The sequence below is a fragment of the Paraburkholderia sp. HD33-4 genome (assembly GCF_021390635.1).
Taxonomy (GTDB): Bacteria; Pseudomonadota; Gammaproteobacteria; order Burkholderiales; family Burkholderiaceae; genus Paraburkholderia.
Genome location: NZ_JAJEJS010000001.1, coordinates 630,020 through 745,362 on the forward strand (window position 1 = coordinate 630,020; position 115,343 = coordinate 745,362).

The 115,343-nt window shown below is 62.9% G+C and carries 95 protein-coding genes and 1 pseudogene (1 of these 96 cut by a window edge); 52 read left to right on the forward strand and 44 right to left on the reverse strand.

Features of this window, described 5'->3' with window-relative positions:
• Both L0U84_RS02855 and L0U84_RS02860 read right to left on the reverse strand, forming a co-directional pair.
• On the reverse strand, positions 1-1,739 hold the 5' portion of the coding sequence (locus L0U84_RS02855; RefSeq protein ID WP_233847549.1) for a hypothetical protein. 13 nt of this gene lie to the left of the window's left edge; 1,739 of the gene's 1,752 nt are visible here — the first part of the coding sequence; it begins with the start codon at positions 1,737-1,739; its stop codon lies off the left edge, out of view.
• Positions 1,740-1,819: 80 nt separating this feature from the next.
• Positions 1,820-2,461, reverse strand: coding sequence for a hypothetical protein (locus L0U84_RS02860; protein ID WP_233847551.1), 642 nt, complete (start codon positions 2,459-2,461; stop codon positions 1,820-1,822).
• 259 nt (positions 2,462-2,720) lie between these two features.
• On the opposite strand from L0U84_RS02860, the gene L0U84_RS02865 reads away from it, so the two are divergent.
• From L0U84_RS02865 to groL, 3 genes are all read left to right on the forward strand, one after another.
• A complete protein-coding gene (locus L0U84_RS02865; protein WP_233847553.1) occupies positions 2,721-3,110 on the forward strand; it encodes a hypothetical protein in 390 nt (129 codons plus the stop codon).
• 416 nt (positions 3,111-3,526) lie between these two features.
• Entirely contained in the window at positions 3,527-3,817 is a 291-nt protein-coding gene (groES, locus tag L0U84_RS02870; RefSeq protein WP_008923887.1) for a co-chaperone GroES, read from the forward strand.
• 53 nt (positions 3,818-3,870) lie between these two features.
• Positions 3,871-5,511: a chaperonin GroEL gene (gene groL / locus L0U84_RS02875; protein WP_233828418.1), complete on the forward strand. Its 1,641-nt coding sequence runs from the start codon at positions 3,871-3,873 to the stop codon at positions 5,509-5,511.
• A gap of 199 nt (positions 5,512-5,710) precedes the next feature.
• On the opposite strand, the gene cysC is transcribed toward groL, so the two are convergent.
• The 3 genes from cysC to L0U84_RS02890 form a co-directional block, all read right to left on the reverse strand.
• Entirely contained in the window at positions 5,711-6,349 is a 639-nt protein-coding gene (gene cysC / locus L0U84_RS02880; protein ID WP_233847555.1) for an adenylyl-sulfate kinase, read from the reverse strand.
• A gap of 26 nt (positions 6,350-6,375) precedes the next feature.
• Positions 6,376-7,587: a chondroitin 4-O-sulfotransferase gene (locus tag L0U84_RS02885; protein WP_233847556.1), complete on the reverse strand. Its 1,212-nt coding sequence runs from the start codon at positions 7,585-7,587 to the stop codon at positions 6,376-6,378.
• Between the two features lie 310 nt (positions 7,588-7,897).
• Complete coding sequence (locus L0U84_RS02890) at positions 7,898-8,761, reverse strand: hydroxymethylpyrimidine/phosphomethylpyrimidine kinase (RefSeq protein ID WP_233847558.1); 864 nt, start codon at positions 8,759-8,761, stop codon at positions 7,898-7,900.
• A gap of 383 nt (positions 8,762-9,144) precedes the next feature.
• Between L0U84_RS02890 and L0U84_RS02895 the strand changes: the two genes are divergently transcribed.
• The 8 genes from L0U84_RS02895 to L0U84_RS02930 all read left to right on the forward strand — a co-directional run bounded on the left by L0U84_RS02895 (position 9,145) and on the right by L0U84_RS02930 (position 16,291).
• Positions 9,145-9,315 (forward strand): rubredoxin, encoded by a 171-nt coding sequence (locus tag L0U84_RS02895; protein ID WP_006047743.1) that lies wholly within the window; start codon positions 9,145-9,147, stop codon positions 9,313-9,315.
• Positions 9,316-9,668: 353 nt separating this feature from the next.
• The gene (locus L0U84_RS02900) at positions 9,669-11,075 is read left to right on the forward strand and encodes a hypothetical protein (RefSeq protein ID WP_233847560.1); all 1,407 of its coding nucleotides are present in this window, start codon (positions 9,669-9,671) and stop codon (positions 11,073-11,075) included.
• Between the two features lie 308 nt (positions 11,076-11,383).
• Complete coding sequence (locus L0U84_RS02905; protein ID WP_233847561.1) at positions 11,384-11,962, forward strand: YqgE/AlgH family protein; 579 nt, start codon at positions 11,384-11,386, stop codon at positions 11,960-11,962.
• Between the two features lie 10 nt (positions 11,963-11,972).
• Positions 11,973-12,413, forward strand: coding sequence for a Holliday junction resolvase RuvX (gene ruvX, locus L0U84_RS02910; protein ID WP_233847564.1), 441 nt, complete (start codon positions 11,973-11,975; stop codon positions 12,411-12,413).
• Complete coding sequence (gene pyrR, locus L0U84_RS02915) at positions 12,400-12,939, forward strand: bifunctional pyr operon transcriptional regulator/uracil phosphoribosyltransferase PyrR (protein ID WP_233847565.1); 540 nt, start codon at positions 12,400-12,402, stop codon at positions 12,937-12,939. The genes ruvX and pyrR overlap by 14 nt, the downstream gene beginning before the upstream one ends.
• A gap of 68 nt (positions 12,940-13,007) precedes the next feature.
• Entirely contained in the window at positions 13,008-14,033 is a 1,026-nt protein-coding gene (locus tag L0U84_RS02920; RefSeq protein WP_233847567.1) for an aspartate carbamoyltransferase catalytic subunit, read from the forward strand.
• 81 nt (positions 14,034-14,114) lie between these two features.
• The gene (locus tag L0U84_RS02925; RefSeq protein ID WP_233847569.1) at positions 14,115-15,395 is read left to right on the forward strand and encodes a dihydroorotase; all 1,281 of its coding nucleotides are present in this window, start codon (positions 14,115-14,117) and stop codon (positions 15,393-15,395) included.
• Between the two features lie 38 nt (positions 15,396-15,433).
• Positions 15,434-16,291, forward strand: coding sequence for a lysophospholipid acyltransferase family protein (locus L0U84_RS02930; protein ID WP_233847571.1), 858 nt, complete (start codon positions 15,434-15,436; stop codon positions 16,289-16,291).
• A 36-nt stretch (positions 16,292-16,327) separates the two neighbouring features.
• On the opposite strand, the gene L0U84_RS02935 is transcribed toward L0U84_RS02930, so the two are convergent.
• Complete coding sequence (locus L0U84_RS02935; protein ID WP_233847572.1) at positions 16,328-17,197, reverse strand: symmetrical bis(5'-nucleosyl)-tetraphosphatase; 870 nt, start codon at positions 17,195-17,197, stop codon at positions 16,328-16,330.
• 196 nt (positions 17,198-17,393) lie between these two features.
• Between L0U84_RS02935 and L0U84_RS02940 the strand changes: the two genes are divergently transcribed.
• The 13 genes from L0U84_RS02940 to L0U84_RS03000 all read left to right on the forward strand — a co-directional run bounded on the left by L0U84_RS02940 (position 17,394) and on the right by L0U84_RS03000 (position 32,108).
• A complete protein-coding gene (locus tag L0U84_RS02940; RefSeq protein WP_233847574.1) occupies positions 17,394-18,305 on the forward strand; it encodes a GDP-mannose 4,6-dehydratase in 912 nt (303 codons plus the stop codon).
• 410 nt (positions 18,306-18,715) lie between these two features.
• The gene (gene rfbB / locus L0U84_RS02945; protein WP_233847575.1) at positions 18,716-19,777 is read left to right on the forward strand and encodes a dTDP-glucose 4,6-dehydratase; all 1,062 of its coding nucleotides are present in this window, start codon (positions 18,716-18,718) and stop codon (positions 19,775-19,777) included.
• 10 nt (positions 19,778-19,787) lie between these two features.
• Entirely contained in the window at positions 19,788-20,681 is an 894-nt protein-coding gene (rfbA, locus tag L0U84_RS02950) for a glucose-1-phosphate thymidylyltransferase RfbA (RefSeq protein WP_129956868.1), read from the forward strand.
• Entirely contained in the window at positions 20,666-21,217 is a 552-nt protein-coding gene (gene rfbC, locus L0U84_RS02955; RefSeq protein WP_233847576.1) for a dTDP-4-dehydrorhamnose 3,5-epimerase, read from the forward strand. The genes rfbA and rfbC overlap by 16 nt, the downstream gene beginning before the upstream one ends.
• A 9-nt stretch (positions 21,218-21,226) precedes the next feature.
• The gene (rfbD, locus tag L0U84_RS02960) at positions 21,227-22,153 is read left to right on the forward strand and encodes a dTDP-4-dehydrorhamnose reductase (RefSeq protein ID WP_233847577.1); all 927 of its coding nucleotides are present in this window, start codon (positions 21,227-21,229) and stop codon (positions 22,151-22,153) included.
• A 277-nt stretch (positions 22,154-22,430) separates the two neighbouring features.
• Positions 22,431-23,846 carry a mannose-1-phosphate guanylyltransferase/mannose-6-phosphate isomerase gene (locus tag L0U84_RS02965; RefSeq protein WP_233847578.1) on the forward strand — a complete coding sequence of 472 codons (1,416 nt, stop codon included), beginning with the start codon at positions 22,431-22,433 and terminating at the stop codon, positions 23,844-23,846.
• Position 23,847: 1 nt separating this feature from the next.
• Positions 23,848-24,666, forward strand: coding sequence for an ABC transporter permease (locus L0U84_RS02970; protein ID WP_233847579.1), 819 nt, complete (start codon positions 23,848-23,850; stop codon positions 24,664-24,666).
• 4 nt (positions 24,667-24,670) lie between these two features.
• Positions 24,671-25,447 carry an ABC transporter ATP-binding protein gene (locus tag L0U84_RS02975; protein WP_233847580.1) on the forward strand — a complete coding sequence of 259 codons (777 nt, stop codon included), beginning with the start codon at positions 24,671-24,673 and terminating at the stop codon, positions 25,445-25,447.
• 207 nt (positions 25,448-25,654) lie between these two features.
• A complete protein-coding gene (locus L0U84_RS02980) occupies positions 25,655-27,037 on the forward strand; it encodes a phenylacetate--CoA ligase family protein (RefSeq protein WP_233847582.1) in 1,383 nt (460 codons plus the stop codon).
• A complete protein-coding gene (locus L0U84_RS02985; protein WP_233847584.1) occupies positions 27,034-28,611 on the forward strand; it encodes a polysaccharide deacetylase in 1,578 nt (525 codons plus the stop codon). The genes L0U84_RS02980 and L0U84_RS02985 overlap by 4 nt, the downstream gene beginning before the upstream one ends.
• Positions 28,608-29,729 carry a non-hydrolyzing UDP-N-acetylglucosamine 2-epimerase gene (wecB, locus tag L0U84_RS02990; protein WP_233847585.1) on the forward strand — a complete coding sequence of 374 codons (1,122 nt, stop codon included), beginning with the start codon at positions 28,608-28,610 and terminating at the stop codon, positions 29,727-29,729. The genes L0U84_RS02985 and wecB overlap by 4 nt, the downstream gene beginning before the upstream one ends.
• Positions 29,722-30,975, forward strand: coding sequence for a glycosyltransferase (locus L0U84_RS02995; protein WP_233847586.1), 1,254 nt, complete (start codon positions 29,722-29,724; stop codon positions 30,973-30,975). The genes wecB and L0U84_RS02995 overlap by 8 nt, the downstream gene beginning before the upstream one ends.
• Positions 30,972-32,108, forward strand: a complete 1,137-nt coding sequence (locus L0U84_RS03000) for a glycosyltransferase (RefSeq protein WP_233847587.1) — start codon at positions 30,972-30,974, stop codon at positions 32,106-32,108. Before L0U84_RS02995 ends, L0U84_RS03000 begins: the two co-directional genes overlap by 4 nt.
• A gap of 51 nt (positions 32,109-32,159) precedes the next feature.
• Here L0U84_RS03000 and L0U84_RS03005 read toward each other — a convergent pair whose 3' ends face one another.
• The 6 genes from L0U84_RS03005 to L0U84_RS03030 form a co-directional block, all read right to left on the reverse strand.
• Complete coding sequence (locus tag L0U84_RS03005) at positions 32,160-32,573, reverse strand: GtrA family protein (protein ID WP_326491152.1); 414 nt, start codon at positions 32,571-32,573, stop codon at positions 32,160-32,162.
• Positions 32,566-33,516, reverse strand: coding sequence for a glycosyltransferase family 2 protein (locus tag L0U84_RS03010; RefSeq protein ID WP_233847588.1), 951 nt, complete (start codon positions 33,514-33,516; stop codon positions 32,566-32,568). The genes L0U84_RS03005 and L0U84_RS03010 overlap by 8 nt, the downstream gene beginning before the upstream one ends.
• A 185-nt stretch (positions 33,517-33,701) precedes the next feature.
• Positions 33,702-35,939, reverse strand: coding sequence for a YfhO family protein (locus L0U84_RS03015; protein WP_233847591.1), 2,238 nt, complete (start codon positions 35,937-35,939; stop codon positions 33,702-33,704).
• A 101-nt stretch (positions 35,940-36,040) separates the two neighbouring features.
• Entirely contained in the window at positions 36,041-37,192 is a 1,152-nt protein-coding gene (locus tag L0U84_RS03020; protein WP_233847593.1) for a methyltransferase domain-containing protein, read from the reverse strand.
• A gap of 76 nt (positions 37,193-37,268) precedes the next feature.
• Positions 37,269-38,342, reverse strand: coding sequence for a zinc-dependent alcohol dehydrogenase (locus L0U84_RS03025; protein WP_233847595.1), 1,074 nt, complete (start codon positions 38,340-38,342; stop codon positions 37,269-37,271).
• A 42-nt stretch (positions 38,343-38,384) separates the two neighbouring features.
• On the reverse strand, positions 38,385-39,341 hold the full coding sequence (locus L0U84_RS03030) for a class I SAM-dependent methyltransferase (protein ID WP_129956851.1): 957 nt from the start codon (positions 39,339-39,341) through the stop codon (positions 38,385-38,387).
• Between the two features lie 440 nt (positions 39,342-39,781).
• Here L0U84_RS03030 and L0U84_RS03035 point away from each other — a divergent pair, with 440 nt between their 5' ends.
• From L0U84_RS03035 to L0U84_RS03050, 4 genes are read left to right on the forward strand one after another with little or no spacing between them, the layout of a single operon-like run.
• On the forward strand, positions 39,782-40,843 hold the full coding sequence (locus L0U84_RS03035) for a glycosyl transferase family 1 (RefSeq protein WP_442793967.1): 1,062 nt from the start codon (positions 39,782-39,784) through the stop codon (positions 40,841-40,843).
• A gap of 49 nt (positions 40,844-40,892) precedes the next feature.
• On the forward strand, positions 40,893-41,903 hold the full coding sequence (locus tag L0U84_RS03040; protein WP_233847597.1) for a glycosyltransferase: 1,011 nt from the start codon (positions 40,893-40,895) through the stop codon (positions 41,901-41,903).
• Between the two features lie 5 nt (positions 41,904-41,908).
• Positions 41,909-42,499: a histidine phosphatase family protein gene (locus tag L0U84_RS03045; RefSeq protein ID WP_233847600.1), complete on the forward strand. Its 591-nt coding sequence runs from the start codon at positions 41,909-41,911 to the stop codon at positions 42,497-42,499.
• Positions 42,496-43,404, forward strand: coding sequence for a hypothetical protein (locus L0U84_RS03050; RefSeq protein ID WP_233847602.1), 909 nt, complete (start codon positions 42,496-42,498; stop codon positions 43,402-43,404). Before L0U84_RS03045 ends, L0U84_RS03050 begins: the two co-directional genes overlap by 4 nt.
• A 59-nt stretch (positions 43,405-43,463) precedes the next feature.
• Here L0U84_RS03050 and L0U84_RS03055 read toward each other — a convergent pair whose 3' ends face one another.
• From L0U84_RS03055 to L0U84_RS03070, 4 genes are read right to left on the reverse strand one after another with little or no spacing between them, the layout of a single operon-like run.
• Positions 43,464-44,579, reverse strand: coding sequence for a glycosyltransferase (locus L0U84_RS03055; protein ID WP_233847608.1), 1,116 nt, complete (start codon positions 44,577-44,579; stop codon positions 43,464-43,466).
• On the reverse strand, positions 44,576-47,830 hold the full coding sequence (locus L0U84_RS03060; RefSeq protein ID WP_233847611.1) for a glycosyltransferase family 4 protein: 3,255 nt from the start codon (positions 47,828-47,830) through the stop codon (positions 44,576-44,578). Before L0U84_RS03060 ends, L0U84_RS03055 begins: the two co-directional genes overlap by 4 nt.
• Positions 47,823-50,018: a glycosyltransferase family 2 protein gene (locus tag L0U84_RS03065; protein WP_233847618.1), complete on the reverse strand. Its 2,196-nt coding sequence runs from the start codon at positions 50,016-50,018 to the stop codon at positions 47,823-47,825. The genes L0U84_RS03060 and L0U84_RS03065 overlap by 8 nt, the downstream gene beginning before the upstream one ends.
• A complete protein-coding gene (locus L0U84_RS03070; protein ID WP_233847621.1) occupies positions 50,015-50,986 on the reverse strand; it encodes a glycosyltransferase in 972 nt (323 codons plus the stop codon). The genes L0U84_RS03065 and L0U84_RS03070 overlap by 4 nt, the downstream gene beginning before the upstream one ends.
• Positions 50,987-51,503: 517 nt before the next feature.
• Between L0U84_RS03070 and L0U84_RS43775 the strand changes: the two genes are divergently transcribed.
• Genes L0U84_RS43775 through L0U84_RS03085 form a run of 4 tightly spaced genes read left to right on the forward strand, consistent with a single transcriptional unit; the run spans position 51,504 to position 55,555 of the window.
• On the forward strand, positions 51,504-51,635 hold the full coding sequence (locus tag L0U84_RS43775; RefSeq protein ID WP_267939424.1) for a hypothetical protein: 132 nt from the start codon (positions 51,504-51,506) through the stop codon (positions 51,633-51,635).
• A complete protein-coding gene (locus L0U84_RS03075) occupies positions 51,632-52,591 on the forward strand; it encodes a UDP-glucose 4-epimerase family protein (protein WP_233847627.1) in 960 nt (319 codons plus the stop codon). The genes L0U84_RS43775 and L0U84_RS03075 overlap by 4 nt, the downstream gene beginning before the upstream one ends.
• 49 nt (positions 52,592-52,640) lie before the next feature.
• Positions 52,641-53,663 carry an MraY family glycosyltransferase gene (locus L0U84_RS03080; protein WP_233847630.1) on the forward strand — a complete coding sequence of 341 codons (1,023 nt, stop codon included), beginning with the start codon at positions 52,641-52,643 and terminating at the stop codon, positions 53,661-53,663.
• A gap of 11 nt (positions 53,664-53,674) precedes the next feature.
• On the forward strand, positions 53,675-55,555 hold the full coding sequence (locus L0U84_RS03085; protein WP_233847641.1) for a polysaccharide biosynthesis protein: 1,881 nt from the start codon (positions 53,675-53,677) through the stop codon (positions 55,553-55,555).
• A 68-nt stretch (positions 55,556-55,623) separates the two neighbouring features.
• Here L0U84_RS03085 and L0U84_RS03090 read toward each other — a convergent pair whose 3' ends face one another.
• On the reverse strand, positions 55,624-56,316 hold the full coding sequence (locus tag L0U84_RS03090; RefSeq protein WP_233847647.1) for a phosphatase PAP2 family protein: 693 nt from the start codon (positions 56,314-56,316) through the stop codon (positions 55,624-55,626).
• Between the two features lie 276 nt (positions 56,317-56,592).
• Positions 56,593-57,693: an MraY family glycosyltransferase gene (locus tag L0U84_RS03095; RefSeq protein WP_233847648.1), complete on the reverse strand. Its 1,101-nt coding sequence runs from the start codon at positions 57,691-57,693 to the stop codon at positions 56,593-56,595.
• 406 nt (positions 57,694-58,099) lie between these two features.
• On the opposite strand from L0U84_RS03095, the gene L0U84_RS03100 reads away from it, so the two are divergent.
• From L0U84_RS03100 to gmhB, 6 genes are all read left to right on the forward strand, one after another.
• Positions 58,100-59,659 carry a methyl-accepting chemotaxis protein gene (locus L0U84_RS03100; RefSeq protein WP_233847650.1) on the forward strand — a complete coding sequence of 520 codons (1,560 nt, stop codon included), beginning with the start codon at positions 58,100-58,102 and terminating at the stop codon, positions 59,657-59,659.
• Positions 59,660-60,575: 916 nt separating this feature from the next.
• Positions 60,576-61,712: a DegT/DnrJ/EryC1/StrS family aminotransferase gene (locus tag L0U84_RS03105; protein ID WP_233847651.1), complete on the forward strand. Its 1,137-nt coding sequence runs from the start codon at positions 60,576-60,578 to the stop codon at positions 61,710-61,712.
• A 236-nt stretch (positions 61,713-61,948) separates the two neighbouring features.
• A complete protein-coding gene (locus tag L0U84_RS03110) occupies positions 61,949-62,983 on the forward strand; it encodes a GHMP family kinase ATP-binding protein (RefSeq protein ID WP_233847652.1) in 1,035 nt (344 codons plus the stop codon).
• A complete protein-coding gene (locus L0U84_RS03115; RefSeq protein WP_442794023.1) occupies positions 62,968-63,567 on the forward strand; it encodes a D-sedoheptulose 7-phosphate isomerase in 600 nt (199 codons plus the stop codon). Before L0U84_RS03110 ends, L0U84_RS03115 begins: the two co-directional genes overlap by 16 nt.
• Entirely contained in the window at positions 63,564-64,301 is a 738-nt protein-coding gene (locus L0U84_RS03120; RefSeq protein WP_233847653.1) for a nucleotidyltransferase family protein, read from the forward strand. Before L0U84_RS03115 ends, L0U84_RS03120 begins: the two co-directional genes overlap by 4 nt.
• Positions 64,291-64,908: a D-glycero-beta-D-manno-heptose 1,7-bisphosphate 7-phosphatase gene (gmhB, locus tag L0U84_RS03125; protein WP_233847654.1), complete on the forward strand. Its 618-nt coding sequence runs from the start codon at positions 64,291-64,293 to the stop codon at positions 64,906-64,908. The genes L0U84_RS03120 and gmhB overlap by 11 nt, the downstream gene beginning before the upstream one ends.
• Here gmhB and L0U84_RS03130 read toward each other — a convergent pair.
• Entirely contained in the window at positions 64,886-66,190 is a 1,305-nt protein-coding gene (locus tag L0U84_RS03130; protein WP_233847656.1) for a hypothetical protein, read from the reverse strand. The genes gmhB and L0U84_RS03130 overlap by 23 nt on opposite strands.
• Positions 66,191-66,382: 192 nt before the next feature.
• Between L0U84_RS03130 and L0U84_RS03135 the strand changes: the two genes are divergently transcribed.
• The 8 genes from L0U84_RS03135 to L0U84_RS03170 all read left to right on the forward strand — a co-directional run bounded on the left by L0U84_RS03135 (position 66,383) and on the right by L0U84_RS03170 (position 78,265).
• Complete coding sequence (locus tag L0U84_RS03135) at positions 66,383-68,587, forward strand: polysaccharide biosynthesis tyrosine autokinase (RefSeq protein ID WP_233847660.1); 2,205 nt, start codon at positions 66,383-66,385, stop codon at positions 68,585-68,587.
• 116 nt (positions 68,588-68,703) lie between these two features.
• Positions 68,704-69,903 (forward strand): glycosyltransferase family 4 protein, encoded by a 1,200-nt coding sequence (locus tag L0U84_RS03140; RefSeq protein WP_233847662.1) that lies wholly within the window; start codon positions 68,704-68,706, stop codon positions 69,901-69,903.
• A gap of 14 nt (positions 69,904-69,917) precedes the next feature.
• Positions 69,918-71,354, forward strand: coding sequence for a DUF6418 domain-containing protein (locus L0U84_RS03145; RefSeq protein ID WP_233847667.1), 1,437 nt, complete (start codon positions 69,918-69,920; stop codon positions 71,352-71,354).
• The gene (locus tag L0U84_RS03150) at positions 71,351-72,586 is read left to right on the forward strand and encodes a lipopolysaccharide biosynthesis protein (RefSeq protein ID WP_233847669.1); all 1,236 of its coding nucleotides are present in this window, start codon (positions 71,351-71,353) and stop codon (positions 72,584-72,586) included. Before L0U84_RS03145 ends, L0U84_RS03150 begins: the two co-directional genes overlap by 4 nt.
• Entirely contained in the window at positions 72,583-73,824 is a 1,242-nt protein-coding gene (locus L0U84_RS03155) for a glycosyltransferase (RefSeq protein WP_233847670.1), read from the forward strand. Before L0U84_RS03150 ends, L0U84_RS03155 begins: the two co-directional genes overlap by 4 nt.
• Positions 73,825-74,083: 259 nt before the next feature.
• The gene (locus tag L0U84_RS03160) at positions 74,084-75,376 is read left to right on the forward strand and encodes a glycosyltransferase (RefSeq protein ID WP_233847672.1); all 1,293 of its coding nucleotides are present in this window, start codon (positions 74,084-74,086) and stop codon (positions 75,374-75,376) included.
• A 216-nt stretch (positions 75,377-75,592) separates the two neighbouring features.
• On the forward strand, positions 75,593-76,621 hold the full coding sequence (locus L0U84_RS03165) for an acyltransferase family protein (protein WP_233847674.1): 1,029 nt from the start codon (positions 75,593-75,595) through the stop codon (positions 76,619-76,621).
• A gap of 714 nt (positions 76,622-77,335) precedes the next feature.
• Entirely contained in the window at positions 77,336-78,265 is a 930-nt protein-coding gene (locus L0U84_RS03170) for a phytanoyl-CoA dioxygenase family protein (RefSeq protein WP_233847675.1), read from the forward strand.
• 301 nt (positions 78,266-78,566) lie between these two features.
• Here L0U84_RS03170 and L0U84_RS03175 read toward each other — a convergent pair whose 3' ends face one another.
• The 5 genes from L0U84_RS03175 to L0U84_RS03195 form a co-directional block, all read right to left on the reverse strand.
• Entirely contained in the window at positions 78,567-79,772 is a 1,206-nt protein-coding gene (locus L0U84_RS03175) for a glycosyltransferase (protein ID WP_233847677.1), read from the reverse strand.
• Between the two features lie 287 nt (positions 79,773-80,059).
• On the reverse strand, positions 80,060-81,526 hold the full coding sequence (locus L0U84_RS03180) for a hypothetical protein (protein ID WP_233847678.1): 1,467 nt from the start codon (positions 81,524-81,526) through the stop codon (positions 80,060-80,062).
• A 475-nt stretch (positions 81,527-82,001) separates the two neighbouring features.
• The gene (locus tag L0U84_RS03185) at positions 82,002-82,715 is read right to left on the reverse strand and encodes a 4'-phosphopantetheinyl transferase family protein (protein WP_233847681.1); all 714 of its coding nucleotides are present in this window, start codon (positions 82,713-82,715) and stop codon (positions 82,002-82,004) included.
• Positions 82,716-82,804: 89 nt separating this feature from the next.
• Positions 82,805-85,948, reverse strand: a complete 3,144-nt coding sequence (locus tag L0U84_RS03190; protein WP_267939438.1) for an acetoacetate--CoA ligase — start codon at positions 85,946-85,948, stop codon at positions 82,805-82,807.
• Between the two features lie 828 nt (positions 85,949-86,776).
• The gene (locus tag L0U84_RS03195) at positions 86,777-87,955 is read right to left on the reverse strand and encodes a hypothetical protein (RefSeq protein WP_233847683.1); all 1,179 of its coding nucleotides are present in this window, start codon (positions 87,953-87,955) and stop codon (positions 86,777-86,779) included.
• Between the two features lie 43 nt (positions 87,956-87,998).
• Here L0U84_RS03195 and L0U84_RS03200 point away from each other — a divergent pair, with 43 nt between their 5' ends.
• Entirely contained in the window at positions 87,999-88,406 is a 408-nt protein-coding gene (locus tag L0U84_RS03200; protein ID WP_233847685.1) for a hypothetical protein, read from the forward strand.
• A 2,202-nt stretch (positions 88,407-90,608) separates the two neighbouring features.
• Here the strand turns inward: L0U84_RS03200 and galE are convergent.
• From galE to L0U84_RS03220, 4 genes are all read right to left on the reverse strand, one after another.
• Positions 90,609-91,631, reverse strand: coding sequence for a UDP-glucose 4-epimerase GalE (galE, locus tag L0U84_RS03205; RefSeq protein ID WP_129962930.1), 1,023 nt, complete (start codon positions 91,629-91,631; stop codon positions 90,609-90,611).
• 12 nt (positions 91,632-91,643) lie between these two features.
• The gene (locus L0U84_RS03210; RefSeq protein WP_233847686.1) at positions 91,644-92,792 is read right to left on the reverse strand and encodes a glycosyltransferase family 4 protein; all 1,149 of its coding nucleotides are present in this window, start codon (positions 92,790-92,792) and stop codon (positions 91,644-91,646) included.
• A 125-nt stretch (positions 92,793-92,917) separates the two neighbouring features.
• A complete protein-coding gene (locus L0U84_RS03215) occupies positions 92,918-93,748 on the reverse strand; it encodes a glycosyltransferase (protein ID WP_233847688.1) in 831 nt (276 codons plus the stop codon).
• On the reverse strand, positions 93,745-95,007 hold the full coding sequence (locus L0U84_RS03220) for an oligosaccharide flippase family protein (RefSeq protein ID WP_233847690.1): 1,263 nt from the start codon (positions 95,005-95,007) through the stop codon (positions 93,745-93,747). The genes L0U84_RS03215 and L0U84_RS03220 overlap by 4 nt, the downstream gene beginning before the upstream one ends.
• Before the next feature lie 329 nt (positions 95,008-95,336).
• On the opposite strand from L0U84_RS03220, the gene L0U84_RS03225 reads away from it, so the two are divergent.
• From L0U84_RS03225 to waaA, 4 genes are all read left to right on the forward strand, one after another.
• Positions 95,337-96,731: a phosphomannomutase/phosphoglucomutase gene (locus L0U84_RS03225; protein ID WP_233847693.1), complete on the forward strand. Its 1,395-nt coding sequence runs from the start codon at positions 95,337-95,339 to the stop codon at positions 96,729-96,731.
• 235 nt (positions 96,732-96,966) lie between these two features.
• Positions 96,967-97,908 (forward strand): lipopolysaccharide heptosyltransferase I, encoded by a 942-nt coding sequence (waaC, locus tag L0U84_RS03230; protein WP_233851919.1) that lies wholly within the window; start codon positions 96,967-96,969, stop codon positions 97,906-97,908.
• A gap of 81 nt (positions 97,909-97,989) precedes the next feature.
• Positions 97,990-98,874: a Kdo hydroxylase family protein gene (locus tag L0U84_RS03235; protein ID WP_233847695.1), complete on the forward strand. Its 885-nt coding sequence runs from the start codon at positions 97,990-97,992 to the stop codon at positions 98,872-98,874.
• 97 nt (positions 98,875-98,971) lie between these two features.
• Complete coding sequence (gene waaA / locus L0U84_RS03240) at positions 98,972-100,285, forward strand: lipid IV(A) 3-deoxy-D-manno-octulosonic acid transferase (RefSeq protein ID WP_233847696.1); 1,314 nt, start codon at positions 98,972-98,974, stop codon at positions 100,283-100,285.
• A gap of 118 nt (positions 100,286-100,403) precedes the next feature.
• On the opposite strand, the gene L0U84_RS03245 is transcribed toward waaA, so the two are convergent.
• The 16 genes from L0U84_RS03245 to urtA all read right to left on the reverse strand — a co-directional run bounded on the left by L0U84_RS03245 (position 100,404) and on the right by urtA (position 114,611).
• The gene (locus L0U84_RS03245; RefSeq protein WP_233847698.1) at positions 100,404-100,856 is read right to left on the reverse strand and encodes a DUF3828 domain-containing protein; all 453 of its coding nucleotides are present in this window, start codon (positions 100,854-100,856) and stop codon (positions 100,404-100,406) included.
• Between the two features lie 324 nt (positions 100,857-101,180).
• Positions 101,181-101,843, reverse strand: a complete 663-nt coding sequence (ureG, locus tag L0U84_RS03250; protein WP_233847700.1) for an urease accessory protein UreG — start codon at positions 101,841-101,843, stop codon at positions 101,181-101,183.
• A 30-nt stretch (positions 101,844-101,873) separates the two neighbouring features.
• Positions 101,874-102,554 (reverse strand): urease accessory protein UreF, encoded by a 681-nt coding sequence (locus tag L0U84_RS03255; protein WP_233851920.1) that lies wholly within the window; start codon positions 102,552-102,554, stop codon positions 101,874-101,876.
• A complete protein-coding gene (ureE, locus tag L0U84_RS03260) occupies positions 102,541-103,170 on the reverse strand; it encodes an urease accessory protein UreE (RefSeq protein ID WP_233847701.1) in 630 nt (209 codons plus the stop codon). Before ureE ends, L0U84_RS03255 begins: the two co-directional genes overlap by 14 nt.
• A gap of 2 nt (positions 103,171-103,172) precedes the next feature.
• On the reverse strand, positions 103,173-104,879 hold the full coding sequence (gene ureC, locus L0U84_RS03265; protein ID WP_233847703.1) for an urease subunit alpha: 1,707 nt from the start codon (positions 104,877-104,879) through the stop codon (positions 103,173-103,175).
• An 87-nt stretch (positions 104,880-104,966) separates the two neighbouring features.
• Entirely contained in the window at positions 104,967-105,272 is a 306-nt protein-coding gene (locus tag L0U84_RS03270; RefSeq protein ID WP_233847706.1) for an urease subunit beta, read from the reverse strand.
• A 25-nt stretch (positions 105,273-105,297) separates the two neighbouring features.
• Entirely contained in the window at positions 105,298-105,600 is a 303-nt protein-coding gene (gene ureA / locus L0U84_RS03275) for an urease subunit gamma (protein WP_008923043.1), read from the reverse strand.
• A 169-nt stretch (positions 105,601-105,769) separates the two neighbouring features.
• Entirely contained in the window at positions 105,770-106,582 is an 813-nt protein-coding gene (locus L0U84_RS03280) for a transporter substrate-binding domain-containing protein (protein ID WP_233847707.1), read from the reverse strand.
• 221 nt (positions 106,583-106,803) lie between these two features.
• Positions 106,804-107,673, reverse strand: coding sequence for an urease accessory protein UreD (locus tag L0U84_RS03285; RefSeq protein ID WP_233847710.1), 870 nt, complete (start codon positions 107,671-107,673; stop codon positions 106,804-106,806).
• Positions 107,674-107,762: 89 nt separating this feature from the next.
• Positions 107,763-107,960 (reverse strand): hypothetical protein, encoded by a 198-nt coding sequence (locus L0U84_RS03290; protein WP_233847711.1) that lies wholly within the window; start codon positions 107,958-107,960, stop codon positions 107,763-107,765.
• Between the two features lie 74 nt (positions 107,961-108,034).
• The gene (locus L0U84_RS03295) at positions 108,035-108,394 is read right to left on the reverse strand and encodes a hypothetical protein (RefSeq protein ID WP_233847712.1); all 360 of its coding nucleotides are present in this window, start codon (positions 108,392-108,394) and stop codon (positions 108,035-108,037) included.
• Between the two features lie 128 nt (positions 108,395-108,522).
• Entirely contained in the window at positions 108,523-109,215 is a 693-nt protein-coding gene (gene urtE, locus L0U84_RS03300; protein WP_233847714.1) for an urea ABC transporter ATP-binding subunit UrtE, read from the reverse strand.
• Positions 109,216-109,285: 70 nt separating this feature from the next.
• Complete coding sequence (gene urtD / locus L0U84_RS03305; RefSeq protein ID WP_233847716.1) at positions 109,286-110,149, reverse strand: urea ABC transporter ATP-binding protein UrtD; 864 nt, start codon at positions 110,147-110,149, stop codon at positions 109,286-109,288.
• Between the two features lie 10 nt (positions 110,150-110,159).
• Positions 110,160-111,365 carry an urea ABC transporter permease subunit UrtC gene (urtC, locus tag L0U84_RS03310; RefSeq protein WP_233847720.1) on the reverse strand — a complete coding sequence of 402 codons (1,206 nt, stop codon included), beginning with the start codon at positions 111,363-111,365 and terminating at the stop codon, positions 110,160-110,162.
• Position 111,366: 1 nt separating this feature from the next.
• Positions 111,367-113,001: an urea ABC transporter permease subunit UrtB gene (gene urtB, locus L0U84_RS03315; protein WP_233847721.1), complete on the reverse strand. Its 1,635-nt coding sequence runs from the start codon at positions 112,999-113,001 to the stop codon at positions 111,367-111,369.
• A gap of 311 nt (positions 113,002-113,312) precedes the next feature.
• Entirely contained in the window at positions 113,313-114,611 is a 1,299-nt protein-coding gene (urtA, locus tag L0U84_RS03320) for an urea ABC transporter substrate-binding protein (RefSeq protein WP_129962950.1), read from the reverse strand.
• A gap of 399 nt (positions 114,612-115,010) precedes the next feature.
• Between urtA and L0U84_RS03325 the strand changes: the two are divergent.
• Positions 115,011-115,192 (forward strand): annotated as a pseudogene (locus L0U84_RS03325) (aspartate aminotransferase family protein); the annotation flags it as partial.
• Positions 115,193-115,343 lie beyond the last annotated feature (151 nt).

Genomic DNA, 115,343 nt, shown 5'->3' on the forward strand with positions numbered 1-115,343 from the left:
TAGCGCACCCGGGGCAATGGCTCGGTAACGTCGTCAGCTGACGACACGATCTGCAGTCCAGATTCGCGCTCGGCCCGTGTCGCCAGACGCCGTGCATCCTTGCTGCTCGAATCGATTTGCAGCGCGATACCAGCGTTGCGCGACGTGCAATCCCAGTGCTCGATAGAACGGCAGCCGCGCGCGAGGCTGAGTAGCGCATCGCGCTGCTGTTCGAGCGTATGCACCGTGGAGCGCAGGCGCTGCGCGTCGCGGTTGTCGGGCTGAGCGGCCAGGGCTGCGGCAATCCGCGATTTGGCGGCCGACAGATTGTTCGCCTTCAGACTGACATGTGCCGCTTTCAGATATCTGGCCGCATCGGCGCGTCGTTGATCTTCAGCGCTAATCGGCTGCGGCGCTGCGGCGCGCGACGTATCCGGCGTTGCCGACGCGATGGAGCGCTGCTCGGATGGCGACGCGGCCGGTGGTGTGGGCGCTGTAGGCCGAACCGACGCGAGGCGTGGCGCGACGATCGCGGGTCGTTGTTGCGCGGGGGCGCTCGGCCGAGCATCGGCGCGCGGATTGCTTTGTGCGCTAGTCGGGTGATTGTCGGCGGCGCGCGCGGTATCCGGCGTTGTCGACGCGATGTGGCGCTGCTCGGGTGGCGATGCGGCCGGCGGTGTGGGCGCTGCAGGCCGAACCGATGCGACGCGTTGCTCGACGGTGGCGGGTGGTTGCTGCGCGGAGGCGCTCGGCGGAGCATCGGCGCGCAGTTTATTTTGCGCGCTTGGCGGGCGATCGGCAGTCACGCGCGCGGCATCCGGCGTTGTCGACGCGACGCGGGGTTGCTCGAGAGGCGATGCGGCCGATGGTGTAACTGGCGAGGGCCGGACCGATGCGACGTGTTGCTCGACGGCACTCGGCGACGCGGCCGTGCGAAGTTTGTCTTCGGCGCCAACTGGCGGAGCGACAGTCACGCGCGCGGCATCCGGTGTTGTCGACGCGATGCGGTGTTGCTCCGGCGGCAACGCGGCTGGCGCTGTAACGGGCGAGGACCGGACCGGAGCGGGCTGCTGCGCGAGCTCAGCGGGCGGTTGCTGCGAACTGCCTCTCGGCCGGGTATCGACGCGCAGCTTATCGTTCGTGTCAGTCGGCGGAGTGGCGGTGACTCGCGCGGCATCCGGCGTTGTCGACACGGCCTGGCGCCGCTCGGGTGTCGATGCGGCCGGTGGGGTAACTGGAGTAGCCGGCGAGGACGCGACCGACGCAAGGCGTTGCGCCACGTCTGCTGTCTGGTGTTGCTGGTGTTGCTGCTGTTGCTGGGCGACGCCGCTCGGCAGCAATTGTTTGCCTGCCGCCCTGGAGTCCCCGGCGGCAGCAGCGGAGGTCTTGCCGTTTGGTGCAGACACGAGGCCGGTCGACGCGAGCGGCACACCCACGCGCAACTCGTCGCCGTGAATGCAGGCCAGATACACAGCGGAACTCACCGCCAACACCGATACGGCCAGCACGATGCGGCCGCGTGAGCGCCGTTTGGCTTTCGCGACCAACTCGGCTTCGTCGATCGAATCGTAGCGATAGACCAGCGTGCCCGGCGAAGGCTGCCAGATTCTGCGCGCCGGTAGTTTGACCGCATCAGCGCCAAACGCTTCGAGCGCGACCGAATGGCACGAAAGACAAGGCGAGAAGCGGCCAACCAGAGGCGCACCGCAGTTATCGCAGCGTCGGGGATCTTGCTGATTGGCAGTGATATCCGTAGACATAGCCGGTCCCTCACGGGCGTCTTATGACGACGCCTCGGTCAAAGAAACACGAAACGGCAACGAGACTCGCAAGCAGTGAATTACTGCGCGACGACGTACCCTCGCGCCTGCATGCACGCGGCGTAGGCGGCCCAATAGCGCGTCATCGGCGGCTCGGGCGCGGGCAGCGGCGGCAGCTTGACGTCGGATGCCGCGTTCGCCTGCAACGCTGCGTCCGATGCAGCCGACGCGCCGACTGCCTCGCTCGCGCCTGCGGCCGCAGTGGTCTTTGCTGTTGACGCACCTGCCGCTGCGGTGGCCGAGGCACGCGCACCAGCGGCGGCCGCGGCGGCGATGGCCGCGTCCGCCGCATTTGCCGACGAAGCGCCGCTGGGCGCGCCCGCGATCGGCATGCTCGCACCGTTCGGCATGCTTGCACCGTCCGGCATGCTTGCGGCGGCGTACGGCAGTGGTGTGGCGGAGAAGGAACTGGGCGGCAGAGGCGGCTTCGACGGCGCGCCCGTCGACGAGCCTTTCGCTACCGGCTTTGGACGCGGAGGGACCTGCGGCTCGCGACGGATGTCGACGTTGCTGACGCGGCTCGCTTCCGCGTAGCACATCGCGTTGTCGACGCCGCGCTCATAGGGGCTCTGACTACGGATCGGATAGGTGAGTGGCTGCCACGCGAACGCGGCACTGCTCGTCACCAACAGCGTTAGTACGGTATATGTTTTAGATGGCATCGCAGTCACTCCCGCAGCGATGTTTCGCCGATTGTTAGTGTTGTCCTTGAGCACTTTCGTGGTCTGCCTTTTGCCGGCGCGCTGCCGGTCAGGCTATCGAAGGCTGGTCCAACGAGCGTAACACTCGCTAGTCGCGATGCGACGCATCGGATAGCGCGCGAAAACGCCATCGTGCAGTGCAATCAGGACACAATTGGCGAACCCGCGTTGAAGATCGGGACAATCCCTGGCCGCCACGAAGGATCGTCAGGAGTCGAAGATGAAGAACCTATCGTATCGCTATCGGCCGCTTTGCGCAGCGCTCTGTCTGTCGATGCTGTCGCTCGCCGCGCCGCCGGCGAGCGGCGCGAGCGACGCCAACATGAGCGCGGAGACGGCGGGCGAGCGCGCGAACTTCGCGCAGGCGTTCTGCGACGTGTCGCCCGAGCGCATCGGCGCCTATAAGGAGCGGCTCCGGAAGGTGCTGACCGGTGCGACCGATTTCGATCAGCACTGGAACGCGGGCTGGCATCGCGCGGACAACAGCAATAGCCAGATGAACGCGCTGCGCGAGCGCGATCCGAAGGAATTCGCGGCGCGCATCAAGGTCAACTGCGAACGGCTCAAGTGGGTGGCGGGCAATGCGCTGCACCCGCCTGCGCCGAAGTGAGTTGAACGGCACGAGCCAGTCGGTGTCGGAGACTTCTCGACCTTGCGACCTTATGCTCAATCGGCCGAGGGTATTCCCTGGGAACGGGTGATCCGGCGGTATACATTGCGGCGCGCGGCTGAGGTTTGGCTGCCATATCGCCCCAGCGCAGCGTGGCTGCAAGCCTTAAATCGCGCTGCAAGTGATTGTTTTTGCTCGCATTCGCCTGTGGCGCTCACCGCTGCGCCGCAGCGCCCGGTCCGCGCCGGTCGTGGCAAAACCCCGCCCGCGGCGGCGCTGCTCCTCACTTCTTGAATTTGTCACCACCCGTCCATATAATTAGCACTCGCTGCACGAGAGTGCTAACAACATCTCCGGTTGGCTCGGCCAGCCGGGTTTTCTCAGCGTTCTTCAGTCTCAATCAGAGAGGAGTATGTATGAACCTTCGTCCTTTGCATGATCGCGTGATCGTCAAGCGTCTGGATCAAGAAACCAAGACCGCGTCGGGCATCGTGATCCCCGAAGCCGCAGCGGAAAAGCCGGATCAAGGTGAAATCCTCGCAGTCGGCCCGGGCAAGCGCGACGACAAGGGCGCAGCCATTGCGCTCGACGTGAAGGTCGGTGACCGCGTCCTGTTCGGCAAGTACGCAGGCCAGACCGTAAAGGTCGACGGCAACGAACTGCTGGTGATGCGCGAAGAAGACATCATGGCCGTGGTGCAGAAGTAAGCGCAAGGTCGCTACTTCCCCGGTTATATCCAAAGTATTCAAGGAGTTAGAAGATGGCAGCTAAAGACGTCGTATTCGGTGATTCCGCCCGTGCCAAGATGGTCGAAGGCGTGAACATTCTCGCCAACGCTGTGAAGGTCACGCTGGGTCCGAAGGGCCGCAACGTGGTCCTCGAGCGCAGCTTCGGCGGCCCGACGGTCACCAAGGACGGTGTGTCGGTCGCGAAAGAGATCGAACTGAAAGACAAGCTCCAGAACATGGGCGCGCAAATGGTCAAGGAAGTCGCTTCCAAGACCAGCGACAACGCAGGCGACGGCACGACGACCGCTACGGTTCTCGCGCAATCGATCGTCCGCGAAGGCATGAAGTACGTCGCATCGGGCATGAACCCGATGGACCTGAAGCGCGGCATCGACAAGGCTGTTGCAGCCGCAATCGAAGAACTGCGCAAGATCAGCAAGCCGTGCACGACCAACAAGGAAATCGCTCAGGTTGGCGCGATCTCGGCGAACAGCGATTCGTCGATCGGCGATCGTATCGCTGAAGCGATGGACAAGGTCGGCAAGGAAGGCGTGATCACCGTCGAAGACGGCAAGTCGCTGCAAGACGAGCTGGACGTCGTCGAAGGTATGCAATTCGACCGCGGCTACCTGTCGCCGTACTTCATCAACAACCCGGACAAGCAAGTCGCCGTTCTGGACAACCCGTTCGTGCTGCTGCACGACAAGAAGGTGTCGAACATCCGTGATCTGCTGCCGGTGCTCGAGCAAGTCGCGAAGGCTGGCCGTCCGCTGCTGATCATCGCTGAAGACGTCGAAGGCGAAGCGCTCGCAACGCTGGTCGTCAACAACATCCGCGGCATCCTGAAGACTGTCGCCGTCAAGGCTCCGGGCTTCGGCGATCGTCGTAAGGCGATGCTGGAAGACATCGCGATCCTGACCGGCGGTCAGGTCGTCGCTGAAGAAACCGGCCTCACGCTCGAGAAGGCAACGCTGGCTGAGCTGGGCCAGGCGAAGCGCATCGAAGTGGGCAAGGAAAACACCACGATCATCGACGGCGCTGGCGAAGCAGCGAACATCGAAGCTCGCGTCAAGCAAGTGCGCAAGCAGATCGAAGAAGCGACCTCGGACTACGACCGTGAAAAGCTGCAAGAGCGCGTTGCCAAGCTGGCAGGCGGCGTTGCAGTGATCAAGGTCGGTGCTGCGACCGAAGTCGAAATGAAGGAAAAGAAGGCACGTGTCGAAGACGCACTGCATGCAACGCGCGCAGCTGTGGAAGAAGGCATCGTCGCTGGTGGCGGCGTCGCGCTGATCCGTGCACGTACGGCGATCGCTGGCCTGAAGGGCGCTAACGCCGATCAGGACGCAGGTATCAAGATCGTCCTGCGCGCAATGGAAGAGCCGCTGCGTCAGATCGTCACCAACGGTGGCGAAGAAGCGAGCGTCGTGGTGGCAGCGGTTGCTGCTGGCAACGGCAACTACGGCTACAACGCAGCGACCGGCGAGTACGTCGACCTGGTCGACGCAGGTGTCGTGGACCCGACGAAGGTGACGCGCACGGCGCTGCAAAACGCAGCTTCGGTCGCTGGCCTGCTGCTGACGACCGACGCAGCTGTCTGCGAACTGCCGAAGGAAGATGCTCCGATGCCTGGCGGCATGCCCGGCGGCATGGGCGGCATGGGCATGGACATGTAATTCCGCTCGGGCCTCGTGGTCCGGCCGCGTGGTTGAACCACCGCGGCTGGGTCACCGACGAGGCCCGGCTGGAAGTCCCTGCCGGGAGTGCGCCGCGAGGCGTATTCCCAAACGAAAAAACCCGCATAAGCGGGTTTTTTCGTTTGGAGCCGGCGTGACGTGAAGATCGGCGGGTACGTGCGGAAATGCTTCGTGCGGATCAGGCGCCTGCCGTGTGAACCAAACGATGAGTCGATGTTCCGAGACACTTTTCGCGCAGGTATTGGAAGATCTGCGCCACGCTTTCCGCCGGGCTCAGCGTGCCCGTGTCGACGTGAAGATGCGGATCGATTGGCACTTCATAGGGTGCCGATACGCCCGTGAACGAGCTGATCTCGCCAGACCTCGCTTTCGCGTAAAGACCTTTGGGATCGCGGCTCGCGCAAGTGGCGAGCGGGGCGGACACGAAGGTCTCGACGAACTTGTCGGGGCCAATGATTTCGCGCGCCATCGCCCGGTCTTCGCGTATCGGCGAAATCAGTGCGGTAATCACGATCAGGCCGGCGTCGTTCATCAACTGGGCGACATGCGCGACGCGGCGGATGTTTTCGCGCCGGTCGTCGCGATCGAAGCCCAGGTCGCTCGCCAGACCGTGGCGAACGTTGTCGCCGTCGAGCACATAGCAGGCATGACCGAGCGCGATCAACTGCTCCTCGAGCGCGAACGCGAGCGTCGATTTGCCGGCGCCGGACAGGCCGGTCAGCCAGATCGTGGCCGGCGTCTGATCGAACAGGCGTATGCGGTCCTGCACCCCGATGTTGCCGTGGAAGCGTTGCACGAAGCTCGGCGGCTCTTTCATGGATAAGTTCTCCTGACTCTTCCGGCTTACTCGCAGTGCCAGCCTTGCCGCCACGTCCCTGCGTTGTGCAGGCTTTCGGTGGAATCGGCGATGGTAACGCGAAAGCCTTCCCGATTCCCGTCTGGCAGCGCAATCGAAAATCCGCTGTGCGAGCTCGGATAACCGGCACTCGCTACATCGGGCCGCGGGTCGCCGCTGTGGCCGGTCGCGACGATCTGCGCACCGACCCGCACCTCGAGCGGTACCTGCCGCTCCGGCCGGCTCAGATTGACGGCCCAGCCGTACACAACGCCTTCCAGCACGGTATCGACGAAGCCGTCGAACAAGTCGACCGGCGGACGCTGGCGGCTTTGCGCGAACTCCAGATAGGTGTCGATCGGCGTCAGATCGAAGCGGCGGATCACCTCATGCACGCGCGACAGGAACGAGCCGTCGAAGCCGAAAACCGGCGAGCTGTAGACGTGCGGATTCTCGAGCTGATTGACTTCGGACTGAATCACGCGGACCAGTTCCAGCGCATTCGAAAAGACGTCGCCGGTTTCTTGCGCATAGGCTTCGACGATCCGGCTCGCGTCGCGGAACAGCTCGTAATCAAAGCTGTTGTCCTCGATGAACTTTTGTCTGGCCGTGTCGCTTATGTGCCCGTTGCCTTGCGGCGTGCCATTGGTGCGATTCGTTTCGAAATAAAACGGTAATTTCATCCCGGTCGAACCGCAGAGCCGTAGTAGGAATTCGCTGATGTCCTCGCAAACGCCGACTGTACCGATCTGCTCGCGCAAATGGATTCGCGCGACGGCGAGACTCGCTTCGTTGACCGCCGGCTCGCCGCTCAGCATCTGCACGAACAGGTTCCTGCCACCGATCGATTCGCGGACCCACTCGTCGAGCGACAGTACGCCTTGCTGCGCCAGCGCCTCCGGCGTCGATACGCTGACGCCGCGGGTGACCTCGCCGTTCTTGCCGTTCGCCGCATACCAGTAGTGCGAGATCTGGCGCGCGAGCGGATCTCTCAAGATCGTGCAGTAGTTGACCGGATGTTTGATCACCCGATGAATGCCGTACGGTTGATGGCCCCCACCGACCTGGGTCTCGAGCAGCTTTGCGCGACAGTTTCCCCATCCATCCTGATCCCAGACAAAACTGATGAATTGATCATTCCCTTTATTCAAATCAAAACACGAAATGACTGTCGAACCGCCGCATTTCGGTGGATGGATGAAAAAGGTGGGCAACGACATGTGGGGACATATGATTTGTTAAGAATCCGTTAAGTCTAGACAATGCGTGTCATCGACGTTGTAACGTTTGATTACGCCACAAAACGTCCGGTTACATTGGCTCGCGAGCAAAATTCATGCTCACATGCGAAATACATCGTCTCCAAAGCTCACGATATGCACGGCCGCGGCAGCATCGATAGCGAAATTGGAATTGCGTTATTCATTTAGGCAAAAATCGAATGAAAATTCGCAGAAATCGCGCAAAGGACATTGAATGAAAAAACCCGCCTGGAAGCGGGTTTTTAGTCAATTCCGATGAATGGCGCGGTCAGTGCCGCGCTTCTCCGGGCTCCGCGCCCTTGCCTTGCGCGGGCGGCGTTTCGTCGTCGTCGCTGCTGCGCGCCCAGAAGAAGCGATCGGGCATGTACGCCCCCATGCCTGGCCGAAATGCATTGCGCACCGCCTGATACAGATACTCCTGGCTTTCGCGCACCGCTTCCGCCGGCTCCTGGCCGTTGGCGAGCAGCGCCGCGATCGCCGAGCCGAGCGTATCGGTCAGGCCCGTCAACCGATGCGGCACGCGGTCCCACATGTCCTGACGCACCTGGCCGTCCTCGCTGAAGAGGGTGTTGACGAGCCGATGCGTGCCGGTTTCGGTCGACAGAATGTACTCGCAGCCCTGCGACAGCAGGTGCGAGATCGCCGCGTCGAGGCTCGGTGCCTCCGCGTCGCCGTCGGGCTGCGCGAGCGCGAGCAGGGTGGCCGAGTCGGCGACCAGCAGCGTGGTTTGCGGCGCGAGCAGATCGGCGATCGCTTCGCGCAGTTCGTCGGCGGCGAGCACGTGTTCGTCGTCGAGCGTGAAGTCTGGGGCGAGGATCAGCGGGATGTCGTCGTAGTCGGCGACGACTTCCGCGATCGCGCTCACCACTTCGGCGCGCGTGCACGCGCCGACCTTGAATGCGGCGATCGGCATGTCCTCGAGCAGCATGCGCGCCTGCGTCGCGACGACTTCGGGGTCGAGCCCGGTGACTTCGTCGCAGCTCGCCGAGTCGCGCACGGTATAGCCCGTGAGCACGGAAACGCCGTGGCAGCCCATGCTGGCAAGTGTCATCAGGTCCGCCTGCAGGCCGGAGCCGCCGGTGGGATCGGAGAGGCCGAAGGTGAGGACGATCGGAGGCGTGTCGCTGGGCATGAAAATGGATAAGGAAAGCAGGATTTCGGCGCACAGTGCGCAATTGGCTCAATTATGCGGCCTAAACCGTGCAGAGGGCGTTTTTTCGCGCGACAGGGCCCGTTCGAGGCTGCCTCGCTGCCCGCTGTTGCGGTGGGTCGGCGCGGATCGTTTTGAAGTTGCCGCGCTAGCGCCGCGAGCTTGCCCGAGGGCTCGCTCCACCGTTTGCCGGGTCGCCGCTATCGCGTGGCATGGCGTCGCAAGCGGGGCGTGCGCGGCATGCGGGCGCACCGCCGAAGGCCGGTCCACGCTACGATTGCGCGTTTTCGATTGCTAGGCATGGGGGCGGCAACACGGTACCATCATGGCTCCCGCTTCCACGGACTCAACGACGCGACAAAAGAATGGAATATCAAAGCTGGATGTGCCTGATTTGCGGCTGGATTTACGACGAAGAGGCCGGCTTGCCCGACGAAGGCATTGCGCCGGGCACGCGCTGGGAAGACGTGCCCATCAACTGGACGTGTCCGGAGTGCGGAGCGCGCAAGGAAGACTTCGAAATGGTCCAGATCTGAAGTTCGGCAAGCCGCCGGCGTCAGCCGGTCGATGGTTCCGGCGCCGCGGTCTGACGGGTTCGTGCGGAACGCCTGAAGCTTCGGCCCCAAAACCGGGTCCCGAGGTTCGGTCCCGAACCTGAACCCTGAGCTTCGCTCCCGAAAGTCTGCGGTGTCGTGCACCGCGCAATTGCTGCAATCGCTTGATGCGTCCGGCGCGCCGGCGCCTGTCTGAGCGCGCCGGCGCGGAACATCGCCGGACGCGTCGTGTCGCAACGGTAGTCTGTCATTGTCCTGTCGCCGGTTCGCGCGTTGGCCGCTCACTCAGCACGCGGCGCGAAGCGACGGCCCCGTCAGCTTCGTGTCGCCTGCCCATGACTCTTCGATCCGCAGCACCCGTTTCCATCGATGCACTGCCGAATCCGCGCGGCGGCGCGGTCCGCCCTGCGGAACTCGCGCTCGCCGAGGCGTCCCTCGCGTTCGAGCAGCGCAACGAGAGCGGTGCCGCGCTGCTGCGCGCGTCGCATGCATTGCGCACGGCGGGCTGGCTCAGCGCGCAGCGTTTCGCCGACGCGCTCGTGCGGCTCTCGCCGCTCGCGAGCGGCGAGCCAGCCGAAGCGGAAAGCGCGCGGCCGGTGTTCGGCGCGGCGCTGCGCGACTTCCGCGCGGCGCTCGAGCGTCACAATCTGCGCGAGCTAAGCTGCTCGCCGACGCTGTTCAACCACTATCGCGAGCTGTGCGCGCAACTCGTCGAACCCACGCCGGGCTCCGCCGTCGCGTTCGAAGACCTCGCGTTGTGCGCGCGGCCGGTGCCGCCGGCTTCGCTGCACGCGCAATCGGCCGATCAGCTTGCACATCAGCGGGCGCGCTACGAGCGCGCATTGCTGCCGGTGCTGCGCTCGCAGGCCGACACGGGCAGCGCGGTGGCGCTTGCGGTCACGAACGCCGCGCTCGACGAGCTCGACGCCGTCTTCGCCGAACTCGCCGGCCCCGATCCCTACGACTTCTGGCGGCTCGCACGCGCCTGCGCGAAGGCGCTGCGCGCGCGCGGCCACGCGATCCGCGATGTCGACGCGCGGCGCTTCTACGCGCGCTGCAACCTGGCGCTCGCGGATCACGCACGCGGCATCGAGCGCGCGCCGCGTTCGCTGGTGCGCGCGACGCTCGCGCTGTTGTGGCGCGACTACGCGCTGTTCGGCGCGGCCGCGCAAGACGCCGACCAGGTCGAAGTGCTGCACGATTACGGCTTGACCGTCGACTGGCACGTGGCCGGCACGCAGTCGTCGGAGGCGCTGTGGGAGGCCGGTGCGCGCGAGGCGCAGTCGCTGCCGCACACGCGCGATCTTGGCGTGCTGAGCGTCAACGCGAACGCGTACGAAGACTTTCTGCAGACCGCCGACGCGTCGATCGAGGCGCTCGCCGCGCATGCCCGCGCGGCCGATCAGCCGGAGAAAGCCGATCCTGGCGAAGCGCTGCAGGCGGGTGACGCCGCCTACCGGCTCGGCTCGGCCGCCTGCGCGCTCGGCCTCGGCGACGTGGCGCTGCTCGCCGACGCGCTCGGTCTCGCATGGCGGCGTCGCGCGCATGCGGGCGTCGCGACGCCGGCGGTGCGCGCGCACGTGATCGTCGGCGCGCCGCCGGCCGACACGCTCGAGCAGGCCGCCGAGGCCTTGCGCGCCACGCTGCACAAGGTCGCCGCGGGCGTTGGGCCGGCCGGCCGCAGCTTCAACCAGGCGGCGCTCGCCGCCCTCACCCGCGCGATCGAGCAGGGCGGCGCTTGAAGCGCAAGCCGGCTCGAACCAAACGCGCGACGTGGCGCGCGAATTGCGTTCGCAACGCCTCGACTGACACGCGCCGGACCCGCTGAATCCCATTGTGACAAGTCACAATCTCACCACCGCGCGAGGCGCGCCGAACCTGCCGTTCTACGCGGTGTTTCGGCGCCTGATCGCGGCATGGCACGAGTCGCGCGCGTGATAGAGTGCAACTTGATCCGGCGTCGATGGCGCGGCACGTAGCGTGCAACCCAACGTGCGGCAATGCTCAAAGCAGCCCGCCATCCCGCATCGTCTTTGCTAAAATCCGAACTATGTCCAAGAGTACCGATCGCATCAATCTGACCAACCAGTTCCTGATCGCCATGCCGAACATGGCCGATCCGACGTTTTCAGGAACGGTGGTCTACCTTTGCGATCACAGTGAGCGCGGCGCGCTCGGCCTCGTGATCAACCGGCCGACCGATATCGACCTGCAGGCGCTCTTCAATCGCATCGATCTGAAGCTCGAGATCGAACCGCTTCTCCATGTTCCCGTGTATTTCGGCGGCCCGGTGCAAACCGAGCGCGGCTTCGTGCTGCACGATCCGAAAGGCGGCAACGCATACACGTCGTCGATGTCGGTGCCGGGCGGGCTCGAAATGACCACGTCGAAAGACGTGCTCGAGGCCGTCGCGAGCGGCACCGGTCCGGAGCGCTTTCTGCTGACGCTCGGTCACGCTGGCTGGGGCGCGGGTCAGCTCGAGGACGAAATCTCCAAGAACGGCTGGCTGACCGTCGAGGCCGATCCGAAGATCGTCTTCGACGTGCCGGCCGAAGATCGTCTCGAAGCGGCGCTCGCGCTGCTCGGCGTGTCGCTGTCGATGCTGTCGGGCGAGGCTGGGCACGCATGAGGGGCCGCGCATGAATCTGCCGGCCGGACGTGAGGCGACGCTGCTTGCGTTCGACTACGGCGAGAAACGCATCGGCGTGGCGGTCGGCAATTCGCTGACGCGTCGCGCGCGGCCGCTCGTCGTCGTGCAGAACCGCAGCAAGGAATACCGCTTCGACGCGCTCGGCAAGCTGATCGCCGAATGGAAACCCGATGCGCTGGTGGTCGGCCTGCCGATGCACCCCGACGGCACGCCGCACGAGCGCACGCAGCTCGCGAAGCGCTTCGGCAACCAGCTGAACGGCCGCTTCAATCTGCCGGTCACGTGGGTCGACGAGCGCTACTCGTCGGTCGAGGCCGAGGCGGAAATCCGCGCCGGCAACGCCCGCGCCGACATGCTCGATGCCGAAGCCGCGAGCATCATCCTCCAGCAATATCTTGACGGACTTTCCGACGATCATGAGTTCCATTGACGCCGAAGCGCTGTATCGCGCGTTGCTCGACCAGATTCGCGCGGCGTATGGCGATCAGCTCGCCGCGGCGCAGGACGGCGCCGAAGCGGCGGTGCTGGCCGGTATCCATAGCGGTGGTGCCTGGCTCGCCGAGCGGCTCGCACACGACCTGAATTTGCCGAGCTTCGGCGTCGTGAACGTCGCGCTGCATCGCGACGACTACGCGAAAAAAGGGCTGCACGCGCAGGCGAGCCCGACCTCGCTGCCGTTCGCGGTCGACGGCCGTCGCATCGTGCTGGTCGACGACGTGCTGTACACCGGCCGCACGATTCGCGCGGCGGTGAACGAGCTGTATGACTATGGCCGGCCGGCCTCGGTCGAACTCGCGGTGCTCGCCGATCGCGGCGGACGCGAGTTGCCGGTGGCGGCGCGCTTCGTCGGCGGCGTGGTCGACGTGCCTACCGACGCCACGCTCGTGCTGGCCCACGAAGACGACGGCGCGGGCGGCCAGCGGTTCTCTTTTCACACTGAAGCACGCGTCGATTGAAGCGCGCGCGAGCGGCGTGTCGACGCGACCTCGATCACGTTGAAGCCCGTATTTGAAGCAGGTACATCATGAACACCGCCACCCAGGCTCCGCAAGATTCCTCCGCTAGCGCATCCGGGCGCTTTCGTTACGGCTTCCTGAAGGGCAATCCGCAGCTCACGAAAAACGGCGAGCTCAAACATCTGCTGTCGATCGAGGGGCTGCCGAAGGCCATCGTCAATCACATTCTCGAGACCGCCGACCAGTTCGTCAGCGTGACCGATCGCGAAGTGAAGAAGGTGCCGCTGCTGCGCGGCAAATCGGTGTTCAATCTGTTCTTCGAGAACTCGACGCGCACGCGCACCACGTTCGAGATCGCGGCCACGCGGCTGTCGGCCGACGTGCTGAACCTGAACATCAACGCGTCGTCGACGAGCAAGGGTGAATCGCTGCTCGACACGATCAACAATCTGTCGGCGATGCACGCGGATCTGTTCGTCGTGCGTCACGCGTCGAGCGGTGCGCCGTTCCTGATCGCGCAGCACTGCGCGCCGCACGTGCACGTGATCAACGCCGGCGACGGCCGTCACGCGCACCCGACGCAGGGCCTGCTCGACATGTACACGATCCGCCACTACAAGAAGGACTTCACGAAGCTGCGCGTGGCGATCGTTGGCGACATCCTGCATTCGCGCGTCGCGCGCTCGGACATCCATGCGCTGACCACGCTCGGCGTGCCCGAAGTGCGGGCGATCGGTCCGCGCACGCTCCTGCCAGGCGGCCTCGAACAGATGGGCGTGCGCGTGTTTCACAACCTCGACGAAGGCCTGAAGGACGTCGACGTGATCATCATGCTGCGCCTGCAGAACGAACGCATGAGCGGCGCATTGCTGCCGTCGTCGCAGGAGTACTTCAAGAGCTGGGGGCTGACGCCCGAGCGTCTCGCGCTCGCCGCCCCCGATGCGATCGTGATGCACCCCGGCCCGATGAACCGCGGCGTCGAGATCGACTCGCAGGTCGCGGACGGCCCGCAATCGGTGATCCTGAATCAGGTCACGTTCGGTATCGCGGTGCGCATGGCGGTGATGGGGATCGTCGCGGGTAACAACGACTGACGACTGGCAACCAACCACCAGGCAGCGACTGATCAGGAAGCCGAAGCACAGGCTGAACCACAGGTTTAACAAAGGCAGCGCATGAAGATTCATATTCAAGGCGGCACGCTGATCGATCCGGCAGCGGGCACCGAACAGCAGCAGGACATTTTTATCGAGGCTGGCAAGATCGCCGCCCTCGGCCAGGCGCCGGCCGGCTTCCAGGCGGAGCGCACGATCGACGCGCGCGGTCTGTCGATCGCGCCGGGTCTCGTCGACCTGTGCGCGCGCTTGCGCGAGCCGGGCTATGAGCACAAGGCGACGCTCAAATCGGAAATGGCCGCGGCGGTCGCGGGCGGCGTGACGAGCCTCGTATGTCTGCCGGACACCGATCCGACGCTTGACGAGCCGGGCCTCGTCGAGATGCTGAGGTTCCGCGCGCGCAACCTGAATCAGGCGCACGTGTATCCGCTCGGTGCGCTGACGGTCGGTCTCAAAGGGCAGGTCATCACCGAGATGGTCGGGCTGACCGAAGCTGGCTGCGTCGGCTTTTCGCAGGCCGACACGCCGATCGTCGACACCCAGGTGACGATGCGCGCGCTGCAGTACGCGAAGACCTATGGCTTTACCACGTGGCTGCGTCCCGTCGATGCCTACCTCGGCAAGGGCGGGGTCGCCGCGAGCGGCGCGCTGGCGTCGCGCCTCGGTTTGTCGGGCGTGCCGGTGGCCGCTGAAACGATCGCGCTGCATACGATCTTCGAACTGGTGCGCGTGACCGGCGCGCGCGTGCATGTCTCGCACGTGTCGTCGGCGGCGGGTGTGGCGCTCGTGCGCGCGGCGAAGGCCGAGGGCCTGCCGGTGTCGTGCGATGTCACCGTGAACCACGTGCATCTGATCGACCTCGACATCGGTTATTTCGACGCGCAGTTCCGGCTCGATCCGCCGCTGCGTCAGCAGCGCGATCGCGAAGCGATCCGCGCGGGTCTCGTCGACGGCACCATCGACGCGATCTGCTCCGCGCACACGCCGGTCGACGACGACGAAAAGCTGCTGCCGTTCGCCGAAGCGACGCCCGGCGCGACCGGCCTCGAACTGTTCCTGTCGCTGACGGTGAAGTGGGCCGACGAAGCGGGCGTGCCGCTCGCGACCGCGCTCAAGCGCATCACGGCAGCGCCGGCGCAGGTGCTCGGCCTCGAAGCGGCCGGCCAGATCGCGGTCGGCGCCGTGGCCGACCTCTGCGTGTTCGACCGTCACGCTCACTGGCGCGTCGAGCCGCGTGCGCTGAAGAGCCAGGGGCACAACACGCCGTTCCTCGGCTACGAGCTGCCGGCACAGGTGCGCGCGACCGTCGTGTCCGGTCAGCTCGCCTACGAACAGCGCTGAGCGCTATCGTTTCGGTCTAGTCAAGGAAAGCTCCGCCCATGAAGCTCGCGTTACGCAAGGTCCGTCTGATCACGCATCTGCTGCACGGCATGTGGACCGTCGCGACGCGCTTTCCGAACGCGAGCGCCGAGCGGCGTCACGCGCTCAATCGCGCGTGGTCGCTGAAGATGCTGCGTCTGTGCGGCATGCGCCTCGTCGTGCACAACGATGCGGCGCGGCTCGATCGCGGCGCGCTCGTCGTCGCCAATCACATCTCGTGGATCGACATCTACGTGATCAACGCGTGGCGGCCGACGCCGTTCGTGTCGAAGGCGGAGATCCGGCAATGGCCGGTGGTCGGCTGGCTCGCGCAGCAGCTCGACACGGTGTTCATCCAGCGCGAGAAGCGCAGCGACGCGAAGCGCATCATGCACGAACTCGCCGCCCGGCTCGGCGCGGGCGAGCTGATGTGCGTGTTCCCCGAAGGCACGACGTCCAACGGGCTCGAGTTGCTGCCGTTTCACGCGAACATGTTCCAGGCTGCGGTGTCGGCCGGTGCGCCGGTGCAGCCGCTGTGCATCATGTACGAGGACGCGCACGGCCGACAGTCGACGGCACCCGCGTATATCGACGATCTGTCGTTGTCCGACTCGCTCGATATGCTGTTGCGTGGCGGTCCGCTGACCGCGCACGTATACGTCGGCGCACCGCTCGCGCCGGACGCCGACCGGCGGGTGCTCGCGGCGCAGGCCCAGCAAGTGGTCGCGGGCGCGCTGCGCGAGATGCAGGCCGGTAACGCGGTGGCGGGGACGGTCGCGCAAGAGGGCGACGTGGTGGCTGCCGCGTTGTCGGGTGACGCTGCTGCGGCGGGGCAAACGCTGATCGAATCCGTCGACCAGCCGCGCCGCTCGGCTTGAGCGGTGGCGCCGCCGGGCAGCGCCAGCGTCTTCTGTTTAGTTGCCGTCGCGCGGCACGCGGCAGGAATCGCAATCGACCTGCGTCAACGTCCGCTCCGCGGGATTGACCGCGAGCCGTACCGCCGATAGCTTCTCCCCCCACACGCAGCCCGAATCGAGGCCGATCAGGTTGTCGCGCAGCATCAGGCCCAGCGCGGCCCAATGACCGAACACGACGGTCACGTCCGCGCTCTGGCGCGACGGCACGTCGAACCACGGGATACAGCCGCTCGGCGCGGATTCGAGCGTGCCGCTGCTGCTGAAATCCATCACCCCATCGGACGTGCAAAAGCGCATGCGCGTCAACGCGCTGCACGTGACGCGCAGACGCTCGATACCCTTCAGGCCCGGCTTCCAGCGGTTCGGCTCGTTGCCGTACAGGCCGGCAAGCGTTTCTTTCCAGTTCGGCGCCCGCAGCGCGCGTTGCAACTCGTCGGCGAGTTCGAGCGTCAGCGTCGCATCCCATTGCGGCAGCACGCCCGCATGCACCATCAGCATGCCGTTGTCGAAATGCGCGAGCGGCCGGTGGCGTATCCACTCGAGCAGATCGGCGGCATCGGGCGCGGCGAGGATCTGTTCGATCGTGTCGCCTTTCTTCGACTTGCGGATCCCCGCCGACACCGACAGCAGATGCAGATCGTGATTGCCGAGCACCGGGACCGCGCGCTCGCCGAGCGCGATCACGTCGCGCAAGGTGTCGAGCGAGTCGGGGCCGCGGTTGATCAGATCACCGGCGAACCACAGCGGGGTGCCTTCCGGGGGCGCGGCTTTGGCCAGCAGTTGCTGAAACGGTGCGCGGCAGCCTTGCAGATCGCCGAAGGCAAGAGGAACCAAAGGGGACACATCGGGAATGGCGGAGGGCGTCATCGGGCGAAGCGGAAAAGTTCGAAATTTGCCGTAAGCGACGGGCGTGTTGCGTTTTGGCGGTGCAACATCCTAGGGTGACATAATATCCATCCGTTCGAAGTACCGATACCACGGCCGCTGGTCTAGCGCAGCCGTAAGCCTGTAAATCCGGCGATGTTGCACTACAACAGGACGATCTCCCGTGGAAGAAGCGAGCATGCCCTTTTTTCAGGCGGCGCCACTCGCCCGCACTCTGGTGACGGGTGCGAACGGTTTCACTGGCCGTTATCTGGTCGAAAAATTGCGTGCTCGTGGCCATACTGTGATCGAGACGACAGACGTCTACAACGAGCCGGAAACGCCGACAAGGCTGCACCTCGACATTACGTCGCACGAGGCGTGCCGGCGTGTGATCGATCGGGTGCGACCCGATTACATCGTGCATCTGGCCGCGATCAGCTTCGTCGGCCATGACGAGCCTCTGGACTTTTACCGCGTGAACGTGATGGGCACGCGAAATCTGCTGGAAGCCTGCGTGCAAGTGGGCCATACACCGCGCAAGCTGCTGATTGCGAGCAGCGCCAATGTCTACGGCAACGTGGCCAGCGACGCGATCGACGAAACTTTCCCGCTGCGGCCAGTCAATCACTACGCGGCGAGCAAGGCGGCGATGGAAAAAATGGTGCAGGCCTGGTTCGACCGGCTGCCGATCCTGATCGTGCGGCCGTTCAACTATACGGGCCGTGGGCAGAGCTCGAATTTCCTCGTGCCGAAAATCGTCGAGCATTTCGCGGGCCGTGAGCCGTCTATCCAGCTGGGCAATATCGATGTGGCGCGCGATTTTTCCGATGTGCGATACGTGGCGAGCGTGTACGAAGCGTTGCTCGATTGCGACGCTGCGGCGGAGACAGTCAACGTCTGCTCGGGCACGCCTTATACCGTGCGCGACATCGTGTCGACGGCGAGCGACCTGACGGGCCATGAGTTGGAAATCCACGCTAATGCCGAATTCGTCCGGCAAACGGACGTGAAGATGCTGGCCGGATCGCCGGCCAAGTTGCATTCGCTGGTGCCGACCGTCGAGTCCATCCCCTTCGTCGACACTTTGCGCTGGATGCTCGTGTCCTGACGGACTGGATCCAGTCCATCGATCTATCGCCTGCGTCGGCCGTGGCCTCGCATCAGGCTGCTCAGATCAGGGTTGCCCAGCAAGATTTCTCGTTTCGCCACCCCTCTTTCGGAAGTGCCAGCCGGCTTGCCCTGCGCTCGCCGGCCGTGGGCGCGCGTGCGCCATCGTGGCGGCGGTCGTAAAACTATTCGCGTCGGTATCAAACTTGTCTAGCTGTTTCAAGTTGTTAGGGTTCTGGTTTTTGCCCATGGCCGCTTTATAATTGGGGTTTCATAAAATTGGCGTCTGAGCGTCCGTCCGTTGCGTGGGTCTGCGCGACGGGCGCTGGAATAAATGGACGCCACCACGCGGGGTGAGCAGGTCGGAAAAAAATTACGGCGACCTGACACCATCATCGACAAGGGAATTACATGATCCTGGTAACGGGCGGCGCCGGCTTTATCGGCGCCAATTTCGTGCTCGACTGGCTAAATGCGTCGGACGAAGCGGTGCTCAACGTAGACAAGCTGACATACGCCGGCAACCTGGGCACGCTGAAGTCGCTACAAGGCAATCCCAAACACATTTTCGCGCGCGTCGACATCTGCGATCGCGCCGCGCTCGACGCACTGCTGGCCGAGCACAAGCCGCGCGCCGTGCTGCATTTCGCGGCCGAGAGCCATGTGGATCGCTCGATTCACGGTCCGGCCGATTTCGTGCAAACCAACGTGGTCGGCACTTTCACGCTGCTCGAAGCGACGCGCACCTACTGGAACACGCTCGGCGAGGCGGAACGCGCCGCGTTCCGCTTCCTGCACGTGTCGACCGACGAAGTGTTCGGCTCGCTGTCCGCAACCGATCCGCAATTCTCCGAAACCACGCCGTACGCGCCGAATAGCCCCTATTCGGCGACCAAGGCCGGCTCGGATCACCTCGTGCGCGCCTACCATCATACGTATGGCCTGCCGGTGCTGACCACCAACTGCTCGAACAATTACGGCCCGTACCAGTTTCCCGAAAAGCTGATTCCGCTGATGATCGCCAACGCGCTCGGCGGCAAGCCGCTGCCGGTGTACGGCGACGGGCAGAACGTGCGCGACTGGCTGTACGTCGGCGACCACTGCAGCGCGATCCGTGAAGTGCTCGCGCGCGGCACGCCGGGCGAAACGTACAACGTCGGCGGCTGGAACGAGAAGAAGAATCTCGAAGTCGTGCACACGCTGTGCGACCTGCTCGACCAGCAGCGTCCGAAGGCGGCCGGCTCGTATCGCGACCAGATCACCTACGTGAAGGATCGTCCGGGTCACGACCGCCGTTACGCAATCGATGCCCGCAAGCTCGAGCGCGAACTCGGCTGGAAGCCGGCGGAAACGTTCGAGACGGGTCTCGCCAAAACGGTCCAGTGGTATCTGAACAATCAGGCATGGTCTGACGAAGTCGCTTCGGGCGAGTACCGGAAGTGGGTCGAGACCAACTACGCGCAGCGCGCGTAAAGGCACGGCAATGGCGCGCAAAGGCATTATTCTCGCGGGCGGCTCCGGCACCCGCCTGTATCCGATCACGCATGTCGTCTCCAAGCAGCTGCTGCCGGTGTACGACAAGCCGATGATCTATTACCCGCTGTCCACGCTGATGGTGGCGGGCATTCGCGATGTGCTGATCATCTCCACGCCGCAGGACACCCCGCGCTTCGAGGCGATGCTCGGCGACGGCAGCCAGTGGGGCATGAACATCCAGTACGCGGTGCAGCCGTCGCCGGATGGGCTCGCGCAGGCGTTCATCATCGGCCGCGAGTTCGTGAACAACGATCCGTCGGCGTTGATTCTCGGCGACAACATCTTCTACGGTCACGATCTGGCGAAGCAACTCGAACGCGCCGACGATCAAACCGACGGCGCCACCGTGTTCGCGTATCACGTGCAGGATCCGGAGCGCTACGGCGTGGTCGAATTCGACAAGCAGTTCCGAGCGTTGTCGATCGAGGAAAAGCCCGCGAAACCCCGCTCGAACTACGCGGTCACGGGTCTGTACTTCTACGACAAGCAGGTCTGCGACATCGCCGCGGATATCAAGCCGTCGGCGCGCGGCGAGCTGGAAATCACCGACGTGAACTCGCGCTACCTCGCGAACGCGGCGCTCAATGTCGAGATCATGGGCCGCGGTTATGCGTGGCTCGACACCGGCACGCACGACTCGCTGATCGAAGCCGCGACCTTCATCGCGACGCTGCAGAAGCGCCAGGGTCTGGTGGTCGCGTGTCCGGAAGAGATCGCGTACCGGCGTCAGTGGATCGACGGCGAGCAACTGCTCGCGCTCGCCAAACCGCTCGCGAAGAATGCCTATGGGCAATACCTGCAAAACATTCTCACGGATCATGTCGCATGGCCATCCAGGTAACCGCAACCGCGCTGCCCGAAGTCAAGATCATCGAGCCTAAGGTGTTCGGCGATGCGCGGGGCTTCTTCTTCGAAAGCTTCAATGCGCTCGAATTCGCCGAGAAGGTCGAGCCGGGCGTCGAGTTCGTGCAGGACAATCACTCGCGTTCGGCGCGGGGCGTGTTGCGCGGTCTGCACTATCAGATCCAGCATGCGCAGGGCAAGCTCGTGCGGGTGGTCGAGGGCGAGGTGTTCGACGTCGCCGTCGACATCCGCAAGAGTTCGCCGAACTTCGGCAAGTGGGTCGGCGTGACGCTGTCGGTCGAGAACCATCGGCAGCTGTGGGTGCCGCCCGGTTTCGCACACGGCTTCGTCGTGCTGTCGGAGTCCGCGCAGTTCCTCTACAAGACCACGGATTACTGGTTCCCCGAGCACGAGCGCAGCATCGTGTGGAACGATCCGGCGATCGGCATCGAATGGCCGATCGACATCGAGCCGTTGCTCGCGGCCAAGGATGCGGCGGGCAAGCGTCTCGCCGACGCCGAAGTCTACGCATAAGGGGATCGTATGAGCGCACACGACGCGAAACGGACGATTCTCGTCACCGGCGTAAATGGCCAGGTCGGCTATGAGCTCGCGCGCACGCTGCAAGGGCTCGGCAACGTGGTCGCGGTCGATCGCTCGCGGCTCGATCTGTCGAACCTCGAGCAGATTCGCTCGGTGGTGCGCGACGTGCGTCCCGCGCTGATCGTCAATCCGGCCGCCTATACGGCGGTGGACAAGGCCGAAGAAGAGCGCGATCTGGCGATGCGCATCAACGGCGAAGCACCAGGCGTGCTCGCCGAGGAAGCGAAAAAGCTCGGCGCCGCGCTGATCCATTACTCGACCGACTACGTGTTCAACGGCACGAAACAAGGCGCGTACGTCGAAGACGATCCGACTGATCCGCAGAACGTTTACGGCCGCAGCAAGCTCGCGGGCGAGCAGGCGATCGCGGCGAGCGGCGCGAATCACCTCGTGTTGCGCACGAGCTGGGTGTACGGCACGCGCGGCAAGAACTTTCTGCTGACGATGCTGCGGCTCGGCGCCGATCGCTCCGAGCTGAAGGTCGTCGCCGACCAGTTCGGCGCGCCCACCTGGTGCAACACGATCGCGACGCTGACCGCGCATCTGTGCGCGCAGTCCTTCGCCGCCGAAGACAGCGCGAAGTGGTGGAGCGAGCGTTCGGGCATCTATCACCTGTGCGCGGGCGACTCGACGTCGTGGCACGGTTTCGCGTCGGCGATCTTCGAACTCGCGGATTTGCCGAACAAGCCGAACACGCTACCGATTCCCGCTGCGGATTACCCGACGCCCGCGAAGCGTCCAGCCAATTCCAGAATGTCGAACGACAAGCTGGCGCGCGTGTTCGGGCTTGCCGCGCCGCATTGGCGCGATGCGCTGAAGCTGTGTCTGACGGACGGTTTTCCGAAGTCGCCGGCGGCGCGCGCCTGAGTCGCGGTTTCGACGTGACGGCTCGCGAGCGCCGATGCGGCGAGGCAAACATGTCGCATCGGACGCCCTGCTGCGCACGCCGCTCGGCAGGACTTCGTCGTGGTCTGGTCTCGACCGGTACGATTGTTCCCTGACAATCGTGAAAGGGGGTGGCGGTAGAATGTCGCTCGTTCCAGGCGCAGTTTTAGCGTTCTATGCGCAGTAGATTGCAAACGTGTGCGTCAACCGTGTGCGAGCCAGTATGGCCGCGTCATAAATACGGTATTGAGAGGGATCTGTGAGTTTGTTACCGATCATTCTGTGCGGCGGAGCGGGATCACGGCTCTGGCCGGTCTCGCGCGAATCGCACCCAAAGCCGTTCATCCGTCTCGCGGACGGCGAAAGCCTGCTGCAGAAAGCCTTCCTGCGCGCGGTCGCGTTGCCCGGCGTAAAGGAAGTGCTCACGGTAACCAACCGTGAGCTGTTCTTCAAGACCGAAGACGATTTCCGCGAGGTGAACGGCAAGAACATCGCGACCTCGTTCATTCTCGAACCGTTCGGCCGCAACACGGCCGCCGCGGTCGCCACGGCGGCCTTGCACACGGCGAAGGCGCACGGCGACGACACCGTGATGCTGGTGCTCGCCGCCGATCATCTGATCGCGGATCAAACCGCGTTCGCCGCAGCGGTCGCGCGTGCGCAGACGCTTGCTCAGGCGGGCAAGGTGGTCACCTTCGGCATGCATCCGGACACACCCGAAACCGGCTACGGCTATATCGAAGCCGATGGCGAGCGGGTCGTGCGCTTCGTCGAGAAGCCGTCGCTGGAGAAGGCCCGCGAGTATCTGGCGTCGGGCAAGTTCGTGTGGAACTCGGGCATGTTCTGCTTCACCGCGGGCACGATCCTGAAGGAAATGCGCGAGCATTGTCCGGACATTCTCGATGCCGCGGCCGAATGCATGGACAAATCGCCGTCCGCGGAAGGCAAGAGCGGCGCGCAGGTGCGGCTCGAGCCGAACTGCTTCGGCGCGGTGCCGGAGCTGTCGTTCGATTATGCGGTGATGGAGAAGTGCGAGCATGCGGCGGTCGTGTGCTGCGATCTCGGCTGGACCGACGTCGGCTCGTGGACCGCGCTGTCCGACCTGTCGCCGGCCGATGCCAGCGGCAACCGCGTCGAAGGCGAGGCGCTGCTCGTCGACGTGAAGAACTCGTATCTGCGCAGCGGCGGGCGCCTGATCGGCGCGGTGGGCATTGACAACCTGATCGTGATCGACACGCCCGACGCGTTGCTCGTCGCGCACAAGGATCGCGCGCAGGACGTGAAGCAGATTTTCGCGGAGCTGAAGTCGCGCGGCCACGAGACGTACAAGGTGCATCGCACCGTGCATCGGCCGTGGGGTACCTACTCGGTGCTCGAAGAGGGGCCGCGCTTCAAGATCAAGCGCATCGAGGTGAAGCCGGGCGCGAGTCTGAGCCTGCAGATGCATCATCACCGCAACGAGCATTGGGTCGTGGTGAGCGGCATGGCGAAGGTCGTCAACGGCGAGAAGGAATTCTTCGTGTCGACCAACGAGTCGACCTATATCCCGGCGGGTCACAAACATCGCCTCGAAAATCCGGGCGTCGTCGAGCTCGTGATGATCGAAGTGCAAAGCGGCGAATATCTGGGCGAAGACGATATCGTTCGCTTCGAAGACATTTACGGACGTACTTGAGATGGATATCAGTTTTACCAACGACTCGGAAGACCTGACCCGTCACAACGAGCGCGACGACCTGCTGGTCGGCATGAAGGCGGTACGGGTCTGGGGCACGCTCGGCTGGCACGACATCCGGCAGCGTTATCGCCGCTCGGTGCTCGGGCCGTTCTGGTTCACGCTGAGCACGATCATCATGGTGGTCGTGCTCGGCGCGTTGTACTCGACGCTGCTGCACCAGGAAATCTCCGACTATCTGCCGTATCTGGCGGTGGGTCTGGTGGTGTGGGCGTATCTGGCGTCGGTCGCCAACGAGGGCTGCATGGCCTTCATCGGCTCGGCGTATCTGATCAAGCAGATCAGGCTGCCACTGACCGTCCACGTATGCCGCATCGCGTGGCGCAACTTCGTGATCCTGCTGCACAGCCTGCCGGTCGTCGTCGTGCTGCTGATCGTGTTCGGTCACTGGCCGGGCTGGGAAATCGTGCTGGTGCCGTTCGCGCTCGTGATCCTGCTGATGCACGGCGTGTGGCTCGGCGTCACGCTCGGCGTGCTGTGCGCGCGCTTTCGCGACATTCCGCCGATCGTCACGAACCTGATCCAGGTCGTGTTCTTCTTCACGCCGGTCATGTGGTCGCCAGAAATCCTGAAGGACCGCGCGTGGGTCGCCGAATACAACCCGCTCTATCACCTGATCGAAACCGTGCGCGCGCCGCTCACCGGTCGCCCGACCCACTGGGAGTCGTGGGCGTGGTCGATTGGCCTGCTGATCGTCGGCTTTGCGTTCTCGCAGATGCTGATGAAGCGTTTCCGTAATCGCGTTCCTTACTGGCTTTGATATTGTGAGTTCTTCATCGATTGTCGCTCGTAACATCTCCGTCGAATTTCCGATTTACGAGAACTCGCATCGCTCGCTCAAGAAGGCGGTGCTCAATCTGACGACGGGCGGCCGGATCGGCCAGGACGCGGGTCGCCATGCGATCGTCCGCGCGATCGACGACCTCAGCTTCACGTTCGGCGAAGGCGAGCGCATCGGCCTGATCGGCCACAACGGCTCGGGCAAGACGACGCTGTTGCGCACGCTGTCGGGCGTCTATGCGCCGGTGCGCGGCGAGCTGAAGGTGCAGGGCAAGATCGCCTCGCTGCTCGACGTGTCGATGGGCCTCGACCCCGACGCGACCGGCTTCGAAAACATCTATCTGCGCGGCATTCTCGACGGGCTGAAGCCCGCGCGCATCCGCAGCAAGATCGACGAGATCGCCGACTTCAGCGAACTCGGCGACTACCTGAATCTGCCGGTGCGCACCTATTCGAGCGGGATGATGCTACGCCTCGCGTTCGCGATCTCGACGAGCGTCGAAGCCGACATCCTGATCATGGACGAATGGCTGAGCGTCGGCGACGCCGAGTTCAGCGTGAAGGCTGCCGTGCGTCTGGAAGGCCTCGTCGGCAAGGCGGCGCTGCTGGTGGTGGCGTCGCACGATCCGTCGCTGGTCGCGCGCGTGTGCAACCGCAAGATCTCGATGGAGCACGGCAAGATGGTCGCCGACGAACCCGTGCTGCCGCCGGAAAAAACCGACGAGCCGCTCATTAGCCACGCCGCGCAGTTGCCGCACTGAGCACGCGGGCGCGCAACCGCCGCGGCGGTTGGTGCGCCTGTGGCACACGCGTCGAGAAGCGACGCGCGGCCCGAGAGCGCGACGGCGGCAGGCAATTCCATCGGTTCATCGGCTAAACCGCGCCGCGCCCCGTCGCAAGCCAGTCCAGTCCCGCAGTTCAGCAACACCCTCGTGGCAGACCCCGAGGCGTAACAAGGTTCGAATTTGATGCGAGCTAATCACCCATTTCTGCGCTACTCCGAATCCCTGCTCGTGCGTCAGCCGTTTCGCACGCTGAAGGGTTTCGCTGGCGGCTATATCGCGTATCCGATCGCGGAGAACGCCGAAAAACGCAATGTGCGCCCGAAAATCCGCGAGCTGCGCGAGCACTATTCGCTGCCGATGCCGCATCGCCGCCGCATCGCGCTCCAACGGCTCGTCGCCATGCTCGAATTCGCCGGCGCGAAGGTGCCTTACTATCGCGACCTGTTCCAGGCAAAGCAGTTCGATCCCGCCAGCGTCAAGGACGACCCGCGCTACCTGGAAGAACTGCCGTATCTGACCAAGGACATCATCCGCGAGCAGGGGCCGCGTCTGTTGGCGGGGCCGCTCGTGGCGGGCCAGCACCACGCGTGCAAGACCGGCGGCTCGACGGGCCTGTCCACGACGATCTACTACGACCAGGAAGGCGCCGACTATTCGTCGGCGGTCACCAACTATTGCCGCGAGCGGATCGGCAAGCTGCGCCACCGTTCGGAGCTGCACTTCGCGTGCCGTTTCCCTGATCAGGTGGTGCCCGAGTGGCCGTCGCGCGAAGACTTCAAATGCTTCGCGATGAACCGCAGCAACATCTTCTTCGACCGCATCGACGATCAGGGCCTCGAGGAAATGTGGCGCACGTTGAAGCGCCGCCGCCCGTATCTCGCGCACTCGCATCCGTCGACGATGTACGCGCTCGCCTGCTACGTACAACGCAAGTACGGCGGCGGCAAAGCGTTCCAGGTGTTCGAATCGAGCGGCGAGCTGCTCGAGCCGCATGCGCGCGAGATGATCGCGAAGGCGTTGCGCTGCCGCGTGATCGACCGCTACGGCCTCGCCGAGCTCGGCGTGATGGCCTACGAGCTCGACGGTCATGAGGGCGGGTTCCAGATTCTCGAATCGGAAGGCTGGCCCGAAAGCCGCGTCGCGCCCGACAACCCCGACGGCGCGCACGAACTCGTGTTCACCGGTTTCCGCAACCGGCTGATGCCGTTGATCCGCTACACGACCGGCGACCTCGCGCGCGTGCAGGAGACGGAGAAGGGCTTCTTCCTGACCGACGTGGTCGGCCGGATTCACGACGTCGTGCCGATCAACGGCGTCGCGCATCCGACGCACCACATCCAGGACATGCTCGATCACCGCGTCGGCGGCATCCAGGAATTCCAGATCGATCTGCGCACGACGCCGCCCACGTTGCGCATCGTGCTCGAACCGCACGCGAACGCGGAGGAGACGACTGCGAAGCTGCGCCACTTCTGGCAGGACGCGTTCACGATCGCCTACGTCGGTCACGACGATTTCGTGCGCGTGGGCAGCCGCGCCAAATTCCGCCACGTGGTGAGCGCATGATCGGGGTCGCGTTTCCCGATGCGCGCGCCGACGCTGGCCAATACGTGCTGGCGGCACTGCGGCGCTCGGTCAGCGCGACCCAGGCCGAGGCCATCACGCGCAACCTGCTGCACGAGATCGCGCCCGACGTCGTGGTCGCGGTGGACGCGCCCGACGCTTGGAGCGCCGATCTGATCGCTTACGTGAATGAGCGGCCGCGCAAGCTGATCGTGTTCGGCCATATGCCGATCGCGCTCGCGGACTATCTGCGTTATCGGCCCGCGGCGTTGCCGCCCGAGTTGGCGCAAGCGAGCCGCAGTGCATCGGCGCCTTCGGGCGAGTCGCGCGAAAGCGCGGCGGCGGTGCGCTACGGCGCGCTCGCGCGGACACTCGGCGGCGCGGCATGGCATCGTCCGTTCGAGCGCTTCGATTTCACCGACGAATGGAACAACCTCGGCTACGGCGCGATTCGCGCCGACGGCTCGATCTGGGCGCTCGCGCAAGCGCCTGAAGTACCGGCCGAAGCGGAGCTGGCCGCGGTCGTCGTCAACGGCGAGCGGCAGTTCGCGTACGCGGCGCTGTGGGATGCCGGCGCCTCGGGCGTGTTGTGGTTCAACCGGCCGGTCGGCCCGTGCGATTCATTCGAATGGCGCCTCGTCGAGAAGTTTCTGTCGGATTACCGGTCCGATGCGCTGCCGTGTCAGCCGGTGCTGAGCGAGCTGCCGTGGGGCTACGACGCGGCGATCACGTCGCGGCTCGATTGCGACGAAGACGTCGAATCGGCGCGCCCGCTTTGGGACGCGTATCGGCGTCTGGGCGTGCCGTTTACGCTCGCGGTGCACACGCAGAATCTGCAACGCGGCGGCCAGCACGACATCCTGCGCGAACTGCTCGCCGACCGGCAGCAGGGCGCGGTGCTGTCGCATACGGCGACGCACTCGCCGAACTGGGGCGGCAGCTACGACACCGCGATCGCGGAAGGGACGCAATCGGCCGAACTGCTCGAACGCGCGACCGGTGTGCCGGTGCGCTACGCGGTGTCGCCGTTTCACCAGTCGCCGCAGTACGCGATGCGCGGTCTTATCGACGCGGGCTACGCGGGCTGCATCGGCGGCATCATCCGCAACGATCCCGAGTTTCTGAGCGCACGCGGCGGCGCGTTGGCGGGACTGCCTGCTGGCTTCGTCGGACATAGCCAGCAGTGCATGCTGCACGGCGACTGCATGCTGAAAGAGGGCGATCCGCTCGCGGTCTTCAAGCAGGCCTTCGACTCCGCGTACGCGACCAACACGCTGTTCGGCTACCTCGACCATCCGTTCTCCGAGCGCTACGCCTACGGCTGGTCCGACGAGGCGGCGCGCGTCGACGCGCACGAGCAGTTCATCGCCTACATCCGCGCCAAAGCGCAGCGGCCGCTGTTCCTGCACGAAGAAGCCGCGCTCGATTTCCTGCGCTTCAGATCGCTCGCGCAGATCGTCGAACACGACGGCGCGTTTCGCGTCGTCACGCCATTCGCCGACACGACGCCGCTCTCGCTCGGCGTCGAGTTCCGGGGCGCTCATACCAAGGTCGAGGCGGGGAAAGCACTGCAATGAAAGTCATGGTGGTGATGGGCACACGGCCCGAGGTCATCAAGCTCGCGCCGCTCGTGCGCGCGTTGCGCGGCGAGTTCGACACGATCGTCTGCGCGAGCGGACAGCACAAGGACATGGCCGCGCAGGCGCTCGAATTCTTCGGCATTGAACCGGACATCACGCTCGAAACGATGCACCCCGGTCAATCGCTAAACGCGCTCGCGGCGCGGCTGATCGCCGCGCTCGATCGCGCGCTCGACGAAACGCGCCCCGACTGGGTGATCGTGCAGGGCGACACGACGACCGCGTTCTGCGCGGGGTTCGCGGCGTTCCAGCGCGGCATCCGCGTCGGCCACGTCGAGGCGGGGCTGCGCACCGGCGATCTGGCGAGTCCGTTTCCCGAGGAAGCGAACCGCAGCCTGCTCGGCCGCATCGCGACGCTGCATTTCGCGCCGACTTCGCGTGCCCGTGACAGCCTGCTCAGCGAGGGCGTCCCGGCTGAAAAGATCGTCGTGACCGGCAACACGGTCGTCGATGCGATCGCCGAAGTGCGTGCGAGCTGGAGCGCCACGCCGCCGGCGAGTCCGCTGCCGGCATGGCATGGCGCGCAGCAGCAGCACGTGCTGGTCACCTGCCACCGTCGCGAAAACTTCGGCGACGTGCTGCGGGACATCTGCCGCGTGCTGCGCGATCTGTGTCAGCGCTATAGCGACTACCGCTGGGTGTTCCCGGTGCATCTGAACCCGGCGGTACGCGAGCCCGTGCATCGCGAGCTCGATGGCATTCCGAACCTCGCGCTGATCGAACCGGTCGACTATCCGACGAGCCTTCATCTGATCAGCGGCAGCGCCGTCGTGGTCAGCGATTCGGGCGGCATCCAGGAAGAAGCGCCGACCTTCGGCGTGCCGGTCGTCGTGATGCGCAATCACACCGAGCGCCGCGAGGGCGTCGATGCCGGCTTCGCGACGCTCGCGGGCCAGAGCGCGGCCAGCATCGAGAGCGCGGTGATCGGCTGGCTCGACGATCCGGCACGGCGCGCCGCGCTGCGCGATCGCGCCAATCCGTACGGCGACGGGCTGGCGTCGCGGCGCATCGTCGATAGCCTGCGCGGCCGACCGGTCGAGGTGTTCGTTGGCTGACGGCAAGAACCCCGTGCTTGCCCCGCAAGACTGCGTGCTGTTTTCAACCGCCGACTGGGACGAGCCGTACTGGACCAACAAGCAGCACACGGCGAGCATCCTCGCCGCGCGCGGCTGGCGGATTCTGTATGTGGAGAGCGTCGGCTTCCGCTCGCCGAAAGTGGGCAGCGGCCGCGACTGGTCGCGGCTATGGCGGCGCCTATGGCGCGGCGTGCAGTCGCTCGTGCTCGGCCCGCCGCGCCGCGCCGACAACATCTGGGTGTTGTCGCCGCTGATGGTGCCGGCGGGGCATCATCTGCCGTTCGTGCGCTCGCTGAACCAGGCGATGCTGCGCTTTTCGGTGAACCGCTTCGCGCGGTCGCATCGCTACGACAAGCCGGTCGTGTGGACCTATCACCCGTACATGCTCGATGCGATCGCAACGCTGCCGCGCGGGCCGTTGGTGTATCACTGCGTCGACGATATCGCGGCGATTCCGGGCGTCGACGTCGACGCGTTCCGTAATGCGCAGCAGGATCTGCTCGTGCGCTGCGAGGCGGTGTTCACGACCGCGCAGTCGCTGAAGGACGTGTGCCTGCCGTTCAACTCCAATACGCATTTCTTCGGCAACGTCGTCGATGAAGCGCACTTCGGCGTAGCTCGCGCCGACGGGCCGCTGCCTGCCGAACTCGCCGCGATCGACGAGCCGCGGCTCGTCTATCACGGCGTGCTGTCGGACTTCAAGGTCGACCTGCCGCTGCTGCTGCAGACCGCGCAGGCGCGGCCGCAGTGGCAATGGGTGATCATCGGCGAGGAGCGTGAAGGGCAGCGCAGCGACCTGCTCGCGCAGCTCAAGCGTCTGCCGAACGTGCATCTGCTCGGCTACCGGCCGTATCGCGTGCTGCCGCAGTATCTGCGTGGCATGCGGGTCGGCGTGCTGCCGACGCTGATCAACGAATACACGCACTCGATGTTTCCGATGAAGTTCTACGAATATCTGGCGGCCGGTCTGCCGGTCGTGTCGACGCCGCTCGATTTCGCGAAGGAGCCGCGCGCGGGGCTCGAAGTGGGCGGCGATACCGACGCGTTCATCGCGGCAATCGAAAAGCAGCTTGCGCGCGGCAAGCTGAGCGCGGACGAAGCGCGCGCGGCGGTTGGCGAGAATACGTGGGAAGCGCGGCTGGACAAGATGCTGGCGATCACCTTCCACTACCGCCAAGCGGGCGGCAGCAGCGCGCAGCCACACGGCGCGGAGGTGCGCACGTGAGAGTCGTTCATGTGTACCGCACGTACTTCCCCGACCCGCCTGGCGGCTTGCAGGAAGCGATCCGCCAGATTGCGCTATCGACGCGCGAACGCGGCGTCGAACCGCGCATCCTGACCCTGTCGCCGACGCCGACGCCGACGGTGGTCGATTATCCCGAAGGGCAGGTGGTGCGGGAGAAGTCGTGGGCCGCGCCGGCATCGTGCGACCTCGGCGGGCCGTGCTCGGTGATGAAATATCGCGAGATGGCCGATTGGGCCGACGTCGTGCACTTCCATTTTCCGTGGCCGTTCGCCGATGTATTGCATCTGCTCGGGCGCACGAAGAAGCCGACGGTGATGACGTACCACTCGGACATCGTGCGGCAGAAGCTGCTCGGCAGCATCTATGGACCGCTGATGCGGCGCACGCTGCGCAGCATGTCCGCGGTGGTCGCGACGTCGCCGGCCTATGCGCGGACCAGCGAGACGCTCGCCGCCTGCGTGTCGAAGCAGCGGCTCAACACGATTCCGTTGGGCATCATCGACTATCGCGACGAACCGCAGCCGCCGGGCACGCAGCGCGATCTCGAGGGCCGACTCGGTCTCGCGCCGGGCGAGCCTTATGTTCTGGCGCTCGGCGTGTTGCGCTACTACAAGGGACTGCATACGCTCGTCGAGGCCGCGCGGCAGGTGCGGGCGAAAATCGTCATCGCGGGCTCGGGACCGGAGCGCGAGCCGCTCGCCGCATTGGCGCGGCAGCATGGCGCGAGCAACGTCGTGTTTGCCGGGCAGGTCACGCATGAGGAAAAGGTTGCGCTGCTCAAGGGCTGTCGCGCGATGGTGCTGCCGTCGCATTTGCGTTCCGAAGCGTTCGGGATGGTGCTGGTCGAAGCGGCGATGTTCGGCAAGCCGATGGTGTGCTGTGAGATCGGGTCCGGGACGTCGTTCGTGAACGAGGATGGCGTAACGGGGTTCGTCGTGCCGCCCGAGACACCGGAGCAGCTTGCAGCCGCGATCAACCGGCTGGCGCTCGATGAAGCGCTGGCGCACCGCATGGGGGCGGCGGCGCGTGATCGGTATGAGCGGTTGTTTTCGGGGCCGGCGTTGGGAGCGGCCTACAAAGCGCTATATCAGCAGGTTTTGGCCGCCACCTGAGTCATTATTTCTGTTATCGCCGGATGTTCGGGCGGCCGCGATCGCAGTGACTCACTTCGCTTCGTTCTTCGGCGCGGCTCGGAAGACCCACAGCTTCGCCGTCGCGAAGTTCACGAACATACCGGCGATGGAACCGGCCGCGACGGCCAGCAAAGGACTCGCCGGGCCGCGCGGCAGCAGATGCAAAGTGAGCACATAGGCGCCGTAGTTGCACGCGCCGCCAAGCGACATCGCGGCGAGATACTGACACCATTCGCGCCACAGCGATGTGCCCGCCGCCGCGGTGAACGTGATGCGCCGATTGATCTGCCACGTGACGAAGGCGGCGCACAGGAACGAGATCAATCGCCCCACATAGGGGCCGCAACCGAGCGCCAGTGCCGCATAGAGCACGCCCGCATCGACGCCGAAGCCGACCGCGCCGGCGATCGCAAACCAGATGAATTCGCGGTGCAGCTTAGCCACCGTGGCTCCGCGATTTCAGGGCGGGGATCGCGAGATAGGCGATGCGCTTCAGCTCGTTTCTGCCGCGCGTGACCGTATCGAGAACGATGCCGCAGATCAGCAGGATCGCACCAAGCAGCATCAGCACGGTGCTGAAAATGAAGGTTGGAATGCGCGGCACGAGGCCGGTTTCGAAATAGGTCGTGAAGACCGGGATGGCGAACGCGATCGACAGCAGCGTGCAAATCGCGAAGCCGGCCGTGAAAAACGCGAAAGGCTTTTCCGACTTGAAGAGCTTCAGGATCATCATCAGGATTCTGAAGCCGTCGCGATACGTGTTGAGTTTGCTTTCCGAGCCTTCGGGACGCGACGAATAGCGTGTTTCGACTTCCGCCACCGGCATGCGCATACCGAGCGCATGGACCGCCAGTTCGGTTTCGATCTCGAAGCCTTTGGAGTGCGCCGGGAAGGTCTTCGCATAACGGCGCGAGAACACGCGATAGCCCGACAGCATGTCCTTGAAGGTCTTGCCGAAAATCGTCGCCGCGCATTGCGTGAGCAGCACGTTACCGAAGCGGTGGCCCAGCCGATATGCGGTTTGCTCGTCGCTCAGACGCGAGCCGACGACCATATCAAGCTTGTTTTCGATCAGCAGGTCGACGAGCATCGGGGCGGCCGCCGCATCGTAAGTCGCGTCGCCGTCGACCATGACGAAGACGTCCGCGTCGACGTCCGCGAACATGCGGCGCACGACGTTGCCCTTGCCTTGCAGCGGTACCGCAATGACCTCGGCGCCGGCCGCGCGCGCGACCTCGGCCGTGTTGTCTTTCGAGTTATTGTCGAATACGACGATGTCCGCGGTGGGCAGGCTTTTGCGGAAGTCGCTGACGACGGTGCCGATCGCGGCCGCCTCGTTGTAGCAGGGAATGACGACGGCAATTCGAACAGCAGAGGTGTCAACCATATGCGATGAGGTCTTTTGCAGGTTGCGTCCTGTCGCGTGCGCAGGCCGCCTGTGAATGATGAAAGGCGCCGAAAGCTTGCCTCTTTTTCTGTAATTTTACCTGAAGCCGTAGGGCTTCCCGGCGGCACATCGTAAGCCGATGCCGCGCGACACACGCGCGGCATCGGCAATCAGGCGGCGCGCGATCAGCGGACCTTGCCGGCGCGACAGCCGCGCACCGCGTCGAATACGAACACGAGGCAGCCGAAGAGAAGCGCCAGGTACGCCCATTTCATATGCATCGGCAAGAAGCGGAACTGGATGTCGGAGCTGCCGGCAGGCAATTCGATTTGCTGGAAGACTTCGGCGCTGCGTGCAATCGGGGTGCCGTTGCCGTTCACCGTGACGCGCCAGCCCGGCATGAACAGTTCGAGACGCGACAGCTTCGACGGCGCGTCGCATTGCACGTGAGCCGCGTCGCGATCCTTCGGCGTGACCGTGCAGCCGGGCGCATCGAAGTAGGGCGCCGGCGCGGGCAGTTCGAAAATCCGCATGACCTCGTCGCGATAGACCTCCTTCAGGCCCGGAGTCGGCGCGCTCGACAGATAGCCGCGCAGCTTCTCGAACTGAGGGGCGTCGATATTGGCGGGCACGAGCGCGTAGCGCACGCCGATGCGCTGATAGGCAGCCATGTTCGCGACCAGGCTATCGGCCGCGGACGGCCCGTTGGGGTCGTGCCGCGTGACGCCCGGAATGGGGTCCTGGTTGCTATCGAGATGGGTGGTGACGTAGTGCGTCCAGTCGGCAGGCGCTGGAAGATCGTTGTAGTTGATCGACGCGATGCCGAAATACGAGCCGTAATTCGGCGCGACCGGACCGAACGTTGCGAAACGGTTCAGCCCAAGGTTGTCCTGCAGATAGCGTACGCCGGCGAGATGAACGGTCTCCTCGCGCGGATTGCTGAGCGTCGGCACGAAGAAATTGACCACGCTCTCGACGATCAGCACGATGGCGAGCGCTCTCGCGGGCGAGCTGATCGCCTCGGTACGCCACGCGACGATCGCGACGGCAAAGAGCATCGCGAGGCCGATTACCGCGCCGAGCTGAGCGATCATTCCGGCGGGCACGATGTGTTGATTGACCATCGGAATGACGCTGATCAGGCAGGCGAGCGCGACGGCGACCACTGCGAGCTTGAGTCGCGACGAACGGGGCTGCGAGCCGATATCCGTCAGGGCGAGCGCCGCCAGCACGCACAGCGCGAGTTCCCACGAAGGCGGGAAATAGCGGAAATACGCGGCAAGCTTCACGCCGGGAATCCCGCGCACGAGCCAATGAATGCCAGGCACGCCGAAGCTCATGCCGAACGTCACCACCACCCAGGCTGCCAGCGCGATACGCAAGCCGCGCAGGCGTTTGCCGCATACGCCATACAACGCCAGAACGGACAAGGCGATGCCGGCATAGCCGCCGACTTGACCCCAGAACACCTCCAATCCTTGCAGCTGGAAGATGCCGCCGAACGCGTAGGGCATCCAGGTGGCGAGCAGCGTCGAGCTCGGCATGATCACCGTCGCGAAGCCGTCTCCCGCGTGGCCGGCCGTGTCGGCGAGCGGAAGGTAATCGAAGAACGCGAGCACGATCGGCGCCGAGATGATCAGTCCGACGAGTCCACCTACCGCGACGTGACCGACGAAGCGCAAACGCGCAGCACCCGGCAGCGAAGCCGCGCGCACCAGCGTCCAGACGACGATCAGCAGGCCGTTCAGATAGGCGACCTCCGGGAAGCCCGCATACAGCGAAGCGGCAATGCCGATGATGATCCATGCCGCGTTGCCGCGCCGCCCCTCGGCAATGTGCTCGCGAAGATTTTCGACGCCTAGCAGCACCATCGGCAGGAACGGCACGGGGTTGATGATGGCGTTGGCAAGCCACGCGAACGTGCCGTTGAACTGAAAGGCCAGCGCGCCCGCGACCGCGGCGAGCGGTGTACAGCCGAGCCTGCGCAATAACGCGAGGGTCGACAATCCCGCGATGATCTGCAGCGAAAGATGCATGTACAGCTGGCCGTCGGGCAACGCGAGCAGGACGTTCAGCGGCGACAGGGCCGCCGCCTGCATTTCGCCGGCGAGCGGCATGCCCACACCCTCGTAATGATTCCACCATGGCAGGTGGCCCGACAGAATATCGAGTGCGGCACGATGGCCAAGCGTGTGGCTGGTGAAGGCGATATTCGGGTCGATGGTCGGCATCGGAGGGAAGCCGCCGAACGGACCCGGCACTACGTTGGTGGCGATTCCGCTGTAAATCGCGAATGGATCGGCAACCAGAATCCCGAACAGTAATGGCGCCTTGACCAGCAGGGGAGCGAAGATGACGATGGCGACGCAGATCGCGAGCTGGCGACGTTGCGCCAGTCGCTCGGCAGATTCAACAGGAGGCATGTGCTGCGGACGAATGGATGGTAACAGCGCGCCATCCTAGCATTCCAAAGTCTTTACGGCACCATCCACCCAGCCATGCGCCCATCTTTGGACGGGCTGTCTCAGTGCGCTTCCGATGTGACCGGCACCTGCGCCACCGTGGAACGGCGAATCGCCCGCCCCTCTTTCCACCCGAAGTGCTGGTAATGCGCGACCGGGTCCACGCCGGCCGCCGCCACGTCCGTGTTCACGGCGAGATATTCCCGTGCATCGAAATCGGGCGGCAACGCGATCGGTTCGTCGGGGTCCAGTTCGCTGCGTTGCCCGAACACGCGCACCGCGCTCTTTTCGTCGTCCTGGCGGGTGCGCAATTGCTGGAGTTTGCGGCGCGTGCGTCCGAACGGCACTTCCGGCGTTGCGTCGCTGGCCGCCTGCGCCATCCGCCGCCAGCTCTCGGCGATATATTGCGGATCGCGCGAGCGCCTCATCACGACGGAGAACTCGATGTCGTTGCGCAGCGTGTCGGTGAAGTCTTCACATGCGAAATCGATCAGCTTCATCTCGCACAGATCGGCGATCAGTTTCGCGAACGAGCGCGGCGTGAACACCCAGCAGTGAACATCGTGATACGTGCCGTTTTCGTATGCGTCGCGCGCGAGATGCAGTGCACCTTGCCATGTGTGATGCCGTTTGACCGAGTGCGGATCGATGCGCTTTTGCCACGCTTCGAGGGTCGACACCTCGGCGGCGGACAGGCAGTGATCGAGCAGCGAGTAGGGTTGCGGTACCCGCGCACGGGCGATATAGCTGGACAGTACCTCGGGCAGGCGGCTTTCGCGGCGGAAATAGTCGAAGGTATAGCGCCGGTCGGGAACGACGAGACGCACTTCGCCGGTTGGTTTGAGAACGGCCGCCAGTTCTCTGAGCCACGTCACCAGATCGGGTACATGCTCGACGACGTGAGAGGCCACCACGTAGTCGACATAGCGGCCCCTGATCGCTTCATGCAGCGTGTTGCGACCCCACACCGCGTCCACATCGACGATCTCGGCGATGTCGAGATGAGGATCGTCCTTGTACTTCTGACGCAGGTGCGGCGTGTCCGTGTGGTCGACGTAGATGATTTCACCGCCGTCGCGACGCCGCACGAGAGGCCAGCACAGCGGACCTATCTCGACGCCCACGCTGTCCTTGACGCTGAGTCCTTTCAGCAAACGGCAACGCCGTTTGTCCCGAATCTCATCGATGCTGAGAGCATTGTCTTCCTTCGCCATGTTGCCTCCTCGTATTGGCGGCACCGCTTTCAGATATGACCGATGTTCACCGCATTGCGCGCGATCACTTACACGATCAGGTTCGCATCTGCACCTTGATGGAGTCTGAACTCTTGTCGCTGGCCAGACGGAAGGCCTCGTCGACCTCGTCGAGGCTCAGCTCGTGCGTGATCATGGCGCGCAACGTATCGCCCTTGCGCGCCAGCAGATCGATCGCAAGCGCGAAGTCGTGTTGTCCGTCGATGTAGCCGTAACAGTTCGGCAGGTGAATGGTCAGTTCCTTGATGTGCGGCTTGATGATTTCGATGTTCCTGAAGCCGTGGTCGAAGGCACCCAGCACGCTCACGTGACCGAGCGGGCGCACGAACTGACAGGCGAAGTCGAACGTGTCGGCCGTTCCGCCTACGGCTTCGATCGCATAGTGCGCACCCAATCCGCCGGTTGCCTGTTCGACCATGGCGAGCGCTTCGGCGCGATCGGCCGGCAGGATCGCGGTGGCGCCCATCGCCAGCGCCGCGCGGGCCTGAGCCGCATGTCGTGCGACCACGTAGACTTTTTCGCTGCCGGCGTCCAGCGCCGCGGCGAGCGCCGCGAGGCCGATCGTGCCCGCGCCGATCACGACGCCGACCGAGCCGCGCGCGATCGGCATCTTGCGACACCCGTGGATGCCGACCGCCACCGGCTCGACGATGGCGCCGAGCTGATCGTCGACGGCATCGGGCAGCGGGAATACGCCCGATTCCTTGGTGCGCACGTATTCGGCAAAGCCGCCGCCGAACGGAAATTCGCGCGCGCGGCAGTGAATCGGCGTGCCGAGCTTGCAGTACTCGCATTTGCCGCATGCGGTGCCCATCACCATGTCGAGCGTGACGCGCTGGCCGACGCGCACGCTCGTCACGCCTTCGCCGATCTCGACCACGGTGCCGCTCAGTTCGTGGCCGTTCGGAAAGCTTTGGTGGACGTCGACGTTCCGATAGGCGTGCAGATCGCTGCCGCAGATGCCGACGCTCGCCACCTTGACGATCACGGTGCCGGGTAGCAGTTCAGGCACCGGGATGCGGCCGACCTTCATTGCGCGCAGGCCGTCTTGCAAGCCGGCTCGCATGGACGCGCCTTCGGTGCGATGCTCGAGCGCGTTCGTCGAAGTCATCTATGAATCTCCGCAAAAAGTGAAACGCTTGCGCTGCGGCGCCTAACGTGTCTTTCGAATCCAGAAGCTCGCGCCGGGATTGCGCATGAAGAGCGGCATCCGCGCGTTCATCAGATCAGCGTGAAAGTGTCCCATGAACGTATTCATCAGGACAACTTCGAAAGCGCTGTTGTACTGGAGGAAGGCGCGCAGCAGATAGGCTTCGTTCCACGCGCGACCTTCGTAGATCCACTGCGGCGGGTATTCGAGCGGCAGGAACACGTCGTGAAAGTGCACGTGCACGCCGGGCGCGAGGATCGGCAGTATCTCGAAGACGATGCGGTTCACGTCGCTGCCGATCTTGCTCACGTGCGAGGAGTCGACGAACAGAATGTCGTTTGCTTCGAGCTCCGAGAATACCGACAGGTCGACGTCCTGCGCTAGCGACTTGACGATCTTTGACGTGACTTTGTCCTTCTCCGTCAGCAACGACAGCAAGCGTTCGTTGTTCGGCTCGACGAAGGTGCACTGGATCTGGCCGTCGAAGAACAGGTCGTTGGTATCGAGCGAAACGGCGGATGAGAAACCCGAGCCGATCTCGACGATGCGGCGCGGCCGCAGGTGGCGAATCATGCAGTACAGCGAGGTTGCGTCGCCATAGGAGAACATCACGTTCTCGAAGTAGAAGCGCAAGCCGTCTTTCTTGTGCGGCTCGAACGGCATCTCGCCGTAGTACCTGTCGGCGAACTCGCCGACGAGCCGCACCTGCGCCTCTTCGTTGAACTCGATGCCGGGCAGCGTGCGCGAAACGTTGCCGAACAGGCGTGCTTCGTCCTGCTTGATGTCGGCGATCGACGGGATCGGCGAATAGTAGTGGCCCGGAGGCACGTCGCCGAGATTCGAAAAGTGCGGAATGTTGACCTGAAGCGCGTCGCGATACTTGTCCCGTTCAGCGATCAGTTCCGCAATCTCGGGATGCTGTGCGGCAAGTGAATCGAGAACTTCGGGCGATGCCGACATCTTGTTTCTCCGCTTGAAGGAATTTGCGAAAAGCCATGACAGAAGCGCGGACCTGTAACGATATGCGGACTGGCTGGCGGCCCGGCGGTCACGGCTGGCCAGTCTATCGTACCGCCAGTATTCTGCACGCCCAATATTTCCGGATGTTCCGACATCGGCGAGCATTTACCGTTACTTACAAATTATTCGTCGGAGCAATCGGCACGGCCGCGTGCCCGAAGGTATCGAGCTCCCCGCTTCCCGCGGACGGCGCGCGCGGGTCGCGATCGCGCGGCGGACAGGGCGGGGCGGCCGCCGTTTCCGTAAGCCACGTAAGGAGTTCCGAAAGCCTGGCGCAGAGTGTTCGCCGCGTCGCCGGGACGGCCGTTTGCGTTACGATTTGGCGTAAAATCAAGCCCCTGCCGATAACGGTCGCGCCAGTTTCGCAATGGCGCGAACGCGTGAATTCCGCACCGTCCGGCGGACGGCAGCAGCGCCCACGATACGGGACGATTCGGGACGGAGCCCGCAATATGCATTTTAAAATTCTCCTGACCACTCACAGTACCGCGTTCATGACGAGCGGTGGTGGTGAGTCGGAACTGGTGCAGGTCGCCGAACTTCTCAACGATTCGGACGTACAAGCCGACATTTACGGCATTCGCAGCCGTCCGCTCCGCTTTTACGACGCGGTGATGCACTTCTCCGTCCATGCGGACGGCGAAGCGATCGTTCGCGAAACCGTGAATCAGGGCAAGAAGCTTTTCCTGTGGCCGAACGTCTGGTGGTTGAGCGCGCCCGACGCGGCGGAAATCAGCCGCATCGAGGCGTTCGTGCAGCGTGCCGAGCGGCTGCTCTTCAAGTCCTCGACCGAGCTCGCACACTTCAACGCGTACATCACGGTCGATCCGGGAAAATGCGTGGTGGTGGGCTCCGGCATATCCGACCGGTTTTTGCTGCCCGCCGACAAGGATTTGTTGCCCACCGTCTGCGACGTCTCGGACTACGTGCTGTGCCTCGGCCTGATCGAGCCGATCAAGAATCAGCTCGAACTGATCCGCGCGCTGAACCAGCTCGACATGAACGGCCTGATGGTCGGCGGTTTCAGGGACGAGGAGTACTACCGGCAGTGCGTGCGCGAGGCGCGTCGCGGCATCCATTTCCTGCCGTTCATCCAGCCGTGCAGCGCGCTGTTGCGCTCCGCGCTCGCCAGCGCGCTGGTGGTGGCGGAGCCGAGCTTCGATCCGCCCGGGCGCTCGTGCCTCGAAGGCGCATTCGTGAAGAAGCCGCTCGTCATGGTTGATGGGGATTGGCAGCGCGAGCACTTCGACGACAATGTCTGGTACGCGGCTTCCACCCGCGCGCCGGACATCGTTCCCGCCATTCAGGCTGCCCTGACCGACCCGGCCAGGGACAAAAAGATTGAAAGCAACTACGAACGCGTCTATGCACGGCACTCGTCGAGCACGGTAGCAGCAGACCTAATCAGAACCCTGATCGATGCCGGCCTCACAAATTACTAAAATTCCCCGACTGCTCGTCGTACAGCGGCGCTCCATGACCGATGGGCGAATGAATTCGCGCACCATCGGCGCGCGCTTCGCGCCTTTGCTTTCGTACATGCAGCGCCACCAGCTGATCGAGTGGGAGCAGATTTCGGAGGCGGACGTTGGCGTCAGCCATCTGCATCGCTTCGACGTCGTGCTGTTCAACAAGCACGTGTCGAACCTGTCGCTGAAGATCATGCGGATGGCGAACGAACTCGGCCTTCATACGATTTACGATCTCGACGACTGGCTGCTCGATCTGCCGTCGTGGAGCGTGCTCGAAATGAACGAGGACGTGCTCTACAACGTGCTCGCGATGATTCGCGAAGCGAGCGCTGCCACGGCGTCGAATCAGCTGTTGCAGGAGCGCATGCGCAAGGTGCGGCGCTCGGACGACGTGCTGATCATCCCGAACGGCTTCGACGATCAGGCGTTCGACCTGTCGCCGGAACTGTGGAGCGAAGCGCAGCCGCCGAAGATCATCTTCTCCAATCTCGACGGCATCAAGCTCGTGAGCTTTCGCAAGGAGTTTTTCGGCACCTTGCGCAGCTTTCTCGCACGCCACGAAAACGTGTCGATCGACTTCTGGGGCGATCCGTTTCCGGAACTCAACACAATTCCGCGCATGACGCATCGCGGCAGCCGCGGCAACCTTGAATACAAGCAGGCCATTCGCGACGAAGGCTACACGTTCGCGATCGTGCCGCTCGGTGCCGAAGAGGATCCCGAGACGCTGTTTTTCAACTCGTGCAAGTCGCCGATCAAATACGCGGACTACGGCAGCCTCGGCATTCCGAGCATCTATTCCGATTGCCCGACCTACCGCGAAAACGTCAAGCATCGTGAGACGGGCTACATTGCGTCGAACACGGCTGAGAGCTGGGCACGCGCGCTGGAGGACATGCTGGGCGACGCGCAGCTGCGGCAGTCGATCCGCCGCAATGCCTATGCCGATGTGTTCGACCGTTTCAGCGTGCGACGCATCTCGTCGATGTTCCTGAAGGCCTTGCCCGGCCCCAAGCCCCAAAACAGCTAACACCTATGGATCTTCTTCTGATTCGCCATGGTCAATCGCACGCCAACGTGGCGGGCCTGTTGAACTCGACCGAGCAGGACGAGTTGACCGAACATGGCCTGCAGCAGGCCGCGAAGCTGCGCACGCTGATGCAAAGCCACGGGTTCGTGCCCGACCGCGTTTTTTCGAGCCCATGGCGGCGCGCGTTACAGACCACTGAAGTGCTGTTCGAGGACAGGAGCGACTGGACCGTCGACGCCCGGCTCGGCGAAACCAATGCGGGGCGGTTCGCGACCTGGAAGGCCGAAGATTTTCGTCTGGCGTTTCCCGACTGGGGCAAACATCTGTCGGACCGTTACGAGGGCGGCGAGTCGCATCTCGAGCTGGCCGCGCGTTCGGTGAACTGGCTCGAGGAGGAGGTGCTGCGGCACGCGGATCAGCCCGGCCTGATCGCCGCCGTGTGCCACGCCGGACCGATCTCGGTGATCTCGCAATACCTGCTGAACGTGCCGTTGTCCCGCTTTCCCAACGTGCTGGTGCCGAATGCGTCGCTCACGCTGTTCCGGCGCAACGTGCATACCGGAAACTTTTATCTGCAGATCGCAGGGCTGTCATGAGTGCATCGATCAAGATTTTCGAGCCGCTTTACGCGCCGGGGCAGGTGCTGTCCGAACAGGCTTTTTATCCGCTCGAGATGCGCGACAACGCTCACGCCGCGTGGCGCGAGTTCTATATTCTCGTCGACATGTACCGCAAGGGCATGCATCGGCAGCAGCAGATCACCGGCCTTTTCTCGCCGAAATTCGCGCTGAAGGCGCGCGTAGACGGCAGCCGCTTTCTGGAGTTCGTGCAGGCCAATGCCGGCGCCGACGTCTGGATGATCAATCCGTTTCCGCAGCTCGCGTATTTCTCGTACACCGCGTGGATGCAGGGCGAGCATGCGCATCCGGGACTCGTCGAGCGCAGCCAGCAACTGCTCGACGCCTGCGGCATCGCGTGGAATCTGCGCGAGGCGCCCCGTCAGTCGCCGCATACGCTGTGCTACTGCAATTTCTGGGTCGGTTCGGAGTCGTTCTGGGAGAACTACGTCGGCAAGGTGCTCGAGCCGATTGCCACGTTTCTCGAAACACAGAGCGGCACCGAAGCCGCGCGCGGCGTGCTGGAACCCACGGTCCACTCGGACGACGCACCGTTCCTGCCATTCGTCGCCGAGCGTCTGTTCAGCACGTATCTGTCGCTGCGTCCCGAACTGAAGGTGGCCGCTTATCCGATCGAAGGCGACCAGGTGCTCGATTATTGCGTCAGCGATTTCGAAAAAGACATCGTGCGCTACATGCAAAAACCGATCGACGCAGCGGACCGCGCGCCGGTCTTTCCGTCCGAGCAGATTGCTCTGATGGATTTGCTGTGCACGCTTTCGCAGAAGTACGTGCGCGCGCATTTCTCGTTCACGCCGCATCCGCACACGGGGCAGCCGATCGACTTCGACAGGGCCGGCAAGCCACCTGTGACGAACGAGTAACGCGGCGCGATCGGGTTGGATCGCGCCGAGATGCGTTGGTGAGCGGCGGCGCTGACTACCTATCGCTTCTCAGCGGAAACGCTCGCCGTACTCGCACGCGCGTGTGTTGACGCGGCAGGCATGCCGACACCGGCGCCGACGAAAATGTTGCGCCATACCTCGTCGCCGGCACGTTGCAGCACGCCGTCGGCGTGCTTGACGAAGGACGCGTCGATCGGACTGCGGCCGTGGGTAGGGCCGACGCGCTGCGTGATCACCGGTATCCACGCGGCGAGTTCGGCATGGGCGTCGAATACGCAGTCCGGCGGGCAAATTTCCTGAGCGGCCGTGCCGCCGCGTACGAACACCGGCTTGCCGTAATGCATTGCTTCGAGCACCGGCACGCAGAAGCCCTCGTGGCGGCTCATCGCGAGCAGCGCGTGGGTGGACTCGTAGCACTCGAATAGATCGGCGTCGTCGAGCATGCCCTTGAAGTCGACCTGCTCGAGCACGCCGAGACGCCGCGCGTGATTGATCAGAAATTTCAGGTAATCGTAGTTCGGCGTGCTGCCGACGATGCTCAGCGTCGCGCCGAAATTGCGCTGTTTCAGCAACGACAGAATCTCGATGCCGTCTTCGATGCGTTTATGCGGCACCACGCGACCCACCATCAACAGGTTCGGCTCCGGGCGCTTGCGGCCCTTGCGCGGCCCTTCGCGCTGGAACACGTACATGTCCGGGAAGATCGGCGGCACGACCTTGATGGCGTCCGCCGCGACGATGCCGGCGAGGCTCGCCGCGGTGCCGCGTGAATTCGCGACGACGGCGTCGAAGCCCGCGAGCAGTGGCAGTTGCGCGAGTGCCTTGTCGCACAACTGCGCGGTGCGCGGTTCCAGTGCGCGCAACAACTGCGGGTCCGTTACACCGTGGAAGTAGCAGATCTTCTTGCAGTCGAGCGCGAGTATCCGCTCGAGGTACGGATCGTAGATCGAGTAACTGAGCAGGACTACATCGTCGCGAGTGACCTCTTCGAATAACGCGTCAAGCGGGCGCACTCCATTCGTTCCCTCCTCGAAACCGCTTGCATACAGCTCGGCCCTCATGCCGAGACGTTCAGCCATGCGTACGAAACCGATGCAGTGGTTACCCACCGCATCGCCCGAGAAAATGTCCGGAGCACATACCCGCAGCGTCATATCTTCTTCGCCTCCGCAATGTCGTTCAATCGTCGCGCATACGCGCGTGCGACTGCCTCGACTGAGTAATCGCGCTCGATGCGCGCCTTCCCCGACAGTGCGATGCGCTCACGGAGTGGCGCATCGTCGATCATGCGTTTGAGTTGTTCCGCCGCGATCGATACATCCGGATCGCACCAGTACTGACCTTCGGCGAACAGGTAGTCGCCGGGACGCAGCGGCACGAGTTCGCCGTCTACGAGGAAAGCGGTGTCGGGTTCGCAGAAGTCGACGTTGCCCGAGAAGTTCGTGACCACGACCGGCTGCCCCAACGCCATCGCCTCGGCGATCACGCGGCCGAAGCCTTCGCTACGGTGCAGTGAAATGTAGGCGTCGCAGCAGGCCATGAAGTCGGTCGAATCCTGGCGGCTCAGACGCTCGGACACGATGTGGATACGGCTATCGCCCGCGGCGAGGTCGAGCACGGCGCGCCACACCGGGTCGTCGTCGCGCACGTTCATCGCCTTGATGACGAGCCCGACGCCCGGCGAGCTGCTGCCGAACGCCTGCTTGAACGCCTGCACGCCGGCGAGCGGATTCTTGCGGCTCAGCCACGAGTTGCCGTCGAACATCAGGTAGAACAGGAACTCGTTGGTCGGCAAGCCGAAGCGCTCGCGCTTCGGCTCGAGCGGCGCGGGCACCTCGACCGCCATCGGCATCTGGTAGACCGGCGTATTGCCGAGCCGGCTGTAGACGCTTTGCACGAAGCGGCTTTGCGCCCAGATTTCGTCGACCATCTGATGCACGTTGCCGAACGCATTCGGCCAGTGAGGCAGCTCCCACGGCCATGCGCCGATCTTGTGGGTGGGCGCGTCGATCAGCTTGCGGCCGCCTTCCAGCGCGAGCCGCACCATTTCCGGCGCCGGCAGACAGATCAGGCTGATGTTGTACTTCAGCTCGTCGCTGATCAGATGATCGACCGAGTGTTCGAGACGCGCGGGTCCCGCCATCGGCGCGTTGAGCAGCGTGACCGGTGTCGAGCCGAGTTGCAGCACGCGTGCGGCCATGCGCGCGTCTTCGCCGAGGCCGAGCACGCCTTGCGGGAAGCCGATGATGTTGACACCGAATCCGTAGCCGACGCCTTCGACGCGCGCGTGATAACGGGCGGGCTCGCGCGCGTCGTCATCGGATTCGTCGTCGGCGGTGTCGGCGCCATCGGAGCTTTCGGTCCAGCGCACCTTCAGCGCGCCGACGAGCGGATATTCGGTCGACGCCCACTCGTTCCACCAGCGCACGAGCTGGTCGCGGCCGTCCGCGGTGCTCAGGTCGTACGCTTCGCGCAGATCCGGGCGGTCGCTCGCGATCATCGTGAGGAAGCGCGGCAGCAAGGTGTCGTCGGCCGGCTGCTCGTCGTCGATTCTCGCGAGCTCTTCGGCGAGATGAGTCGGCGACCACTTGATCGCGTAGTACTCGTCGTGCCCGTGCTTGTCCCACCACGAGATGAAGCCGAGCCGCTCGCTGAAGCTGCTCAGATTGAACGATGCCTGCAGATCGGGCCGCTCGTTCCAGATCAGCAGCAGAAAGCGCGGCAGCAGCGGCAACGCGCCTTCCTCGCCCGCTGCCGCGCCGAACAGACTGTCGGGCAACGGCGGGATGACCCAGTGAAGCGCCGGATACTGGTGCTGCCCGGCTTCGATCCACCACGACAGACACTTCAGGCGCCCGGTGAAGCTGTCGAGCGAACAGAGTGCCTGCAGATCCTCGCGCTCGCCGTGCAGCAGCCGCAGAAAGCGCGGCACCGGCAGCCAGTCGGCGTGCGTGCCCCATTCGGGCTCGAACATCAGCGCGGGCGTGGTGGGCGGCACCCATTTGATCGACGGTTCTTCGGCGAGATGAGTCGGCGACCATTTGATCGCGTAGTACTCGTCGTGCCCGTGCTTCTCCCACCACGAAATGAAGCCGAGCCGCTCGCGGAAGCTGCCCAGATTGAACGACGCCTGCAGGTCGGGCCGCTCGTTCCAGATCAGCAGCAGAAAGCGCGGCAGCAGCGGCAGCGCGCCTTGCTCACCGGCTTCCATGCTGAACAGGCTGTCGGGCACCGGCGGCACGCCCCAGTGAATCGCCGGATACTGGTGCTGGCCGTGCTCGATCCACCACGACAGGCATTTCAGGCGCCCGGTGAAGCTGTCGAGCGAGCAGAGCTCCTGCAGATCCCGGCGCTCGCCGTGCAGCAGCCGCAGGAAGCGCGGCACCGGCAACCAGTCGGCATGCGAGCCCCATTCGGGCTCGAACATCTGCGCGGGCGTGGTGGGCGGCACCCATTTGATCGAGCGGTACTGATGCTGGCCGTGTTCGATCCACCACGACAGGCAGCTGAGCCGCCCCCGCAGGGACTGCAGCTGGAAGGTCGCCTGCAGGTCGGGGCGATCCTTGTAGATCTCGCAAAGGAAGCGCGGCACGTAAGGGCCACCGTCCGCGGGAGGCGCTTCGGGCTCGAGCATGAAGCCGCCGATCGGCGGCTGCGACCACTTGATGCGCGGATACTCGCGCTGGCCGTGGTCTTCCCACCAGCTGAGCGCGTTGAGCCGCGAGGTGAAGCTGCTCAGGTTGAACGCGCTGCTCAGATCGGGCCGCTCGGTCGTGATCAGCGCGAGAAAGCGCGGAAACGGCATCGCGCTGGAGTCGGCCGGATCGATCGGTTCCAGCAGTGTGGGCCACGCGATCGGCGGGCGCCACGTCACGCGCGGACAGGTGGTCTGGCCATACTGCTCCCACCAGTCGAGGCAGTTCAGATAGCCAGTCAGCGTGTTCAGGTTGAATGCCTGGGACAGATCGCCGCGATTGCGCACGATCATCGTCATCAGCTTCGGCAATTGCAGGCCGGCTTCTTCGAGCACCGTGACGGGCTCGTGCAGCGTCTCGCTCAGATGCTTCGCATCGAGCACGCTCGGTTTGGTCGAGCCGAGCCAGTACGTGACGGCGTCCGGATGACGCTCGATCAGCGTGTCGTTGTCGAGCTGACGCAAATATTCGAGGTCTTCCTGTCGCAGTACCCAGTTGAAGTCCGGATACGTTTCGCGCGCCGACATTTCCCACCAGAAGTACAGCGTGACCCGGTCATCCAGCACTTTGGAATTGAAGCGCGCGAGATCGGCTCTGAACTTCATCAGAAAGTAGATCGCGCTCGGCAGGCAGAACAGTTCCCCCGGCGATGGATGGCGGTACTCTGCCAGCCATCCGGTCTTGTTTTTTTTGGGTCCCAGATTAATCAAGATTTGCAATCCTTGAAGGCCAAGCAAAAGAAAAATCGTCGGCAGTCAGTGTCAGATTGGGTGAATAGCAAGGGTCGTTCATCAACAGATGCCCCCAGCGCTGTCTGACCAACTCAGATTCCTGGTTGAAGCGGCTGATTTTTTCCGGTGTGTCTTCGGCGCCGCGGGTTGCCGATTCGTGATGATAAAGCTCCGCGTAGGGCGTCCACACATTGCGGTAGCCCGCTTGCCGCACGCGCAGGCAAAAATCGATGTCGTTGTAAGCGACGTGTAACTGTTCGTCGAGGCCGCCGACTTCCTTGTAGATCGACTGGCGGATCAGCAGGCACGCGGCGGTCACCGCGCACATCACGTTGCGCAGGCGCGCGCGCGCGAAGTAGCCGGGGTGCGTATTAGGGAAGTGCTTGTGCGCATGGCTCGCGATACCGCCGACGCCGAGCACCACGCCGCCGTGCTGGATCGTATCGTCCGGATACAGCAGCTTCGCGCCGACCGCGCCGACCTTCGCCTGCAGCGCGACCGACACCATTTCCTCGAGCCAGTCGGCGTTGATCACTTCGATGTCGTTGTTCATCAGGCAGACGAAGTCCGCCGTGCTCGCGAGCGCGACGCGGTTGTTCAGCGCCGAGTAGTTGAACGGTGAATCGTCGCGCACGACCTTGATGCGCTCGTCCTCTTGCAGGCGCGCGAACAGGTCGTGCGTTTCCTGCTTGACCGAGCCGTTGTCGATGATCGTGATGCGGAAGTTCGGATAGCTCGATTTCTGCCGCACCGATTCCACGCATTGCTCGACGAGTCCGGCGGAATCGCGCGTCGGAATGATGATCTCCACCGACGGCAGCGCCTCGGGCAGGTCGTACACGACCTTGTTGAACGCGTCGGTGCCCGGCGCGTGCTCGGTGTGGGCGTTGATGCCGTTGCGCGCGAGGTGTTCGTCGAGTGCGCGCATCGCCGCGATGTGCGCGTACGGTTTGGCTTCATGGCCGGCCGCCGTGCTCTCGGGAATCATGCGCCAGTGATACAGCGCGCGCGGCACGTGATACACCGTGTGATGACCCGCGCGATCGATCACGCGCAGCGCGAGGTCGTAGTCCTGCGAGCCTTCGAAGCCGGTTCTGAAGCCGCCGACCTCCTTCATGACCGAAGTCTTGTACACGCCGAAATGCGAGATCATGTTCTGGCTCAGGAACAGATCGTAGTTGAAGTCGCATTTGAAGTACGGGTCCGAGCGGACTCCGTCGATCGAGATCTTGTCTTCGTCGCTGTAGATCACCGTCGCGTCGGGATGCGCGTTGATCAGTTCGGCGACGCAGTAGAGCGCGAGCGGATGCAGTTCGTCGTCGTGATCGAGCAGGCCGACGAATTCGCCGACGGCAAGCTCGAGCGCGGTGTTGCTGGAGTTGCTGATGTGACCGTTCGTCGTGCGATACGCGACCTTGATGCGCGGATCCTTCGCGACGTAGCTGTCGAGCACCTCTTTGACCTCGGGGTTCGTCGAGCAGTCGTCGGCGATGCAGAATTCCCAGTTTTCGTAGACCTGGTCGACGACCGAATCGATCGCCATGCGCAGCCATTTAGCCGGCGTGTTGTAGGTCGGCATCACGATGCTGATGAGCGGCTGCAGCGCCCACGCCTTCGAGCGCGCGCGCAGTTCCGGGTAATGCGACGCGGGCGGTTCGTGCCGCTCGATCCATTCCTGATAGGTGTGGCCCACGGTGGGGGCCGGCGCGGGCTGCGCGCCGCCGCCCCATGACGCCATCCGGCGCGCGCGTTCGAGCAGCTCCGTCGGGCAGTCGGCGTCGGCCACCAGTTCGACGTTAAAGCCGTTGACCGAAAACAGTCCCGAGCGCGCGATCGGATCGAGGCGCAACGGACCGACCAGCGGCGGAAACGCGACGACCTGATCCACCCGGCCGTCCGCATCGACCACGAGACCGATCGTCGCGTGCTCCGACATGCCCGCGCCCGCATCGAAATAGATCATGCACGGCGAAGCCGGCATGTCTTCTTTCGCGAGCTCGAACGAAATACGCGCGGCGCGACCCGACAGATCTTCCCATCCCGTCAGCTCGAACTGCGGATCGCTGTTCGTCGCGCTCCACGCGAAGCCGGAATTCGAGGACGCCTCGACGTTATTCAGGGGACGAAGTTCGAAGTTCTTCATGAGGTTCGTCACGGGTTTTGTCATTTCGTCTGCAGGGAGTCGTAGAGGTCTTTCAAGGGCGACAGGACGGCCTGCCAGGTCAGATCTCGCGTCGGGGCCGCGACAGCGCCGCGCGGTTGTGCGAGCGCCGCGCGAATCGATCCGGCGATGCTGTCGACGTCGAACGGATCCAGGTAGGCGACATGCTGCGCGAAATATTCTTCGGTAGAGCCAACTTTCGTGACCGCGATGCGTGCGCCGGCGGCGTGCGCTTCGAGCGCGGCGAGCCCCGGCGTTTCGAGCGTGCTCGGCAGCACGAACGCTTCGCAGGCCGCGTAGGCGGAGCGCAGCAGCGGCGAATCGTGAGGCAGCGTGCCGGCGTAGACGACCTGCTCGCCGCCCTCGTCGAAGCACGCCTTCGCGTATTCGGGATCGCGCTGATGGCCGATCAGCACGAGCTTCAGATCGGGGAATGACTTCACCGCCCGGATCAGCGCGAGCTGGTTCTTGCGCGGCTCGATGTTGCCGACGTTCAGGATGAAGCGCCCCTCGATACCGTATTCACGGCGGAACGACTCCGCCGCGGCCGGCTCGTAAAAGCTCTGTTCGACCCCGTTCAACACGCTCACGAACTTCTCGCGCGGTAGATCGAAGATGCGTGCGAGCGTGTCGCACTCGATCTCGGAGTTCGCGACCACGCGGTCCGCGAGAGAAAACTGATGATGGATCTCGCCGATCGGATAGAGATGCTTCGTTTCCTCCGTCACCCACAGGCTCGACGACACGACGAGCGGCAAGCCGAGTTGCTTGACGAAGTTGCAGAAGTGCACCGAGCCACCGACGCACGAGAAGAAATGCACCACGTCGTGTTCGAGAAATCGCGGCTTCCACGGATCGAACAGCGTGACGTCGACGCCGTGCGCTGGCAGATGCTTGTGATACGCAAGCAACTGGATTTCTCCGCCGCCGGGGGTATGGAAAGCCATCGGGTAGGTGGCGAACAATACTTTCATAGGTGGGACTCTAGTCGCTCAATCAGTTCTTTTCTTCAGACCAGCACGTCGTGGCACGCCGCTGCGCGTAACGCGCGGGATCGGCGGCGGGACCGGGCGGGACCGGGCAAATTCGGGGCATTCACGTGGATGCGCGCCGCGCGTTTGCGCGGCCTTCAGGCGCTGGCTTGCCGGTGCGCCGGCCGGAGCCCGTTCGCACGGCCAACGACCGGGCCTGAGTGTGCTGTTGTCGAGCACGTCGGATCGATACCACGAATTCCACATGCGCGAATATGTTTGAGTTGTTACCAAGTGTACGAACGACGCGCCAGCGGGCGCAGGTCCGTTTTATTATCACGGCCCGACGTTCGTGCCGCGTGTTGAGGCTGCCGGCTTGGTCGCGGCAGCGCAGACATTCTAGCGCCCAGGTGGCCCGATGCCATCCCTTACGACTCGCAGGCCGCGACGGGTGTCGCCCGAATACAATACGTTCCCAGCCAGACTTCCTGAGAAAGCACCGCCGATGCCAGATTGTATCTTGTCTGATCCGCCTTTCCCGCCGTTTGCGGCCGCGTCGAATCCCGACGACGATCGGCTGTTTGCGTGGATCGCGCGGCATGGCGTCGGCGAAATCGTGCGCCGCGAAGGGCGTGACGGAGCATTGCGATGAGTCTGCAAGTTCTCGTCACCGGCGCCAACGGCTTCGTCGGCCAGGCGGTGTCGCGCGCGTTGCTGCGGCGGGGCGATCGCGTGACCGGCGCGGTGCGCCGGCCGCAGACGGCCGCCGAGGGCGTGCGTGAATGGCTGCTCGATACCGAAGACTTCGCGGGCATCGACCAGCGCTGGCCGGTCGCGCTCACTTGCGATGCGGTGATTCATCTGGCGGCGCGCGTGCACGTGATGCAGGAAACCTTGACCGGGCCGCTCGCCGCTTATCGCGCGACCAACGTCGAGGGCAGCTTGCGCGTCGCGGCCGCGGCGCGCCGCGCGGGCGCGCGGCGCTTCGTGTTCGTCAGCAGCATCAAGGCGATGGGCGAGGCGAGCAGCGGCCGGCCGATCGCCGAAACGGATCAGCCCGCACCGTCCGATGCTTATGGCATCTCGAAACTGGAAGCCGAGCGCGCGCTGTTCGACTACGGCCGCTCGACGGGGCTCGAAGTCGTCGTGGTGCGCCCGCCGCTGGTCTACGGGCCGGGCGTGCGCGCGAACTTTCTGCAACTGATGAACGCGGTCGCGCGAGGCATTCCGTTGCCGCTCGGCGCGGTCAATGCGCGCCGCAGCCTCGTGTTCGTCGACAACCTCGCGGACGCGCTCGTGCATTGCGCGACCGATCCGCGTGCCGCCGGCGAAACCTTCCACGTGACCGACGGCCGCGACCTCAGCGTGCCTGAGCTCGCGCGTCTGCTGGCCACGCAGCTGCACGTGCCCGCGCGGCTCGTGCCGGTGCCGGCCGGCGTGCTGCGTCTCGCGGGGCGCCTGACCGGCCGTTCGGCGCAGATCGACCGGTTGATCGGCGAGCTGTGCGTCGACGGCTCGCATATCCGCGAGTGCCTGAACTGGTATCCACCGCATACGGTCGAGCATGGGCTGCTCGAAACGGCGGCGTGGTATCGCTCTACGCATTGACCACGCATTGAACCCGCCCTGACTCCGACCTGAACCGCTAACGCCATCGATGCCGCTCGCTTCACATTCCGCCTCTTCCATCATCTCTTTGCTGCCGTGGGGCGCCGCCGCGCTCGCCGCCTGCGCGGCGATCCTTTGGACGCTGTTGCGCACCGGCCTCGCGTGGCGGCTCGCCACCGATATCCCCAACGACCGCTCGCTGCACACGCGCCCGACGCCGCGCGTCGGCGGCTGGGGCATCGTGCCGGTCGCGGTGCTGCTGATCGCGCTCGCGGCGCCGTCGCTGTGGCTGCCCGCGCTTGCCGCGGCGCTGCTAGCGGCGCTGTCGCAGATCGACGATCGCCGCGGCCTGCCCGCGCGCGTGCGCTTCGGCGGCCACGCGGCGGCGGTGGCGGCGCTCATCGCCGTCTATCCGGCCGACGTGCCGTGGTGGGCGCTCGCGTGCATGGCGGTTCTGCTCGTGTGGCTCGTCAATCTTTACAACTTCATGGACGGCTCGGACGGCCTCGCGGGCGGTATGGCGTTGTTCGGCTTCGGCGGCTATGCGGTGGCCGGCTCGCTGTCGTCGCATGCTGACCCGGCGCTCGCGACGGCGAGTCTGATCGTCGCGGGTGCGGCCGCGGGCTTTCTGCTGTTCAACTTTCACCCGGCGCGCATCTTTCTGGGTGACGCCGGCTCGATCCCGCTCGGCTTCCTCGCCGGCGCGCTCGGCTACTGGGGCTGGCGCGAGGGCGTCTGGCCGGTGTGGTTTCCGGCGCTGTGCTTCGCGCCGTTCATCGGCGATGCGTCGGTCACGCTGCTCAAGCGCCTGCTGCGCGGCGAAAAATTTTGGCAGGCGCATCGCGAACACTACTATCAAAGACTGGTGCAGTCGGGTTTGGGGCACGCATCGACCGCGTGGATTTGGTATTTGTTCATGGCGGCGGGCATAATGCTTGCTATCTGGGCGCTACAATTCGCTCTTCTGTATCAATGGCTGGTCGTCGTCGCATGGGCTGCCGTGCTGGTCATCGCAGGGCTGTGTATTGATCGCCGCTGGCGGCGCCATGTGTCCCGTTCCGGGCCAATCTGAGGTTCTGCGCAATGAAAAGCTTCAAAGCCAGATGGCTTTCGTTCAGTGCGTTTGCGTTCGACCTGTGCGCGGTGGCCATGGCCTGGATGCTGGCCTACGTGATCCGGTTCAATGGGCCGGTGCCCGCGCCGTTCTGGTCGAGCGGGCTGCATGCACTCGTCTGGGTGCTGCTGATCTACGCCGTGATGTTCCGCAGCTACGGCCTCTATCGCGGCATGTGGGTGTTCGCGAGCCTGCCCGACCTCGTACGGATCGCGAAGGCGATCGGCGTCGGCGCGCTCGTCGTCGTGATCGGCTCGGCGCTGTTGCAGCCGGCGCCGGTGGTGCCGCGCTCGGTGCTGATCGTGTCGCCGATGCTGCTGTTCCTGACGATGGGCGGCTCACGCGCGCTGTATCGCGCGGCCAAGGAGTTCTATCGCTACGGCGGTCTCGTCGGCCAGGGCAAGCCGGTGCTCGTGCTCGGCGCGGGCAATGCCGGCGCGAACCTCGTGCGCGAGTTGAAGCGTTCGGGCCAATGGCGCCTCGTGGGTTTGCTCGATGACGATCCGATCAAGCAGGGCCGCGAAATCTACGGCTATCGCGTGGTCGGCGCGATCAGCGATCTGCAGAAAATCTGCACGGAGCTGAAGGTCGAGCATGTGATCATCGCGGTGCCGTCGGCGTCGGTGGAAGCGCACCGGCGCATCGCCACGCTGTGCGTGCGCGCCGGCGTACGCGCAATGACGCTGCCCGCGCTGACGCCGCTCACACAAGGCCAGGCGTTCCTGTCGCGGGTGCGGCAGATCGATCTCGAAGACCTGCTCGGCCGCGACCCGGTGACGATCGACACCGAGCATGTCGCCGCGCTGCTGAAAAACCGCGTCGTGATGGTGACGGGCGCGGGCGGCTCGATCGGCTCGGAGCTGTGCCGGCAGATCCTGCGCTTCGGGCCGGTGCAACTGGTCGCGTTCGACATCTCCGAGTTTTCGATCTATCGCCTGAACGAAGAGCTGCGCGACAAGTATCCGGAAGTGTCGGTGGTGCCGATCATCGGCGACGTGAAGGACTCGCTGCTGCTCGATCAGGTGATGGCGCGCTACTGTCCGCACATCGTGTTTCATGCGGCGGCTTACAAGCACGTGCCGTTGATGGAAGAGGTCAACACGTGGCAAGCGGTGCGCAACAACGTGCTCGGCACCTACCGTGTCGCGCGCTCGGCGATTCGCCACGACGTCGCGCATTTCGTGCTGATCTCGACCGACAAGGCCGTCAACCCGACCAACGTGATGGGCGCGAGCAAGCGGCTCGCGGAGATGGCGTGCTCGGCGCTGCAGCAGCAGGGCGCGCGACGCACGCAGTTCGAGACGGTGCGCTTCGGCAACGTGCTTGGCAGCGCGGGCAGCGTGATTCCGAAGTTCCAGGAACAGATCGCGCGCGGCGGCCCGGTGACGGTCACGCATCCTGAGATCACGCGTTTCTTCATGACGATTCCGGAGGCTTCGCAACTCGTGTTGCAGGCGTCGAGCATGGGGCGCGGCGGCGAGATCTTCATTCTCGACATGGGCAAGCCGGTGCGGATCGCCGATCTGGCTCACGATCTGATCCGCCTGTACGGCTTCACCGAGGAGCAGATTCGCGTCGTGTTCACGGGCCTGCGCCCGGGCGAGAAGCTCTACGAGGAACTGCTCGCGGACGACGAAACGACTACGCGTACGCCGCACTCGAAGCTGCGGATCGCGCAGGCTCGCGAAGTGCCGGACAGCCTGATCGACAACCTGCTGCCGTGGCTGATGCAGCATCGCGTGCCGGCCGACGACGAAGTGCGGCGCGATCTGCGGCGCTGGGTGCCGGAGTATCTGCCGGCGACGGCCACTACGCTGCGCAGCGTGATGCCGGCGACGAAGGCTTCTTAAGAGGGATTTCTCCGCCGCTCAGGGGGCTCGCCGGGTCGTTCAACCGGCCTACGCCCGCCACGCGCGCTCTATAGATGTTTGAGCAGACCGCCCGCCACCTTGCGCAGTTCGTCGAACTGCGTGACGAGCTGGATGCACACTATGAAGGCCACGGTCGCTGAAGGCCCCGGATAGCGTTCGATCCATCGCAGCATCGGAGTTGCGTAGCGCGCGCGGACCGCGTCTCGCGTCATTACCAGGGTAATCACCACTCCCACCGCGGCGCCCGCCAGCAAATCGGTCGGATAGTGAAAACCGAGCCAGGCGCGCGGAAGACAAATGACGAGCGCGGTATAGATCATCGCCAGTAAACCGATGCCCCGCCACACCAGGAATATGCCGGTGGCGATCGCCATCCAGAGCATCGCGTGGTCGCTCGGGAAGGAACTCCAGCTCGACAGCTGCGCATCGTTGGTCGCGCCAGCTGGAAACTGCAGATGCAATTCAGTGTTAAAGATGGGGCGCACCCTGAACGGCAACACGTGGGTCAACAGTCTGCCCACGAAGAGCGCCACGAGGCCGCTAACCAGCGTGGAGAGAACAATCTCCCGTCGCCATTGGAGGCGCTCGTGCGGCTGAAACCAGATCCAGCACAACACAGGAATCAGCAGGAGGCCCTTGAAGGAGTACAGGTCGGCGATGACCTCGATCGATTGGGTCGCAAAATGACCGTAGTGTATGCCGGACAGATATGTTTCGATGGAAGAATCAAATCTGTTCATTATTTTGTAATGAAAATGAGTTAGTCGATGAAGGTTAACATAACCCGAAAGATTTGCTGCATTTTCTATGTTTGTTTCCGCACAGCATTTTTTACCGCGCGATCTTGTAATTGGTTATCGACGGGCAATTTATATCTGTGAGTTTTAATTCCGGCTTTCAATAAAAGACCGCCGCCTTTCAAAAAAGCCGATAGTCTTTCAACTTCGATTATTGCGGCGTGATAGCTTGATGGCGAATCGCTGTGTCCCGCGCTAAAAACGCGCGGGTCCGCCGCACTACCGCTTCACCTTCCTCACCACCATCCATCTCGGCGACTTGAAGCGCACGATGCTTACATAAAGCCAGACATAGGTCGTCGCGAACACCACCACGAAGCAGAACAGGTGCAGCGTGTGGCGCCAGAAGAGCGTCGCCGGCACCACCGCGATCAGACACAGCAGCCACAGGTATGGCGACGTCAGCGAATTGCGCCGCGTCAGCTCGCGCGCGGTGCGCGCGCCGACTGCCCAGCGCATCAGCCGCTTGTAGACCAGCATATGCAGATGCACGCCGTCCGGGATGCCCGGCGACATGCCGCGAATGAACTTCTTGCGGTAGATCGAGAAGCACGTTTCGAAGATCGGGTACATGAAGAGCAGCACCGGATACCATGCGGACACGTCGCGGTTGCGCATCACGAGCAGGATCGACAGCTCGGCGAGCATGAAGCCGATGAAGTACGCGCCGCCGTCGCCGAGAAAGATCAGCCCGGCCGGGAAGTTCCAGATGAAGAAGCCGAGCACCGCGCCCATCATCATGAACGACGCGGACAGCACGACCGGGTCGTGCACCTGGAATGCGACGTATGCGAGCGACGCGAACATCATGAACGCGACCATTGACGCGAGGCCGTTGAAGCCATCGATGATATTGATCGCGTTGGCGAGCGCCGCGACCGCGAGCACCGTGACCATGAACGAGATCGCCGCATATGACAGCAGAAAGTCGAGCGGCGGCACGCTGATGCGCGTGACCGCGATGTCGAGAAAGAACCACGCGAGCGCGGCGGCCGCCATCGTGCAAATGAGGCGTGCGAGCGGCGACACGCGCTTGGTCAGATCCTCGACCAGCCCCGAGCCGAACGCCGGCATGCCGCACGCGATCAGCCCGAGAATGCCGCCCGACACGGCCGGATACGCGCGATGCAATTGCACCGCGGAGACGATCAGCCCGATCAGAATTCCGGTCCCGCCGATACGCGGCACCGGACGCACGTGAAATTTCTGCACGCCGGCCAGATCCGTATCAGTCGAGAATTTTTCATGCAGATGCGCATAACGCACGATCAACAACGTGATCAGCAGGGAGACGAGAAAACCGAGCGCAAAACTGAGCATGAAAGTGGGCCTGAGCGAAGACCCGGAATTATACAAACGAAACGCGCGGCGTCCGGCGCGCGCCAAGGCGCCGAAGTGCTGATGCGCGGCCCTGGAAATCCCAGATAGTGATGCGTGGATCGGCCGCTGAGGGCCGTCAGCGCTCGCTCCTCATGGATTCCCCCTATGCGGCGCGCGCGCGTTACGACCGTAAACCTGGATGCGACGAAGTGTAAGTCGCGCGCAACTGCGCGGAGCGATCCGCGAAACGATCCGCTGTATCAAGCGCCGAATCAATTCGTTGCCAGCCGCCGTCGAGCCTTCGCGCCCGGCGGCGGCCGTTGACGGCTTCGGTGAGCGCGGGTTCGTCAGCGCGTGCGGCTCGCACTTGTATCGTCGCAGCCAGACCAGACGTTCCGGAGACCCAATGCTAAATAACATCACCATTCGTGGCGGACTGACGCTCGTGATCAGCGTATTCGTCGCTTTCCTTCTGACGGTGATCGCCGTCGGTTACGGCGCGCTGAAGCTCGCCAACGACAGCCTCGACGACACGCAGCGCAGTGCCGTCGCGCTGTCGCATCTGAAGGCGAGCTCCGAGAAGCTTCTGCAGGTGCAGCTCGCATTGGGCACCTATCAGACGCTGTTCAGCGTCGGCAAGCAGACCGACGATCTGTTGCCGGCCGCTCACAAGGTGCTGGTCGAATCGAACAACGACTTCCGCAACTACATGGCCGGCCCGTTCGAGAGCGACGCCGAGCGCAAGCTCGCGCAGAGCGTCGGCGACGCGCGCACGGGGCTCGTCGACAAGGCGATCGAGCCGGAATTCAAGGCACTGACCGACTTCGACTTCAACACCTTCCGCAACATCCAGGGCGAGACCGCGAATAGCCTGTACGCGTCCTACTCGAAAGCGATCGACGCGCTCGAAAAAGCGCAGATGGACAGTCAGCATCAGCAGGCCGCGACCGGCGCGCGACGCTTCCAGCTCGCGACGACGCTGTTCGGCGCGATCGCGGTGATCGCGCTGGTGATCGCCGTGGGCGCGCGCGTCGCGTTGTCGTCGGCGCTGATCAAGCCGGTCAACGCGACGGTCAAGCACTTCGAGCGCATCGCGGCCGGCGATCTGAGCGTCGCGATCAAGGTGAAGTCGCGCAACGAGATGGGCCAGCTGCTCGGCGCGCTGACGCGCATGCGCGACGGCCTCGTCGAAACGGTCGGCAAGGTGCGCGGCAGCACGAGCGCGATCACCCAGGGCGCGAACGAGATCGCGTCGGGCAATGCCGACCTGTCGGCACGCACCGAGCAGCAGGCGGCCGCGCTGCAGGAGACCGCGGCGAGCATGGAGCAGCTGTCGGCGACCGTGAAGCAGAACGCCGACAACGCGAAGCAGGCGAACCGCCTTGCGCACGGCGCGCTCGATACGGTGACCCGCGGCGGCCAGGTGGTGTCGCGCGTGACGGAGACGATGGACGGCATCAGCGAGTCGTCGCGCAAGGTCACGGAGATCATCGGCATGATCGAAGGGATCGCGTTTCAGACCAACATCCTCGCGCTGAACGCGGCCGTCGAAGCGGCGCGCGCGGGCGAGCAGGGCCGCGGCTTCGCGGTGGTCGCCTCGGAAGTGCGCAGCCTCGCGCAACGCTCGGGCGCGGCGGCCAAGGAGATCAAGGAGTTGATCGGCGAATCGGCGGCGAAGGTCGACGAGGGCTCGTCGCTGGTGTCGGATGCGCAGAAGACGATTCAGGAGGCGATGAAGGCTGTCGAGCGCGTGACCGGCGTGATGAGCGAGATCGAGGCGTCCGCACTCGAACAGAGCGACGGCATCGAGCAGGTCAACAAGGCGGTGTCGCAGATCGACGAGGTTACGCAGCACAACGCGGCGCTCGTGGAGCAGGCGGCGGCCGCGGCGAAGTCGCTTGAACAGCATGCGGTGGCATTGCGCGACGCAGTGTCGGTCTTTCGGCTCGACGCGCAAGCGGCATAGCCCGGACGATTGTTAGCGCGCCATTGGGCCGCTGCGAAAAGGACATCGCAGCTAAAGACGGAGAATCGATCGACCGCAGCAAATAGTGCCGCCCGACTGCTGGTGCGGGCGGCCTAAAGACTAAATGCATCTATCCGCGTGATACGTCACGAGGCAGTCCAGCAGCCGGTAAGTTTTGCCGAGATTGAGGCTGGAGTAAGACGGGCCCATCCACGCATCGTCAGCGAAAAATAAAAGAGATCTTCGTGAGACGGGGCTTGCGTTCCGGTCACGCAGAAGAGACCGCGTGACTTGTTGTGTCCGCTCATTGCGCATGCCGTTCATTTGCCACAGGCTCGTCCGGCAATCCTTGCCATTCTTCTGGAGTGACAGCGCTTCCATTGCGGGAGCGTTCGTCTCGCCGAGAAAAAACCGAACCTCAACCATGCGTCTTCGGCCAATTCCGCTCGCTCTGCGTTGAACGTCTGAGCAGCATCAGGTCGATTCGGCCATCGCCAGCCGCCGTCGGCAAAACACAGGCACATCTCTGCCTTCCAACTTCATGCGGTCGCTGCGTCAGCGCGAGTCTGGCCGGCCGCGGTAGCGCGTGTTGTGTTGTGCAACGCACGGATGGCGCGGGCCTCGGACCCTAAGCTAGGTCTCACGGTTAAAACGAAGAACCCCTATTTCCTGCACAAGGTTGACCAATCGGTGCGCGCGTACGCCACATAAGAGCATACCCTCGCGACCGATCTTCCAACTCGCCGCAGCAAACAAGAGAACCAGGACGCAAGTCCTTGACGATAGGGGCGGCACCCACAGTCCAAAGCGACCGGGCGGCGGGCGTTGAAAGCGAGCGGCAGTAATCCGCAAAGGATTCGCCGCTCCAACATTTCTTCATATCGTTAGTCCGGTCGTATGACAACAGGAAGCGACTATGAACCTTAGATACCCCGTCTATGCCCCGTACCTCAACGGTCGCGAGAAGAATTTGGTCATGGACTGTCTGGAATCGACGTGGATTTCCTCGAAGGGCAAGTACGTAGGCCAGTTCGAGGAATCGTTTGCAGCCTGGCTGGGCGCGCGGCATGCGATCACGGTCAGCAATGGCACGGTCGCGCTGCACGTCGCACTCGCCGCATTGGGCATTGGCCCGGGCGACGAAGTACTGGTTCCGACCCTGACCTATATTGCATCCGCGAATGCCGTGAAGTACACCGGCGCAGATGTGGTGTTCGTCGACAGTGAGCGCGAGTACTGGCAGATCGACATAGAAGATGCCGAGCGCAAGATCACCAGCAAGACCAAGGCCATCATGGCCGTGCATCTCTATGGTCAGGCGACTGACATGGAAGCGGTCATGGCCTTGGCGAAAAAGCACTCGTTGTATGTGATCGAAGACTGTGCCGAAGCAATCGGTACGCGATTCGACGGCGCAAACGTGGGCACGTTCGGCGATATCGGCTGCTTCAGCTTTTTCGGCAACAAGACGATCACGACCGGCGAAGGCGGCATGGTGGTCACCAACGACGCCGAACTTGACCGGAAGATCCGGCATCTGCGCAGCCAGGGCGTGAGCAGCGAGCGCGAGTACTGGCACGACGCAATCGGCTTCAACTATCGGATGACGAATCTGGCCGCGGCAATCGGCTGCGCGCAGATGGAGTCCGTCGACGACCTCATCGCGAAGAAGCAGCAAATCGCCGAATGGTATCGGCAGAGCCTTGCCGGCTTGCCGTTGCAGGTGCACAGCACTCATCCGCGAACGCTACATAGTTACTGGATGGTGTCGATCCTCGTCGAGGACGCGAGCCAGCGTGACCCGTTGCGCACAGCACTCCTGCAAGACGGTATCGAAACCCGTCCGCTTTTTTACCCTGTTCATCAGATGAAGATGTATGCGGCGCCCGGTCAGCATTTTCCGGTGGCCGACGAGATCGCCAGCCGAGGCATCAACTTGCCGAGCTACCCGGCACTGATGCGCGATGACATCGCGTTCATCTGCGAACGCGTGCGTGAGTTCCTCGCCCGACAGGAATCGAACAAGGAGCCTTTGCTGGAAACAAAAGCCTGAAGGCCGATTGCAGCCATTGCAGTGGAGGAAAGGCTGCATCGATAAATTCGTAGTACTGATGCAGTTGGTTGCGGTGTGGTTTCGTAGGTTTGCTTGCCGTTAGTAGTCGACGGAAAAAAGCGATTGGTGCACGGAGACTGTCGAAGATTCCTTACGCCTATCAATAGATTACGGACCGAATCGCTGTCTGTTCAAACAGCCTGACATGGCGTTGCATCGCCGAGAAAGGACAAATCATGACGCACTTTATCGCCCGCTCCCGCGCTCCCCTGCGGCTTGGACTGGCCGGCGGCGGAACCGATGTCTCCCCATACTCCGATCGTTTCGGCGGACTCACGCTCAACGTCACGATCGACCGGTTCGCTTACGCGTCGATCGTGCCACGCGATGACGGCAAGATCGAGCTGACCGCTGCGGATACACAGGTGCGCTGGACTGGGGAGATCTCGCCCGAGCTCCCGCCGATCAACGGCCTTGGTTTGCATGTCGGCGTCTACAACCGGATCGTCAGGCAATTCAACGGCGGTCATCCTCTCGCCGTATCGATCACCACCTTTTCCGAGGCGCCTCCGGGATCCGGATTGGGCTCATCGTCGACCGTGGTCGTGGCGCTCGTGCAGGCATTTTGTGAGCTGCTTTCGCTGCCGCTTGGCGAATACGATGTGGCAAAACTCGCTCACGACATTGAACGGATCGATCTTGCGCTCGCGGGCGGCAAGCAGGACCAGTATGCGGCGACCTTCGGCGGCCTGAACTTCATGGAGTTTTACGGCGACAAGGTCATCGTGAATCCTCTGCGAATCAAGCAGGACACGAAGGCCGAGCTCGAAGCGTCGCTCGTGCTGTTCTACACCGGGGTCTCGCGCGAGTCGGCCAATATCATCAAGGAGCAGAGCAACAATGTGGTGGAAAACCACACGGATCCGCTTGCAGCGCTTCACGAAGTCAAGGTTGAGGCGACAAGAATGAAGGAAGCTGTTTTGCGCGCGGACTTTGCCGGCATCGCCGCCTCGATGAGAGATTCGTGGGAATCGAAGAAGCGCATGGCCAAAGGCATTTCCAATCCGTCGATCGACGAGTTGTGGCGGGTCGCGACCAACGCGGGTGCGAAAGCCGGCAAGGTTTCCGGCGCGGGAGGCGGCGGCTTCATGATGTTTTTCGTCGACCCGATCGACCGCCCGGCTGTGAGCCGCGCGCTGGCTGGCCGTGAAGGTCAGGTCATGTCCTGCACGTTTACCGACATTGGTGCCCAGTCCTGGAGAATATCGTGAGCATTTCCGTCACCAACGAAATCGAAAAAACAGTCGCGGTTCTGAGCGCGCTTGCAGGTAGCCCCCAGGTGATCGAACAGGTCGAGGCATTGGCGCGGCAGGTCACCAAAGCGCTGCGCGCCGGTAACAAGGTCTTGCTGGCCGGCAACGGCGGCAGTGCGGCCGACGCGCAGCATATCGCCGGAGAATTCGTCAGTCGGTTCAACTTCGACCGGCCGGGATTGGCGGCATTCGCGCTGACCGTCGATACCTCCGTGATGACGGCAATCGGCAACGACTACGGCTATGAAAAGCTGTTTGCGCGGCAACTCGAAGCGGTGGGCCGCCGCGGCGACATTTTCTGGGCCTACTCGACCTCCGGCCGCTCGCCGAACATTCTGCGCGCCCTCGAGGTCGCGAGGAAACTCGAAATGTTCAGCGTCGGCTTCACTGGCAGTCATCCGGAAGGTGTGGCGGCAATGCGGGAGCGCACCGATCTGTGCATCGAGATTCCGTCCACGTCCACGCCGAAGATTCAGGAGGGCCATCTGGTGTGCGGCCATATCGTGTGCGGCATCGTGGAAGAGAACATCTTTGCATCATGAGCAAGATGCTTCCGTGCATGATCCTGGCGGGCGGTCTCGGTACGCGATTACGGCCGGTTCTCGGCGAAGGCCTTCCCAAGGCGATGGCGAGCGTCGATGGCCAGCCGTTTCTCGCGTGGATGCTGCGCTGGCTGGAGCATCAGCGCGTGACGGACGTCGTGCTGTCGCTGGGTTACGGATGTGGCGAGATCACGGGTTGGCTGGCACGGCAGTCGCTGGGGCTGTCCGTGACCGTCATCGAAGAGGACAAGCCGCTCGGTACGGGCGGCGCGATCATGCATGCGCTGCGCACCTGCGGCGCACCGCGGATGATCGTGCTGAACGGCGATACGATCACTGATCTGGACCTGTCCGGCTTCACCGACTTTTTCAACGCCGCGGGTGCCGACCTGGCGATCGCCGCAACGAACGTGCCGGATGCGTCGCGGTATGGAGCGCTCGAATTCGACGCCGGTACGAAGCGCCTGATCGCATTCGAAGAAAAGCGGCCGGTGGAGGCGCCGGGTTTTATCAATGCCGGCATATACGCGGTCGATGCAGCCCGCTTGCTCCGATTCGACCTGCCGGAACGATTTTCATTCGAAGACGATTTCCTGCGCCGCCAGGTCAGCACGCTCGACATCCGGGTCTTTCCTGCGATCACCGAGTTCATCGATATCGGCATTCCGTCGGACTATGCGCGAGCCCAGCAACTCGTGCCGCTTATGTGTGAGCAATCCGCTCATGACTCGTAAAGCGCTGTTCATCGATAGGGACGGCGTCGTCAACATCGATACCGGATACCTGCACGAGCCGAGCCAATGCGTATTCGTCGAGGGAATCTTCGAACTCGTCAGAGCGGCGAATCACGCCGGCTGGCCGGTGGTTCTCGTCACCAACCAGGCGGGCATCGGGCGCGGTTATTTCACGGTCGCTCAGTTCCAGGCATTCACCGACTGGATGCTCGGCGAATTTCAGAGCAGAGGTGCGCGGATCGACCGGGTCTACTACTGTCCGCACCATCCGGAGTTCGGCCTTGGAGAGTACCGACAGGCCTGCGCTTGCCGCAAGCCGCAACCCGGTATGTTCTTGCAGGCGCGCGCGGACCTCGATCTGGACATGGAAGGCTCATTGATGATCGGCGATAAGCCGTCGGACCTGCTTGCCGCGGCGCGGGCCGGGGTCGCGCATCGTTTCCTGCTCGCGCCGGCGGGCGAGTGCGATCTCGAACTCACCGAATCGCCGGGCTCGCGCATCGACAGTCTGTCGGAACTGCTCGGATGGTTCGGGCAGTGTCGGCTGCGCGAGCCGCAGCCTCAGTCGGACGTCATTGCCGATCTCAGTCCTTCCGTCCGACCGTGATGGGGGCTGAAACAACGTTTTTGAAGAACGGTTTGCCCACCGCCTTGACGTAAAAAGTGCCCGAGGTGCCTGCCGGTAGCGCGATCGTGGCGGTCGCCGGCGCGTACCGGTTGATCAGACGAAATTTGTCGCCCGCTAACGATTGATAAAGCTCGAGATGATCGACCGTCTCGGCATGCGATAGCGTGAGGCCCAGCGCATTGCCGGAAAGACGTGTCTGCAACGTCACGCAGTTATCGATTCCGGATTCGAGCGCCGTGCCTTCTTCGTAGTCGTTCCAGGTAATGAGTTGGAGGAATGGCAGCTGGCGTGCTGCGCTGTAGTTCTGGTTGATGACATCGAAGGTTTGCAGCCAGGTATCGCCACAAGATTGCGGCATGTAATGTTTCTCATTGGGCTTCGCCCACGCGGCAAGCAGGTCGTCGAAACCCTTGAACACGCCGCCGGTTGCTATCTTCGTTGGCTCCGTGCGCGCATATCGATAGAACTCCTTTAGCTCGGAGAGATTGGCGACCTTGGGCTTTTGCCTCGCAAAGCCAGAGCTGACCCAGACAAAGGCGCCAGCACTATAGTCGCGGTCAAAGCCCTGCTTGTGGATGTGAACCCAGGAGATGTCGCGATGCGCTGCCTGAATGCGTGACCAGTCGACCTTACCGGACCAGTCGAGGCCAAATTCGTACACCACCGGATGGCCGTCATATCTCAGGTATTGCGGGGAAGAAAAATAGGTGCGCGACAGATAGTCGAGTTGGGAAATGACCGTCTGGGTGACGTCGCAGCCCTTGCAATGATTGAAGTTGTAGGTGCCGGCGTCGACCATGATCGAGAACGACATATCGGGAAATTTGGCCAGTTCTGGCATCGACTTGCGCCACGCGACATCGATGGGCTCGGGCTGGCCGTTGCCATCCTTCTCACCGTACCAGTCGACGATCACGCCATCGACGCCGCGCGCATGCATGTCCTTGAACGTGCGCAACGCCTGGGCCGGATCGTCCGAACGATAGCCGACCACGACGCCGCGCGATTCCGGATCGAACCACCACGGTAAATAGTGCGCAAGGACTTTGGTCGTGTTCCCCGGATAAAGCAACGTATGAATATTGACGTCGGAAACGGAGGTCGACCCGCCGAGATTACCGTTGCGGGTCGCTGCAAAAGTATGACTTGCCGAAGTGTTTGGCGGCGCCAGGTTGGCGGGTGGCTCTTCACAAGGTGCAGTGAGGGGTAGCGCACTGAGGCAGAGGGTTAACGCGGGCAGTATCCGTTTACCTGTTGTCATGACTGATAGTCTGGACAGAAAGTCTGCATTTTATGAGTTATTCGCGGACCCTTGGCATCTCGGTCGAATAAGGCTTGTTAATGTCTGTTTTATCTTTTGGACGTATAGGCGCATAAGCGTCGGTGTCCCCGAGCACCGCCAAACGGAGCCTGCCCGGCAGCGGCACAGCGTTTCAATCATTGGAGTTTGCATATGCCTAACGATGTCGGTCGCGAGCGAAGCCCCGCTGTCCAGAACGTGTCGGCACTCTCGGTGTTCGACGTGCTCGAAAATGTTCTGACTTATCGCTACCTGTTCCTTTCCGTGCTTTTGTCCGGACTTCTGCTGGGATGCGTCTATGTGCTGTTTGCCTCCCCGATGTATTCGGCAAACGCCTTCATCCAGATTGAAGACAAGAAAAGCAGTGCGTTGGGCTCTTTGTCCACGGTGACTCGCGCGCTCGACGTCAACGGCTCACCGATTCTCGGCGAGATCGACGTCGCGCGCTCGCGCACGGTCGTCACCGAGGCGGTCGAAGCAGCGGCCGCCCAGACGTCCATCACGGTCAAGAACACTTTCCCGATCGTGGGCCGCTGGCTCGCCACGGTGCTGCCGCGGGAACCCGACGGACTCGCCAGCGCGCCCCTCGACATGACGCACTGGGCATGGGGTGGCGAAAATCTGACGATCGGCTCGTTCGATGTTCCCGCGATTCAGACGGGCAAGCCGCACAAGCTCGTCTACGACGGCGATGGCAAATGGACGTTGCACGATCGCACCGGCAACGAGGTGCTGAGCGGCAAGGTCGGCGAGCTCGCCGCGTCGGGTGACTATCGGCTCCTCGTCAAGGCGGTGGTGGCGCGTCCGGGCACCGAATTCGGCCTCGTCAGGCACTCGACGCAGTCGACCGTCGACCTGATCATCAAGAAGCTCAACGTGGCCGAGACCAAGCGGGAATCGGGCGTGTTCGAGCTGCAATACAGCGGTGACAACCCGTTCTATGCGGCACGCCTCGTCAACGCGATTGCTGATGCGTATCTGAAGAACAACGTCACACGCCGCGCCCAGGAGTCGGAACGGAGCTTGAGCTTCCTCAACTCGCAGATGCCGATCGTACGGGCGCGACTGCAAAAAGCGGAAGACGCGCTCAACGCGTTTCGCCTGCGGGCAGGCACCATCGATGTGGGCGGCGAAATCAAGGAGTTGCTCGATCGGTCCGCAACGATCGAGAAGGCCAGACTGGAAACCAACCTGGCTTACCAGGACATGCGGTCCAAGTACCAGCTCGGCCAGGCGCCGCTCGACGCGGTACTGGGCAAGCTCAAGCAACTGGATCTCGCATCGCATCAGCTATCCGACCGGATCGCGCAACTGCCGGGCTTGCAGCAGGAATACCTGCGGCTCTCACGCGATGTCGATGTCGAGAATCAGCTGTATGTGGGTCTGATGAACAATGCACAACAGTTGCAGATCGCGACGGCGGGCAGTGGCGGCAATGCGTCGATCGTGGACTACGCGGAGGTCGCGGAAAAGCCGGGTCGTCCGAACGCGATTCTCGCACTGGCTATTGGCGGCCTGGCGGGCGCGCTGTTCGGCCTCATTGCGACGCAGCTGAAGTCGCTCGGCGCTGGCCGGATTCGTGACCCGAAGAGACTCGAAACAGTGGTCGGTATCGATACGCTCGGCGTGCTTCCGATTTCGCCGGCCCAGAAAATCGCTGCAGGCAAGCCGGAACATACGTTCCTCATCAGCGCAGAGGAAAGCGAAACGCCGATTGTCGAAGCGATGGAAAGTCTTGCGCTGGCGGTGCAATGCTCGCTTGCGGAGAAACCGGATGGCAAGGTTGTGCTGATCACATCTGCGGTGCCCAACCAGGGGAAATCGTTGATTTCGGCCAACCTTGCTTATTTGCTGGCCGAAAAGGGGCTCAAGACCTTGCTGCTCGATGCGGATATGCGCCGATCCAGGGTCCACCGCTATCTGTCAGGCGATACCACCAATGGGTTGTCCGGGGTTCTCGACGGTACGTTCGATTCGTCCGAGGTCATCAGCAAGCCGACCGACAATTTCCACGCGATGCCGGCGGGCAAGAAGACGAAGCATGCCGCCAAGCTGTTGCGCGGCGACAACTTCGGGCCGCTGATGGCGACTTTGCGTGAGGAATATGACGTCGTCATCGTCGATTCTCCGCCGGTTCTTCCGGTACTCGATGCGGCCGCCGTGTCGAGATTCGCGGACATGACGCTGTTCGTCGCGCGGCAAGGGGAAGTGAGCTATGCGGAAGTCGCCGAATCGATGTCGAGGCTTGCCAAGGTCGGCACGGCCGTGGACGGCCTCGTGTACAACGGCTTCGCACCTTCACCGCTGCGTTACGGCTATTACTCGAATGCTTACCGGTACATGTCCGCTCAGGACTGAATAGCGTCGACAGGCTGCCTGGCAACTTCAGGCTGATCACAAAAAAGACGCATTTGTCGCAATCGGGGATACACATGGGGCTTTTTTCGATGCAGATGGGACCGGCAACCAGAGGATTGGACAATCAGAGCTCGTCACGGCGCGCGGCGCCGAGTGCAAGCGGCGATCTGCGGGTGGTCTGGTTCATGGGCCCGCGCTCGAGCAGCTGGAACGGCGTCGGTCAACACAGCCTGATATTTATTCGGGCCTTGAACAGGAGCGCCGGATTCAATGTCGAGGTGATCGATATCCCCGCGCAAGCCCGTTCGCTGAAGCGCTACTGGTGGCAGTTCGTCGTGTACCCGCTGCTTGCGGTCCGGGCAGCCCGGTCGTGCGATATGGTCGTCCTTTATCAGGAGGATCTGAGCTTCCTCGTGCCGTTCGTCCGTCTTGCCGGCGGCAAGGTCTGCGTGCTTTTCCATCACGTTTCCCGCCCAGGGCAAGCGCGTGGCGTCATGGAGCGGCTCAAGGAGTTGTATATCCGCGCGATCCGACGGCAGGTCGCATGGTCGAATCTGGTGCTCGTCGAAAGTGAAGTGACGGCCGCAGAGGTGCTTGAAGTGGTGCCGGTTCCACCCGAGCGCATCCAGATCATGCCTTGCCCGTTCGAAGACAAATATTCGCCGCTCGATGAGCCGACGCGACGCGTTGCGCGGGCTCGATCGCGGGAGATTCTGAAGGAGCGCATCGGTCTGGATATCGGCGATGCGATCCTGTTGCTGAACGTCGGCTCGGACGAAACCCGCAAAAACAACGTAACGGTGTTTCGCGCGTTGGCCCGGATGAAGCGCAAGGATCTGGTCATCGTTCGCGCCGGCAAGGCATTCAATCTCGCCAATCGCAAGGAATGCGCGACGCTGGCGAGCGACATGGGGGTCCGTGCTCATTTTCTCGATTCGGTCAGCGACGAAGATCTCGGCTACCTCTATCAGGCCGCGGACATGTACGTGTCCGCGTCACTGCACGAGGGTTTTGGCCGGACCGTGATCGAGGCGCAGATCGCCGGAACCCCGGTGGTCGCTTCGAACATGCCGGTCTATCGGGCGACGATGGGGGATTCATTTCTACCGGTCAGTGATCCGGCCGATCCCGACGCATGGGTAACGGCGATCGACCGCCTCGCTAACGATCCTGTGCTCGCGGAGCGTCTCGTCGAACGCGGCAAGATCAACGCGCGCCAGTACTCGTCGGACGTGCTCTGCACTTCGCTGCGTGACGGGCTGTTGAGAGCGACCGGCGCTGACACCGTCGACGGTAAGCACACCTCTGCAGAATAGAAAGCGGACAGGCCATGCAAATTCAACAGGCTGGCGAGCCGACCATTTCTCTGGCACACCTGATCGTCCCGATCGTGGCCGTGTTTGCCTTGCTGTTCAATACGGCGCTGCCGTATCTCGGCTACGCCCAGGCAAGCGCGACATGGACGTTCGTGCTGGCGGCGCTGGCGCTCATCTATCTGGTGGCGACGCGACCGCTCTTTTCGGTGTCGATGTTGTATTTCATGATGATCGGGATGACCGCATTCGTCGCCGGCATCGGCATCGAGGCGGGCGGTCTGATGATCGAGACGGCGGTCCAGGGCGAACCGAACGGTTCTTTCAGCCGGCTCCTTCTGTTCTATGCACTCTTCATCGTTTGTGCGCTTTACAGCTTTAATCGCTCGTTAAACATTCGCAATCCGAGCGTACCCGTTGCGCTGATCACCGTCGACTCGCGCAGCGTGGTGTTGGGATTCACGCTGGCGCTTGCGATTATCGGGGCCGGCGTGGCAGCTGGACTGACTCAAGGTTTCGCGCTGATCAACGGTGTGAACCGGTACACCATTCGCAACGAAAGTACCGGGTCCGATAGTCTGTTGTTCAACACGTTCCTGAACAACGCGGTTTTTCTCGCCCTGATTCTCGGCGCGCTCGCCACCAGCAAGAACCAGGCAGTCAGGTGGTTTTCGATCTTGCTGATCATCGTGGCGACAGGTCTCTACATCCTTCACGGCGAGCAGTTCATGTCCGTGCTGCACTTCCTTCTGTCGGTGCTCGCTCCGGTGATCGCGGTGCTGCTGATGCGAGGCAAGCCGGTTCTGCGGTATATGGCAATCGGGGGAGGCGTCGCGCTGATCATCGGTATCGCTTCGGTATTTTCCGCCTACGAAGGGCAGGGGCTCGATGTGCAAAACACGATGACGGATCGCTCGCTATTGCAGGGGCAGGTCTGGTACGTGGTCGACTATGACGCGCATCTATTCACCGCACCTCCGTCGGGCGGCGCACCGGCCTTCTGGCGCTTCGCTGACTCGCTGCTGTCGATGAACCAGCCCACCTTCGACGACAGCTTCGGCTACAGCGGCTTGCGCGACGTGATGGTCGCGTACGGCGAGCCGCAGCTGATCCACTCGTATATCAAAGACGACATCACCTTCACGATGGGGCAGATGGCGATCCCCGTATTCTGGTTTGGTCTTGTCGGCGGCGCGTTGTTCATTGCGTTCACGGGCTTGATCTATGGGGTGCTTTGCGCATTGCAGATCGTGTTCGCGCTGCGTGGCGGCGTGATCATGCTATGGCTGATCGTCAAGTTGTTCAGCTACGCAAGCGCTGGGATCCAGCAAGGCGATTACTGGTCTTTCTTTAGTGTTCGGACGCTGATGTACGTGGCGCTGACTTACCTTTGGTGGGTGCTGATCGATTCGAAAGCCGCCCCGATCAAACTGAAGCGGCTGGTGACACAGTGAAAACCTTTCGAACCCTGCTGGTTTCGTCGCTGTCCGGCGTAGTGTGCGAAAAGGTGATCGGCGCACTCGCGGCGGTCGCGAGTAATCACCTGTTCGCCACGCTGTACGGCGCTCACTTCTTCGGCGAATTGCAGTTCGCGTTGTCGCTCGCGTACGTCGTCAGCAGCGCGGCGTTGATCTTCAGCGCTCAGGCCGTAGCACCGATCTTCGGCAGACATCCGCGACTGCGGCACCTCGTGTTCTATCGTGCGTTCCGGTTGCGTCTAGGTTCCACGCTCAGCGTGACGCTGCTGTTCCTGGTCGTCGTCGGCTTGCTGACGCAGTCCTCGAACACCGCGCTGATGCTGGTCGCCGGGCTGGTGATGCTGTGCGAACCCATCGCGCTCGGCTCGCTGATGGCCTACGCGGAAACCAAGCCCTGGGTGATCACGCGGGCGAAAGCGTACGCGAGCGGTGTGCGGGTGCTGTGGCTACTAGGCGCCGCGCACGCGTCGGTGGGCGCGGTCGTCGCGGCGTTTGCTTGGCCGCTCGAAGCTTATGTGGCCGTTGCCGCGCCGTTCACCCGTTATCGAACTCTCGCGTTCCATCGGCCACCGTCCCTGCACGGTTCGGAAACGGTCAAACGAACGCTGATCGTTCGCGGACTCAGGATGTGGCCGGCGATTGCCGCGAGCGTGCTGGTGTTGCGAATGGACCGCCTGTTGCTCGGCACGCTGATGTCGAGGACGGATCTCGGCATCTATGCGGCTGCGGCGTCGCTCGTCGAGCAGTGGAACTCGGTTGGCACGACGCTCGCACTGGCTCTTGCGCCGGCCATGGTGTTCGTCGCCCGCGGCGAGGACCAGCTGCGCAACAAGGCGATCAAGCTCAGCGCGTATCTGGCGGTGATCGCAGCGGTGGCACTGGTCGGGAGCCTGTTCATCGGGCGGCCGGTGTTCCTGCTGATTTATGGGCCTGCGTTCGAAGCCGGGATCCCCGTGATGATTTTCGGCACCGCCTGCTCGATCGCGACGTTCGTGGACGCCGGGCTCACGACGTGGCTCATCGCGGCGCGGCGTTACCGGCTGATGACGATCAAATTGATCGTGACTATCGCTGCGATCGGTGTGGCGCCATTCGTGATGCCAACGACGCTGATGATGTATTCACCGGCGGTGGGGACGGCCTTGTCGATCGTTCTGTTCTGGGGTGCCGTCTTCGGACAGGGGCAACGCTTAAAGGTGGCGCAATGAAAGTCTGCCTCTGCAATAACCGCTTTCCGCCGAATGTTGTCGGGGGCACCGAGATGGTCGTCTACGATCTCGCGGTTCAGCTGCGTGATCGGGGGCATGACGTTTCCATTTTCACCTTGTCGGATTCGCGCTCGTCCGAAACAGCGGTCGTGGACGGTCTTCGCGTGCACAGCATGCCGAATACAAACATCTACAACCAGTTTTCGCACGCCGAGCGCAGCGGGCTGAAAAAGGCCTTGTTCGGTGCATTGGATACATTCAACCCGCTCGTGTTCTTCTATGCCTTGCGCCATTTGCGTGGCCTTGGTATCGACGTGCTGTGCACGAACAACCTCAAGGGAATGGGACCGGCGATCTGGCTCGCTGCATGGTGTCTGCGGATTCCAGTCGTGCATGTGCTGCACGACTACTGGCTGATATGTCCGACCTCGACGATGTTCCGCGACGGCCGCGCGTGTGAGCAGGCATGCAACGGATGCCGGACCGTTTCAGCTCCGAAGGCGTGGTTTTCGCGGCTGGTCGGGCACGTGGTTGGAGTCAGCGACTTTGTGCTGGAACGCCATCGACGGCAGAATTTCTTCGGCGGTGCCCAACCCTGCGTCATTCATAACGCGCGGCAACCGTTCAGCGCAGTCCCTTCGACGCTCACCGAACCGCGCAAACCCTTCCGCATTGGCTTTATTGGGCGCACCGACGCGACCAAAGGTATTCGCGAGTTTTTTGCGGGTGCGTTTGCAGCGCAAAGAGGCGACCTCGAACTGCATATCGCGGGCCGGGACAACGAACAGATTCTGGATCAATTGATCGCCGAATACCCCGATCTGCGAGTCGTGCGGTATGGCTTCGTTCCAGCGAAAGACTTTTACCCGCTTGTCGATCTCGTGGTCGTTACGTCGATGTGGAACGAACCGTTCGGAATGGTCGCGTTCGAGCCCTGGGAATTTTTCAAGCCGTCCATCGCTTTCACCTCCGGCGGATTGCCCGAAGTATTCAGCGCCTTTCCCGAGTTGACCGTCCCGCGGGGCGACGTCGCGGCGCTCGGCGCGCTGATCCGGCGATTCATCGACGACCCGGATTTCTACCGCGGAATGGCCCACCGTTGCCACGAACAGCGCAATCACTTCCTGCCGCCGCGACAATTGCAGCAATTCGAAGCGGTTCTGAGGGCTGCTGCGAGACAGGATCAGCGCGAGGGGGGCGGGGGTGTAATCGGAGTGGATCGAGACGCTCGGAGATAACGCTGGTTGTGGATGGGATGGGCGCACACGTACGACAGGTTCTGCAACGAAGTGACTCGATGAAGTATGGAGATTGACGGAAAGGTCGGACGCCAATCTGGAAAGAACCGTAATTAGCATGCCGAATCATCTAAGGATAATGGCGAGTCTCTGAGGATGGCGGTAAAGATTTTCCATTGGCAAACGCGGCACTTCACGTCTGAACTTGCTTCCGTAGCCTGCTGGAATGATTTAAGAAACCTCTCCATTCGGAGGATTCATGAGAAAGCGCGTATTGATGGTAATGACCCGGGATATTCCCCGGTCCGCGTCCAACGGACGCGAACGCACGTTGTGCTACATCCGCAAGGCGATCGGCATGGATGCGGACGTACGCGAACTCAAGATTCACTCCGTATTCGAGACGGGTACGCTCGCTTCGAAGCTGCGCGCGGGCCTGAGGATCGGGGCAGGTCTGGTGACAGGCAGGCCTTGCGCACTGCAGGTCGCCATGTTCGCCAGTGGTGATGGAAAGAAACGGCTGGTCGAAGCGATTGAAGACTATAAGCCCGACGTCATCTATTTCGATGGCATCCGGATGGTCGATTACGCCGCGTTCGTTCGCCGACGCTATCCGTCGAGCCACATCATCTGCGACCTGGACGACCTGATGTCGCGGCGTGCCAATATCCTGAGAACCGGCAACTTCGCATTGTCCGTAGGCTACCTCGCAAAATCGATTCCCAAGGTAGTCGTCTCGCTGATCAATGCGCGATTCAGTCGCAATCTACTGCTCAGATATGAGGAGTTTGCGCTGAAAGGCCATGAGCGGCGGGTGGCGGCCTCGTCGAATGCCGTGACGCTGGTTTCGACGACGGATGCCGACGCATTGGAGCGTATCCTGCCCGACGCAATCAAAAAGCGAGTGCATGTGATCGCCCCGCCAGTCGACTCGGTCAAGCCGGTGGTGCGGCCCGTCGACCCGGTTCGGTTCGTATTCGTCGGCGCGGACAGCCAGTTGCAGAACCGACTCGCAATCGAATACCTGGTGGCGTCGTGGAAGAAACTCGAGTTGAGTTTGCCGCTGGTCATTTACGGACGTATGTCCCGTCAATACGAACCCGTGCCGAACGTCGTGTTCGCCGGCTTTGCAAAGACGCTCGACGAAGTCTATACCCCCAACTCGATTGCACTATGCCCGACATTTCTGCGCGGCGGCATCAAGTCGAAGGTGCTCGAAGCTGTCTCGTTCGGTTGCGTTCCGGTCGGCAATGATGCCGCGTACGAGGGTCTGAATTTCGAAGATGCGGCGCTGGCGATGGACGAAGGTCGGTTGCATCGTTTCCTTGACGACCCCTCTGCGGATCTGAATGAAGTCATGGAGGCGACGACGCGGTTTGCTGCTTTCTGCGAACGCAATTTCAGCATGCCGGTGTTTGCACGACGCTGGGGTGACCTGCTCCGGCCAGTGTATGTTCCGCAGACGGAGACGAATGTCGTTGTTGGCGACGGAAAAATGTCCCCTATTGCGATAGACGTCGTGCAGCGTAGTACCACTGCCAAGCAGCCGTGAAAACGGGCGAGCGCCTCGCGGTGAACCGCGAGGCGCGCACTGCTCCGGCCAGATCGGTTTCAGACGGATTGCCCTGCTTGAGCGGGAGCGGTTGGTAAATGGACGTCTCCGGATCGTGAATGGGTTGGCGTCTTTTATTAAAAATTTCGTTGCAGCGTGTAAGGAGTGGTTGAATCAAAAGAATAAGGCGGTACATTAAAATCGGGAAAATAAGAAATGATTTCAATTCAAATGCTTCGGGGGTTGGCGGCATTTGTTGTCGTCCTCTATCACATTGCAAAGAAGGGTGTGGTTTCGGGAGATTATCCCTTTAATTTCTTTGAATTCGGGCAATTTGGGGTGGAGATATTCTTTATTGTCTCCGGATTCATCATGTCGTACATCACTGCCGGAAAGGAACTCCATGCTCCTTCGTTCATCGTGCGGCGAGCGGTCAGAATTTTGCCGATGTATTGGCTGTTCACGACTGTCGCTTTGTGCGCGTTGATCATCGTTCCAAAATTGGCATTTACGCATACTGAGCTCCCGCCCGGAATTATCAATTCTTACCTGCTGATTCCCGATCCCCATCACTCTTTGCTGCTCATGGTGGGATGGACACTGTCGTACGAGTTGCTCTTTTACCTCGTATTCGCACTGGCGGCGGGGATGCCGGGCCGGCCGATCGCGGTCGTGCTTGCGATTCTGTGGAGCTCGTCTTTCTACGCGTCGCAGAATTTTTATATGCAGTTTATCTTCAACGATTTCTGGGCAGAATTTCTGGTCGGCACCATCCTGTTCAGAATTGTGGATAAAAAGGTCTCCTTGTTTGCGGTGGGTGGGATCGCATTGATCGCATTCCTGATTTTTAGTTACTATGGCTTGCCCGACCGTCGGTCGGTATATTTCGGATTGCCGGCGGTAAGCGTCGTTTCAATATTTATTGGATTGGAGGGTCTGTTCAAAAAGTACCGCGCGGCACACATCGTCCCGGCATTGAAGTTTCTTGGTGATGCTTCCTACTCCATTTACCTGTCGCATTTCTTTTCTTTAAATTTTGCATATCTGGCGATCTATAAGGTTTTGAAATTGAGTGGCCGCTCGGCTGGAGTGGCGTACTTCGCGTTTGCTATCGCGGTTAGTTTGATTGCGGGCGGGTTGGTGCACGTGTTGATAGAAAAGAAGATCCTCCGCGCTTTGAAGAATATGGGTGGGCGAGATGTGAAGGGCTATGTGAACAACCAGGCAGATACGGGTGCGGCTTAATGGATTGGGAGTTGGGTCGAATTCTGCCACCCCGTGGGGCAGGTCTGCAGTCGTTGGCGACGCCTGGATGGGGGGCGGAGATTGCGCGAGAGAACTTGAGCCGGGCAGTCAGTCGGTCCGGGTGGTTGCACGCCAATGCGGCAACTATCGGTACCGGCCGCTTCACCGGGTGCGCTCGACCGAGACGGAAATGGCAGCTCGCGGCAATTCTCTACGCGGCTTTATAGCTCGCAAACGTGTGCGCGATACATTGACGCGAGTGCGAGCCAGTTCCCGCCGACGTGGAAGCAAATCCAACAGCCGTCAGAGTGTAAATGGCCGCGCGACTTTCACCGGTAACCTCACCCGGCGCTATTGAATCTCTTCGCTGCTTACTCGTCCTTTATCGAGAGGTTTCGATCGACCTCGCCGTCAACGCTGCTGGGAAGTCTTATCGCACAAGCAGTGCAGTTATAAGATAAATGTAAGGAAAAATGCGTCCGCTCTTTTACAACAGGGCGCACTTTGCCAGCGTCCCGTGGGTTGAGATAAAGCACCCAAAAATGCGAACCGGTCTAGTCGGAAACAAAACAGGTATCCGGAAGAAAGGATGGATCTTTGATGGCACCACACGTAAAGACCAACTAGCAGCATTGATACAGGCGGTATCGAACAGATCTCGCAATTAATACTACTAAGATAACCGTTGCGTGGTGGGGTTACATTGGAGAAAGCATGAAAACAAATTTTGTACTTCCCGAATGTATCAATCAAAGCAGTTTAGTCGCCGATCAGATTTCCCAGCTTCGAGAGCGCGGCTTCAGTTCGTTTGAGAATATTGCCTCCGCGGAGGAAATCGCTGAGCTAAAAGGCATCTGCGAGCGGCTCATATTCGCCGGTGCAGGTGCGAAAGAGGGCGCTTTGTTCGACTTCGTTGGTGACAATCCTCTCGCCTCGACCGGACTCACTCAATTGAGCATGCCGAGCAACTTCAATCCGCGGTTGCGTCGGACGGACTATCACAAGCGGCTCGAAGTCCTCGCCAGGCAGGTTCTGGGTCCCCAGGCGCGCTTCGCGGGAGATCACCTCTTCTACAAGCCGCCGGTAGCCGGCCCGGAAACCCCCTGGCATCAGGACGAAGCATTCCATGACCCACGGTTCAATTACCGCGAGGTGAGCTTCTGGCTACCTCTGCAACCGGCGACAATCGAAAACGGCTGTCTTCGTTTTATTCCGGGTTCGCACCAATGGAGCGTTCAGCCTCACAGAAGGATCCCGGGCAAGGAGCGTTCACACGGGCTTGAATGCTACGACGGTTTTGATCCCGACGATGCAGTCTACTGTCCGGTGCCCGTCGGCGGGTGCACGGTTCACCTGGGTCGTACGGTGCATGGCGCAGGGCCGAATGTCACTGCGACCGCGCGCTTCGCGTATACGGTCGTCTTCGATGTTCCTGCCACCGTTTCAACGGAGTTCCGCGAGTTCAACTGGCTCAACGACACAACGACACGCGACGAGATCGAACTCAATTGGCGGCGGGGCAAGGGGAAGATGATCGCTTTGTATCGCCGCGTGATGCGACGCAATAATATCGATCCAATCCGGCTCTACTATGGTTTCAAACGCCGTTGGTGGTCGTTGAGGCAATGGCGCAAGCGCATATAGCACTTTGTCTATCGCCGATCTGATGCTTCAGGGAGTGAGTGCCGCCGGGTTCGTTCGGCGATAGATTGGGCTGGTTGCGCGCAAGGAGCCCGCGCTGCTTGATGCTGAGCCACGCCTCCTCCGTGTTGCTGCGAGCGACGAGTTCTGTGAGCGGAGATAGGCAGCGTCGTGTTGACCGGCAAGCGAGCGCGCCTGGCCTCGGAACGATTGCGCTGCGAAAAGCTCGCGTTCGATGTGCGGAAGTATTCGCGTTGGATTCACTGCACCGCGACTTCGAAGAGCCAACTGACCTTCCGTCTTCTCAGCCTCGAAACGCCCGGAGCAGAATGCGATGCAACCCGGCGCACACCACGTGCGTCGAGTATTGCAATGCATTGGTCCTGCCGCGCTCCCGCAATTCGTTCATCCGGGAAGAAGAGTCGGCGAGACTGCTGATTGCCGCCGCCCACTCGTCCGGGTTCGTCGGGTCCGCAACGGCGAGAAACGAGTCACTCATCGATCCTCGAAAGACCGGGATGTCCGAGGCGATAACGGGTGTTCCCGCCATCTGCGCCTCAATCACGGTACGGCCGAAGCCTTCGTGCAGCGTCGCCGAAACGTAGATGTCGGCCGCTTGATAAAAGTATCCGAGATCCTCCTCGCTGACCGAGTCGGCAAAGTGAAAGCGGACTCCGGACGATTCGGCAAGCGTCTTGCATTCCATGCGATTGGCGGCGTTGAAAGCTTTGCCTACCCGAACGATCATCAGATCCTTGCGTGCCAGTTTAGCCAGCGCCTGGAAGATCGTAAGGTTGTTCTTGCGGGTTTCATCGGAGCCGACATTGAGTAGCACGAGCGCGTCGTCGGTCTCGAGACCAAGGCGCTGTTTAAGGATCGCCCGTGCCTGAGCGCGAGTCTCACCGGGCGTCGCAGCAGCGAGTGGTGCATATTTGTCGTCGAACGGGCAGGGCACGATCTGCACGAGCTCCGGCTTCACGGGGGCGGCGCTTGTCAGATCTCTGGCTGCCGAGTCGGCTTCGACGAGCACGAGATCCGCCTTCGGCGCCAGGGGAAGAAGCATCTTTACATAGAGTGACTTGAGCTTCTCGACGATGCCGCGAGCGTGCCCCGGAATTTGAACGTGATGGAACATCAGGCAGACCCGGCCACCAGCGAGGTGGATGATCGGAATCATGAAACTCAGGTCTTCCTGGTAAAGGATGATCATGTCGCATGAGCGCGCCACGCGGATCGCGTGCAATGGATACATCACCAGTTGAGTCCAGTAGCGCTTGAGCGAACGAGGCTCGGCATCAATGTCGACGGTTTCAACACTGAGGTTCGTGTACTTCATCAATCCAGCGGCCAACGCGAGACTATGCTGGCCCACTCCGGTCAACCTGCTTGCCCGCGGCCCCATGAACCACACGATCCGGGCGCCGGTCGCGTTCGGCACAGCGCTTTCCTGCGAGATCGTCTTATTGAGGCCTGCTGCTTCGCGTCCCGGCAGTATGGAGAACAATTTCATGGATATTCGAACCCTCGTTCAGCCGGCACTTCTCTGTAGGCGCTCGAGCAGCGTCCTGAATGGACCGGCAAGATCTGGCGCGGTCGAACAATCTGCTGTCGACCGTCGTACATGTTCACGAAATATGAAGCGACGAGTTCAACGCCGCGCGGTCCGTTTGCGCACGCACTCGAAGGACTCGTGGAATCCAGGCTTCGCTTTGCTCCATCGGGTCTTCGTGTGAACCCTTAGACAGATACTGCTAGGCGTTGTGGTCATTCTCAGTGCGCTAACCCACCATGATGCTGCTAGCTGCTACGCACTCGGGATTCTGTGCTTTCGTCCAGCACGACTTCAGTCTCGCGCGCGAACGGAACAGTGGCGAGCGCCTCGAGCACACCATTCATTACCCGGGCGCCGAAGTCATGATGAAACGCCCACACGCCATAAATGCGTCCGCGGAATGCCGCCTCGAATCCGGTCTCGCGGCGGATCTGCTCGTCGGGGCGAAACCCCGAGCCCAGTCCAAACGAGAACAGGCCCTGCACTGATCTGCCGCTGGCATCGAAAGGGCAGCCGTACCTGTCGGAAACCACTCCGCCCTGGCCGACTTGCAGCGAAATTGGCGTGTCCAAATGATCGACGAGTATCGACATGTTGGGCCCATATCCGGCGCCGTGAATAACGGCGATCGACTCTTTCAGGCACTCGCGCGCGCGCAACCGGGCAGAGTCGCTCGAATCCGCCTCGATCAGCTCGACGCGGGGTCTCGCTCCGGGCACACGGCCGTTCGTCATGATCGAGCGCGCAATGTCGAAAGCCCGATAACGCAGACCACCGGCACGATTGACTCGCCGGGTGACAGGGCAGACATCGTTGACTTCGTCGACCTCGTAACCATGGGCGTGTGCTTCTTCGACCGTTTCGAAAAACAGGCGGACCTGCGATCGATGAATCACGGCAATTTCATCCAGGCCCTCGCTTCCTAGTTCCATCGCGAGGCGGTCGACGACAGTGAAGGCGCTATGCGATCCACCGATCACCGTGATCCGGTTCGGGCGACGCGTGCGTTGCCGCGAGAAGGCGCGCCCGAACGTTTCAATCAATCGCGGAGTCGTCAGGCTGAGCACATCGTCAGACACGTAGGTCCTGATGCCCGCGTCCGGGGGCGGCAATAGCAGCCCGTGACACAGCTGGGCGATTTCGCCCACTTGTTGCTGTCCGCCAAGGTTCATTACAACGGTGTCGCTCGACAACGTACTGACCACGGTGGAGTCATTCACGTCGTGAAAATCGATTTCGAAGCCACCGTTTTCAAGGCGCCGAATCCTGTCGATCTCGCGACCGCGCAGCACGGTCACGTTGTACCGCGCAGTGAGGTAGGCGAGGAGCTGCTCGGTCGCCAGCGCAAGCAGCGCGCCGGCTTCAGTGAGATTCGGCGGGCCGTCGGCCGCCTCGACCATCCGCTGGTGCAATGGCGAGTTGGCTCTGAGATCGGCAAACACGTCTTCGAAGTTCTCGTGTTCGAGGCAAGCGAGAAAAGTATTTCCCACCGTATTGCCGGTGACATTCACATACTCACCAAGCTTGCCCGCGCCGAGTTCGGTGCGTTTGTCGATGATCAAAAGGCCATTTCTCGCGATCTCCGGAAGATTGCCCGTTTTGAACGCATGGAACAAAAAACCCATGCCAGACGGACCCGCTCCGCAGATGGCGCAAGAGAATTCCTTTCGTGCGATCCCCACGAAGGACTGCACGTGCGATTTGTGATTCATGTTTCTTTTCCCCTAGGCAGGGATGTTATGGAGCTAATGTCTTACGTAATGCGGTTTACGCTCTGTTCGCTGCCGCACCGAACTTCTGCAGGCGCTAACATGCCTTAGGAATGCTGGATAATTCCTGCCGGCTGGGGATCGCGGTTGAGAATTTTTTGCCTGGTCGCCGCATCGACATCCCGAGGTCGAGCGGGACGTTTTCTTCCTGCGCTAGTAGCCGGGTTCAAACGGAGTCGCGAGGCGATCTATCGAATCGGCAAGCGGCGAAATCAAACGGCGTGCCGCTCGAAATCCGGTAGCTACGGGTGGAAGTGTTAGCGGCGCCTGAAAGGGCGGTAGGAGGATTCGCCCGCCGCTTGTGCTTGTGCCATATCAACGACAGTTGGATTCGTTGCGCGACAAACGACGACCGGGTGTAAGTGGAGTTACGGCACCTGCTGCTGGCGTTGGCGGAGTCGCTGGGATAGTGTGCCCGCTACTCGGCAGATACCCCAATGTCCGCGAAGCTCGACGCCTGACAAAACTGAAGCGTGACCCGTGCGCCTTCGAGCGACAACGCCAGCGCGCCCCGGAAATGTGCGCCGAGGGGAAGGTCCAGAAACGTCCAGCCGGCGATGCGAGCGCCATGATGAGACGCGCACCAATGACCCTCGCCGAGTAGTGAATCGTCTTCGGTGGTGTAAGCGTTTGGCTCGCCGGAGAAACCAGTGCCCAGCGCCTTCAGCAAAGCTTCCTTGCGGGTCCAGATGCTGAGCAGGCGCGCAGTCGGATCGGGGCGTGCTGCGTCGAGCATCTTCTCCTCGGTCGCGGAGAATGTCCCGCGCCCAATGCCGGGAGTGTCCAGGCCGTCGATCCATTGCTCCACATCCACGCCGACGCGGCAATCCCATGCGAAGGCAAGCAACGCCATCCCGTCGGTGTGTGAAACACTGAATGCGAGTCTTTCGGCGTCCGGCCACTGCAGAACGGGCTTGCCGAACGGCGTAACGCGAAATCGCAAGGATTCGGGGTTGCACGACAGGTAGCCGCTGAGCAGCCACCGCAGAGCGCACCGCCGGGCGACGAATCGATCACGATGCCATTGCTGTCGATAGGCGCGTGCGCGCTGTTGCTCGTCTGGGGAGAGCGCATCTGCCAGTACCCTGCACACTGGTTGGATAACAGCGTCGTCCAGCAGCCAGATCTGCACGGTGTTTTTCGGCAACGACAGATGACCCGGCTGCCAACGGTTCGCGCTCCGAGCCCTCCGCCAGGCGGCGGAGGGTGAGCAGCGATCAACTAGGCGCACGCGACGCCCCCGAGCGCGGAAAAACCGGGCCGCGGTTTGTCGCTGCTGGTCAATCGCCGATCCAGCGCCGCAGCCACAACCTGCACATTCGGCTCGGCGATCATTTCGAAGTGGTCGCAAGATACATCGACAATATCCAGTCCGGCACGAGCGACGTGCTGCCACAGTGTCAACTGATTGCTACGGTAGGTCTGCGCGGACGTCGCGTGCACGTAGACGATCGGTCCAGCGGTATAGGGCCGTGGCCGATACGTCGTCATCGCTACCCGCAACGTCTCGCGAACCGTACGTAGCGCCGGTGGCATCCGCGCGTTATGGCTGTCTGGGCGGTGTGCCATGCGTCCGTTGCGCATGCGCAAAAGATCGACCGCATTCACGAGTCTGTCCTTCACGTAGCCGGAAAGTTGCGATTTGGGCACGGCGCGCAGCCTGCGCCAGTGCCAGCCTACGTATTGATAGTTGTGCCGCAGCCAGGCCCGCCACGGCAGGCAGCGCTCGTCCGCATAGGTATCGATCAGGCACAGCAATTCCATTTGCTCGCCGGCGCGCCCTAACTGTTGCGCAATCTCGACGGCAATCAATCCGCCGAACGAGTAACCAGCCACCGCGTACGGTCCCGTTGGCTGCACGCCGCGCATCTGTGCGATGTAGCTGGCCGCGATATCGTGGACATGCCGTTGAGCCGGCAGCTCGCCGTCGAGGCCTCGTGCCTGTAGCCCAAACACCGGGCGCGGACTCTGCATCGCGGCGATTAGCGTCGAGCATTCCATGACGGTTCCGCTTACCCCGTGTACCAGGAAGAGCGGTGTGCCCGTGCCTGCGCGCATTGGTACGACTGTCGGCGACGACTGTGGCAATGCGCAGTCGTCGATCGCCGCGGTGAGGCGCGCGATCGTCGGCGCAAATTGCAGCGTCGCGAGCGGAATGGTGCGCCCGGTCGACTGATACACACTGGCGAGCAACCTTGCCGCGAGCAGCGAATTGCCGCCGAGATCAAAAAAGTTGTCGTCCCGACCGATCGGAGCGAAGTCGAACAGCCTCTCCCACTGCGTCTGTAGATGCCGTTCGAGATCCTGGCGGGACTCGCCCACCGGCGCCAACTCACGCGTTGCCGAGTTCAGCGCCGGATGACGCCGAATCGCATCGAGGCATTCTGGATTGCGGAGCGCCGCCGTGTTGCGCACCGGCAGGCCGCTGATCGCATTGCGCGCGGCAGATTCGGATAACTTTCCATTATGCGTGGCCGGCAACGCGGGAACGGCGATGATCCGGTCCGGCACATGTGCTTGCGACGCGCGACGTGCAAGTTCGCGGCGCACCCGTGCGGCCAGCGCAGCGTTCAACCCGAAGCCCTCTCTGAGCACCAGCAGCAGCACGGTGCGCGGTTCCGTTGCGGCTGCGTTGCCCTGATCGGCCGGCAGATTGCGTGACGGCTGTTGCACGATCATCGCCTCGCGGATTTCCCGGATGTCATTCAGTACGCGGTAGATCTCGCCCGGTCCGACGTTGATGCCGCGCACATTCAGCACCCCGTCTGTGCGGCCATGCAATCGCGCAGTACCTTCCGCCGAAAACTCGATGAGATCGCCGTGAGTCCAGACCCCCGGGTTGCTGGCGAAATAGGCGGCGTGAAAGGCAGCACCGTCGGCGTCGCCGAAGAAACCGAGCGGACGTGACGGAAACGGATTCGCGCAGACCAGTTCGCCGATCCCGTTGGCGGGTGCGCCCTGCGTGCGGGCCTGAACAGCGAGCGCAAGACTCCTGCATTGGGCTTCGCCTGCGTAGACAGGCAGATTGGGATTGCCCAGCACGAAGCAACCGAGGATGTCCGTGCCGCCTGAGATCGATTGCAGTTGCAGCGGCTTCACGTGATCGCGCACCCAGCCGAACTGTGCGTCGAATAGCACCGCTCCGGTCGACATCATCGCGCGCAGTGCGCTGAGATCGAACTGCCTTCCCGGCACGAGGCCGGCATCCTCGCACATCTTCAGATAAGCGGGACTCGTGCCGAACACCGTGACGCGCTCGTCGGCGACAAGGCGCCACAACGTATCGACCGCCGAAATCGGGCCGTCGTAAGTAACGATTTCGACGCCGGACGCAAGCGCCGACAACTGCCAGTTCCACATCATCCATGCGCAGGTGGTGTGGAAGTACATCCGATCGCCGGGCCGCAGGTCGCTGTGCAGCCGATGCTCCTTCAGGTGCTCCAGCAAGCTGCCGCCGGCGCCGTGCACGATGCACTTCGGCTTGCCGGTGGTGCCCGACGAGAACATGATGAAAAGCGGATGGTTAAACGGGAAGCGCCGCCATTCGAAACATCCGGCGTCGCCGTGCTCGATCAGTTCGGCCTGCGAATAGATCTGTTGCTTGACCGTATCCGGCAGAGCGCCATCATCCAGACGGACAACAGCTTGCAGCGACGGCAAAGCGGCTGCCAGTTCGCCGATCTTGGCCGAGACCGGTACGCCCGTGTCGAAAGACTGCGCTGCGGCGTGCGCGAACAGCAGTCGCGGCGCGAGCGGTGTGAAACGATCGAGGAGCGTCTCGACACCCATCTCGGGCGCAGCCGTCGACAGCGTGGCGCCGAGCGCGGTGACCGATAGCGCGGTAACGACCGCTTCAGCGTCGTTGCGCATCACGCCAACTACGCGGTCCCCCTGGCGCAGCCCCAATTTCGTAAGCGCATGTGCAAGACGGGCGACGCGATCGCGCAGCTCACCGCGAGTCAGACGTACTCGCCGGCCATCCGCGTGACAGGCTGTCAGCGCAGGTGCGTCGGCCCCTGCTACCGATTGGTTCAAGAGGTTGTCGGCGTAATTCAGTTCGACTTCCGGGAAGAACTGTGCGTGTTCACAGTCGTCGCCGACGCACACGGGTTCGAGGTTGCCGGACCAGTCAAGCCCGTGGGACCATCGCACGAAAATTTGCCAGAACGTTCGATATGCCCGTACGGAGAACTCGTGCAGCTTTTCGTAGTTGTCAAAGATCTGGCCCGTGTGTGCCTGCAGGACCGCGGTGAACGCGGTCATTTGCGAAGTGGCGGCAGACTCGGGGGTGTTGGTGAAAATGGGGGTGCGTTCGAGAGATGCAGCGGGGTAAGGCGACGTGCGAAGCAGTTGAAGGCAATCCATCTATCCCTCCATGCAGAGCGGCAAAGCGTATTTCAGATGCCTGAAAAGGAATCGTCGAATTGATCCTATTAAATGATGGTTTGCTGCTATGTGCGGCAGCGCACTATCAAAATTGGGTCCATAGAGATTGTTATGCCGCGCGAATTTTGGCTCGAAGCGCTAGGCGAAGGCGTGAGAATTGCCTGCATTTTCAGCATGGAAATCGCGCCATCGACTGGAGTCGTCAACGCAGAACAGGAGGCTGAAACGCTGCGATGGCCGACACCAGTGTGCGACCCTAATACATGTAGCAGCTCGCATTACGCAGCCCGAAGCGGTTCGATTAGTGCCCGCAGTTCGTTTGCAGTCCACAAGCTTTCCATCGGAATGCGAACATTTTCAAACGGGGGTGTTGCACCGAGCGGGTGCCACGAACGTTTGCGAATGGAATTGCCGCACCCCGAGCACTGGATGGCTGCGAAGTGATGAGCGGACACATGTTCATGTTGAAACGCAGTGACCTTTTGGGCGGCACCGCTTTTCGACGTCGCCTGCTTGTTTCAAAGACACGAACGCATCGTGCGGCATGGCTCAGAGTTCACAAAACCTTCACATACGGATACTTCTGCGGATCGCGCTTCGCATGCGCTTCGACCCGCGCACACATCTTGCGTTTCGTTGTGGTGTTCCGGTGCCACTAATTGATTTGGTTTGGTGAGGGAGGGAAGAAGACTGAAAAGCGCTGCGTTGCACAGCACGCTTCCCTCCCTGGATCCTGGCGGGGAGTCAATTCCTCGACGCGAGGCGCCGCGCGGCTCATTCGATGCCGCGAGGCGCGAACGCAGTTTCTTAGTTGACCGTGATAGCCGAGGAAAGGGTGTTCTTGATGAACGGCTTGCCCACAGCCTTGACGTAATAGGTGCCCGCGTTGGTCACCGGAATCGTCGTCGTGTTGGCAGGGTAGGTGACCTGGGTCCATGCGGCGTTGTTGTTGCTCCACAACTCCAGGTGATCCAGGGTACTCGTGGCCGAGGGGGACACCGTGATCGTGCGGCCGCTCACCGAAGTTTTCAGCGTCAGACAGTTGTCGACACCCGTCTCGAGCGGAGTGCCCTCGTAGTAGTCATCCCAGGTCGTCAGCTGCAGGAAAGGAAGCTGCTTCGCCGAGTTGTAGTACTGGTTGATCTTGGTGAAACCATCCAGCCACGTCTGGCCGCACTGCTGGTTCACATAGACGTTGCCATCCCACGACGCGTAACCAACCGGGTTGAAGCCCTTGTAGGTCGAACCCATGGTGATCTGATTCGGATGCTGGTTGGCCCGGGTGTAGAAGTCGTCCATCGTGCTCAGATCAGCCGGGGCGGCGTTCGAACTGGTCGGATTCACCCACAGGAACGAGCCACCGCTGCTGGGGATGCCAAAACCATCCGGCGACGTCGCATTGTCCAGATGCACAAACGAGATCTTGGGATACGCGGACTGGATTGCGTTCCAGTCGATGCCGCTGGCTGCGGTGAGACCAAAGTCACCCACCACCGCCTTGCCGTTGTAGGTCAGGTAGTGCGGATCGCTGAGGTACTGCTTGTTGATGTACGCGACCGCTGCCAGCACCTTGGCCTGATTGGTGCCGCTAGCATTGTTCAACAGATTCGCGTCCAGCATGATCGCAAACTGCATCGGGCCGTTCTGCGCCGTGGTGTAGCTCTGGATGATCGGTTGCAACGCGAGCGAACCGGTGTTGCTGATATCCGTCTGGCCCTGCCAGTCAATCATCACGCCATCGACGCCGCGACTGACCAGATCAGCGAGGAACCCCTTGATGTAGGTCGGATCGCTGGTGTTGTAGTTGACGTTGATACCCGAGTCCATACCGCCGTCGAACCACGGCAGATAGTGCACCAGCACCTTCGTGGTGTTACCCGGGTAGAGCAGCGAGTGAACGTTGACCTTCGACACATCCGTGCTACCCGCCAGGGTGCCATTCGACAACGCAGCCGTGACCGGGCTTGCCGAAGTGTTTGCAGGCATCAGTGCCGTTTGAGCGTTCGCCGATGCGACCGGAGTCGTCGACGTGGTTGCAGCCGTCGATGCGGTGGATGCAGTCGATGCAGTGGATGCAGTAGATGCAGTGGATGCAGTGGATGCAGTAGATGCAGTAGATGTGCTCGCGGCAGTCGAAGTGGTCGAAGCTGTCGACGTTTGCGAGTTTTGCGAGCGCCAATGTCCGTGCGCTTGCGCCGAACCCACGACAACGAAAGTGACACAAGCCGCGAGCATGACGCGGGAAAGATTAGTTTTGAGTTTCGGAGACACTAGTAATTCCTGTCGAATTTTATTTGAAGACACGAAGCCCGGTAACGCAGGCTTCACTGCAAAAAAACGGGGCTGCCTGCCGGAAGGCGCTTTGGCTGCCGCCTGGGCCGCGGCAAAAGCCGACATGGCCGTTTCGCCGTTCGCAGCGGCAATGCCGTGCGAGTAGGCTGACTTCCAGAAGCGGATTCGCTCTTACCGCGTCACGTCGAGAGCGCGGTACGTCGATAAGTAGAACTAATTGCGATCAGCTTTTTTTTTGGGGTTGACAAATATCTTTCGACTCCTCCTCTTATTGATTTGTAACTTCGTGATTACGTCACCTCGACACCACTCACCATCCACAGACCATCCGACATGTGGGTGGCCTTGATTGGAGGGCGCGATCAACCTTCACACCGCTCTGCTCGGGTCGAGATTGTTGTCAATCAACCTTCCATTTGTCACCGCAGGTAGACGACGCGAGCGAAGTCTTCGTCAATCGAAGTGTTCCTGAGAAAAACTGCGCCATAACATAAATGAACCGCGCGGTTAATCAGTTATGCAAATTAAAGTGTATAAAAATGTAACGACCTTACATCTCACGCACAACCGCCTTCCGTGACACACCCGCCCAGCAAGTTCGTTCGATCCGGAGGCAAGCTTGCCCGCGCTCTGATCGGAAAGCTCTTGCGGACCTCCACGTACCCGGGTCACGTCGCTCCGACAGAACCGGTCGGTCGGACCGGCCCTTTTATTGCGGCTGCGAGAACGACTCGATTGCGGTGGTCATTCGCACTTCGCCACACGCGTGTACAGCAAAAAACCTTTCAAATTCGCCAAACGCGAAGCATTGCTGCTGTCGGATGCTCGGTCCACCGGAAAGAATTGCGCGATAGGGTTTTCCCGCGCAACTTCAGGGCACGAATTATATTCTCAAAAAACGTTTCAGTTCTGTAACGCGGGCAAAGTTCTCGGGAAAAAAGCGATAGCTCCCTGCATCCGTTTCTGCGGAGTTGGTTTTTCCTTGAATATTGCGGGGTACGCAAAAAGTCTTCCCCCGCCGCCAGAAAGTCACAATGAACTACTTGACTTATGGGATTCGTTCATATGAACGAGAAAATATGACTCGCGTATCATTCTTCATATAAATAGTATCCCGAACTAATCACCGGTCAAATCGGCTAGAGCTTTTCGGACAATGAGCCATTAGAGGATGTCGCACTACAACGAAATGCGAACTATGCAACACTGAGGAATGCGGTATTTGTTACTCGTCTGCATGCGCGCAATGATTCGCGTTTTGTGACGTAAAAGCAGGGAGCGTTCGGTAGTGAGCGTCCATTCGTATCGCTTTGATATGGATGGCTTAGCAAATTGCGGCTTATATGAAATGCGAATTTTCGAGCGGGAAACGATCGCGCGGCGATCGAAAGTACTCGTTCCAAGAGGGTGGTTTTGAAGATGCAGGGTGCGCCTATTTTTCTATCTGGTGGTTGGAAGGGCGGCGGAGAGCCGGGCCGGAATACGCGGGTCGGTTTGCAGAAATACTAGAAAGTAGAAGTGCTCAACGCCTGCTATTCACCTGAACCGAAATGAAGCTCGCGATTGTCGGGAAGGACGTTGCCACGCTGCCATTGCAACTCACGCCGATATGAGCGCACTGAGAATCGTACTTTCCGATTGAAGTGGAGCCGAGTGGTTGATTGGTCAGGCCGTTCACTATCGACTGTCACGATGGGGGCGAGTAAAAGCTTGTGATTTGATCATGCCGGTCAACGCATTCGATGCCATGCTTTAAGCGTCCCAGAAGTACTTCTCTGGTGTTTCGTGCCTTCAAAAGAGTCGAACGCGCGTGCCGGTGGTGCTAATTGAAGTTTGAATAGGGAATGAGTTCGAGCACGGATCATCGATTGGGAAATGATCGTTTTCGAATTGTGGTTTGCTGTTCGATAGCTGCGACAGACCGGCCTGCGAAGGCGGGAGTTGATCTTCTCAGGGTCGAATTGCGCCCTGAAAATGGCGACATCAAGGGCTATTGGCGACAGCGTTTCATCAAATCCAGTTGACCGGAACGCGTGTCCAGAAAGACCGGAACCCGCGAGTACGTCCGCCAAAAGAGTTTTGAGCGATCGTGGTGCATCACTGACAATCTCGGCGGCAAGCGAGACTCGATAAGAAAAAAGAACAAAAACAATTCAGTCCGCTGACTGCGACCCCACCGGCGAATTCCAGCATTGCTGGTAGGCCACGACTTTCGCCAAGGCACTCAGCAAAGAGGCCACAAAGACCGACCGCGGCGGAGTCCGTGCGTCGCAACTCGCCAGATCCGCGGTCGACCTTCAGCGGCCTTCAGGCCGCTTCTTCAGTTATTTGACGTGCGTAAGCGGCTTCAGGCAAAGCCTCGTGGATTATTCGACTGCCAGCGCCAGTGATCCGCGCACATCCGCTCGATTCCATACTGCGCGCTCCAGCCGATAATCCGCTCGGCCGCGGCTGGATCGGCGAAACACTGCGCGACGTCACCCGGACGGCGCGCGACGATTTCGTACGGCACCGGCCGGCCCGACGCCTTCTCGAACGAGCGCACCACGTCGAGCACGCTATAGCCCTGGCCCGTGCCGAGATTGACGACGAAGCTCGCATCGCGCTTGACGAGCGCATCGAGCGCGGCGAGATGCCCGCGCGCGAGATCGACCACGTGGATATAGTCGCGCACGCCGGTGCCGTCAGGCGTCTCGTAGTCGCCGCCGAACACGCGCAGCTTCTCGAGTTTGCCGACCGCGACCTGGGCGACGTACGGCATCAGGTTGTTCGGAATACCGGCCGGATCTTCGCCGATCAGGCCGCTCTCATGCGCGCCGACCGGATTGAAGTAGCGCAGCGTCGCGATGCGCCACGACGGGTCCGACACTTCGAGATCGCGCAGGATCTGCTCGGCGATCAGCTTCGATTGACCATACGGATTGGTTGCCGACAGCGGGAACGATTCGTCGATCGGCGAGCTTTTCGGCACCCCGTACACCGTTGCCGACGAACTGAACACAAACTGCTTGACGTTGCGATCGCGCATCACGCCGAGCAGCGTCAGCAGGCTGCCGACGTTGTTCGCGTAGTACTCGATGGGCTTCGCGACCGATTCGCCAACCGCTTTGAGCGCCGCGAAATGGATCGCACCGGTGATCGGATGTGCATCGAAAATCCGCTGCAGTGCCGCTTCGTCGCGCGCGTCGACGTCGTAGAAGCTCACTGCGCGGCCGGTAATTTGCTCGACGCGACGCAGCGATTCGCGCTTGCTGTTCACGAGGTTGTCGATCACCACGACGTCGTAGCCGCCGTTCAGCAGTTCGACGCAGGTGTGCGAGCCGATGAAACCTGCGCCACCCGTTACCAGAATCGTGCCCTTCGTGGTCATGCTGTTGCTCCGTTAAAGTAAAACACCCGTGATTTTTTGCACCAGATCTTTATAGGTTTCGACGACCACACGTTCGTCGAATTCGGTCGCGACTTTCTGCCGGCCGCGTTCCGCCATTGCGCGCCGCTCCGCGCCGCTCATGTCGAGCATGCGCGCGAGACTCGCGGCGAGGCTCGCCGCATTACGCGCTTCGCACAGCAAGCCGTTGACGCCGTCGGCCACCACTTCGCGGCAGCCGGGCACGTCGGTCGCGACGATCGGCCGGCCCATCGCGGAGGCTTCCATCAGCGTGCGCGGCACGCCTTCGCGATACGACGGCAGCACCACACAATCGGCGTCGGCGATGAACGGCCGCACGTCGTGCGCCTCTCCCAGATACTCGATCACGCCTTCTCGTTCCCACGCGGCGACTTCGTCGCGCGTAATCGCGCTCGGATTATCGACGCCGACCGGCCCGAGCAACAGGAAGCGCGCGTGCGGATAGCGCGTACGCAACTGCCGCGCGGCCTCGACGTATTCGCCGACCCCTTTGTCCCACAGCAAGCGCCCGATCAGCACGAAGCGAAACTCGGCGCGCTCGCGCAGCGGCGTGAACGCGAATTGCTCGAGATCGACGCCCTCGCCATGCAACAGCCGCGCGCGCTCGGGATGCACGAGCAGCTTGCCGTCGACGAACGCGGCCTGATCGTCGCGATTCAGGAACCACACTTCACGCGGAAAGCGGAACGCGAAACGATACAGCCTTTTGGCGATCTGCGCGGCACGGCTGTGCTGGATGAACACATAGCCGAGCCCGGTGGTGACCGCCACCGACTGCACGCCAGCCAGCTTCGCCGCGATCGAGCCGTAGATGTTCGGCTTGATCGTGTAGTGAAACACGACGTGCGGACGAATGGTCCTGTACTGCCGGTAAAGCGCGACGAGCGTGCGCAGATCCTCGCCCGGGCTGGTGCCCTTGGACGCGACCGGCAGCTCGATGCAACGGCAGCCCATCGCGGCGAGCAACTCGAACGTGCGATCGCGCGGCGCGAGCACCGTCACGTCGACGCCGCGTCCGATCAGCGTGCGGATCAGCCCTTGCCGATACGTATAGATTGCCCAGGCCGTGTTGCAGACGAGTGTAATGCGCAGCGCGGGCGTCGACTTGAAAGAGGGCTTCATGCGGAGAAGGGCCGAGCGGTGATTGAATTGTGGACCACAGAGACGAATACGGCGCCAAACGAAGCGGCGCGAACCTCAGCCAATATGGCGAAAACGAAAGAGACAGCGCTCACGCGAAGCGCGACTCAACGGCTCGCGCGCGGCGTGAGCAGCGCGCGCTTGACCCGTTGCAACGTGCGATAAGGCAGCATCAGGTGCATTAGATTCTTCGCGAGGCCCAACCAGTCGTACGGATTGGCCAAGTTGAAGTAGCGTAACTGCAAACGCAGCGTCGAGCCGATTTGCCGGCGCCGCTTCGTCGCGCTGATGCCGCCTTCGTTCAGTTCATAGAGCAGGCCGAGTTCCGGCAGATTCGCGCAGTCGTAGCGTTCCATCAAACGTACGAACAGGTCGAGGTCTTCCGCCGAACGATACGCGGCGCGATAGTTCCCGACTGTGCGCACGGCATCGATACGCAGCATCATCGACGGATGCGCGAGGCACGAGCGGAAAAAGCGCTGACGCCGGATCGCGCTCGGCTCGGCCGGCGGCATCAGCATGAAAAGCGGTTCGCCCGCGCGCGTGACGACCTGGGTCCACATGCCGAGGCCCGCCACGTTGGGATGCGCTTGCATGAACGCGCGCTGCTTCGCGAGCCGTCGCGGGACCGCGCGGTCGCCTGCGTCGATGCGCGCCGCATAGCGAAAGCCGCGCTGCGCGAGCGCGTCGATGCCGGTTTGCAGCGCGCGCTCGATGCCGCCGTTCTGCGCCATACGCAGCACTTCGATCTTCAGGTTCGGCAGGGTGGGCGCGACGATCGGCGGCGTACTGCCGTCATCGACGATCAGTACGTGCACCAGCGCACTTTCTTCGAACGACGCGAGCGTAGAATCGACGTCCGCCTGGCCGTTGAAGGCGGGCATCAGCACCGCGACGTCGTCGAGCGTGGTTTGCGCGGTGGCGGATGAATTCGTCATGGGCGCAATTTGAAACGGATGTAATAAAGATTGACCGAGGCGGCCGCCAGGTAGCCGGCCGCGAGGCCGACGAGCGCGCCATACGCGCCGAGTCGCGGGATGGCCAGCAGATTGACCGCGAACGCGACGGCGAGCGCGAGCAGCCACTTCGCGAGCAACACGAACTTCGCCTGATACTTGAGCACGACCAGATTGCCGATCGCCTCGATACCGGCAGGCACCGACAGCCACACGGCCCAACGGAAGATCTCGATCGCGCCTTCGAAGTCCGGTCCGAACACGCGGCGGATGATGAAGCCCGCGAGCAGGTCGAGCACGAACGCGCCGCACACCATCAGCACGGCGGTCAGCGCGGTGAGTCGCCACATGTTGCGGCGCAGTTGCGCGATGCCCTGCACCCGGTAGACGAATGCGGGCGCAATGGTTTGCGCGAGCATCAGTGCGAGCGTGATCCAGTTTTCGTTCAACTGCTGGGCGGCCGAGTAGCGTCCGAGGTCGGCGAACGAGATCGCGCGCTCGAGCATCAACCGGTCCAGTTTCAGGAACAGATACATACAGATGAGCCCGAGCCAGAACACGGTGCCCGCGCTAGCGAAGTGCCTGAAGAGCGTTCGGTCGATATGCCAGCCGAGCTTGCCGCGATGCCGGCGCATGAAGTAGAGCAGCAGCACCGCGCCGATTGCCGCCGATTCGAGCGCCCACAGCCAGCCGAAGCGCGCGGGCGCGGCCGTCGCGCGCACCAGCAGATAAACGAGCCCGGCCTTGATCACCGCGGTGCTCATGCTGGTCAGCAATTGCGGCTTGCTGTAGGTCATGCTTTGCAGCCACGCGTTGATCACGCCGACGAACGGCTCGCGAAACAGCATCGTCACCGCGAGGCCGGCAAGCATCGCGCCGACGAGCGGTTCGAAGAAATGCAGCGCAATGCCGAGCCACGTGAGCAGCAGCGCAACGGCCGAGACGGAGATGCGCAACGCGAACGCGCTGCCGAGTACGGTACCGAGCTGTTCGGGCGGTCGGTTGACGATGGTTGGTACGAGGATTTCCGCGCCGCAGACCCATGTGATCGGCGACAGCACCAGCAGCAGCGTGTTCGCGTACTGCCATTTGCCGAACGTATCGGGCCCGAAGTAACGCGCGAGCATGCCGCTGATCACGATAGCGACGCCGATCTGCGTGAGCCGCTCGAGACCCAGCCAGACGATGTTCGTAAACGCGCGGGTGACGTCGGGATTGGCGAAGCGCTTGAGCGTCAGCATCCGTTGGCCGCTCGCCACTGCGTGTCGGTCAAGCCGCCTCGTGCGGCCATGCATGCGGCGCCATGCGCGTTCGCCCGCCCGGCCGGAAGCCACGGCGACTTTACAAAAGGAGGGCGTCTAAGCATTAGAATGGCGGTATTCAGGCTGGTCAGAAGAACGCAATTATAAGTTGGAACCGGACCGCTTCCGGCAAGGGCGCATCGAGGCGCGGAAACACGTGTTTAATCGTAAATATTGTCGTGGTTTTTTAACGCGATTTTTTACCGCGTTTTTACCGGTTATCTTCGATGCGCAGGTCAAAAATTTCCATTGCACGCAAGTGAGCCATCATGATCTCCAAATCCATTTTCAAGGCGTATGACATTCGTGGCGTCATTGGTAAGACGCTCGACGCCGACGCCGCGCGCTCCATCGGTCGCGCATTCGGCAGCGAAGTGCGCGCGCAGGGCGGCGACTCGGTCGTGGTCGCGCGCGACGGGCGCCTATCGGGCCCGGAGCTGATCGGGGCGCTGTCCGACGGCCTGCGTGCGGCCGGCGTCGATGTCGTGAACGTGGGCATGGTGCCCACGCCGGTCGGCTACTTCGCGGCGAGCGTACCGTTGAAGCTGGCGGGCGGCGAGCGCCGCGTCGACTCGTGCATCGTCGTGACCGGCAGCCACAATCCGCCTGACTACAACGGCTTCAAGATGGTACTGCGCGGCGCCGCCATTTACGGCGAGCAGATCCTCGCGCTGCATCAGCGCATCGTCGACGAGAACTTCGCCGACGGTAGCGGCAGCTACACCGAATACGATATCGCCGACGCATACCTCGAGCGCATCGCGAGCGACGTGAAGCTCGCGCGTCCGATCAAGATCGTCGTCGATACCGGCAACGGCGTGGCCGGCGGCCTCGCGCCCAGGCTGTTCAAAAAGCTCGGCTGCGAACTCGTCGAGCTGTTCACCGAGGTCGACGGCAACTTCCCGAATCACCATCCGGACCCGGCGCACCCGGAGAACCTCCAAGACGTGATTCGCGCGCTGAAGGAAACCGATGCGGAAATCGGCTTCGCGTTCGACGGCGACGGCGACCGCTTGGGCGTCGTCACCAAGGATGGTCAGATCATCTACCCGGACCGTCAGCTGATGCTGTTCGCCGAAGAGGTGCTGTCGCGCAACAAGGGCGCGCAGATCATCTACGACGTGAAGTGCACGCGCAATCTCGCGAAGTGGGTCAAGGACAAGGGCGGCGAGCCGCTGATGTGGAAAACCGGCCACTCGCTCGTGAAGGCGAAGCTGCGCGAAACCGGCGCGCCGCTGGCAGGCGAAATGAGCGGCCACGTGTTCTTCAAGGACCGCTGGTACGGTTTCGACGACGGCCTGTACACCGGCGCGCGTCTGCTCGAGATCCTCACGCGCGTGGCCGACCCGAGCGAGCTGCTGAACTCGCTGCCGAACTCGCACTCCACGCCCGAGCTGCAACTGAAGCTCGAAGAAGGCGAGAACTTCGAGCTGATCGCCCGTCTGCAGCAAAACGCGAAGTTCACCGGCGCGGACGACGTCGTGAAGATCGACGGTCTGCGTGTCGAGTATCCGGACGGCTTCGGCCTCGCGCGTTCGTCGAACACGACGCCGGTCGTCGTGATGCGTTTCGAGGCCGACAACGACGCGGCGCTCAAACGCATTCAGGACGACTTCCGCCGCGTGATTCTGGCGGAGAAGGCCGATGCGAAACTGCCGTTCTGACGGCTGATACGGCGGCGCGCTTCGAAATTCGTTAAGGCGGATCGAAGCGTCACCGCTACCGAACGCGGCGCGGGTTGCCTTACCGCGCCGCGTTTTTCATGTCTTTCACAGTCGGCGCGCTAGAATTGCGGTCCTTTCAACGCATCTTCGAGCCGATTAGCCGGTTTTCCCACTCTTGAGCGCGCAAAAGATACTGATCGTGAGGGTGTCGTCATTGGGCGACGTCGTTCACAACATGCCCGTGATCGCCGACATCCGGCGGCGCCATCCCGACGCGCAGATCGACTGGCTCGTCGAGGAGAGTTTCGTCGGGCTGGTGGAACTCGTGACCGGCGTGCGGCGCGCGATTCCGGTGTCGCTGCGGCGCTGGCGCAAGCGCATCCTGTCCGTCGACAACTGGCGCGAGATCGGCGCGTTTCGGCGCGCGCTCGCCGCCGAGCACTACGATCTGGTGATCGACTGCCAGGGGCTCATCAAGACCGCGTGGGTCGCGAGCATGGCGCGCGGACCGCTCGTCGGGCTCGGCAACCGCACCGATGGCGCCGGCTACGAATGGCCGGTGCGCTTCTTCTACGGTCGGCGCGTGCCGATCGCGCCGCGCACGCACGTGGTCGAACGCACGCGGCAACTGGTGGCCGCGGCGCTGAACGACCCGCCGCCGCAACCCACCGACGACATCGACTTCGGGCTCGATACGGGCCGTGCGGCGCTCGCGCTGTCGCAGGCGAATCTGAATCTGCCGGTGCCCTACGTCGTGTTCGTGCACGCGACTTCGCGCGCTGACAAGCAGTGGCCCGATGCCGCGTGGATCGAACTCGGGCAGTCGCTGGTGCGGCGCGGCGCATCGATCGTCCTGCCGTGGGGCAGCGACGCCGAGCGCGCGACCAGCGAGCGGCTCGCGAAGGAGTTCGGCGCGGCCGCGATCGTGCCGCCCAAGCTGGCGCTTCCAGCGGTGGTCGGACTGATCGATGGCGCGGCCGCGACGGTCGGGGTCGACACGGGTCTGGTGCATATCGCGGCGGCGCTGAAGCGGCCCACGGTCGAGTTGTACAATTTCTCGACCGCGTGGCGCACCGGCGGCTACTGGTCGCCGAACGTCGTCAATCTCGGCGCGGCCGGGCAGCCGCCGACGCTGCAGCAGGTCAAGTCGGCGCTGGCCGAGTTCGGTTTGTTGTAACCCGGGCCCGGCAGTCATCAGCACGGGCCGCAACCCGTCGGTGCGCTTCGCCTTGCGCACCCTCCGTTCCCAAGGGCGACCATGAACGAAACCCAGATCATCGAAGTAGCGAACGCCGACTGGCACGGCTGCAACCTGTCCGTGCCGCGCGAGTCGCTGCTCGCCGGCGTCGAGCGCGGCAAGGTGCTGTATTTCCCGAACCTGCGCTTCGCGATCGACGGTGGCGAGCAGGCGCTGCTCGATCCGGCGCTCGCCGATCCGAACCGCAAGAACATCAGCCTTGAGCCGAACGGCGGCGCGCTGCACGGCGTGGCCGGCGATGCGGTCACGCAGTCGGCGGTGCGTGCGTTGATCGCGCGTTATCAGGCGAATGCGCGCACGCTCGTCGACGGGCTCTTTCCCGAGTACAACGGCAAGCTGCGCGTGGCTCCAACGAGCCTGCGGCTGCATCAGGTCGAGACCCGCGAAACCTCGTGGCGCAAGGACGATAGCCGCCTGCACGTCGATGCGTTTCCGTCGCGGCCGAATTACGGCGAGCGCATCCTGCGCGTGTTCACCAACGTGAATCCGCATGGCGTGCCGCGCGTATGGCGGGTCGGCGAGCCATTCGAGGACATGGCGCGGCGCTTCCTGCCGCGCATCAAGCCGCAGATGCCGGGCACCCCTTGGCTGCTGAACCTGCTGCATGTGACGAAGTCGCTTCGCAGCGAGTACGACCATCTGATGCTCAATCTGCACGACGGCATGAAGGCCGACCTCGACTATCAGAAGACGAGCCCGCAGGAGACCATGCCGTTTCCGCCGGGCAGCGTGTGGGTATGCTTCTCCGACCAGACTTCGCACGCGGTGATGTCCGGCCAGTTCATGCTGGAGCAGACTTTCTTCCTGCCGGTAAAGGCGATGGCGCAGCCGGAATGCGCGCCGCTCGGTATTCTCGAGCGCCTGAAGGGCAGGGCGCTGGTTTGAGCGCGGCGGTAGATTCGAATGCCGGGCAGGCGCCGCCCCGCATCGCGCGTATCAGCGTCGTTGACTTCGCGAAGCGCACGAACCACGTGGAGCGCCGATGCTAAGGGCGATCTATCGCGCGCTCTGGTGGCTGATCGCGCCGCTTGCCGTGCTGCGCCTCCTGATCCGTTCGCGCAAGGAGCGCGGTTATCGCGAGCATATCGGCGAGCGCTTCGGCTATTCGCGCGGACGCTTGCCCGAAGACAGCGCGCCGCTGATCTGGGTGCATGCGGTGTCGGTCGGCGAGACGCGCGCCGCGCAGCCGCTGATCGACGAGCTGATGAAGGTGCGCCCCGACGCGCGCATTCTGCTCACGCACATGACGCCGAGCGGCCGCGCGACCGGCATCGAGATTTTCGGTGACCGCGTGTTGCGCAGCTATCTGCCGTACGACATGCCGCATGCGGTACGGCGCTTCCTGCGCGCGTGGCGGCCGTCGCTCGGTCTCGTGATGGAAACCGAGGTGTGGCCGACCTTGATCGACGAATGCCGGCGTGCCGACGTGCCGCTCGTGCTCACCAACGCGCGGATGTCGGCGCGTTCGTATAAGCGTGCGGCGAAGTTCGGCGGCGCGACGAAGGACGTGTTCGGCGGCTTCGCGCGCGTACTCGCGCAGAGTCCGTCCGATGCCGAGCGGTTGACCTCCCTCGGCGCGCGCAACGTCGCGGTGCTCGGCAATCTGAAGTTCGACATGAGCACGCCGCCCGAACTCGCGGCGCGCGGCCATGCATGGCGCGCGGCGATCGGTACGCGGCCGGTGTGGGTGGCGGCGAGCACGCGCGAGGGCGAAGAAGCGCTGGTGCTCGACGCGTTCGCGGCACTTGGCGTCGACGATGCGCTGCTGATCCTGGTGCCGCGTCATCCGCAACGCTTCAATGAAGTCGCGGCGCTGGTCGAGAAGACGGGCTTGCGGCTCGAACGCCGATCGAACTGGGCGCCCGATGCGAAGGTCGCATCGGCGGCGCGCACCGCCGACGATGGCGTGCCGCCGTTGCCTCATAACGTGAACGTGCTGCTCGGCGATTCGATGGGCGAGTTGGGCGCTTACTACGCGGCGTCGGATCTGGCGTTTATCGGCGGCAGTCTGTTGCCGCTCGGCGGACAGAATCTGATCGAAGCATGCGCGGTCGGCGTGCCGGTGCTGATCGGGCCGCACGTGTTCAACTTCACGCAGGCCACCGCCGATGCGGTCGCGGCCGGTGCCGCCGTGCAGGTGCAGGACCCGGCCGACCTGGCGCGCGCGCTGCGCGAGCTGTTCGGCGACAAGGCGCGGCGGCTCGCGATGGGCGGTGCCGCTGCCGCGTTTGCTGCGAGGCATCGTGGGGCGACGGCGAGAACGGTGGATGTGTTGGCGGCGTTGTTGCCGGAGTAGGGCCGGCGCGGGTGCCGTGCAATGCGATGCACGGGCGAATCGAACCTTCTGGAAACGTCGGGCCTGTTGATTGGCGGGCTGCGACCTGAACGGATCGGCTGCTTTTGAGCGACCGTGACTACTTATCGTCTTCGGTATCGACCACCTTAGTGATCTTCCAGACGTTCCCCTGCTTGCGCAGAAACGCAATGATGATTTTCTTTTCCGTCGATCCTAACGTGACGGGCACGACCGCCACTCGATCGAGAAGAACAGCGGGGTGGACCTCGATGTGCGCGAGCCAGTCCTGATCGTCATAGTCCTGGACGCGGGTGAAATACTCGGCTTGCTCTGCGAACTTGTTTTGCTTGTATTCCGCTCTCAGAAAATCCACGGTCGGTTTTGAGACATAGGTATAAATATCCTTGTCCATTAACGCATATCCATGCTTCTCCGAACTTCGATGAATAAACCATTTGTAAAACGCCGTGGTACTAGATTTGGGGGTGCTCATGTCCGGCGCTTGCGCCATCGCCAGTGACTGAAAAAGAATGAAAAACGCGAGGATCAGAAAATTTAGGGATTTGCGCATGGTTCAGTCGTGGCGATAGATTTTGTAGGAAGGGTGAGACTTTCTATACGACTCGCCGGGGTAAAAACCCCGATATTGCCTGAAATCGGATATCCAGATCTGGCCGTCAAACATCGCCATATGCCCGTGTGGGTGTCCCGCTATTGGCTGAATCACGATTACATCCGCGGGCCTGGGATTGCTGTCGCTGACCTCGTAGAATCCGGCTGCACGCAATGAATAGCCAATAGTCCCTTTGCATCCGCGCTCAACGCATCGATTCAAGATTGCCGAATGGTGCGCACCGTCCCGATAGGTGTCGGCAACGCATCTCCACTCCTCCTCTCAAACCTTCAACAACCCCTTCTTTTCAATAAACTTCACCACGTCGCCGAGGCCTTCGAGTGCCTTCAGATTGCACATCACAAAGGGCCGCTCGCCGCGCATCTTCTTCGCATCCGATGCCATCACGTCGAGGTTAGCGCCCACCAGCGGCGCGAGATCCGTCTTGTTGATCACGAGCAGATCCGACTTCGTGATGCCGGGTCCGCCCTTGCGCGGAATCTTCTCGCCGCCCGCGACGTCGATCACGTAGATCGTCAGGTCCGACAGCTCCGGGCTGAAGGTCGCCGCGAGGTTGTCGCCGCCCGATTCGATGAACACGATGTCCGCGTCCGGAAAGCGCGTGAGCATGCGGTCGACCGCCTCGAGGTTGATCGACGCGTCCTCGCGGATCGCCGTGTGCGGGCAGCCGCCCGTCTCGACGCCCATGATCCGCTCGGCCGGCAGCGCGCCCGCGACCGTCAGCAGACGCTGATCCTCTTTCGTATAGATGTCGTTCGTGATCGCGACGAGGTCGTACTGGTCGCGCATCGCCTTGCACAGCATTTCGAGCAGCGTGGTCTTGCCCGAGCCGACCGGACCGCCGACACCCACGCGCAGCGGCGGCAGCTTCTTCGTGCGGGTCTGGGTCGTGGGAGCGGAAGCGGGATGATGAGGTGCGTTCATGATGGATCGTGAGAATCGTATGTGCTCGTGTTACGAGCGGAAGAGCCGCGAATACTGCGACTCGTGACGCGCCGACAAAATGCCGAGTTGCGGCGCGAACGTGTTTAGGTCGTCACGTGAAGTGGCGAGCGCGCGCGCGACGGCCGCGTCGATCGGCTCGCGCAGCGCGACCATGATGCGCTGGCCCGCGAGCTGGCCAAGCGGCACCGCCTTCAACGCGGCGGCGGCCTGGTTCTCGACCCAGCTGAACGCATAGGCGGCGAGCGCGGCATCGACAGGAGCATCGTGCGCATAGGCGGCGAAGGCGAACGCGCTCGGCTGCGCGAGTGGCGTGAGCGACGCGAGCGTTGCGCGTCTCGCCGGATCGCCCCATTCGAGCGCTACGCACAACTGTCGCAGCGACCAGCCCATCTGCTCGGTTTCGCGGCGCAACTCGGCGGACTCGCGGCTCGCGAGAAATTCGGCGTTCGCATCGGCGAGTTCCGCGGCGTCGTGCGTGCGCCAGCGTTCGATCTGCTGCGCGAGGAACGGCAACTCGCCGCGCGCGAGCACGTCGGTCAGGCCGCGTTCGATCCACTTGCGCGCGGAGTCGGCGTCGGTGATGAGTTGCGCTTCGATCGCCGCTTCGAGACCCTGCGAATAGCTGAACGCGCCGATCGGCAGCGCCGGCGACGCGAGATGCAGCAGCGCAGTGAGTTCAGCGATGCGCATGGTGATGCGAATGGTGCCCATGTCCGCACGATTCGTCGTGCACGTGGTCATGGTCGTGATCGTGCGAGTGCGAGTGCGAAGAACCCTCGTGCTCATGCCCATGATGTTCACCGAACACCTGCTGCGCGATCGCATAGTCCTCGGCAAAGGTCTCGTCGTGCCCATGCTTATGGCCGCCGCCATAGGCGCCCGCTTCAGGCTGAAACGGCAGCGACACCTGCTCGAGCGTCGCGCCGATGCGCTTGAGCATGTCGGCGAGCACCGGATCGTATTCGAGCTTCAGGTAATCGGCGCCCACTTCGACCGGCGTATGACGATTGCCGAGGTGATACGCGGCGCGCGTCAACGTCAACGCGTCTGAAGCGCGTACGACGAGCACGGCTTCATCGGCGGCGACGACCCGCACGAGCCCGCCATCATCGGCGACGAGCACGTCGCCATCGCGTAGCACGGTGCCGCGCGGCAACAGCAATGCGACTTCCTCGCCGTTGTCGAGCGTTGCGGCAAGACGGCTCTTGCGCCGATCGTCGAACGCGAGGGTCAATGTGGGCGCCCGCTTCACGAGCACGGGCGCAATCTTCAGATGTGGCGCGAGAAGTTTATCGAGGGTACGCATGATCAGAACAGGAAGTAACGTTGCGCCATCGGCAGCACGGTGGCCGGATCGCAGGTCAGCAACTGGCCGTCGGCGATCACCTGGTAGGTTTCCGGATCGACGCTGATATTCGGGCGCCACGCGTTGTGAATCATATCGGCCTTGGTCACGTTGCGGCAGTTCCTCACCGCGACGATACGCTTGTCCAAACCATAGCGTTCGGCGACGTTCGCATCGGCGGCGAGCTGCGACACGAAGGTCAGCGACGTGCGGCCCAGCGCGCCTCCGCGCGTCGCGAACATCTCGCGATAGTGCACGGGCTGCGGCGTTGGAATCGACGCGTTCGGGTCGCCCATCTGCGCCATCGCGATCATGCCGCCCTTCAGGATCAGCGACGGTTTGATGCCGAAAAACGCCGGCTCCCAGAACACCAGATCGGCCCACTTGCCCGGCTCGATCGAGCCGACTTCATGCGCGATGCCGTGCGTGATCGCCGGATTGATCGTGTACTTCGCGACATAGCGCTTCGCGCGGAAATTGTCGTGACGCGCGTTGTCCTCGGGCAGCGCGCCGCGTTGCACCTTCATCTTGTGCGCGGTCTGCCACGTGCGGATGATCACTTCGCCGACGCGGCCCATCGCCTGCGAATCCGAAGACAGCATCGACAGCGCGCCGAGGTCGTGCAGGATGTCCTCGGCCGCGATCGTCTCGCGGCGGATCCGCGATTCGGCGAACGCGATGTCTTCGGCAATCGACGGATCGAGGTGATGACACACCATCAGCATGTCGAGATGCTCTTCGAGCGTATTGACCGTATAGGGCCGCGTCGGATTCGTCGACGACGGCAGCACGTTCGCTTCGCCGCATACCTTGATGATGTCCGGCGCGTGGCCGCCGCCCGCGCCCTCGGTGTGATACGTGTGGATCGTGCGGCCCTTGAATGCCGCCACCGTCGCTTCGACGAAGCCCGCTTCGTTCAGCGTGTCCGTGTGGATCGCTACCTGCGTGTCGGTATCGTCGGCGACGCAAAGACAGTTGTCGATCGCGGCCGGCGTCGTGCCCCAGTCCTCGTGCAGCTTCAGGCCGATCGCGCCGGCGGCGATCTGCTCGGTGAGCGGTGCCGGCTGGCTGACGTTGCCCTTGCCGAGAAAGCCGAGGTTCATCGGATAGCCGTCGGCCGCTTGCAGCATGCGTTCGAGATGCCACGGTCCCGGCGTGCAGGTGGTCGCGTTCGTGCCGGTCGCGGGGCCGGTGCCGCCGCCGAGCATCGTCGTCACGCCGCTGGCGAGCGCTTCCTCGATCTGCTGCGGGCTGATGAAGTGAATGTGCGTATCGATGCCGCCCGCGGTCACGATCAGCCCTTCGCCTGCGATCACTTCGGTGGAGGCGCCGATCGCGATCGTCACGTTCGGCTGGATGTCGGGATTGCCGGCCTTGCCGATCGCGGCGATGCGGCCGTCCTTGATGCCGATGTCGGCCTTCACGATGCCCCAGTGATCGAGGATCACCGCGTTCGTCACGACGGTATCGACGACCTCGGCATGGACGCGCTGCGACTGCCCCATGCCGTCGCGAATCACCTTGCCGCCGCCGAACTTGACCTCTTCGCCGTAGGTCGTGAAGTCGCGCTCGATCTCGATCAGCAGTTCGGTGTCGGCGAGGCGCACGCGGTCGCCGGTGGTGGGGCCGAACATCTCCGCGTACGCGCGGCGGCCAATGCGTAGTGTCATGGTGTGGGTCCGGAATGAGCTACAGGCGAGCTACAGGCAAGGCAATACGGAGCAGGGCGGTCGAAACGTCAGGGCGCGGGCAGCGCATCACAGCTTGCCCATCACCTTGCCGTTGAAGCCGTAGACGACGCGCTCGCCCGCCAGCGCGACGAGTTCGACCGTGCGCTGCTGGCCGGGCTCGAAGCGCACCGCCGTGCCCGCCGCGATGTTCAGGCGAAAGCCGCGCGCCGCTTCGCGATCGAACGACAGCGCGTCGTTCACTTCGTAGAAATGGTAGTGCGAGCCGATCTGCACGGGACGGTCGCCGGTATTCGACACCACCACCGTGACCGTCGCGCGGCCGGCGTTCAGTTCGTGCTCGCCGTCGTCGATGAGGAGTTCGCCGGGAATCATGGGGCCTGCCTTGACGGAGAAGAGTTCAGGGAATCGGATGATGGACGGTGACGAGCTTGGTGCCGTCCGGGAACGTCGCTTCGACCTGGATGTCGGGGATCATCTCGGGCACGCCCTCCATCACGTCGGCGCGCGTGAGCAGCGTGGTGCCGTAGTGCATCACCTCCGCGACGCTCTTGCCGTCGCGCGCGGCTTCCATCAGCGCTGCGGTGATGAAGGCGACCGCCTCCGGATAGTTCAGCTTGAGGCCGCGCGCGCGGCGCCGTTCGGCGAGCAGCGCGGCGGTGAAGATCAGCAGCTTGTCCTTCTCGCGAGGTGTCAGCTTCATCGGGTGTGGGTCTCGGCGTTGGGGTGTGGTGGCGTGGTCGTCGCATCGCGATGACGGGGTGCGCGCGTCGCGCCGTCAGCCGGTCACGGTATCAAGGCCGGCTAACGGCGCGCTTACAAATAAGTTTGCAACCGCGCTTGCCACCGCGCTGGCCACCGCGTTCTCGAAATTACAGATCGGCGGGCAGCGGCGCGCCGAACCACTTCTTCGACATCGCACCGAGCGTGCCGTCGTGTTTGGCCTGCGCGATCGCGGCATCGACCTTCTGTTGCAGGCGCGGCTCGTTCTTGTTCATGCCGACGAAGCACGGCGAGTTCTTGATCACGAACTTCGGCTCCGGACGGCGCGGCGGATTCTTCGCGAGGATCGCGGCAGCGACGATGTTGCCGGCCGCGATCAGCTGCACCTGGCCGGACAGGAACGCGGCGATCGTCGCGTTGTTGTCCTCGAAGCGTTTGATCGTCGCGTTCGGCGCCATCTGCGTGAGACCGATTTCTTCGAGCGCGCCGCGCGTCGCGCCGACGGTCTTGCCGGTCAGATCCGCGGGACCGCTCACCTTGATATCGGCGGGACCGAACACGCCCTGGTAGTACGGCGCGTACGCGCTCGAGAAGTCGATCACCTTCTCGCGCTCGGGGGTTTTGCCGAGCGACGAGATCACGAGGTCGACCTTGCCCGTTTGCAGATACGGAATCCGGTTCGCGCTGTTGACCGGCACCAGTTCGAGCTTCACGTTCATCGCTTTGGCGAGCAGCGCGGCCGTGTCGATGTCGTAGCCCTGCGGCTTCATGTCGGGACCGACCGAGCCGAACGGCGGATAGTCTTCCGGCACGGCGACCTTCAGCACGCCGGCCTTGGCGATGTTGTCGAGCGTGTCGGCGTGCGCGGGGCTCGCATGAAACGCGAGGTCGGCGACGATGGGCAGGGCGAGCAATGCGGCCAGCAAGGCGCGGCGCGCGGAGCGGGAGAGAGTGCGGGTCATGGGCGTGAGCGGTGGTGATGTCGTTGGTGTCGTTGGTGTCGGGTCGTCGCTGGCTTCATCGTTGCCGGCCGCGAAGTGGCGAATGCAATGCAAGCTGTGTGCCATCGCTGCGCTGTGGCGGGGCGGCGCGCTGCGCCACAGCGCGCACATCGGCGGGGCGTGCGCGTGCGCCGCTTTGGTGCGCGAACGGTGCGACGCAGAAGAATGGGGGAACCCCGCGCTCAGGTCGACCAGATCCGCAACGGCACCGCCGCGACCCCGTGCACGACCGGCCGCAATTGCAGCCAGCAGCGCGTGAGCGCGTGCTGCAGCGTTTCCATCGAGCGCGACACCGCGCGCACCAGCAGCACCCCGTTCGTCACGCACGACGCCGCCGCTCGCAACGTATCGTCGAACGGCAGTTGCGCGCTCAGCGATTCGGCGAGCGTGTCGTCGCATGCGGCGCCCACCGCCCACAGCGTGCCGTACGCAGGAAAGCCGGCGAGTCCCTGCGGTGCGTCGCGCAGCGGATCGTCGGCGGTGAGGCTCGCGCGTTCGAACCACAGTAGCTCGCCATTCGCGCCGACGATGCGCGACACCGCGCGCAGGCTACCTGCCGACCACCGTTCGCCGGCCGCCTGGCGTCCGAGTTGCGTCGCGTCCCAGCCGATCGCGCTCGCGCCGGCGCCGAGCGTCAGCGAAAAATCGAGTTGCGCGTTCGCGTGGTCGAACACGATGTTGTTCTGCGGAAGCCAGTCGAGCTTCGCCTGTTCGCCGACCTGCACCGCGATGCGCTGCCGCGCCGCGCGGCCGTTCGACTTGTACCACTTGGTTGCGCCCGGCGTCGTCAGCACGGCATGCGTGTGCGCGGCGAGCGTGATGTCGATGTCGAGCTGATCGCCACCCGCGACGCCGCCGGGCGGATGCACGATCACCGCGTGACAGATCGCCGGGCCTTCCGGATAGAGCGGCCGTTGCACGCGCAGCGGCCCATCGTGCAGCCGGTGCGCGAGCGTCGTGCGGGCGTCGCCGCCGACGAAGCCGAGTTCGAGTCGCGCGCGCCATGGCGTGTGCGCGGCGGCGAGCGTGGCGTGGTTTTCGTGAAGCGACATGCGGATGGATGGCGGAATCGGCGTGCGGCGAGCATAGCACGCGGGTCGAAGCGCGCAAGCCGCGGTAGCCGCAGCTTGCGCGGCAGTGACTACGACGCGGTACCCTCGGGCGAGGCCTCGGTCACCGACAGCACCTTGATGCCCTCCCACTGCGGATGCAGCAGCCGCAGCAACGCGAGGATCGCGCGGGGCGTGTTTTCCTGAACGGTCAACGAGTCGCTGCCTGTAAGGATTGCTTTCTTGCCATGTTGGCAGTACTGATATTCGACGCGAACCGTCACGGACATGCTTTTTCTCCCTTCTCTTTCGATGTTGTGTCGCTAACCCAGGCCCCAGGTTTGAGGCCGTATCGCGGCAGCGCCTAGCGTACGAGTGTCGGCTCGGCGTGATCGTCCACGCCCCGTTCCGCGCGATTGATGAATCCGCAATCGAGCAATAGCTGACAGAAAGCTTCCGGCGAACACGACGGACCGGTCGTCTCGGCCATTCTCGCGAGGACGTCGGGGAACGACGCGAGCACGTGCCAGCTGTCGTAGTACGCGTGCAGTTGTGGCGCGAGTTCGTTGCCGAGCTTCTCCCAGCGCACCGACAGCATGCCGACGGTACCGCCGCTGTCCACCTCGAATAAACCAAAGGTGACCGCCGACACGACGTTCATCACCCTGCAATAAGAGGCGGGGTTTCTGTAGAACTCGCGTCTGACCTGCTTTTTGTCGTCCATGGTATCCACCTCATCGAACCGTTACGGCGCTGCCTAGCCTGTCTAACGGTTGCGTGGCGGATAACTTGAGTGATGAGCTTCGGTCGCGTCGGGGGGGCGTGGTGGACGTTGGAAATTGAAGGAAACGCTTACACGGCGATCAACCCGCGCACGCCGTCCGCATCCATGTTCGCGCCTTCGCCGCCCGCGATGATTTCGCCGCGGCTCATCACCCAGTAGCGATCGGCGATCGCTTTGGCGAAGTCGTAGTACTGCTCGACGAGCAGCACCGTCATGCCCATCTCCTCGACGAGCTGCCGCAGCGTGCGGCCAATGTCCTGGATGATAGAGGGCTGGATGCCCTCGGTCGGCTCGTCGAGGATCAGCAGTTGCGGCTCGCTCATCAGCGCGCGGCCGATGGCGAGCTGTTGCTGCTGGCCGCCGGACAGATCGCCGCCGCGCCGGTTGCGCATGTCCTTCAGCACCGGGAACAGCTCGTAGATCCGCTCGGGGATTTTCTTCGGCGCCTTTTTGCTGGCGGCGCCCACCAGCAGATTTTCCTCGACGGTGAGGCGCGGGAAGATATCGCGGCCCTGCGGGACGTAGGCGAGCCCCTGGGCGACGCGCGCATGAGTGGGCAGCTTCATCAGCGGTTCGCCGCGCCATGCGATCGCACCGCTTTTCGCGGGCACGACGCCCATCAGGCAGCGCAGCAGCGTGGTCTTGCCGACGCCGTTGCGCCCGAGCAGCACCGTCAGCTTGCCGTCGGGCACCGTGAGCTTCACGTCGCGCAGAATATGGCTGCCGCCGTAGTACTGGTTCAGTCGATCTACTTCGAGCATTGTTCAGTCATCCTGTCGGGTTGACGATGCGGTGTCGCCTTCAGCTGCAATCAGCTGCAATCAGCTGCAATCAGCGGCCCAGATAAGACTCGATCACGGTCTCATCGCGCTTCACTTCGTCGAGCGTGCCGTGCGCGAGCACGCGTCCTTCGGCCATCACCGTTACCTTGCCGGTGTCGCCCGCGAGCGCCGCGACGAACTCCATGTCGTGCTCGACGACCATCATCGAGCAGGTGCCGCGCAGGTGATTGAGCAACTCGGCGAGCTGCATCGTTTCGTCGTCGGTCATGCCGGCCGCGGGTTCGTCGAGCAGCAGCAGAGCCGGTTGCTGCATCAGCAGCATGCCGATTTCGAGGCGCTGCTTCTGGCCGTGCGACAGCTCGCCGGCGAGCCGTCGCGCTTCGCTCTCCAGCCCGATCAGCGCGAGCGTTTCCTCGATGCGCGCCTGCGCGCCGCGATCGAGCCGCGCGCGCAACGACGCCCACCAGCCCTTGTCGGTCTTCATCGCGAGTTCGAGGTTTTCCCACACGGGGTGCTGTTCGAACACGGTCGGCTTCTGGAACTTGCGGCCGATGCCAGAGCGCGCGATCGCCGGTTCGTTCAGCCGGGTGAGATCGATCGATTGGCCGAGAAACACCTTGCCGTGATCGGGCGCGGTCTTGCCCGTGATCACGTCCATCATCGTCGTCTTGCCCGCGCCGTTCGGGCCGATGATGCAGCGCAGTTCGCCCGCGTCGATCGCGAGCGACAGCGCGTTCAGCGCGCGAAAGCCGTCGAAGCTGACCGTCACGTCTTCGAGGTAGAGGATCGTGCCGTGCGACACGTCGATCTCGCCGGGCACGACCGCGTGCCCCATGCTCGCGACGCCGCTCAACGAGCGTTCCGGCGGTGCTTCGGGTAAGTCCAGATCGGGAACCATCGGGTTTTCGTTCATCAGCGGTTCCTCAGCGGGTTCTTTTACGCGTCAGCAGATCGGCGAGGCCCATGATGCCGTTCGGCAGCAGCAGCGGCACCAGCACGAAGATCAGGCCAAGAAAGAACAGCCAGTATTCCGGGAAGTTCGCCGTGAAGAAGCTCTTCGCGCCGTTCACGGCGAACGCGCCGATGATCGGTCCGATCAGCGTGCCGCGTCCGCCGACCGCGACCCAGATCGCCATTTCGATCGAGTTGCCCGGCGACATCTCGCCCGGATTGATGATGCCGACCTGCGGTACATAGAGCGCGCCGGCGATGCCGCACAGCACCGCCGACACGGTCCACACGAACAGCTTGTACGCGAGCGGGCTGTAGCCGAGGAACATCAGCCGCGTTTCGCCGTCGCGCACCGCGGTCACGACGCGGCCGAGCTTCGACGTGACGATCGCGCGGGCGCCGATGAACGCGGCGATCAGCACCGCGAACGTGAGCAGCAGCAACGCGGCGCGCGTGCCCTGATGGGTGATCGGAAAGCCGCCGATGCGCTTGAAGTCGGTGAAGCCGTTATTGCCGCCGAAGCCCGTTTCGTTGCGATAGAACAGCAGCATTGCGGCGAAGGTCATCGCCTGCGTAATGATCGATAGATAGACGCCCTTCACGCGCGAGCGGAACGTGAAGAAGCCGAACACCCACGCGACCACGGCCGGCACCAGCACGACGAGCAACAGCGCATAGCCGAGATGCTGGGTGCCGTGCCAGTACCACGGCAGCTGATGCCAGTCGAGAAACACCATGAAGTCGGGCAGATCGCTGCCGTACTTGCCCTCATGACCGATCGCGCGCATCAGGTACATGCCGATCGCGTAGCCGCCGAGCGCGAAGAACAGCGCGTGGCCGAGACTCAGGATGCCGCAGTAGCCCCACACCAGATCGAGCGCGAGCGCGGCGATCGCGTAGCACATGAACTTGCCTGTCAGCGTCATCGCATACGCGGACAGATGCAACGCGCTCGTCTCCGGAATCACCAGCGCGGCGAACGGCACGCCGAGGCCGAACACGATGATCAATGCGATCAGCGCGAGCCACGCGCGACGCGACAGCAGCGCGGGCCGTGGCGGCAGACCGAGCGCGAAGCCGGTGCTGGACTCGCGCGCGCCGCCGGCACCAGCGCCAGCGGCACCGACGCGCGACGACGCAGCGGAAGTGGGGTTTGCCGATGAAGTAGCCGATGTCATCTCACGCCTCCGCGCTACGGCCCTTCAAGGCGAACATGCCCTGCGGACGCTTCTGGATGAACAGCACGATCAGCACGAGCACCGCGATCTTCGCGAGCACCGCGCCCCAGAACGGTTCGATCGCCTTGCTGACGAGCCCGAGACCGAAGCCGCCGAGCACGGTGCCCGCAAGCTGGCCGACGCCGCCGAGCACGACCGCCATGAACGAATCGATGATGTAGCTCTGGCCGAGGTCGGGGCCGACGTTGCCGATCTGCGACAGCGCACAGCCGCCGAGTCCCGCGATGCCCGCGCCGAACGCGAATGCATACGAATCGACGCGCGCGGTTTTCACGCCGACGCACGCGGCCATGCGACGGTTCTGTGTGACCGCGCGCACGAACAGACCCAGCCGCGTGCGCGTGAGCACGGCCCACGCGATCGCGACGACGATCAGCGAGAACGCGAGAATCGCGAGCCGGTTGTACGGCAGGATCAGGTTCGGCAGTACGGTGACGCCACCACTCATCCACGACGGATTGACCACCTGCACGTTCTGCGCGCCGAACAGCATACGGGTCGCCTGAATCAGGATCAGGCTCACGCCGAAGGTGGTCAGCAGCGTTTCGAGCGGGCGACCATACAGGTGCTTGAGCACGAGCCGTTCGAGCACGATGCCGACCAGCGCGGCCGCGAAGAACGAGGCCGGTATCGCGAAGAGCGGGTACCAGTCGAACGCGTTGGGCGCGAAGCGCTGAAAGAGGTTCTGCACGACATAGGTCGCGTACGCGCCGATCATCAGGAATTCGCCGTGCGCCATGTTGATCACGCCGATCAGGCCATACGTGATCGCGAGGCCTAGCGCGGCGAGCAGCAGCACGCTGCCGAGCGACAGCCCCGCGAACAGCGTGCCCGCGATCTGGCTGCGGCGCTGGATCGCATCGAGCTCGTCGATGCCGCTTTGCGCGGCCGCGCGCACGCGTTCGTCGGCTTCGGCAAACGTGCCGTCGGCTTTCTTCGCGACCAGCGGACGCAGCAACTCGTTCATTTCGAGGTCGTGACGCGCGGCGACCAGTTGCACCGCTTCGAGACGCTTCGCAGGGTCCGGGTCGTGCAATGCGCTCATCGCCCATAACGTGTCGAGACGCTTCTTCAATGCGGGATCGGTCTCTTTCGCGCGCGCCGCGTCGACGAGCGGTTTGATCGACGGATCGGGGTTTTGCAGCAGCGCATCGACGGCGGCTGCGCGCGTCGCCTGGTCGGGCGACGCGAGTTGCAGGCCCGACAGCGCGCCCGCGACTTTCGAGCGCAGCAGGTTGTTCAACGTGACCGGTTGCGCGTCGCTCGCGGCGACGGGCTGGCCGGTGACGGCATCGCGGGTCGCGTCGCCGTCCTGCAGCAGTACCGCGCCCGAGTCGGTGGCGAGCGCGCTGTCGTCGGCGAGTGCCTTCAGCACCGCGAGCGACGCGGTGTCGTGCGTGGCGATCAGTTTGTCGATCGCGGCGGACTTCGCCTCGAAGTCGTCGCCGGCGAGCGGCGCGACGTCGGCCTGGGTCAGCGCGAATGCGGCGCCCGGCACGGCGGCGAGAAGGACCGCGAGCGGGAGCAGGAGCGCCGCGCCGCGTCGTCGTACGGAAGTCGGAAATGAAAACGCCATGATGGCCTTTTGCTCTGGGTTGAGTCTATGAGCCGGTGGAGCGGGCGAGGGCGCCGCGTGAGTCGTCGCCGCGGCCGCTGCGTGACGGTGCCGCTGCTTCAGCGAGACATCGCCGCTGATTGGCGTGCGCGGTCACGCCGCGCAACGCATCAAGCGCGCGGCAACGGCGCGAAGCGCGAGGCGTTGGTGTCGCGCGCGAGCCGCGCGCGTCAGTCTCCAGGCTGCCCGTCGCGGCCGCAGCGGCAATACATGCGCGGCGAACCGCGCGTCAGAGCGCCACCGCACGCCGCAGCGCGGCTCACGCCGACACGTCATGCGACGCGCGAACGCCGCAGGAACGCCGGAATCGAGCTGACCACATCCGGCTTGCCCGCATTGCCGGCGATGAACGGGCTCCACGGTTGCGCGCGAACCGGACCCTTGGTGCGCCACACGACGTTGAACTGACCATCCGCGCGCACCTCGCCGATCATCACCGGCTTGTGCAGATGGTGGTTGCCGTCCATCTCCAGCGTGAAGCCCGACGGTGCGGCGAAGGTCTGCCCGACCATCGCGACGCGCACCTTGTCGACCTCGGTGCTCTTCGCTTTCTCGACCGCCTGCTTCCACATATGGATGCCGACGAAGGTCGCTTCCATCGGATCGTTGGTCACGCGCTTCGTGCCGCCCGGCAGATTGTTGTCCTTGACCCACGTGGCCCACTGTTTCTTGAACTTCTCGTTGGTCGGGTTGCGCACCGACATGAAGTAGTTCCAGGCCGCGAGATTGCCGACCAGCGGCTTCGTATCGATGCCGCGCAGTTCCTCTTCGCCGACCGAGAACGCGACGACCGGCACATCCGACGCCTTCAGCCCCTGGTTGCCGAGTTCCTTGTAGAACGGCACGTTCGAATCGCCGTTCACGGTCGAGATCACCGCGGTCTTGCCGCCTTGCGAGAAGGTCTTGATGTTCGCGACGATGGTCTGATAGTCGCTGTGGCCGAACGGTGTATAGACCTCCTGAATATCGGTTTCCTGCACGCCCTTCGATTTGAGGAAAGCGCGCAGGATCTTGTTGGTCGTGCGCGGATATACGTAGTCTGTGCCGAGCAGGAAGAAGCGCTTCGCGCCGCCGCCTTCGGCGCTCATCAGATATTCGGTCGCGGGAATCGCCTGCTGGTTAGGAGCCGCGCCCGTATAGAACACGTTGCGCGACATCTCCTCGCCTTCATACTGCACCGGGTAGAACAGCAGGCCGTTCAGTTCCTCGAATACCGGCAGCACCGACTTGCGCGACACCGAGGTCCAGCAGCCGAACACGACCGCGCACTTGTCCTGGGTCAGAAGCTGGCGCGCCTTCTCGGCGAACAGCGGCCAGTTCGACGCCGGGTCGACGACCACCGGCTGGATCTGACGGCCCATCACACCGCCGTTCTTGTTGATGTCGGCGATCGTCATCAACGCGGTGTCTTTCAGCGACGTCTCGGAGATCGCCATCGTGCCGGACAGCGAATGCAGGATCCCCACCTTGATCGGGCCGCTATCGGACTGTGCGTGCGCGAACGGCACGCGACCCGCGAGCGCGAGCGCGCCGGACATGGAGCCGAACTTCAACAGACTGCGACGTTTCATGTGCTTTCCCCTTGCCATTGATGGTCACTGTTTATGAGCGTCGATTTCAGCCAGCCAGGCTGAGCTCGTACGACTAGCCGCTCGTCTACTGCAAGGCACATGCCATGTGACACTTTCGCCGAGGAGCGCGGGCGATGCCCGTTGCGGCGCGGCTATCGGCGCGAGGGCGGCACGCCGGCCCATCGATGCCGCGGCGCGAAACTGGTGCAGTCGCGTGCGCCGCGCCTCGTTCGGGTGCGCGTCGCGCTGCGACGAAGCGCACTTCGCCGCCAGCGAATTGCCGGGGGCGCCCGCGGAGCATCGGCGGTGCATGGGCGGCATCAGCGCGCCGTGTCTTTGTGCATGACGCGCGCTCTACCTACGCTGAAAGGCCGCTGATGCAAGACAAAGAGACTCGACATGAGCGACCACGCGGCAGTCAGCCCACGGATACTGTTCGCTGCCTGGATGTGCTTCGCCGCGAACCGTCAGTTCAAGAGCGCGCCGCGGCTGCTCGCGAGTGCAACGAAGGAGATGTACTACCCGACGCACGATGGCCGCCGAGTTCTCGACGGCACGACTTGTGGTGCGTGAACGAGGGATTGTGGTTGGCGGGATCGCGTCGAATCGCCAGGCGTTTTAGGCGAGCTGCTGCCCGTGGTCGATCATCTGCCGCACACGTTTCCCAGAAAAACCAGGGAACCACATGTGATCGTACCGAGGTTTGGTCGATACCTTGAAAGGGGCCTACCA

Bases quoted from the DNA above. Each gene is read 5' to 3' on its own strand.
- L0U84_RS02860 (WP_233847551.1), bottom strand. From the start codon at position 2,461: ATGCCATCTAAAACATATACCGTACTAACGCTGTTGGTGACGAGCAGT.
- L0U84_RS02865 (WP_233847553.1), top strand. From the start codon at position 2,721: ATGAAGAACCTATCGTATCGCTATCGGCCGCTTTGCGCAGCGCTCTGT.
- groES (WP_008923887.1), top strand. From the start codon at position 3,527: ATGAACCTTCGTCCTTTGCATGATCGCGTGATCGTCAAGCGTCTGGAT.
- groL (WP_233828418.1), top strand. From the start codon at position 3,871: ATGGCAGCTAAAGACGTCGTATTCGGTGATTCCGCCCGTGCCAAGATG.
- cysC (WP_233847555.1), bottom strand. From the start codon at position 6,349: ATGAAAGAGCCGCCGAGCTTCGTGCAACGCTTCCACGGCAACATCGGG.
- L0U84_RS02885 (WP_233847556.1), bottom strand. From the start codon at position 7,587: ATGTCGTTGCCCACCTTTTTCATCCATCCACCGAAATGCGGCGGTTCG.
- L0U84_RS02890 (WP_233847558.1), bottom strand. From the start codon at position 8,761: ATGCCCAGCGACACGCCTCCGATCGTCCTCACCTTCGGCCTCTCCGAT.
- L0U84_RS02895 (WP_006047743.1), top strand. From the start codon at position 9,145: ATGGAATATCAAAGCTGGATGTGCCTGATTTGCGGCTGGATTTACGAC.
- L0U84_RS02900 (WP_233847560.1), top strand. From the start codon at position 9,669: ATGACTCTTCGATCCGCAGCACCCGTTTCCATCGATGCACTGCCGAAT.
- L0U84_RS02905 (WP_233847561.1), top strand. From the start codon at position 11,384: ATGTCCAAGAGTACCGATCGCATCAATCTGACCAACCAGTTCCTGATC.
- ruvX (WP_233847564.1), top strand. From the start codon at position 11,973: ATGAATCTGCCGGCCGGACGTGAGGCGACGCTGCTTGCGTTCGACTAC.
- pyrR (WP_233847565.1), top strand. From the start codon at position 12,400: ATGAGTTCCATTGACGCCGAAGCGCTGTATCGCGCGTTGCTCGACCAG.
- L0U84_RS02920 (WP_233847567.1), top strand. From the start codon at position 13,008: ATGAACACCGCCACCCAGGCTCCGCAAGATTCCTCCGCTAGCGCATCC.
- L0U84_RS02925 (WP_233847569.1), top strand. From the start codon at position 14,115: ATGAAGATTCATATTCAAGGCGGCACGCTGATCGATCCGGCAGCGGGC.
- L0U84_RS02930 (WP_233847571.1), top strand. From the start codon at position 15,434: ATGAAGCTCGCGTTACGCAAGGTCCGTCTGATCACGCATCTGCTGCAC.
- L0U84_RS02935 (WP_233847572.1), bottom strand. From the start codon at position 17,197: ATGACGCCCTCCGCCATTCCCGATGTGTCCCCTTTGGTTCCTCTTGCC.
- L0U84_RS02940 (WP_233847574.1), top strand. From the start codon at position 17,394: ATGCCCTTTTTTCAGGCGGCGCCACTCGCCCGCACTCTGGTGACGGGT.
- rfbB (WP_233847575.1), top strand. From the start codon at position 18,716: ATGATCCTGGTAACGGGCGGCGCCGGCTTTATCGGCGCCAATTTCGTG.
- rfbA (WP_129956868.1), top strand. From the start codon at position 19,788: ATGGCGCGCAAAGGCATTATTCTCGCGGGCGGCTCCGGCACCCGCCTG.
- rfbC (WP_233847576.1), top strand. From the start codon at position 20,666: ATGGCCATCCAGGTAACCGCAACCGCGCTGCCCGAAGTCAAGATCATC.
- rfbD (WP_233847577.1), top strand. From the start codon at position 21,227: ATGAGCGCACACGACGCGAAACGGACGATTCTCGTCACCGGCGTAAAT.
- L0U84_RS02970 (WP_233847579.1), top strand. From the start codon at position 23,848: ATGGATATCAGTTTTACCAACGACTCGGAAGACCTGACCCGTCACAAC.
- L0U84_RS02980 (WP_233847582.1), top strand. From the start codon at position 25,655: ATGCGAGCTAATCACCCATTTCTGCGCTACTCCGAATCCCTGCTCGTG.
- L0U84_RS02985 (WP_233847584.1), top strand. From the start codon at position 27,034: ATGATCGGGGTCGCGTTTCCCGATGCGCGCGCCGACGCTGGCCAATAC.
- wecB (WP_233847585.1), top strand. From the start codon at position 28,608: ATGAAAGTCATGGTGGTGATGGGCACACGGCCCGAGGTCATCAAGCTC.
- L0U84_RS03010 (WP_233847588.1), bottom strand. From the start codon at position 33,516: ATGGTTGACACCTCTGCTGTTCGAATTGCCGTCGTCATTCCCTGCTAC.
- L0U84_RS03015 (WP_233847591.1), bottom strand. From the start codon at position 35,939: ATGCCTCCTGTTGAATCTGCCGAGCGACTGGCGCAACGTCGCCAGCTC.
- L0U84_RS03020 (WP_233847593.1), bottom strand. From the start codon at position 37,192: ATGGCGAAGGAAGACAATGCTCTCAGCATCGATGAGATTCGGGACAAA.
- L0U84_RS03025 (WP_233847595.1), bottom strand. From the start codon at position 38,342: ATGACTTCGACGAACGCGCTCGAGCATCGCACCGAAGGCGCGTCCATG.
- L0U84_RS03030 (WP_129956851.1), bottom strand. From the start codon at position 39,341: ATGTCGGCATCGCCCGAAGTTCTCGATTCACTTGCCGCACAGCATCCC.
- L0U84_RS03040 (WP_233847597.1), top strand. From the start codon at position 40,893: ATGAATTCGCGCACCATCGGCGCGCGCTTCGCGCCTTTGCTTTCGTAC.
- L0U84_RS03045 (WP_233847600.1), top strand. From the start codon at position 41,909: ATGGATCTTCTTCTGATTCGCCATGGTCAATCGCACGCCAACGTGGCG.
- L0U84_RS03050 (WP_233847602.1), top strand. From the start codon at position 42,496: ATGAGTGCATCGATCAAGATTTTCGAGCCGCTTTACGCGCCGGGGCAG.
- L0U84_RS03055 (WP_233847608.1), bottom strand. From the start codon at position 44,579: ATGACGCTGCGGGTATGTGCTCCGGACATTTTCTCGGGCGATGCGGTG.
- L0U84_RS03065 (WP_233847618.1), bottom strand. From the start codon at position 50,018: ATGACAAAACCCGTGACGAACCTCATGAAGAACTTCGAACTTCGTCCC.
- L0U84_RS03070 (WP_233847621.1), bottom strand. From the start codon at position 50,986: ATGAAAGTATTGTTCGCCACCTACCCGATGGCTTTCCATACCCCCGGC.
- L0U84_RS03075 (WP_233847627.1), top strand. From the start codon at position 51,632: ATGAGTCTGCAAGTTCTCGTCACCGGCGCCAACGGCTTCGTCGGCCAG.
- L0U84_RS03080 (WP_233847630.1), top strand. From the start codon at position 52,641: ATGCCGCTCGCTTCACATTCCGCCTCTTCCATCATCTCTTTGCTGCCG.
- L0U84_RS03085 (WP_233847641.1), top strand. From the start codon at position 53,675: ATGAAAAGCTTCAAAGCCAGATGGCTTTCGTTCAGTGCGTTTGCGTTC.
- L0U84_RS03090 (WP_233847647.1), bottom strand. From the start codon at position 56,316: ATGAACAGATTTGATTCTTCCATCGAAACATATCTGTCCGGCATACAC.
- L0U84_RS03095 (WP_233847648.1), bottom strand. From the start codon at position 57,693: ATGCTCAGTTTTGCGCTCGGTTTTCTCGTCTCCCTGCTGATCACGTTG.
- L0U84_RS03100 (WP_233847650.1), top strand. From the start codon at position 58,100: ATGCTAAATAACATCACCATTCGTGGCGGACTGACGCTCGTGATCAGC.
- L0U84_RS03105 (WP_233847651.1), top strand. From the start codon at position 60,576: ATGAACCTTAGATACCCCGTCTATGCCCCGTACCTCAACGGTCGCGAG.
- L0U84_RS03110 (WP_233847652.1), top strand. From the start codon at position 61,949: ATGACGCACTTTATCGCCCGCTCCCGCGCTCCCCTGCGGCTTGGACTG.
- L0U84_RS03120 (WP_233847653.1), top strand. From the start codon at position 63,564: ATGAGCAAGATGCTTCCGTGCATGATCCTGGCGGGCGGTCTCGGTACG.
- gmhB (WP_233847654.1), top strand. From the start codon at position 64,291: ATGACTCGTAAAGCGCTGTTCATCGATAGGGACGGCGTCGTCAACATC.
- L0U84_RS03130 (WP_233847656.1), bottom strand. From the start codon at position 66,190: ATGACAACAGGTAAACGGATACTGCCCGCGTTAACCCTCTGCCTCAGT.
- L0U84_RS03135 (WP_233847660.1), top strand. From the start codon at position 66,383: ATGCCTAACGATGTCGGTCGCGAGCGAAGCCCCGCTGTCCAGAACGTG.
- L0U84_RS03145 (WP_233847667.1), top strand. From the start codon at position 69,918: ATGCAAATTCAACAGGCTGGCGAGCCGACCATTTCTCTGGCACACCTG.
- L0U84_RS03155 (WP_233847670.1), top strand. From the start codon at position 72,583: ATGAAAGTCTGCCTCTGCAATAACCGCTTTCCGCCGAATGTTGTCGGG.
- L0U84_RS03160 (WP_233847672.1), top strand. From the start codon at position 74,084: ATGAGAAAGCGCGTATTGATGGTAATGACCCGGGATATTCCCCGGTCC.
- L0U84_RS03165 (WP_233847674.1), top strand. From the start codon at position 75,593: ATGATTTCAATTCAAATGCTTCGGGGGTTGGCGGCATTTGTTGTCGTC.
- L0U84_RS03170 (WP_233847675.1), top strand. From the start codon at position 77,336: ATGAAAACAAATTTTGTACTTCCCGAATGTATCAATCAAAGCAGTTTA.
- L0U84_RS03175 (WP_233847677.1), bottom strand. From the start codon at position 79,772: ATGAAATTGTTCTCCATACTGCCGGGACGCGAAGCAGCAGGCCTCAAT.
- L0U84_RS03180 (WP_233847678.1), bottom strand. From the start codon at position 81,526: ATGAATCACAAATCGCACGTGCAGTCCTTCGTGGGGATCGCACGAAAG.
- L0U84_RS03190 (WP_267939438.1), bottom strand. From the start codon at position 85,948: ATGGATTGCCTTCAACTGCTTCGCACGTCGCCTTACCCCGCTGCATCT.
- L0U84_RS03195 (WP_233847683.1), bottom strand. From the start codon at position 87,955: ATGCCTGCAAACACTTCGGCAAGCCCGGTCACGGCTGCGTTGTCGAAT.
- galE (WP_129962930.1), bottom strand. From the start codon at position 91,631: ATGACCACGAAGGGCACGATTCTGGTAACGGGTGGCGCAGGTTTCATC.
- L0U84_RS03210 (WP_233847686.1), bottom strand. From the start codon at position 92,792: ATGAAGCCCTCTTTCAAGTCGACGCCCGCGCTGCGCATTACACTCGTC.
- L0U84_RS03215 (WP_233847688.1), bottom strand. From the start codon at position 93,748: ATGACGAATTCATCCGCCACCGCGCAAACCACGCTCGACGACGTCGCG.
- L0U84_RS03220 (WP_233847690.1), bottom strand. From the start codon at position 95,007: ATGCTGACGCTCAAGCGCTTCGCCAATCCCGACGTCACCCGCGCGTTT.
- L0U84_RS03225 (WP_233847693.1), top strand. From the start codon at position 95,337: ATGATCTCCAAATCCATTTTCAAGGCGTATGACATTCGTGGCGTCATT.
- waaC (WP_233851919.1), top strand. From the start codon at position 96,967: ATGCCCGTGATCGCCGACATCCGGCGGCGCCATCCCGACGCGCAGATC.
- L0U84_RS03235 (WP_233847695.1), top strand. From the start codon at position 97,990: ATGAACGAAACCCAGATCATCGAAGTAGCGAACGCCGACTGGCACGGC.
- waaA (WP_233847696.1), top strand. From the start codon at position 98,972: ATGCTAAGGGCGATCTATCGCGCGCTCTGGTGGCTGATCGCGCCGCTT.
- L0U84_RS03245 (WP_233847698.1), bottom strand. From the start codon at position 100,856: ATGCGCAAATCCCTAAATTTTCTGATCCTCGCGTTTTTCATTCTTTTT.
- ureG (WP_233847700.1), bottom strand. From the start codon at position 101,843: ATGAACGCACCTCATCATCCCGCTTCCGCTCCCACGACCCAGACCCGC.
- L0U84_RS03255 (WP_233851920.1), bottom strand. From the start codon at position 102,554: ATGCGCATCGCTGAACTCACTGCGCTGCTGCATCTCGCGTCGCCGGCG.
- ureE (WP_233847701.1), bottom strand. From the start codon at position 103,170: ATGCGTACCCTCGATAAACTTCTCGCGCCACATCTGAAGATTGCGCCC.
- ureC (WP_233847703.1), bottom strand. From the start codon at position 104,879: ATGACACTACGCATTGGCCGCCGCGCGTACGCGGAGATGTTCGGCCCC.
- L0U84_RS03270 (WP_233847706.1), bottom strand. From the start codon at position 105,272: ATGATTCCCGGCGAACTCCTCATCGACGACGGCGAGCACGAACTGAAC.
- ureA (WP_008923043.1), bottom strand. From the start codon at position 105,600: ATGAAGCTGACACCTCGCGAGAAGGACAAGCTGCTGATCTTCACCGCC.
- L0U84_RS03280 (WP_233847707.1), bottom strand. From the start codon at position 106,582: ATGACCCGCACTCTCTCCCGCTCCGCGCGCCGCGCCTTGCTGGCCGCA.
- L0U84_RS03285 (WP_233847710.1), bottom strand. From the start codon at position 107,673: ATGTCGCTTCACGAAAACCACGCCACGCTCGCCGCCGCGCACACGCCA.
- L0U84_RS03290 (WP_233847711.1), bottom strand. From the start codon at position 107,960: ATGTCCGTGACGGTTCGCGTCGAATATCAGTACTGCCAACATGGCAAG.
- L0U84_RS03295 (WP_233847712.1), bottom strand. From the start codon at position 108,394: ATGGACGACAAAAAGCAGGTCAGACGCGAGTTCTACAGAAACCCCGCC.
- urtE (WP_233847714.1), bottom strand. From the start codon at position 109,215: ATGCTCGAAGTAGATCGACTGAACCAGTACTACGGCGGCAGCCATATT.
- urtD (WP_233847716.1), bottom strand. From the start codon at position 110,149: ATGAACGAAAACCCGATGGTTCCCGATCTGGACTTACCCGAAGCACCG.
- urtC (WP_233847720.1), bottom strand. From the start codon at position 111,365: ATGACATCGGCTACTTCATCGGCAAACCCCACTTCCGCTGCGTCGTCG.
- urtB (WP_233847721.1), bottom strand. From the start codon at position 113,001: ATGGCGTTTTCATTTCCGACTTCCGTACGACGACGCGGCGCGGCGCTC.
- urtA (WP_129962950.1), bottom strand. From the start codon at position 114,611: ATGAAACGTCGCAGTCTGTTGAAGTTCGGCTCCATGTCCGGCGCGCTC.